A 114,926-nucleotide genomic window follows, 5' to 3' on the forward strand; every position below is an offset into this window, starting at 1 on the left:
TTCGGGCCTTGTTGCGCTACCGCGACAAGGGCGCCGGCGAGCCGCGCTGTGCACGCAAAAAACGACAGTTACTTGATGAACGATTTCTGGCAACACTGTTCCGCACTGCTGGAGCGCGAGCTGACGCCCCAGCAGTACGTGACGTGGATCAAACCCTTGGCCCCGGTGGCCTTCGATGCGTCGGCGAACACGCTGTCCATCGCCGCGCCGAACCGCTTCAAGCTGGACTGGGTCAAGAGCCAGTTTTCGGGACGGATCACTGATCTGGCCCGCGAATTCTGGAACACGCCGATCGAAGTCCAGTTCGTCCTCGATCCCAAGGCAGGCATGCGCAGCGCCCCTGCCGGTGCAGCACCGGCCGCCCCGCGCGCGCCGCTGGCTCCGACCGGCCCGGCCGCGACCGTGGCTGCGATCGCCGCCAACCTGGCCGCGAATGCTTCGGCTGCGCCCACCGCGCCGGCCGACGTGCCGATGACGCCGTCGGCCGCCGCCGCGCATCACCTGAACGCCGACGACGCCGACATCGACCTGCCGAGCCTGCCCGCACACGAAGCGGCCGCCGGCCGCCGCACATGGCGTCCGGGCCCGGGTGCCGCGCCCGCCGCCGGCGGTGAAGCCGATTCGATGTACGAACGTTCGAAGCTGAACCCCGTGCTCACGTTCGACAACTTCGTGACCGGTAAGGCGAACCAGCTCGCGCGCGCCGCCGCGATCCAGGTCGCGGACAACCCCGGCATCTCGTACAACCCGCTGTTCCTGTACGGCGGCGTCGGCCTCGGCAAGACCCACCTGATCCACGCGATCGGCAACCAGCTGCTGCTCGACAAGGCCGGCGCGCGGATCCGCTACATCCACGCCGAGCAATACGTGTCGGATGTGGTGAAGGCGTACCAGCGCAAGGCGTTCGACGACTTCAAGCGCTACTACCACTCGCTCGACCTGCTGCTGATCGACGATATCCAGTTCTTCTCCGGCAAGTCGCGCACGCAAGAGGAATTCTTCTACGCGTTCGAGGCGCTGGTCGCGAACAAGGCGCAGGTGATCATCACCAGCGACACGTATCCGAAGGAAATTTCGGGCATCGACGATCGCCTGATCTCGCGCTTCGACTCGGGCCTCACCGTCGCGATCGAGCCGCCCGAGCTGGAAATGCGCGTCGCGATCCTGATGCGCAAGGCGCAGTCGGAAGGCGTGAACCTGTCGGAGGACGTCGCGTTCTTCGTCGCGAAGCACCTGCGCTCGAACGTGCGCGAACTCGAAGGCGCGCTGCGCAAGATCCTCGCGTATTCGAAGTTCCACGGCCGCGAGATCTCGATCGAGCTGACCAAGGAAGCTCTGAAGGACCTGCTGACCGTGCAGAACCGGCAGATTTCGGTCGAGAACATCCAGAAGACCGTCGCCGACTTCTACAACATCAAGGTCGCCGACATGTATTCGAAGAAGCGCCCCGCGAACATCGCGCGGCCGCGGCAGATCGCGATGTATCTCGCGAAGGAACTCACGCAGAAGAGCCTGCCGGAAATCGGCGAGCTGTTCGGCGGGCGCGACCACACCACCGTGCTGCACGCGGTGCGCAAGATCGCCGACGAACGCAGCAAGGACGCGCAGCTCAACCACGAGCTGCACGTGCTGGAACAGACGCTGAAGGGCTGAGCACGCGGCGCGCTTGATAATTCGGCCTCCGCCCCAATTTAAGGGGGGCGGTTCGGTTTTGAGGCACAATACTGGTTTGACCGCCCCGGTGGTGGCGGGCCAAGAGCCCGGCCGGCGGGGCGCTGCGAGGCTGCTGCGCTGCAGGCCGTTACTCAACGAAGGAACTCTATGCAACTGGTCAAGACCGAACGAGACACCCTCCTCAGGCCGCTGCAAACGGTCAGCGGCATCGTCGAACGCCGCCATACGTTGCCGATCCTCGCCAACCTGCTGATCACCAAGAACGGCCCGGACGTTTCGTTCCTGTCGACCGACCTGGAGCTGCAGATCACCACGCGCGCCGATTTCGGCGTCGGCGGCGACCAGGTCGCGACCACCGTCGCCGCGCGCAAGCTGCTCGACATCCTGCGCGCGATGCCTGACGGCCAGGTCACGCTGTCGCTCGCCGACAAGCGCCTCACCGTTCAATCCGGCAAGAGCCGTTTCGCACTCCAGACGCTGGCGGCCGACGAGTTCCCGACCGTCGCGCAGGCGAAGGATTTCGGCGCAACGCTCACCGTCCCGCAGAAGTCGTTCCGCCAGCTGCTCGGCATGGTGCACTTCGCGATGGCGCAGCAGGACATCCGCTACTACCTGAACGGCATGCTGCTCGTCGTCGACGGCGACCAGCTGATGGCCGTGGCCACCGACGGCCACCGCCTCGCGTTCTCGTCGATGAAGCTCGAAGGCGGCACGTTCGGCCGCCAGGAAGTCATCGTGCCGCGCAAGACGATTCTCGAGCTGCAACGCCTGCTCGAAGACATCGACGACACCGTCACCATCGACATCGCGCAAACCCAGGCCAAGTTCACGTTCGGCCAGGTCGAGCTCGTGTCGAAACTCGTCGAGGGCAAGTTCCCCGACTTCCAGCGCGTGATCCCGAAGGCGCACAAGAACACGTTCGAGATCGGCCGTGAAGAGCTGCAGCGTTCGCTGCAGCGCGCGGCGATCCTGACCTCGGACAAGTTCAAGGGCGTGCGCTGCATCATCGCGCCGGGCCAGCTGAAGATCATGTCGACCAACGCCGATCAGGAAGAGGCGCAGGAAGAACTGGAAATCGCCTACCAGGGCGATACCGTCGACATCGGCTTCAACGTCACGTATCTGCTCGACGTACTCGCGAACCTGAAGGTCGACACCGTGCAGGTGAGCCTCGGCGACGCCAGCTCGAGCGCGCTGATTACCGTGCCCGAGAACGAAGAGTTCAAGTATGTCGTGATGCCGATGCGCATCTGACGCGCGCGACATCACGACACACACCAGGGGGCGGCAAGCCCCTTTGGCGTTTTTATGGCGAACCGACAACCCGTCCCTTTGGTGCCTCACCGGTGCCTTGGACGGGCCAGGAAAACTGGAGCGGCCCGGCGTTTTCGCAAGGAAACGCACCATGCCGCCGCTTGAGTGGCCTCGCAGAACCGGAAGATATCCATGAGTGAACAGCACAATCCGCAACCCGATAACAGCAGCTACGGCGCTTCGTCGATCCAGATCCTCGAAGGTCTGGAAGCGGTGCGCAAGCGCCCCGGGATGTACATCGGCGACACGTCGGACGGCACCGGTCTGCATCACCTCGTGTTCGAGGTGCTCGACAACTCGATCGACGAAGCGTTGGCCGGGTACTGCAACGACATCCACGTAACGATTCACGCCGACAACTCGATTTCCGTGACCGACAACGGTCGCGGGATTCCGACCGACGTGAAGATGAACGACAAGCACGAGCCGAAGCGTAGCGCCGCGGAAATCGTGATGACCGAGCTGCATGCCGGCGGCAAGTTCGACCAGAACAGCTACAAGGTGTCCGGTGGCCTGCACGGCGTGGGTGTGTCGTGCGTGAACGCGCTGTCGAGCTGGCTGCGCCTCACGGTGCGCCGTGACGGCAAGAAGCGGTTCATGGAGTTCCATCGCGGCGTCGCGCAGGATCGCGTGCTCGAGATGGTGGATGGTGTCGAAGTGTCGCCGATGCTGGTAACCGGTGACACCGAGAACCGCGGCACCGAAGTGCACTTCATGGCCGATCCGACGATTTTCGGCACGGTCGAGTATCACTACGACATCCTCGCGAAGCGGATGCGCGAGCTTTCGTTCCTGAACAACGGTGTGCGGATTCGCCTCACCGATCTGCGTTCGGGCAAGGAAGACGATTTCGCGTTCGCCGGCGGTGTGAAGGGCTTCGTCGAGTTCATCAACAAGACGAAGACCAACCTGCACCCGACGGTGTTCTTCGCCACCGGCGAGAAGGATGGCGTGGGCGTCGAAGTCGCGATGCAGTGGAACGACAGCTACAACGAAAACGTGCTGTGCTTCACGAACAACATTCCGCAGCGCGACGGCGGCACGCACCTGACCGGCCTGCGGGCCGCGATGACGCGCGTCATCAACAAGTACATCACCGACAACGAAATCGCGAAGAAGGCGAAGGTCGAAACGACCGGCGACGACATGCGCGAAGGGCTGTCGTGCGTGCTTTCCGTGAAGGTGCCGGAGCCGAAGTTCAGCTCGCAGACGAAGGACAAGCTGGTTTCTTCCGAGGTTCGCGCGCCGGTTGAAGAAGTTGTGGCGAAGGCGCTGGAAGAGTTCCTTTTGGAAACGCCGATCGACGCGAAGATCATCTGCGGGAAGATCGTCGAAGCTGCTCGGGCGCGTGATGCGGCTCGGAAGGCGCGTGAAATGACGCGCCGCAAGGGCGTGCTCGACGGCGTCGGCCTGCCCGGTAAGCTCGCGGACTGCCAGGAGAAAGACCCGGCGAAGTGCGAAATCTACATCGTCGAGGGTGACTCGGCAGGTGGGTCGGCCAAGCAAGGGCGTGACCGGAAGTTCCAGGCGATCCTGCCGCTGCGCGGCAAGGTGCTGAACGTGGAGAAGGCGCGCTACGACAAGCTGCTGTCGTCGGAACAGATCGTCACGCTCGTGACCGCGCTCGGCTGCGGCATCGGCAAGGAAGACTACAACCTCGACAAGCTCCGCTATCACCGCATCATCATCATGACCGACGCGGACGTCGACGGCGCACACATCCGGACGCTGCTGCTCACGTTCCTCTATCGCCAGATGCCGGACATGATCGAGCGTGGGTATGTATATATCGCGCAGCCGCCGCTTTACAAGATCAAGGCGGGTAAGGACGAGCGGTATCTGAAGGATGACGTGGAGCTCAACGCGCATATGCTGCGGTTGGCGCTGCAAGGGTCGGAGCTGGTGCCGGGTGAGAACGCGGCCGTGATTTCGGGCGATGCGCTTGGAGAGCTGGCGCGGTCGTATCTGCTGTCGAAGAGCGTGATCGAGCGGTTGAGCCGGTTGTATGACCCGGCGGCGCTTGAGGCGATCATGGACGGGGTGGTGATCGATCTGTCCAACGAGGCTTCTACGGAGGCTTCGGCTAAGGCGCTACACGCTGCGTTGCATGACGAGGCGTTGAAGAACGAAGTGCGCGTGGTGCCTTCGTATGACCCGGTTCGCGAACAACGGTCGCTGCATGTCGAACGTACGCATCACGGCAACGTGCGGGTTTCGGTCATCGACCAGGAATTCCAGCACACGGCGGATTATCAGCAGCTCGTGACCACCGCGAATACGTTCAAGGGGCTCATCGGGGAAGGTGCGGTCATCAAGCGTGGTGAGCGCAGCATGGCGGTGACGGACTTCAAGAGCGCGATGAAGTGGCTGCTGGCGGATGCGGAGCGGAACGTTTCGAAGCAGCGGTATAAGGGGCTCGGCGAGATGAACCCCGGGCAGCTGTGGGAAACGACGATGGATCCGGCGGTGCGGCGACTGCTGCGCGTGCAGATCGAAGACGCGATTGCTGCGGATGGGATCTTTACCACCCTCATGGGGGATGATGTGGAGCCGCGGCGGGCGTTTATCGAGTCGAATGCGTTGCGGGCGGGGAATATTGACGTTTAACACCGCCTGACGTGCAGGGTGAGACTGGAGCCAAGTTCTTGAGACTGAAGCGGCAGAATTGATGAGACTGCCGGGATTAACGTCCCGGCAGGATCAGCGACAGAGCCGCAAGTGTGGCCTCGAGGCACCAAGTAGATGTTGGTTTCTACGACTATCAGTTTGGTGGGACGCTGGCCGAGAGCACATCACAGATGAGGAACCGTCTCCCACACACCTCGGGGGCTTGGACCCACAATCTTGTGACGTCCGCTTTCGCAATGCGAAGGTCGCGAGTTCGCCCCCCCCATCCGCTCCACCGATAAAATCAAAGGGTTACAGGTGATTTTCCTGTAACCCTTTTCTCTTTTCTGGACGCCATGTAACCGCTGTGTAACCGGATTTGGTCAACTTCGATCCATCTCGTTCGATACTGTGAGTTCGGGCGTGGCAAACCCACTTGGCAGCTCCCCCCACTTTCAAATTATGCGCCGCCCACGATTGAGCTGATCGGCAATGTGGCGTGGCGTCGCCGAGAGTCTGCTGCCTCCTGTGCGCCATGCCGGGCCAGCACGCGAGCGGTTGAGCTGAAGGTACGTAAAAGCGCGAGCAACACCAATACGGATACTCCGCCTCACTGCTACGCGATGCCTTGCCGGTCACTTGCTCTCGATCGGAGTTTGACTGGCGCGTACGTTGACATGTCACATGGGTGTCGCCGTGCACGATAGAATGCACCGCTACAGGCGACAGGCCTGCCAATCAAAACGGTGACGGGGCTATGGCGGACCACCAATTACCAGATGGCCGGTCCAGCGAACTGGCACCGGGTAACCTGGAATATGACAGTCGGGGCAAGCTGTATGTCATGAGGCCTGGGTTCGAGTCCATGTTTGACTTCTCGCCGGAACGCATTCTGACTTGGCTGTCTGAGGAGTTTGGAGACGGGGAGCCAATCAACTCTAGAGTGGGGGCCGCTTGCGAAATCCCGGCCCGTCTGGGCCAGCCAGCCTTGCCGATCCTGGCAACGATTGCGCGCGCAATAAAGCGGCAGCAAGCTTTGCGTATTGCGTATCACTCGATCGGTACGGGCCGGAGTGAACGTGAAATTGCGCCGTTTGCACTGCTGGACTCAGGTTTGCGATGGTATGCCCGAGCCTATGACCGTAAGTCAGGTGAATTCCGCGATTTTGTACTGACGCGGATCCAGGATGCCTCGATCTTGCACGATAACGTGATTGAGCCGCCTGAGCAGCCTGACCAAGATATCCAATGGTGCCGAATCGTTGAGCTGGAGCTGGTTCCGAATCCGGATCAGGCACATCCCAAAATTACGGAGCTCGATTACGGTGTGCGTGACGGCATGCTCAAGGTAAGACTGCGTGCTGCGACGGCCGGGCATGTGTTGCGCAAGTGGAGTGTGGATTGCTCGCCGGATCACAGCCTACGCGGGAATGAGTACCGGCTTTGGCTGAGGGATCATCTCGCGTTGTGCGGGGTAACGAATGCGGTACTGGCGCCCGGTTACGCGTGCAAAGAGATATAGAAGCTAATGGATAAGCAGTTTTCAACAATCGGGTATGGATTCCTTCTGGAAGAGACTCTCATGCTGCTGGACGCCGCACTGGAGAGCAATGACGCACAAGCCGTGCGTGGCTCTTGTATCCAATATTGGCCTCAGAAGTCCGAGTCCAACAAGGAGAAACTGTGGCAACATATGAAATATCGTTTCCTGGAAATCGAGAACAACTCAATTAAAAACACTCCATTTCTGAAAATATTTCGAAAGATTCGGAGCAGTGATGAAGCGGTTCACGATCTGGTGTTTTTCCAGCTGTGCATCACTACTCCGATTCTTCTTGAAACCCTTTCGCTTTTGGTCACAGACAGTTTCCTGAATACCGGCGAGGCCCTTTTCTCTCGCTACCACCTCGACCAGCTCCTGGAACGCAAATACGAGCGAATGCCTCAGTCGACTCGAGATCGAGTGCGGTCGATTCTTGTTAAAGCAGGACGTCTGAAGCTGACGAAATCCAATTACTCGGTGACGACATACTGCCCAACCGAGGCAGTGTTGGGCTATGCGCTCTACCACGACGCATCAAAAAACGGTTGGCGGGCACCATCAACAGCCACGGTCGTCAATGAAGGATCCATAGCCCCCATTTTCATGTGCAACCGCGCCTTGCTGATTGCCGGAGTCAACAAGCTCGCAATCAAGGGGCACTGTGAATATCATCGGCACGGTAGCACGGATCAAGTCCAACTGATTCATCGATCACTGGAGGAGTATGTCGATGCTTGGAGATAACAAAACGACTCCAGCTCAGGCCAAGGCGCTCAATGAGCTGATAGGGTTGGTTGGCGATAGGCACGTTGGAGGCCGGACCCTTTGCTGCCTGATAGGCGGTCAAGGTTCCGGAAAAACATGGCTTGCGGAACACATATCGTCGCTGGACAAATTTGGGCTGGTCCGATATGTGAGCGTGAATGACATCATTCTCGACCTATTGGCCAAAGATCCCATGTTTGGCGACGTGTTTGATTTCAATGCTACGACCATCGCGGCTGATCTTAAACGCTATGGGAACAAATTTCGGAAGGCAGTACATGACCTTGCTGCCGAGCAGCTATTGCCAGAGGGGTTGACCATTCTAGATCACCTGGAATTGGTTTTTGCACTCGGCATGGACCCCATGACTACCTGGTACAACGATGCCGTGGGGAACAGAAGAATTTTACTGGTGCTGACAGGACGAATGGCTGGTCAGCTTTGCCGCTGCGGGCAGTACACCCTGACTCGTGGAGATCAACCAATTGTAGAGCTGGAGGGCTGACATGGCACTCATGAAGGATATGTTTGATTTCACGCCCGTCAGTAGCTGGGTGGAAAACTTCAACGAGTCGACTCACGATTCGATCAGCCGGACGCGGACCTTCGAAAGCTTCGTTATGCTGCCCGAAGTTGAGGAATCTGCCCGAATTATCCTGGACAGAATTCACCGCTCGCAGGGTCGTGGTTTTTTCATCACTGGTCTATACGGTTCCGGCAAGACCATATTCATGGCATGGCTATCCGCCATTCTGACCGAACCAACGCTGCGCAAACAGCTCCTCGATACCAAGCCCGAATGGGGCATGGATGCGCTCGCACCGCGAAAATTCCTTACGATCAATTTTACTGCCATTGAAGTACCTGACGAGACCCTCGAACAGGCCTTCTGGAACTCGGTTACCGACCACTTGCGCCATCTCGCGCCACCAGTAACGGCGACCTTGTCCAATACCGACGCCTATCTGGAGACCTTTTACAATCAAACCGCCAGCGGGACGCGCAGCGATGCGGAGAAGTGGATTCGCGACAACCGGAATCTCTCCGTCAATCAGCTTCGCTCTTACGACAAGGAATACCAGAAGACCATAATTGAGCAAGCAGTAGCCGCCATGAACATTCAGCTCGTCCAGGACCGCACCACGGTCACGGAGAAGGTCAAAAGGCTGGTTGAGATTGCCAAAGAACGCGGTTACGAGGGTGTTTTGGTTTTTATTGATGAGTTGTATCTTCACCTGATTCAAAGCGACGAACACTTCAACCGGGGCACTGCATTCCTTGGGCAATTGGCCGAAGCAGGATTGGCCGGAGATCAGCCATTCTGGGTTTTTGGCGCGGTTCAAGAGGAAATCCAAGCCATCGCTCGCCAAGCCGGGCGCAATTACGATACAGAGCTGATGGGCAAGCTTTCCGGGCAATCCGGCCGCTTCCAGTCCATCAATATTCCGGTCACGCAATTTCATCGCATCTACAACCATCGGTTGTTCCGCGAAAACTCAAAATGCGTTCACAAGCTCGCCGATGCCTTCAAGGCTGAAATTCAGCCTCATTTCCGGGGAGCTTTTACAGACTTCCTGAAGCGTTACTTCCGCGAACGTGAACCCATCACCGACGAGGCAAAACACTTTGCCGACGTCTATCCCATGCACCCCTTCGGGCTCTACTGCCTTACCGCGATTACTAACCGGGGCGGCAGATCCCGTGGCGCGCTGGGATTTGTTCAGGAGTTCATTGAAAAACGCCTGCAGGATGCCAGCGACTGGAAACGTATCGCGGTGCTTGATGATGTGTTCGACTACGAGGATCTCCGCAACAAGATCATTCAGGACGATCCCGAGATGGCCAAGTATTACGGAATGTTCGAGCGATTCTGCGGCACAGCCAGGGACGAGGTCCTTTCGCGCGCGCCCTATAAACGCTGGTCGGACGCCGATCAAGCTGCCGCCAAGGTAGCAAGCGAGCGTTTGATTAAATCTTTGATCGTCCTCTCAATGGTCAAGGAGGAACTTTCCGTTTCCAAGTTAAACGACGCGCTCTTGCTGCGATGGCCTGGCAAAGAAAGTGATCCCGCGGGCAGCGACCAGGAAACGGTCCGAATCCTAGAGAAGATTGCCCAAACATTTCCGCCCCTTCGTCAGAAAGGCAGCGGGGATACTCTGAGCTTTTTCCTCTCTGTCGAAGGTGACGGCGGCGAGCGCGAGGAACTATTGGTCGAAGTCGAGCGGGTCAAGAATGGCTTCGCGCCAGACATTCAGCTTGAGAGCGCCTACCGTTCCCATCTTGAACTGTTCCTCCGCTTCCCGGGCAGCCCACTGGGCGGCACAGTGCCACCACAAAATGGCTTCTCGACTCAGCTGGATGTGGAGTGGCAGAGAACTCGCCGCTCTCTTGACTATCGGCTTGAGCCAGTCACGGCGCTCACCAATGATCACGCGGTCATCGGCTTTGTCAAAGACGTGCCAGCCACCAAGGCGTTGCACCTGGCTGTGCTCTACCCATCTGCCTCACCGCTCGATGTCGAGATGGACGCGGTCGGCCATGGCAACGGGCGAACCCTTATGTGGCTACCTGCCACACTGCCAGCCCAAGATATAGATGAGCTCGAGCGTAGCATGGCGTTGGTCAAGCTCTATGGTGACTACCAGTCTCAGGTTAACGCGGGCGGCGCTTCGCAATCCGTCCGTCGCAAGCTTGAGCTGTTGGGAGAATGGATTGACCTTCCCGCCGGCACTAAATCGGCCCAGCCAGCCCGCAAGGCCACGGAGATTTTGCTCGAGTCCTTTGTGAGCGGAGAAATCCGCCAGTGGAACACCAAGGATCAAGTATGGGAGATCCTCTGTGAGCCCGCAGAACTACTTTCCCTTTACCAGAGCATTCCGCAGAGCGAACGTTCTCTGGAGCGGCTCTTGGAAAAGGTCGCTGCCAAAGCGCTGAACAAGGTATTCCAGTTCCATCCGGATTTTAGGGAGACCTATTCGTTTGCCGCGGACTTGAGTTCAGCCATGCGGCGACGCGTGCTGGAGGCCATATGGAAAGGCCGCGTAACCGATGGGGATGGTACTGCCAAGGCCGACCTTGAAAAGTACCTTGCTCCGCTTGGCTTGCTCAACACCGGCGTGCCCGGGGAGGTCTCGGTTACACTGGCCGTCAGCAGCGTGGAGGCATTCAAAAAGTCGAAGGAACGAATTCGGGACAACATCCGCAAGGCAAGCCCGCCTGCCACCAGCATCGCGGAAACCCGCAAACGGCTAAAAACCACGGATCTGGGATTGACTGACACCTGGGTGGATGTCCTGATCACGCTGCTCATCAGCACCGGGGAAATCAGCGGCGTCACCATTCACGGTAAAACGGTCTCCCAAGACGACCGGACCATTGGCAGTCCAATTGACTGGCTTCAGGAGCTGGATGAACTCCGTCCTGGGACGCGTCCGGATGAAACTCTGTGGCACGACCTCACCGAGTCGCTTCACGCCCTTAGCCTCTGGAAGGAGGGCAATGGTTACAGCCCGGCAGCCGCAGAACGCCTTCTCGACCTCTTGAGAGATACGGGAACTCGTGCTCAGCACGAGTTCCTGCAAGCCAAGCAGTCATTGCAAACCTGGCCCGGAGCATCGGTTCCCGGCGCCGTTTCTGAATGGGCCGACATCTTTGCGCTTCACGAGGATGGCGGAGAAAGCCGGGTTGCGTGTTACTCCTCCGTTCGTGATGCCATGCGCGATATGCTGGGGCTTGCTGAGGACGATGACATCGAGGCGGCTAATCGTTACACCTGTGTCGAAGACTTCGCTCACCGCGTGCGGGAAGCCCGCGACTTTCTGGATCGCATTTCAGAACTGGCGCGCCTCACCGGCAAACTGCGCGAGCTCAAAGCGCTAGGTGTCCCGCCTACTATTGATAAGCCATGTCGGGAGCTGCTCGACAGCATTGAGGCCTACGTCAACTCCTCCGGCGCTACTGGGGAAATGAGCCGGATCACCGCCGAATGGAAGGATCTGCATGAGCTCTACCTCAACCAGTACCTGAGTGAACACGCGGGCCTGCACAATGACCTGAAAGGCCTTCGTGATGTTGTGCTCAGCAGTCCAAGCTATCGGGTGTTGAAGGACCTCTCACTGGTAGAAGGGCTCAGTGCCCATTTCAGCCCGGCTGTCATCGAAGCTCAATTGACCGACCTATTAACCCAGGTCAGCGTGCAGCAGGTTTGCGAACAGAGCCTTGATGACGTGAAGACGGATCTGTCCCACGGTTGGGCATGTTCCACCTGCGGCTATAGGCTCGGCACGCGACTGGAACTCGAACCGGTCCATTTCCTGGGGCTGGTTGAACTCGGCATCAAGGAATACTTGGATCATGTGCGTGGTTGCGAGGCTGATCTTCAGGATTACGTCAGTGATACGCCCGCAGCAACTCCGTTGCTCGGGTTGCTGGGCGACACTGTAGAGCAATGCGCTCTCGATGCGTTGCAAGACGCCACCATGCGCCAGCACCTGGCGGAGGCCCTTGCCGAGGCGGAAGCTGTAAAGGTGAGTGTCAACGAACTATTGGATCAACTTAAGCCGCTCCTGCTTGGCTTCTTCAAGGGGGGGCGAAGCGAATTCGAGCAGTATGTGCAGGGTGCACTGGGTGAGCTGCTGAAAAAGAACGGTTTGAAAGAAGAGCACCCTTGGAAGGTGGAGTAATCAATGCCCATTGTTAGCGAAAAACCTTTGATCGAAATCCTGTCGCCTGGAGAGCAACACGACAGGTTTGACATCAACTATTACCTTCCAGAATTCATTCACGCGGAACGGTACATCGAGAATTGCGATGTCGAACTCACGACCCTGGGTGATGTAATGACCAATGACGCCAGCTACGGCGTTCTTCCGCCATCCTCATGCTATTTGGAGGAGGGCGGCATCCCCCTCGTCAGATCATCAAATTTATCGAACAACGGAATTGACTACGAAAGTGCCGTGCGGGTCCCGTCTGAATGGATTAGCTCCGAGCGCGCTCGAATTAAGGACAATGACGTGCTCATTAGCATTAAAGGTGCTCGTGCATTCTTCGATATGTGCGTTGCTTCAGACAAAACATCGGATGCAATTGTCAACGGAAGTATATTTAGATTCCAGTGCAAAGAACGATACGACCCCAATTTTGTAGTTTTGTGGTTGCTCAGCAGCCCAATTCAATCAATGGTATTTCGCGAGCGAACAAATCTTGGAATCAGCTATATTTCTCAAGATATATTGAAGAGCATACCTTTTCCGGAAATCGAAAAGAATAAACAACAACTCATTCTTCGTGGATATAACGCCGCCATAGAAATGCGGGACGAAATGATCTCGTCCCTCAATGAAGTGGTTCGCGCAAAATCACTGGCCAAGAAGACGATAGATAAAATCTATAGAGATAGATTGGGAATGGAAGAGCCAGTCACGCCAGTACTGAAAGTTAGAGCCGTCGATTCATCAATGATTCAAGACAGGCTCGACTGGAAAACTTACGACCCTAACCTAATATCGGATGCGGATAAACTGGCAAAGGACTTCTCCGAAAAAACCTTTGTCAAGGATGTTGCAGTGATCAAGGATCACATACAAGCCTGCAACGGCCTATTCTAGTGACGATGTAAAGCTTATTCGCGTTAGGCTTTATGGGAAAGGGGCAGAGCTTCGGGAAATTAGATCTCCCGAAAGTATCTCGGGGCCGGTTGCGCAGGCAGACAGTGGAGAAGTGGTTGTTTCCCGTATTGATTGTACGCAAGGGGCTGTCGCGGTAGTTCCTGAGGAATTGGATGGTGGCGTCGTATCGAAGGAGTTCTTCTTGATACGGCTTAACGAATCAAAACTAAGAACGCAGTTATTTGTCAGGATATTGCAACACAAAAGATATGTTCAGTATCTTCTTAGCTTTCGGACCGGAGCCACAAATCGGTTACGTTTGGACAAAGATGTTCTTATGGAACTTCCCTTGCCAAAACTGCGAACTGACCAGCAAGAAAAAATTTTAGATGAATTACGATTGGCTGAGGGAAAACTATTCTACATTCAATCAATAGAGGCTGACGCTCACAGAATGGCCGATGGGTTGGTTGAGCTCGCGCTAGAAAACGTAATTGTCCTTAGCGAGGATACCTATCTGTCTGAGCTTTCTGTGGCTGCAAAAGCGACAAAACAGAAATTATTGGAGCGGGTGAAGGAGGCGCTGCAATGACCGCCATGGAACAAGCCCTGGCTCACATGTGGTGCAGTCGTGAAAAGCAGAAATTGCCCTATCTGCTGGTCAATGACGTGCGCGGCTATTTTGCCGAAGCTGCTGCCGAGCTACGGGTCGATGGCCAAGCAATTCCAGTACATGTTTGCGCCAATGAGTTTTCCCTGCGCCGCCATACGGAACCCGAGCGTCGGCAACCGAATCCCCACGCCCGTATCATCATCTCGCGCCAGCAGCTTCAGCCGGATCATCTGCCGGACTTACAGGCCCGTTCCAGCGTGTCGCCTCGCACGGTAACGGGGAGTGACATAGCCAAGTTCCTTGGTGTGCACAGTCCCCGGGCTTTGCTCGACCGCCTTCCCATTCCCGCTTTCTGGAACCTCGCCCGCTATCTGCCGCAGCTTGGCGCTTACAGCCTGGAGCGCGTAGTGCTCGCCTCACTGCTGAACGACCCAAGCGTGCTGTCTGCAGGCTGGCAACCGGACAGGATTCTCGACATGCTCTGGTATGAGGATGCGTTGACTCGGGTACGCGAGGTGCTGGGCTCGGTCGATGCGGACGAACGTCGGGCGCTCGAGAAAGAGTTCCTAGAAGTGGTTCGCACATGGCTCGATATGCCTCGTGTCGCCTTGGTCGAGGCCGCCGTGCTGGAAAGTGATCCGCCACCGGTGTTGCCGATATGTCTGCTTGCCTCCATTCTGGACGGCTGGAAGATGCTCACGCCGGAACGCATGCGCACCTTCCTCGACGGAAGCGAACTGGGCGACCTGTTTGTTGACGTACTTAAGGATGGGCAAAGCTTGCACGGCCTTGCTGATTGGGGTCGGCGCATCATCCTTAAAGACGATGCACCCTGCAAACAGGCGCTGCAGTACCTGCAGCGCGAGGTCTTCCCCAAACACGCCAGTGCCGTCACCGAGTCTCTTGCGACAGTGGTCAAGGGCGTTGGCGGCAAAGGCTCCGAGCGCCTGCTGAATCAACTCATCCAGGTGCTGGAGGCCGATGGAGGCATCCTTGCCCAAGGCCTGGCGGTCACCCTACACGCTTTGCTCGATGTGGTGGTCAATGGCGAGCGGGCGGACACGCTTCCGCTTGAAAAGGCCTCCTGCAAACTGACCGATGCACTGGAAACGCCGGAAGCCCCGGAATGGGAATCACTGCTGGAGGCCCTACGCCGACATCAGGCTCGCGAGCAGTACGAGGACCACGTGTCACTACTGGAAGCAATGGTCACTATTCACCGGCTTACGGACAAGGCCGAGGCGGCCGTGAAGAATCTAGCGAGCTTGGATTGGAAGGCCTGGCTAGGGCTGGTGGATTTGGTATATTTACCTCTTACCACGATGGCGCTGGAGGCGGAACGGCGGTCTAGCCAGTTGCCGGAAAAGGTCAATGTCTTTCGTATCACGCAGCGGGCAAAAAAAGCATGTGATTCGATTCGTGTCGCTTGGGCGGATTTCTATGTGCAGCCGAGCCATGGACTGCCGAAATGGCTGAGTGAGCGCAAATTCGCGGCAGGTAGCTGCAGGCCGTGGCTGAACAGCGACGTCATGGAATTTGCGGTCAAACCACTGTTGCAGGATTCCGAGATCAAGCAGGTTTATCTGCTGGTCTTTGACGGGATGAGCGTGGCTAACTGGACATTGCTGCGCGAGCGGTTCCTGATGATGCCGGGGCGCGAGCTGTTTCGCCCCTACCAGTCTCTGGGGCCTGAGTTTCGTGCCTGCACCTATCTGCCTAGCATTACCGAATATTGTCGGCAAGCCATTTTTGCCGGAGCCCCCCCTGCGGAATTCCGAAGCTGGCCGTATGGCACTAGTGAACCCCATCTGCTCGAACGTTGCCTCGACAACTTAGGGCTTTCGCCCTCCTCCTGGTGGGATCGAGACAAGAGCTATCTCTGCTACAACGAGAAGGACGCCAGCGCCGACACCCTCAACCGGAAAATGCGTGACCTGGTGGATGCCCCCGGTCGCTTCAAGGCGGTGGTTTTCAACCTCCAGGATCGGCTTCTGCAAAAGGGCATGTCGAGCCTACAGGAAATCATGCTCGCCTATGTGAAGGAGGTGGCGCTGCCCCATCTGCGCAGGATTGCCGCCCAAGACAAGGCTGCCGTCGTCATCACGGCCGACCACGGCTTTACCTGGTACAACACTCAGTACGTCATTGACGATTTAAAATCGGACAGTGGACCTGGACGAGACGTCTTCATCCATAACCGTTGCCTGGAATACAAGACAGCCAAGCGAACCAAGGTCGGGCCGACAGATGTTAAACGCATAGCGCCAGCAAGTGATTTTGGCTTACCTGCAGGTCTGGATGGCGTTGAGCTTCCCTTTGACCACGATAGCTACGGTTGGCCTGGCGCCAAGCAAAACTCAAGTAAGAATCCGAACAAAGTACAAGGTAATGACCATGGCGGTCTTACCCCTGAAGAAACAGTCGTTCCTGTGGCTGTTTACATTACGCGTGGAGCAAAGTTGTAAATGGCAACTCTCGAGCAATTCAGAGATTTTCTGGTCACGGATCTGGGTTTCAAAGCCCATCAGATCAATGACTTTAATGGTGCTGGCGTTGCCACAACGGTTGATGGACTGGACGAGAAAGCAGTGTTTCTGGTGTCAACCAGCGTCGGCAACTGCTATGCCGCCTTCAGGCATGAAGGCTCGGCAACGCTGAGCGAGTCGGAGGCCAACCGGTACAAAGCCCTTAGCATTCTTATGCCCAATGGCGCAGCGGCGTATTGCGTCATCGAGGTTGCTGGCCATTTACGCATCTATCTCGTCGAAAAAGGCAATGAGATTCACGACGAGATGAATGACTGGGACAACTTTCGCGATGCCGAAGATATGGTGCGCGAATTCAAGCCAGACGTGGTCAACAGCCTTCAGCAGTGGGCACGGAAAACACTCCACACGGAAAGCAGCCTTTCTCGATTCGTGCAGCTCATGAAGGGCTGCTGGCAGGACATCTGGGATATTGAGAACAAGCGCAATGACTGGATCTTTGATGAATTTACACGTTTTCTATTTATTAAACTCAATGAAGACGCAAAGCCCAGCGGAAGCTTTACCACGGCCAAGTTGACGTCGTATAGCGAACAGAACAAACACATGGGTGACAAGGCCGCCCAGAACTTCATCAACAACCTTTTTGATGACCTGAAGGCGCACCACCCCGAAGTTTTTACCGACGAGAACGAACGAGTACTCAGCAAGGCGGCAACCGTTGAACGCGTCATTGCCCGTCTTGAAGGTATTAACCTGAAAGATACCCAAGGCGATGTCCTTGGCCGTGCTTTCGAAATTATGCTGTCTGATACTTTTAAGGGTAAAGACCTGGGACAGTTCTTTACTCCGCGAGAAATCGTCGCCTTCATGCTGGACCTGGCAAGGGAAAATCCCGAAGGTCCGGCTTTGGATATCAGCAAGGGCGAGCGGTTTCTAGACGGCTGCGCGGGGTCAGGCGGCTTCCTCATCGCCGCTTATGAAGATGTATACAAGCATGCCCTTTCGAGCACGATTAGAGGTGATGAGCGCGAGAACCTCCTTAGGCGCCTCGGGCAGGAAACCTTCTTTGCCTGTGAGATCGAAGAAAAGGCGGCTCGCCTTGGAAAACTGAACATGATCGTTCACGCCGTCAACGCGCAGAACGCGCAGTGGCTTCACCAGAACTACCTCTACAACGAGGAGCGGGGCGGTTTAAAACCGCTTATTGAATATGAAGTTGATTTCGGAGAAGGCAAAAAGAAGCGCCAGATCGGCAGCAGTTCAATCGATCTTATCTTGACGAACCCACCGTTCGGCAAGTCAGTCAAGACTGAAAATGTTCTTCTTGACTATCAGTTTGGTCACGAAGTAAAAACCTTCAAGTCTGCAGGCCGTCCACCTGAGAAACGAGCGAAAAACAGTCAGGATAGCGAAGTCCTTTTCATTGAACACTATCTTCGTACGTTGAAGCCTGGCGGAAAACTGCTCATCGTTCTTCCCGACGGAGTGTTGTCGAATGCAACGGCGAAGCCCGTTCGGGATTATATTCGTGAGCACGCCATCATCAAATCCGTGATTTCACTTCCAAGCGAAACCTTCGCATCGACTGGGACCTCCATTCCGACCAATGTAGTGTTTCTGCAGAAGAAGCGCCCAGGAGATGTTCAAGGCGATATCTTCATGGCGCGAGCTGACTACGTCGGCCGCCGGGCAAATGGCGACCCGCTCAAGGAAAACGATCTCCCGTTCATTCTTGAAAAATACCGCGAATGGCAAACGGGAACGCTTGAACTCCAGAAGGAGGATAGCGAGTGAGCGAGCTCTACGTAGGAAAACGTCTCGACCCAAATGGGATGCCAGGAGCGCCGTATCTTCACAAACTAAGTGACCTTATCACTCACACTTTCATTTGTGGCGGCTCAGGCTCCGGCAAAACGGTAATGGGCAAAGCCATCATTGAGGAAGCAGCCCTCAATGAGGTTCCCTCGATTATCGTGGATCTCAAAGGCGATTTGTCTTCCTTGGCGCTTGCTTTCGGTGAATTGGCGGCCCCGGCTGTTGCACCGTGGATCGAGGTTGAGGATAAGTCAACGCTTGGCCGCGCCGCATTGGCGGAAGCCAACACCTTACGGAAACGGTTATGGGATTGGGGGCTCGCCGAAACCAACGTGCGGGCGTTTTCCAACCGGGTAGCCGTTGAAATTTTTACCCCCCGCAGCGAACTCGGCCGCCGGGTATCAATTCCGCTCATTTCTTCGCCGCCACCGGACATCAACAAGCTATTTGACGAGGACCCGGATACGGCTTCGGTCATGGTGACCAGCATTGCGGAGGCGCTAGTGCGCCGGGTGATCCCCTCGGGGCAGAGGGACCGGGAAACTGATTTTGTCACCGCTCTCATCGAGCACGCTTGGCGTACAGGCGTTGACCTTGCCGGTGAGGCTGGTTTGGGCCAACTGGTATCCATGATTCTAGAGCCGCCGTTTGAAACTATTGGCGTACTGAGTATTGGTGACCATATTCCCGAAAGCCGGCGTCAAAAGCTTGCGCAAGCGGTAAACGGGCAGCTCGTCGGCGCTGCAGCCAACTGGGTCCGTGGCGAAGAAATGAGCATCGACAAACTAGTGGGATCTAACCGTGTCGATGGCAAAACGCAGATCAGTGTTATCAATCTCTCGCACATTACCGACTTCGAGGACCAGAGCTTCGTAGTTGCCCAAATCGCCTTTTCCATCAACGCCTGGATGCGCAAGCAGGGGAGTGCTCCTGGTGGAAACAGACCGCGCCTATTGTTCTTCCTGGATGAGATCGGCGGTGGCGGTGGAAAGACCGCTTTCTATCCGACGTACCCCTACACATCCACCTGCAAACCCGCCCTAAATATTCTGGTCAAGCAAGGCCGCGCTTTTGGTGTCGGCTGCATCTTGGCAACGCAGAACCCTGGGGATATTGACTATAAAGGCCTTTCAAACTGCGCCACTTGGATCGTCGGGAAACTTCAGACCAAAAGAGATCGTGACAAAGTACGTGAGGGGCTGACCGATGCAGAATTTTCACCCTCCGATTTGGCCAGAAAGCTAGCTCGCCCTAAGACGGGGGAGTTTATGCTTCTCAACAAGGACGGCGATGTCCATTTCATCAAAGAACGTTGGCTCCTGACTTACCACTGCACGCTGAGCCCAGAGCAACTTCGCCGCTATAAAGCCAAGGGGCTTGCTCCCTATGAGGGCTCACTGAATACTGACATTTTCGAAGAGACCACCGAATTCGACGAGCAGGAAGAAGCTCAATCGCTTTGGAACGACGCGAAGGATACTATCGGTCAAGCCTGCAATCTGCTTGAAAAAATTCTGGATCACGACATTAACTCGGAAAAAGCGCGACTTTGGTTATCCATCTTGCGTGACCCAGATGGATTCAACCGACGCCTTGTAGAAACCCAAAGGCAGCTTGCCGAGTATGCGGAGGCGGTTTTCCCCAAGAGCACCAAGGCCCCTGAGCCCAGCGGTTTGCTAACATTGCTTTCTGAAATGAAAAGTACGGGTCAAAGCCCTTCGTTCAACGTTACTCGAACGGTGCCGGGACCCGCTTCAGCGCCGCCAGCCGGCGATAGCGTTCTTGTCGAGGATGACGGTAGTGTCGCCTACAAGGGACGCAGATATTCGCTATACAGAAGGTATGCGGGAAAGTCGGTGACCTTCATCGAGGAAGATGGGGAGTTGAAATTTGCAATCGAAGGGAAGGTTTTGTCAAAGACCTTCCGTTTGGTATAAGGTGGGGCCGAGCAGCAGCATTGGCTGACGGCGGAATGATGGCACGCTCAGTCTGTCAAAAAATGCCGCTCGTACAGGCGGCGTTAATGCCCCGGCCCAGCCAGATGTCAAGCTCAGACCGACAGCGGAGCATATTGGCTAAGCCACTCGTTCATAGTCGTTGCTTATGTGCGCTTCTCTCCCATGCCGTTCCGGAAATCCTTCCGCCTTGGGTCGTAGTAGGCCTGATCTTGGTTGCTGGATGCCTGCCGGCATTGGTGGCCTGCGTCGTTGCCGTTGGCGATTCGGATGCTTGAGGTTAGTGGCCAGGAGCAATGTTGTCCGCGACATTGAGGCGGAGTGAACGTGATCGTCGTCTCAGTGATTGAGCAAATCCCACATCCTTACCCCGCTTCTGCCGGCTCCATTAGCCGCCGGGACGCCGTCGCCTCATATGCAGTTGCTGCGCGGAATCGTCGACCATGTGCCACACTGCGTCGATGAGCGCTCTCCAGACGGCGCGCCGCCGATGTAGATAGAAGTCGCTGCCGCGAACGGCTACGAGCAGGCGCAGGCCAACAACCAGCCGGTGCGCGTAGTTCCGACACAGTTGACCTTCAGGCCGCGCGTGTCTAGTGCAATGCCCAACGCGGTTGCTACTGCGAACCAAAGACCCGTGGGCATGAAAACCTCTAAGATATAACGTATGTAGATGTGGAATATTCTAGATATAAATATAGAATATTTGGATGGCCTACCATCCCATTCACGATCCACGCTACCGGAGCATCGCGACGCTTCTGACGGAGCTACGAAAGACACGTGGACTACTCCAGCAGGAGGTGGCCGATCGGCTCGACCGCCCGCAAGGCTTTGTGTCGCGAGTAGAGAGCGGCGTTCGGCGCCTGGACGTCATCGAACTGCTCGATTTCCTACGCGCACTTGAAGCGGACCCACACGTCTTCATCGACCGGCTGCTCGACCAGCCGATGCCGTCGTTACCTCGTTGACGCCTGCCGTTAGTAACTTGTCGGGTAACCGGACGGTCATCACGGTACGATCAGCCTCGGTCAAGATCTAGATGCGCTGTCTGGCGGGAATCGTATCGCAGGCCAAACTCAAGGCGGGTTGGCTGGTCGATTACTGAGTAACTCCCCGAAGCATGCAAGATGCGCGGTGGTCGCGCCGGGGAAGTGGAGTACTCGCGATTTCGCCACTGTTCAGGCCGACGGCCTGCAGCGTGCATACGAGGTCAAACTGCAGGGCTTCGAGGGCGATGAGCGGTACTCGGCCAAGGTAGAGCGGCCCCGGGGAAATCATGAACGCATATGCGTCAGACACTAGGTAGAACATATGGCCTAACACTGGGTGACAGCGACTGTCAGTGCTAAACGTCGCCGACGTCTGATTGCTTAGCAAACCTTATCGTTCATCGATATCCCGACCCATACCGTAATTTTCTGCGGCGAAAACGCAAGAAGCTATGCCGTTTGGCCACTCCTCCAATTTTCCACATTTCGAGATGCCCAGTTAGTTAGACTCAAATGGCATCACCGCAAAAAGCGCGGGCCGCATGGGCTGCCACCCATACGACCCGCTAACCACCACCAACTCATTACCGGAGTCGGAAGATGGCTAACGCCAATAGTAAGTCACGTCCCAAGAAGCTCAAACAGTATCCCGAGGTTGAACTGACCCTCGGCAACAAGCCTGACCTTCCCCAGGATGGCCAACCGTACATGCCATGGATGCGCGCCATCGACGCGCATTTCGAGATGTTCGGATTCAAGCCGGGTGATCGCGTCTATCTTCGGTTCAGCTTTGCTTCCCGAAGGGTCATCATCACGCCCGACTACAGCGCGCTGAACTGGCGAGAGCAGCCCTATGGTGCAGCGGCCCAAGAAGAGGATGAGGAGCTGGAACGCGCAGCGCTGGCCCCTTTGCGCCGCTCTGTTGACTGGTGATGGCTCTGCGTGAAGCACTTCGGCACACGCCTTGACGCAAATGGTCTGCGGCAGGGCTGCGAGTAACTTCAACAACCGTCACAACAGACGAAAAGTTGCGTTCCGCTCTCTCGGCATTCGACGGCATCGCAAGCATCAGCGCATGCAGCATGACAAGCATCCATGCCGAGTACTCCACGGGCATTTCCGTCGCCGAAATGCAAAAACCCCCGCCTTTCGGGCGGGGGTTCTCGGCTTAGGGAGCCTGACGATTACCTACTTTCACACGGGAATCCGCACTATCATCGGCGTAGAGTCGTTTCACGGTCCTGTTCGGGATGGGAAGGGGTGGGACCGACTCGCTATGGTCATCAGGCAAAGAGGGTTGTTGTGCTGACTTCGCAGCACAACCAATCTTGGAAGAAGCAGTAATTTTGAGTTGTGTGTATCACACACGAGAATCAACCAGTCCGACGCGCTGTGTTCAGCGCGAGACAGACTTGTTATAGGATCAAGCCTTACGGGCAATTAGTATCAGTTAGCTGAACGCATTACTGCGCTTACACACCTGACCTATCAACGTCCTGGTCTCGAACGACCCTTCAAGGGGATCTAGTCCCCAGGGATATCTCATCTTAAGGCGAGTTTCCCGCTTAGATGCTTTCAGCGGTTATCTCTTCCGAACATAGCTACCCGGCGATGCCACTGGCGTGACAACCGGTACACCAGAGGTTCGTCCACTCCGGTCCTCTCGTACTAGGAGCAGCCCCCTTCAAATATCCAACGCCCACGGCAGATAGGGACCAAACTGTCTCACGACGTTTTAAACCCAGCTCACGTACCTCTTTAAATGGCGAACAGCCATACCCTTGGGACCGGCTACAGCCCCAGGATGAGATGAGCCGACATCGAGGTGCCAAACACCGCCGTCGATATGAACTCTTGGGCGGTATCAGCCTGTTATCCCCAGAGTACCTTTTATCCGTTGAGCGATGGCCCTTCCATACAGAACCACCGGATCACTATGACCTGCTTTCGCACCTGCTCGACTTGTCGGTCTCGCAGTTAAGCACGCTTATGCCATTGCACTATCAGCACGATTTCCGACCGTACCTAGCGTACCTTCGTACTCCTCCGTTACGCTTTGGGAGGAGACCGCCCCAGTCAAACTGCCTACCATGCACTGTCCCCGACCCGGATCACGGGCCAAGGTTAGAACCTCAAACAAACCAGGGTGGTATTTCAAGGACGGCTCCACCGAAACTAGCGTTCCGGTTTCATAGCCTCCCACCTATCCTACACAGATCGGTTCAAAGTCCAATGCAAAGCTACAGTAAAGGTTCATGGGGTCTTTCCGTCTAGCCGCGGGTAGATTGCATCATCACAAACACTTCAACTTCGCTGAGTCTCGGGAGGAGACAGTGTGGCCATCGTTACGCCATTCGTGCAGGTCGGAACTTACCCGACAAGGAATTTCGCTACCTTAGGACCGTTATAGTTACGGCCGCCGTTTACCGGGACTTCAATCAAGAGCTTGCACCCCATCATTTAATCTTCCGGCACCGGGCAGGCGTCACACCCTATACGTCCACTTTCGTGTTTGCAGAGTGCTGTGTTTTTATTAAACAGTCGCAGCCACCAGTTTATTGCAACCCCTTCACCCTTTGCCCGCAGGGGCATCAAGCTACAAGGGCGTACCTTATCCCGAAGTTACGGTACCAATTTGCCGAGTTCCTTCTCCCGAGTTCTCTCAAGCGCCTTAGAATACTCATCTCGCCCACCTGTGTCGGTTTGCGGTACGGTCATCATTAGACTGAAGCTTAGAGGCTTTTCTTGGAACCACTTCCAATTGCTTCGCTCCCTAAGGAGCTCGCGCCACACCCTTGAATTCCGCGCCCGGATTTGCCTAAGCGCCTTCTCCAATGCAGCGACCGGGACTTCCAACACCCGGACAACTTTCCGCGATCCGTCCCCCCATCGCATCTAACAATGGTGCAGGAATATTGACCTGCTTCCCATCAGCTACGCATTTCTGCCTCGCCTTAGGGGCCGACTCACCCTACGCCGATGAACGTTGCGTAGGAAACCTTGGGCTTACGGCGAGGGGGCCTTTCACCCCCTTTATCGCTACTCATGTCAGCATTCGCACTTCTGATACCTCCAGCATCCCTTCCGAGACACCTTCGCAGGCTTACAGAACGCTCTCCTACCATGCGTGCAAAGCACGCATCCGCAGCTTCGGTATATAGCTTAGCCCCGTTACATCTTCCGCGCAGGACGACTCGATCAGTGAGCTATTACGCTTTCTTTAAAGGGTGGCTGCTTCTAAGCCAACCTCCTGACTGTTTTAGCCTTCCCACTTCGTTTCCCACTTAGCTATATTTGGGGACCTTAGCTGGCGGTCTGGGTTGTTTCCCTCTTGACACCGGACGTTAGCACCCGATGTCTGTCTCCCGTGATTGCACTCTTCGGTATTCGGAGTTTGCTATGGCGGGGTAATCTGCAATAGACCCCCCAACCATGACAGTGCTCTACCCCCGAAGGTGAGACACGAGGCACTACCTAAATAGTTTTCGGAGAGAACCAGCTATTTCCAAGTTTGTTTAGCCTTTCACCCCTATCCACAGCTCATCCCCTAACTTTTCAACGTTAGTGGGTTCGGACCTCCAGTACGTGTTACCGCACCTTCATCCTGGCCATGGATAGATCACTTGGTTTCGGGTCTACGCCCAGCAACTGAACGCCCTATTCGGACTCGCTTTCGCTACGCCTGCCCTATACGGTTAAGCTTGCTACTGAACGTAAGTCGCTGACCCATTATACAAAAGGTACGCCGTCACCCCTTACGAGGCTCCGACTGTTTGTATGCATGCGGTTTCAGGATCTATTTCACTCCCCTCCCGGGGTTCTTTTCGCCTTTCCCTCACGGTACTGGTTCACTATCGGTCGATCACGAGTATTTAGCCTTGGAGGATGGTCCCCCCATCTTCAGACAGGATTTCACGTGTCCCGCCCTACTTGTCGCACACCTAGTTCTTTCATACTGTTTTCGCCTACAGGGCTATCACCTGCTATGGCCGCACTTTCCAGAGCGTTCGGCTAACAATATAAATAAAGAGTGCAAGGCTCATCCCATTTCGCTCGCCACTACTTTGGGAATCTCGGTTGATTTCTTTTCCTGCGGTTACTTAGATGTTTCAGTTCACCGCGTTCGCTTCGCATGGCCTATGTATTCAGCCATGGATACTCCAAAAGGAGTGGGTTTCCCCATTCGGACATCTACGGATCAAAGCTTGTTTGCCAGCTCCCCGTAGCTTTTCGCAGGCTACCGCGTCCTTCATCGCCTGTGATCGCCAAGGCATCCACCACATGCACTTGTTCGCTTGACCCTATAACGAGTCTGTCTCTCGACAGTCGTTACAGGTTGAGTTCTCGCATTTGTGCCGTATTCCAATTGAGTCAAACATAGAGTTCGAATCATCTTGAGATACATCGATACAATCACAACCCGGATAGTTTTCACGTCCATCTCATAGACGCTTCCGCTATCCAAATTACTTACTTCTTCCAGATTGTTAAAGAACGACAGCCGATACTTTCGTACCGCTCTGACTGGCTCAATCGCCAATGAGAAAAACTCGAACCAAACTTCATTCGAATGTTTGTCATTGATGATTATCGAAAGCGGCCGGCATTATAACCGGTTAAACCGCTAACAGACAGTCTTTCTGTCTTTATCAACAGCCGATAAGCGTGAGCGCTCAACTTTGCGAGAAGCTCTAGAAAGGAGGTGATCCAGCCGCACCTTCCGATACGGCTACCTTGTTACGACTTCACCCCAGTCATGAATCCTACCGTGGTGACCGTCCTCCTTGCGGTTAGACTAGCCACTTCTGGTAAAACCCACTCCCATGGTGTGACGGGCGGTGTGTACAAGACCCGGGAACGTATTCACCGCGGCATGCTGATCCGCGATTACTAGCGATTCCAGCTTCATGCACTCGAGTTGCAGAGTGCAATCCGGACTACGATCGGTTTTCTGGGATTAGCTCCCCCTCGCGGGTTGGCGACCCTCTGTTCCGACCATTGTATGACGTGTGAAGCCCTACCCATAAGGGCCATGAGGACTTGACGTCATCCCCACCTTCCTCCGGTTTGTCACCGGCAGTCTCCTTAGAGTGCTCTTGCGTAGCAACTAAGGACAAGGGTTGCGCTCGTTGCGGGACTTAACCCAACATCTCACGACACGAGCTGACGACAGCCATGCAGCACCTGTGCGCCGGTTCTCTTTCGAGCACTTCCACCTCTCAGCGGAATTCCGACCATGTCAAGGGTAGGTAAGGTTTTTCGCGTTGCATCGAATTAATCCACATCATCCACCGCTTGTGCGGGTCCCCGTCAATTCCTTTGAGTTTTAATCTTGCGACCGTACTCCCCAGGCGGTCAACTTCACGCGTTAGCTACGTTACTAAGGAAATGAATCCCCAACAACTAGTTGACATCGTTTAGGGCGTGGACTACCAGGGTATCTAATCCTGTTTGCTCCCCACGCTTTCGTGCATGAGCGTCAGTATTGGCCCAGGGGGCTGCCTTCGCCATCGGTATTCCTCCACATCTCTACGCATTTCACTGCTACACGTGGAATTCTACCCCCCTCTGCCATACTCTAGCCTGCCAGTCACCAATGCAGTTCCCAGGTTGAGCCCGGGGATTTCACATCGGTCTTAGCAAACCGCCTGCGCACGCTTTACGCCCAGTAATTCCGATTAACGCTCGCACCCTACGTATTACCGCGGCTGCTGGCACGTAGTTAGCCGGTGCTTATTCTTCCGGTACCGTCATCCCCCGACCGTATTAGGGCCAAGGATTTCTTTCCGGACAAAAGTGCTTTACAACCCGAAGGCCTTCTTCACACACGCGGCATTGCTGGATCAGGCTTTCGCCCATTGTCCAAAATTCCCCACTGCTGCCTCCCGTAGGAGTCTGGGCCGTGTCTCAGTCCCAGTGTGGCTGGTCGTCCTCTCAGACCAGCTACTGATCGTCGCCTTGGTAGGCCTTTACCCCACCAACTAGCTAATCAGCCATCGGCCAACCCTATAGCGCGAGGCCCGAAGGTCCCCCGCTTTCATCCGTAGATCGTATGCGGTATTAATCCGGCTTTCGCCGGGCTATCCCCCACTACAGGACATGTTCCGATGTATTACTCACCCGTTCGCCACTCGCCACCAGGTGCAAGCACCCGTGCTGCCGTTCGACTTGCATGTGTAAGGCATGCCGCCAGCGTTCAATCTGAGCCAGGATCAAACTCTTCAGTTTAAACCTGTTACTGTTTTCGGTTCAGTTAAGAACCGGTCGCTCACTCAAAGCTGACAGGAATATGAATTGCTTCATAAACCTGACTTACTTTAGTGTGAGACTCTTGATACTTTCGCTATCTGATCCGAGGATCAGCTCGCTTCCATCAAGCGCCCACACTTATCGGCTGTTAATTTTTAAAGAGCGTTTCTGCGAGGAACTTCGTGTTTCTCAGCAGCGCTGCGTTTTCAGCAGCAGAGAAGCGAGATTATCAACCGTTTTTTTAAATCCGTCAACAACTTTTTTAACTACTTCGTTGCGACGACTGCGGTTTAATTCCATTTGCGCTGGAGTCTTTAAAACCGACATCAACAGCACCGCTTCCCTTCTTTCCCCCGCGCTGCGTTTCCGTTAGCGCGAAAGAGGCGTGATTCTAAGCACCAGTCTCAGTCTCCGCAACCCCTTTTGTGAAATTATTTTGACATGGGGTGCCGGGGGTCGCTGAACCTCTCCAATGGTCATATATATGCGACACGGCAGAAGCAGCCCCGGTTGCCCGTGAACCGCCCCGCCGCATCGAGCCTAACCGCCGTCGCTCACCGCCCCACCATCGCCCTCACCACTCCGTCCCGTCGAATCAGGCCGTGATACAGCGCAGCAGCAAAGTGCGCGAGGAACGTCGCGAAGAACAGATAGGCCAGCACCCGGTGCGCGACCCGGAGCCAGGCAAACGTCACCGGATCCGCCGCCACGATCGCCGGCAGCTGCACACCGCCGCCCAGCGTCACCGGGTACCCGCCGGCCGACAGCATCGCCCACCCGATCAGCGGCATCGCGAGCATCAGCGCATACAGCACGAGATGCGACCCGTGCGCGGCAACCTTCTGCCACCACGGCAGATCCTCGGGCAACGCCGGCGGCTTCGACAGAACCCTCACCACGATCCGCACGCACACGAGCACCAGCACGGCAATGCCCAGCAGCTTGTGGATCGCCACCAGGACCGCATGCCGCTCGGAAACTGATGCCACCATCCCCACCCCGATGAACAGCATCGCGATGATCATCGCGGCCATCACCCAGTGCAGCACCCGCGCCGGCAAGCTAAACGTCGTCGAAGCCTTCATCACCGTCCCTCCCCACTCAATCGCGCCACGCCTGCCACCCCGGCCTCTTCACTCGTCCTGCGCAGATACGAATCCGCGTAAGCCGCCGACCGCGCCGGCAGCAACGGATCCCCCGATACCTGAATTCCCTGCGGCAGCACCGTCGGGTCGTAATTCACGTCGCGGCACGGCCCGCTGTCCTGCGCCTCCACGCGGTCGAGCACGAGCGTGCCCGCATCGATCGTCGTGCGCTGCGCGGGCCAGACCTTCGTCGCGTCGTCCACCGGATCGCCGGGCTCCGCCAGCGTGACCAGCAGCTTCCACTTCTGCGGACCGGCCGCGATCCGCTGCGTCACGTCCTGCTGCAATACGTTCGGGTCCGCCGCCGTCGCGACGTCACCGGCGCCGGCCGACTGCTCCGGCACGACGCGCCACCGCACCGCCTGGCGCTTGCCGGCCGCATCGACGAAGTAGAACGCGTTCAATCCGTAATAGCTTTCGGTGACGTAACTCGCGCTCGGCTTCGCACCTTTGATCCACTGCAGGAACGCGGCCGTCTCAGGGTGCGATCCGAAAAACGCCTTCACCTTGGCCGGATCGGGCTTGCCCGTCTTCGGATCGGGCCGGGTCGCCATCAATTGCGCGTAGAACGCCTGCGGCGTCGCGACCGGAAACACCGGCATCGCGTTCATCCCGGTTCGCCATTGCTCGCCGTCCGGTGCGGTGAGCCTCAGCGCGAGGCTGCGAATCGGCACGCTGCTGTCTGGCGCATACGGATTCCCGCCCGGCAACGCGAATCGTCCAACCACCGGCGTACGCACCGCCTTGAAGAACGGCGCGACCGAATACATGCTCGCGGCGCCATTGCCTTCGAAGTAGCCGGTCACGCACACGCCCTTCGCGTGATTGCGCCGGAAGCCCGGGTGAATGCCGCCGCCGGCCGTCTGCAACGCGTCGACGATCCGGTGCGGGGTCAGACGCGCCGGCGCGAGCCAGCCGCCGACATACCCGAACGCCACGGCCACGCCGGCCACCGCGCCGCCGATCGCGGCCCAGCGCCACCACCCGCGCCCGGGCTCGCGCTGCGGCGAAGAAGAGGAAGAAGATCGCTCCATATATAGGCTCCCGACCGTCAGGTCATTGTCGAACCCGCGTAGGACGCCACCCGCGCTGGTTTATTCCACGAAAAGTTTTTTCCTATGCTGGTGGAATAAGCGGCGCCGACCGGCGTCCTACGTGGCATCTCGACCCATTCGGCAACCGGCCCGGCCATGCCCTCCACCGCCCTCGACGACGAAGCACTGCGCGAACTCATCCCCAGGCTGAGACGCTTCGCGCTCTGGCTCGCGCGCGACGTCCACGCGGCCGACGATCTCGTCCAGTCGACACTCGAGCGCGCGCTGTCGCGCTGGGCGAGCCGCCGCGACGACGCGTCGTTGCGCAGCTGGCTCTTCACGATCCTTTATAGGCAGTTTCTCGACGGCAAGCGCAGCGCGAAGCGCTACGCGTGGCTGCTTGGGCGCATCCGCGACGACGACGAAGCGCACTGGCCGTCCGCCGAACGCGAATTCGCGGCGCGCGCGACGCTCGAAGCATTCGGCCGACTCTCGGACGAGCAGCGCAGCCTGTTGCTGCTCGTCGCGGTCGAAGGCTTCACCTATCAGGAAGTCGCCGATCTGCTCGACATTCCGATCGGCACCGTGATGTCGAGGCTCTCCCGCGCGCGCCAGGCGCTGCGCCAGCTCAGCGACGGCGAGCTTCCCGCCCCTTCTCTGCGATTGATGAAGAAATGAACACGCCTCCGAACGAACACGACCTTCAGGCCTACGTCGACGGCCAGCTCGACGACGATGCGCGCGCCGCGGTCGATCGCTATCTCGCGCTGCATCCGGAGCGCGCTGAACAGGTGAAGCAATGGCAGCAGGATGCGCAGCGGTTGCGGGCCGCGCTCGAGAGCGTGCGGATGCCGGCGGATAACCCGGCGCTGGATCCGGCGGCGATTCGTGGTCGACGCCTGGAGCGCACGCGGATGCGGTTCGCGATGGCGGCTTCGTTCGTGTTCTGCGTCGGGCTGGGGACGTTGGGAGGCTGGCAGGCACGCGGGTGGAACGCGCCGCCACCGATCGCGCCGATGAGCGATGCGGTCGAGGCCTACCGGATGATGGTGGTCGATCAGACGGCGAAGGTCGATTACCGGCCGACCGGTGCGGGAGATTTGCAGAGGTGGCTCACCCGACGCGTGGGCGCGTCGGCGAAGCTGCCGGATTTGAGTGCGGCGGGGTTCAGGCCGGTCGGCGGGCGGTTGTTCACGACGGACAGCGGCGCCACGGCTGCGATGGTGCTCTATGAGGATGCAGCCGGGCGGACGCTGAGCTTCTATATGCGGCCAGCGGAATCGAAACATCGGCTGCTGCCGGCCGGGCAACGCGTGGACGGCGCGCTGTTGGCACGGTACGGGTCGGTGAACGGGCTCAACTATGCAGTGGTCGGGCCGGCCGGGAGCCTCGCGGAGAAAGCAGTCGCGCAGGCGCTCGATCAGCAGACTTGAGTGGTACGATGCGCGCCCGGCTGGCGGTCGGGGGTAGCCGCCAGCGCCCGGAATGTTGCGGCTTTGCTGACTGGGGCGCGCTCACGCTCACCGCTCGCCTGCACAGTGTTTCGACTGACTTGCTCGGCCTGTTGTCCACACCAGGGCACCTTCGCTACCCTCACCCGTCGGTGTCACAGGGTTTTGAGTCGCCGCGGAGCGGGATATCCACATCGATCGCGACGACGCCTCGCGTGGTCATTGATCGACTCGTTCACCTTGGCCGGGCACAGCGTTGCGAGTCGTTCGAGGGCGGGATATCCACAAGCCGCTTTGCCACCTGCGCCCGCACGACAGCCGGACTGACGCACGCAGGCGAATCCGCATCGCGCAAGCGTCCGGCCACCGCCATACACGGCATTTTCGTCCCGCTGGAAGCCACCTTTCCACACTGGCCGATGCCGGCACTTACGTCATCGCGTTCTCGATGCAGGCTGCTGCTGTCGTCGCTCATGGAGCGCACTGAATGTCCGAATCCTTCACCTTCGCCGTATTGCCGTGCGGTGCCAGCATCTCCGGAAACAGTCGCGCGACCGGCTGTTGCGATGCCACCCAGTCGGGATAATCGGCCTGCATGTCCTGCAACAACCGGGCGCGGTTGTCTTCGCTATAAGACGCCTGGATCAACGCGAGCGTCGAGTAAGGTGCCTTCATCGGCATCTCGAAAGCAGGCAGCTCGCCGAACGCATCCAGCCGGCTCCCGACCACCGACACGGCGTTCAACGGCGGCAACCCGGACGATCTGGCCTTCATCCGCCGCCAGCTACATACCTGCTCGACACGCGTCGGGTGTTCCGACAGCGGCACCTCATCGGCCGGCGCCGCCTCCGCCTGCGGCAATTCGACCGCGTAGACGTACGTAGGCTGCGCCTTCCAGGGGCGGGGTCGCTCGGACCACATTCGCCAGTCCCAAAGCGGAAGGTAATCCTCCGGCCAGGTATAACGGAGCCCCATCCGATCGCCCCACTTCACCGGCACACCAATGTTTCCCGGATAGTCGTCGCCGAGCACACGCGGCTTGGCGTCGGCATTGCTCACGATCAGATAGAGAACGCCCTGCCGGACGAGGACGACAGGAATCGGAAGACGCGGACCCAGATCCCACTGACCTACCGAGTATTTGAGCGGCGGCAGAATCACGCCGCGCTTGAGAAAGTGCTGGCCGCCGTCCTGCGAAAGAAACACTTCGACAAGCGGACAGGGAATGCTGCTGGGGTACTCGCGATTACATCGGCGACTACGGTACATCCCGCCGAGCAATACGATCGTCTCGGGATCGTCCGTCCGAAAGACGGTGTACTGCAAGGCGCTTTCTTCGGGAAAAAACGTCGAGATATGGCGCGCGTCATCGACAAAACGCCACTCGGCACGCTCGGAGAAGGTGGTGCGTGGAATCAGGATCGGCGCAAGCTCCAGCGAGCGATTTGCATCGAACTGCACCCAGGGATAGTAAGGACCGACGATGATTCTCGGGTCGTTCGTGACGGCCTGCGCACCTGTGCCGACCGTGGCCGCGAGAATCAGCGCCGACAACCGCATTGAAAACGACGCGCGCTTCGCGCTCAGGAACGGCAATTTCGTCACGCCCCGCAATCGCGCAAGCAATCCGTGCATCGTCTTCCCGCCTTTATGGTTGGTGTTATCCGGCTATGAACCGGCCTCTCAGGCTGCCATCGTATCAGCAGACCGGTGCAGCCCTCCCGGATCGGCACGCCACAGCCCGGTACCGGTACCTCCGTGTGTTTCGCCGAAGACGCATCCCTCACCGCTCGGTTGCACAGCATTTCGAGTCGGGCGAGAACGGGATGTCCACACGCGACTGGCGCGCATCATTCCCGTCATGCCGATCTCGCTCACCCGTGGATCGCACAGCGTTTTGAGTGCAATGAGGGGTGGTTTTCCACAACTGAATGCCTTGGCATCGATGGTTTGCGACGCGCCTGCGTTCGGCGCAGAGGCTCACCGACACTTCGCACAGCGTTCGGAGCTGTTTGCGGATCCGTTATCCCCATACCCAGGCCGATGCTGCGCACGTATCGGACGCCTTCGGCCATCGCGTCATTTCGTCCCGAATACGCCGAGGACTTCGCCCGTCTCCGGCGAGATAACGTATTCGATCGACTTCCCAAGCCGGTTCGCGTTGCCAAGCCCGCGCATGCCTGGAATGAGCTTTGCCACGAATGTGACGATGATGACGTCATCGTCCGGCCCCGGGTCCGCCATCGATGCTCCCCTGTCCTCGACGCTGATCTCGAAGTTGTGCAAATCCTGCCCGGTCTTCGCAAAATCCTCATAGGCGGCCTTAAGGCCGAGCAACGTCGCGGTATTGAGCCGGACGGAGCATCGATCGACTGCGCCGAAACTCAGCTTCCTCACGGTGTTCTCCGGACGTTACGGGCTCGGGCTCGTCTGCGGTACCGGCCGCGGTTCCAGGAAATACTGCGATTCGTCGGGAACGACGCCGTCTGCGTAACCCTTGTACGTCATCGCCTTGCCCCCGGTGATTCAGTCATGCTGCTCGATGACGTATTGCGCGGGCCCACGCCATGCAACCGTACGGTATCCGCGCTGCACCACGCCGATTTCCCGGTAATACTCGACGAGTGCCTGTGGGCTCCAGTCGCGACCCGCGGAGAACAACGCATCGAGATCGACAAGCGCGACAACGAGTGCCTGGCGGTCGGTATCGTCTGCGATTGCGCGTTCCCAGCGCTCGGATTGTCGAGCGAAGCCCAACTGCGTCAGCACGTCGGCGGCAGCCATCACGTCGGTCACGACAACCGCGACGCGGCCGGCAATATCCTTCACCAGCATCTCGTTGACCGGCATCTTCATTGATCGCCGCGTCCAGTTTCATCCACTGTCATCGCCCTGCTTCCTTCACAAGCCATCCGACGATCTCCGCGACGTCCTCGCCGGACAGCTTCCCGACGCGATCGACGAACACCCCGTAGTCGAGATCGAACTTCACGTTGAATCGCTCGCCTTTGTAGCGGCAACACAGGACTTCGGCTTCCGGGATCGACACGCGTTGCTCAAACACGATATCGCCCGGGTGTTGCTGCAACCGGTGTACGACCGCGTCGATATCGAGTGTGTCGAGCCGGGTCAACGAAGAATCACCCATCTGTCGTGAACCTGTGCGCCAGGCCCTCGCTTCCTGAATGCCGGCGATTCTACAGACATGACGGCTCACGTATCGCTCGAGTGCTTCACAGCCTTCCGCTTCGTTCATCCGATCCCTGCACGCAGTGCATATCCTGCCCGGATCACAGTCGGCGGACTGTGCTTATCCAAAGGTGTTAACAGAGTTCGTATACATACGTAGTGATAGTTAACAAACCCTGTGCCTCACAGTGGATAACGTCCCTAACCTCATGAATTCTCGACAGGAAGCGGAATGCATAACCTTGGGTGAGCTACGTGAACAGCTCCGGACATCACAGAACAACTTTTCGTCGATTCACAGCCGCGGCGACATATCCTCAATCGTTCCACTGTGAATCCAGAGGCTTGCCGTATGGTTATCCAGAGGGCAATGTGGATAACATCACAGCGCATCGACGCGTTTTGCTGTGATGCGAACAGGTGAAGCCAACGTTCCCGGCATCGCGAGGCAACATCGATCGTCGGCCCTCGCACACGCCGATTCAAAAAATTTTCACGAAGGGGCTTGTGCTCCTCAAAAACCCTCTCTATAATTCGCGGCTTCTTAGGCTCGTAGCTCAGTTGGTTAGAGCACCACCTTGACATGGTGGGGGTCGTTGGTTCGAATCCAATCGAGCCTACCAACGAACAAAATGAAGGGGTCTGGCAGCACAACTTGCCTACAGGCAATGCGGCTCGCCAACATACAAACGCCACGCGGCAACATCGCGTGGCGTTTTTCTTTTTCCGGCCGAAACAACGCATGTCGCCCCGGTGCGTTGCGCGATCCACGGCATCGCATCCTTCCTCATCGACACCTCGATCCGTCATGCAACGGCCGCTGCGCCGCGCGTAGAATCGTGTGCACATCGAAGCGGCTGTTCCGATCGTCGCCCGATCTCCAACGCATCAAAACAACGACGCGCGATCCGCGCGACTGAGAGCACACGACCATGTCCGACGTCACGACCGCCACGTCATCCGCGAGCACCGACGAGATCGCTGCTTACGTCGGCAAGAAAGCCGCCTGGTTCGAGAGGAAATGGGAGATCGCCGCGTCGCGAAAGAACCGGCAGTCGTGGAACTGGGCAGCCTGTTTCCTGGGCCCGGTGTGGATGGCGTATCGATGCATGTACTGGCAGGCGGCCGCCGTCCTTGGCGTGACGCTCTCGATCACGCTGGTCGAGCTGCTGTTCTTCCCGAAATACTTCGAATCGAGCACGCTCGACCCGGTCACCATCGGGATCGCGGTCACGCTCGGCTGGTGCGGGAACAGCCTCTACAAGACACACGTCGAGCGCAAGATCGAGAAGCTGCGCCCGAGCGCGACGTCGCGCGAGTCGTTGCTCGCGCTGCTTGAAGCGCAGGGTGGCACGAACTGGCTCGCGGCAGCCGGTTTCGCGATCGCGACGCCGTTGCTCGGCTTCCTGATCTACATCGTGGCCGGCGCGTACTGATCGCAGGAACCGGCCGCCGGTAAGGCAGGGCGGCAGGACGGAGAAAAGGGCGCATCGCGGTCGTACATGCGCACGGCACCCGACATGCGATCCCGCCGCACTCAATGCAGATGCTTCAACTTGTCAGGATTGCGCACGACATAGATCGCAACGATCTTCCCGTCCTCGATCTCGAGCGCGGTGGTCTGCAGCTCGCCATCGGATTCCTCCGTGACGAAACCCGGCAGCCCGTTGATGAACCCGGCCCGCACGAGCTTCGACGCATGCGTGGTGAACAGCTCGGCCAGGTACGCGTGCACCTTCATCACGAGTTCGAAGCCGAACACGGGCTTGCCTGCAGCCGTGCGCTTGCCGCCGCCGTCCGAATGCAGGCTCACGTCCTCGGCGAGCATCGCGCCGAGTGCGCGCATGTCGCCGCTGCGTGACGCCGCAAAGAACGCTTCCGCCAATTCGATCCCGCGCTGCTTCTCGACGTGGAAACGCGGCCGCGCCTCGCGCACATGCGTGCGGGCCCGCGCGGCGAGCTGCCGGCACGCGGCCGGGTCGCGCTGGATCGTCGTGGCTACCTCGTCGAACTCGAGGCCGAATACGTCATGGAGCAGGAACGCCGCGCGTTCGAGCGGCGAGAGCCGTTCGAGTGCGAGCATCAGCGGCAGCGTGACGTCTTCCTGTTCATCTTCCTCGACGACCGGCTCGGGCAGCCACGGGCCGATATACGTCTCGCGCTGGTGCCGCGCGGACTTCAGCTGGTCGAGGCACATGCGCATCACCATGCGGCGCAGGAACGCTTCAGGGATGCGCACCTCGGTGCGGTCGACGTCCATCCAGCGGATGAACGCCTCCTGCACCATGTCCTCGGCATCCGCGACGGAACCGAGCATCCGGTACGCGACGCGGATCAGCGTGCGGCGCAGCGGGTCGAAACTCGCGGCCGCATCGGCCCGTTCTTCGGCGCTGCCCTTGGCCGGGTCGAGGTTCGGCATCAGGCCACCATCTTCGCGGCGGCGGCTTTTGCATCAGCCGGATCGATCCACAGCCCGAAGCCGACCGCGAGCCGGTTCCAGCCGTTGATCACGTTGATCATCAGCGTGAGATTCACCTGTTCCTCCTGGCTGAAGTGGTCGTTCAGCGCCGCGTACGCCGCTTCGTGCGCCGCGTGGCCCTCCGACAGTCGCGTGAGCGCGTCGGTCCAGCCGAGCGCCGCGCGTTCGCGGTCGGTGTAGCAGGGCGCTTCGCGCCACGCGGACAGCAAGTAGATGCGCTGCTCGGTCTCGCCTTGCTCGCGCGCCTCGGCCGTGTGCATGTTAATGCAGTTCGCGCACGCGTTAATCTGCGACGCGCGGATCTTCACCAGCTCGATCAGCGCCGGCTCGAGGCTCTTCGCGGCAGCGACCGAGACGGTCATCCAGCTCTTCATCAGTGCGGGTGCGGCGGCAAACGGGTTGAGTTTCGCAGTCATGGTCCTTCTCCTTTCGTGTGGGTTCCGGTGATATGACGAGCGAGCCCCCCGCGTGTGTGACATCGACGCAAAATTTCTTTTGAAGCCGACGAGCGGATCGGCGCGGAAGGCCGCCGGGCAAGGGCGGGCAGGGCGCGCTTCGAACGCGAAAGACGCGGCGAGCATGGTGCGTGCGCCCGTGCTGGTCAGACGATTCCGCATTCACGTCAGGGTGACGATCACGGCCGTGTGAAGGTCCGCCGCAGGCATCTCCGCACGCACCTCGATACGCGCTGATGTCAGCAATTGGCAGGTGATCGGTTGCTTTCATTTACATTTATCTGCCGTTTCGTCCGCATCTCGATCAGCAGCATTCACATTTCTGGCCCATACTGTTCTGCACGGGCAGATGAAGTGACGCCGCATCAGCGGCCCGGCGCGCGCGCCGGCTGCCCGACGACGCAGCAGCAGGTCGCACGTCAGCCGCGCGCATCACGCGCAAGGCTTTCCCTTTTCCGGCAACACGCAACGCAGCGAATCGCGACGTGGACGGTAAACCGATGAGCCTCCTTGCATCACAGCTTCAGCGCCGTTACCAGGACGTGCGCGCCCATAGCGTCGCGTTGACCGCGACGCTGTCCGCCGAGGATCAGGCCGTGCAGTCGATGCCCGACGCCAGCCCGACGAAATGGCACCTCGCGCATACGACCTGGTTCTTCGAAACCGTCGTGCTGATGCGCCGCGTGCCCGGCTACGCGCCGTTCGACGCGGCCTTCCAGTTCCTCTTCAACTCCTATTACGAAGCGCTCGGCCCGCGCCATCCGCGGCCGCAACGCGGGCTGCTCACGCGCCCGTCGCTCGACGAGGTGCATGCGTACCGGCAGCACGTCGATGACGCGATGCTGCGCGCGCTGGCCGGCGCCGATGCGGCGTTGCTCGAGACGATCGCGCCCGAGGTCGTGCTCGGCCTGCATCACGAGCAGCAGCACCAGGAGCTGATCGTCACCGACATGCTGCACGCGTTCTCGTGCAACCCGCTGAAGCCGGCATTCCGGCCGCGCAACGGGACGGACGCGGGCGCGATGGCCGCGGGCGATGCCGGCCCGCAGCACTGGCTGCATCAGCCGGGCGGGCTCGTCGAGATCGGCCACGACGGCGATGCGTTCTCGTTCGACAACGAACGGCCGCGCCACACGGCGCTCGTGCGGCCGTACGAGATCGCGAACCGCCTGGTGACGAATGCGGAATTCGCGGCGTTCGTCGCCGACGGCGGCTATACGCGGCCCGAGTTCTGGCTGTCGGACGGTTGGGCCACGGTGCAGCGGGAAGGGTGGCAAGGGCCCGCGTACTGGATGCCCGACGACGACGATGCGGCCGCCACGCGCGTACGGCGCACGTTCGGCCTGCATGGCGTCGAACCGCTCGCTCCCGACGCACCGGTGTGCCACGTGAGCTTCTACGAAGCGGCCGCGTACGCGGACTGGGCTGGTGCGCGCCTGCCGACCGAATTCGAATGGGAAGCCGCGTTCCCCGCCGAAGGCATCCGGCAGATGCTCGGGCACGTGTGGCAATGGACGCGCTCGTCGTACGAGCCGTACCCGGGCTTCCGGCCGCTCGCGGGTGTCGCGGCCGAATACAACGGCAAGTTCATGGTCGGCCAGCAGGTCCTGCGCGGCAGCAGCATCGCAACGCCGCCTGGACACGAACGGCCGACGTACCGCAATTTCTTTCCGCCGGCCGCGCGCTGGCAATTCACGGGAGTGCGACTTGCGCGAGACGTCTGACCAGACGGCCACGAGCGGTGGCCAGCAACCCGCCCGCGATTCGCGGCCGAGCGCGTTCGCGCGCGACCTGATCGACGGACTGTCGCGTACGCCGCGCAGCATTCCGCCGAAATACTTCTACGATGCGGCCGGCTCCGTGCTGTTCGATCGCATCTGCGAACTGCCGGAGTATTACCCGACACGTACCGAGCTCGGCATCCTGCGCGACCGCGCGGCCGAGATCGTGCGGCGCGTCGGTCCGCATGCGGAACTCGTCGAATTCGGCGCGGGCTCGCTCGAGAAGATCCGCGTGCTGCTCGACGCGTTCGCGGGCAACTATGCGAACGCGCCGGCGCGCTACGTGCCGGTCGACATCTCGGCCGACTACCTGCACGACGCCGCCGCGCGGCTGCGTGCCGCGTATCCGTGGCTCGACGTCGCGCCGATCGCGGCCGACTACACGAAGGCCGAGCAACTGGCCGAACTGACCGCGACACCGGCGCGGCGCATCGGCTTCTTTCCCGGTTCGACGATCGGCAACTTCTCGCCGGAAGAGGCCGATGCGTTCCTGCGCGATGCCGCGCGGCTGCTACGCGGCGGCGGCTTGCTGGTCGGCGCGGATCTCGTGAAGGACGAGCGCACGCTGCACGACGCGTACAACGATGCGCAGGGCGTGACCGCGCAGTTCAACCTGAATCTGCTGGTGCGCGCAAACACCGAGCTCGGCGCGGATTTCGACGCCGACGCGTTCTCGCACTGCGCGTTCTACGACAGCACGCGACAGCGCATCGAGATGCATCTCGTCAGCGATGTCGCGCAGACCGTGCACGTGCGCGGCCATGCGTTCCGCTTCGAAGCCGGCGAGCGCATTCACACGGAGAACTCGCACAAATTCACGATCGACGGCTTCCACGCGATCGCGCGCCGCGCAGGATTCGCGCCCGATACCGTGTGGACCGACGCGGACAACCTGTTCAGCGTGCACTGGCTGCGCAGCGTCGACGATATCCGCGCGTGACGCGCGCTTGTGGACCGCTCGCATACGGTGCGGGCGGTTCGCCTGCATCGCATTCCAGCGCACACGGGCGTATTCCGATCGCCCGGTTTCGTGCCGAAAATCCCCTTTTTACCGGTCCGATGCACCGCTGCAACGGTGCGTAGAATGCCGCCTCTTCCTTGTCGCACAAGGCTGTACGGGCACCCGTAAACGTCCGTTACCTGTCTCGCATACCCGTTTCACCTGTGTCTGTGTCCGGTGCCTAGACTCCGAACCGTATTCACATGACGCACGACACGTGCAGGGAGTCGCGAGATGAACAAGAAACTCATTCTCGGTGCAGTTCTCGGTGTAGCGGCGCTGGCAGCTTCGGGCGTCGCATCGGCCCACGTCGACTTGTCGGTCGGCATCGGTGTACCCGCGTATGCGGCGCCGGCGCCCGTCTACGTGGCGCCGCCTCCGCCCGTCATGTACGCGCCGGTCGGCTATCGCGATGACGGCTATCGCGATGACGGTTGGCGCGGCGACGGCTGGCGTCAGCGCGAGTGGCGCGAACACGAGTGGCGCCGTCGTGAGTGGCGCGAGCATGAATCGCACGATCGCGGCGGTTGGCGCGGCGGCCGCTGGGACTAAGCGAAGCGGCTCGACTTGATCGCTACAAGAGGAGAATGAAAACATGATGCCCATTCGACACATCAGGCTGTGCGCTACCGCCGCCATCGTTGCGCTTGCCACCATCGGCAGCGCGCACGCGGCGGGCTGCATGAAGGGTGCGGTGGTCGGCGGTGTGGCCGGCCACTATGCGGGGCACCACGCGGTCGTCGGCGCGGTTGGCGGCTGTATCGTCGGTCACCACATGGCGAAGAAGCACGCGCAAGAAGAGGCCGCGCAGCACAAGGCCGCCGCGCAGGGCATGCAGCCGGCGCAGTAAGCATCATCGTCACCGGGGCGGCGCTGCGGCGCCGCGCCCGCCTGCTTCGTTCCCCGTTCACGCACGATCCGGATTGATGTGACGAATGCGCGTCGCGCGCATCGTTACGATCATTTACAACGTCGTGTGGCGCGAATCTGGCGCGTTCATAGAATGCAGTCACACGAACGCACACCAACCAGGGATCACAAGATGAAACACCGACGATATCTGTCCGTACTGACGGCCGCGCTGCTCGCGCTCGGCACGGTTTCCGCGCATGCCGCAGCCGGCGGCAATGGCGGTGGAAACGGTGGTGGCGGTCATGGCGCAGGTGGCTCGGGCGGCAATGCGGGTGGCATGTCCGCCGGCCACATGAGCGGCGAGGCGTCGAGCAACTCGAACGGCATGCACGCGGGCGACCGCGACAAGGGCCTGTCGCGCGCGGCCGACCGCTCCGACACGATCGCCGATCGCGCCGGCGTGCAGCCGGGCCACGGTCACACGCACGGACATGCGCATGGTCACACCACGCACGCATCGATGTCCACGCATCATTCGCATCACCACGCATTGGGCCGCACGCTTTAAGCGCGGCGTACCAACGGAATGGAAGGGCGCTTCGGCGCCCTTTTTCATTGCGGGAAGGCAACGCGGCTGTCGCGCGAAAACATCGTGTCGACCCGATTTGCAACCAGCGGTAACCGCGCCGCGAACGGGCGCGAATACGGGTCGCTTACAGGCGGTTAACGGGCAGGAAATCGGCGCACGGCGCGCGCATCACGAGCGCGACCGGCCGTGTCGAGAAAGCCGATAAAAAAAGGGCGGCTCATTGCCGCCCTTCGTCTTATCGCCCGGTGCCCACCAGCGGCACCGCAGGCTCAAACAACGCGTCGGCCTGCCTGACGCGCACGAAGCGCGCCGCGCCGTCGCCGTCCACCAGCGCGCGGAAATGCGCTTCGCCGCACGCGAGCTTCGCACGCTCGTGCTCGCTCGGCACGTTGCCGTCCGCATTCGGCGTATCGACGACGAAGTACAGCCGCTCGCCGCCGTCCTGTTCCGCGAGCACGGCCCAGTCCGGGTGATAGCTGCCGAGCGGCGTCTGCACGCGGAACCATGCGGGCAGCTTCGCGTACAGCTTCACGCCGTCGTGCGCCTCGAGCGCATCGGCGAACGCGCGTTCCGCGTCCGTCTCGCACACGACCGCCTCGTGGATCGACTTCTGCGCATCGGGCCGCAGGTTGCGCAGATAGCCGGTCAGCGCCTCGCTCTCGAACGATTCGAGCGCATGCACATGGCGCTCGCCGAGCTTGCGGTACGCGATGCCCGCGACGAGCGCGAGCCGCTTGCAGCGGTTGATCGCATCGGCCGCAACCGTGATGAACTGCTGCGGATTCACGCGGAAATCCTCGAGCCGGCCGCTGTCGGCCAGGATCGTCGCGAGCGAACGGCGCGTGAGCTGCGTGCGGTCCTGCAGCTCGGTGAGCAGGTCGGGCAGCGGCAGCTCGCCTTCGTCGAGCAGCACCGTGCCGGCGCCGGCCACCTCGATCGCCTCGATGCCGGCCTTGCCGATGTCGATCTCGGCCTTGCGCCACTGCAGCCGTGCGCGTGCGATGTCCGGCGCGTCGTGCAGCGCAGCCGCGCAGTCTCGCACGAGCTTCGCGTTGTCGAACTCGACGCGGTACACGGTGCGATGGCGGATGCGGTCCCACAGCGCGCGGAACTCCTCGCCGAACACGACGGCCTTGCCCGATGCGTCGCGTCGCAGCGCGATCGCACGGCGCTCGTCCGCATTGCGAACCGCAAAGCGGCCCGACAGCTTGCGCAGCGTCGCGACGATCGGCGCGCGCAGCATCTCGAACGCCTCCGGCAGCACCAGCGCGCTCTGGCGCAGCGCATCCTTCAACCGGTCGAGCACCTTGCCCTGCGCGTCGACGTAGCCTTGCTCGTGCAGGTGATTCCACAGCACGCGCGACAGCTCGACGCCGAGCGCATGCGCGGGCCCGTCGCCTTCCTGCACGGGCAGCGCCGCGAACTGGTGCTCCTCGACGATGCCGAACCGGATGCCCGTATCGGCCTCGATTTCCTTCTGCAGGTTCTCCGCGAACGACTCGTAGCGCTCGGTCGCGATCACGGTGAGCGTGTTCACGCCCGCATCGCGCACGCGTTCGCCGTCCTGGTCGACGGCGAGGCGCAGCCCGCGGCCGAGCGTCTGGCGGCGCTCGCGTTCGGTCTGGATGTCGCGCAGCGTGCAGATCTGGAACACGTTCGGGTTGTCCCAGCCTTCCTTCAGCGCCGAGTGCGAGAAGATGAACTTCAGCGGCGTGTCGAACGACAGCAGCGCTTCCTTCTCGCGCATGATCAGGCCGTACGCACGCTCCGCGTTTTCGCGCGCCGCGGCGCTGCTTTCGCTCGTGTCGGTCCAGCCGCCCTTGCGGTCGATTGAGAAGTAGCCGTTGTGCGCGCGCCCGACTTCGAGCGCGACGTCGACACCGTCGAACAGCGCACGGTAGGCCGGCACACGTGCCGCACGCGCATATTCCTCTTCGAAGATCAACGCGTAGTCGCCCTTCACCGGCATGCCGTTCTCGTCGTACTGGCGATAGCGCTCGACCGAATCGACGAAGAACAACGACAGCACCTTCACGCCGCGTTCGGCCAGGCGCAGCTCCTTGTCCAGATGCTCGCGGATCGTGCGGCGGATCATCTCGCGCTGCACGGCGAGCGTGTCGATGTCGCCGAACGCTTCGCCGAGCGACAGGAACGCCTCGCCTTCCGGATGGCGCAGCTCGACGTATTCGGCGCCCTTCACCGCATGGACTTCGCCGATCCGCAGCCCCGCGTACAGCGCGCGCTTGGTCAGGCGTTCGAGATCGTCGCCGTCGGTGGCGGTCACGATCTGGCGCTTCACGCCGGCCGTCGTCGCGACGTCGAGCTCGACGCGCGCGCTGATCGCGCCGCGCCGGTTCGACACGCCGACGAGCCGCACGTAAGGCTTGTTGTGCGCATCCTCGACGATCGCCGATGCGATCTCGATCTGCTTGACCAGCTTGCGCTCGTACGCGTCGACCGCGTCGAGCCGGTACACCATGTGGTGACGGTCGACGTGCGTGGCCGAATAGCGCAGCGTGCAGAGCGGCGCCATCGCGGCGAGCGCTTCGCGGCCGCGGCCTTCGAGCCCGCCGTCGACGCTCTGCGGCTCGTCGACGATCACGATCGGACGCGTCGCGCGGATCAGGTCGATCGGCTTCTCGCCGCCGGTCTTCTCGCTGTCCTTGTAGAGGTTGTTGATTTCCTTCTTGTTGATCGCCGCGACCGTCATCACCATGATCTGGATCGCCGCGCTCGCCGCGAAGTGGCGCACCTGGCCGAGCTTCGCTGAGTCGTACAGGAAGTAGTCGTACGGCACGCCCGCGTACAGCGCGCGGAAGTGATCCTCGGTGATCGCGAGCGTCTTGTGCACGCCTTCCTTGATCGCGATCGACGGCACGACGATCACGAACTTCGTGAAGCCGTAGCGGCGGTTCAGCTCGAAGATCGTGCGCAGGTACACGTAGGTCTTGCCGGTGCCGGTTTCCATCTCGACGGTGAAGTCGCGCGAGCCGGGCAGCCCGGACGGCGGCAGCCCGCCGCGCAGCTGCACGTCGGCGAGATTGCGCGCGAGCGCGTCGTCGGTCAGCGACAGCCGGTTGCCCACGCCCTGTTCCGACACCGCGAAGCCGAGCGAGCCTTGCGCGGCGGCCGTGGTGCCGGGCGCGGCGTTCGCGAGCACGCTGAAGTCGCCGCGATACGATTCCTGGCCGCGAAACAGGTCGCAGACGGCGTCGATCGCCTCGCGCTGGTAGTCGAGATCCGCTTCGAAATGCAGCCGCATCACAGGCTCCGCACGCGCTTCACGCCGTGCTGTTCGAGCAGCGCGGCGAGATTGAGCTTCGCGACGTCGTCGACGAAGCCGCTGTCGCGGAACAGGCACGTGACGTCGTGCGTCGTGCCGGTCGCATCGAGCAGGTCGACGATGCCGTCGGCGAGCGGGCCCGCGTCGTCGCGCGCGATGCGCGCATCGAAGCACGCGACGATCGAGCGGCCGATCAGGTGCACGGTCTTGCCCGCCACCTGGTGATGCTCGACCGGCGTGCACAGGTCGAGGCCGAGCTTCAGCGTCAGCTCGGCGAGCAGGTCGTCCTCGGTGCGGCCGGTCTTCACGTGCTCGACGGACGCGAACAGCGCATGGTCGAAGTCGTCGCGGCGCGGATCCCACTCGATCACGTTGGTCGTGTCGAGCCGGTACACGCGGAAGCCGAGGTCGCCATAGCTTTCCGGATAGTCGCGTGCGACCTGCTGCGCGGCGCGGCGCAGGCGTTCCTTCGTGATTTCGGCGAGCGTCAGCGGCTTCTTCAGCTTCGTGCAGAAATCGGCGGCGCTCTGCTGCGTCTTGTCGCGGCGGTCGAGCGCTTCGGGCAACTGCACGAGCACGTAGCGGCGCGCGCCGCCGTCGGTCGCGTTCACCTGCATCACCGCGTGGCCGGTCGAGCCGGAGCCGGCGAAGCAGTCGAGCACGATGTCGTCGCCGCGCGTGCACCAGCCGATCACGGCCGCCGCGAAATCGACCGGCTTCGGCAGGTCGAACGGGATGCCGAGCGTCTTCAGCAGCGCGTCGTCGGAGCCGGCGAACGGCAGCACCGACGGCACGTTCTCGTACATGTTCTCGTCGAGGTAGTAGATCCGTTGCGGCTGCGTGCTTTCATCCGCGCCGAATTCGATCTGGCCGCGCTCGATCAGCGCCTGCATCGTCGCGGGCGGGTTGCGCCAGCCGCGCGCAGGCATCGCGCACGGCTTGCCGGTGACCGGGTGGATCAGCGGCGTGAAATACTCTTCCGGCGCCTTCTTCTTGTTCGGCCAGGCCATCGACACGAGGCGGTACACGCGGCCTTCTTCCGACAGCCGGTCGTACATCACCTCGCCGCCGGACAGGTTGGTCTGCGCCTTCATCCACGCGCGGTACGCCTTCTGCGCGTCCTTCGGGTTGCCGCTGCGGTACACGGCGTCGTGCGCGGCGTCGAGCATGCGCTGCGCATTGCGCTTCGGGCGCTTGAGCGGCGCCTGTTCGAGCAGCGTCTCGGCGTTGCGCGCGAACAGCACCAGCGATTCGTGCTGGTACGCGACGCCGCGCGCGTCGCCCTTCGGGTTGCGCTTGTCCCACACGGCGACGCCGAGCTCGTTCTCCTCGCCGAAGATCTCGCGCAGCATCAGCACGAGCGCATGCACTTCATGCTCGTCGATGTGCACGGCGATCAGCCCTTCGTCGGACAGCAGCGCGTGCGCGAGCTTCAGGCGCGGATACATCATGTTCAGCCAGTCGGTGTGGAACCGGCCGTTCGCCTCGGTATTGGTGCTGCGCTTCACGCCGCCCTGGGTCTGCCCGGTCATCGCCAGGTAGTGGCGGATGCTGTCGCTGAAGTCGTCCGGATAGACGAAATCGCTGCCGGTGTTGTACGGCGGGTCGATGTAGACGAGCTTCACCTTGCCTGCGTAACTCTTGTGCAGCAGCTTCATCACGTCGAGGTTGTCGCCCTCGATCACGAGATGGCGCGTGTCGTCCCACGCGACGCTGTCGTCGGGGCAGGGGCGCAGCGTGCCCGTCGACGGCGTGAGCGCGGCCTGGCGCGCGCTGCGCTTGCCATGCCAGTGGAAGCCGTAGCGCTCGTCGGCGTCGCCGACCGTGCGTTCGCCGATCAGCGCCTTCAGCACGTCGACGTCGACCGACGCGCCGCCGGGGCCTTCGGTCACGAGTTCGGGGAACAGCGCCTTCAGGCGCGCGACGTTGTCGGCGGTGAAATCGGTCGACATCGCCTGCGGGCTTGCCGCATCGAGTTTCTGCATCGTCTTTTCCATCGGAGCCCGGCCGCGCGCGCCAGGACATCGGGCGCGCTCGCAGCACCGGCGGCAACGGCCGCCCGGGCAAACCCGAAACGCTATCGAGTCACCCGGCCGAGGTCAAGCGCCGATGTGGGGCGATCGTGCGGACATCGGCCGCGATTGCCCGCCGGACGGGGCGCAAGCGGCTTCGGGCCGGTTGTCGCAGGGCCGGCCGGCAGCCGCCTGGCGGGCGTCCCCGGAGGCACGCCGGAAAGGACGAAAAAAAGGGCACGGTCGGCGCCAAGCGCCGGCGTGCCCGCATGGAGAATCCCGGATGGAGGGTGCGACGGGGCCCGTCTGGCCCCGATTCAGGTCAGAAACGCGTGCGGATGCCCGACGTCAGCTCGAGCTGGTTCTTCGCGCCGAACGTCGACGACACCGTGTAGCCGCCATGCAGCTTCATGTAGTCGCCGGCGAGGTACACCTCGGTGCGCTTGCTCAGGTGATAGAACACCGACCCGTAGATCGTTTCCTTGAAGCCGTTGGCGACGCCGTTGGTCAGGCTGAACGCGCCGAGGTTCGCGTTCGGCGTGAAGCCGTCGGCATTGTTCGCGGCGTTCTTGACGCGCATCTGCTGGTAGCCGAGCTCGTAGTCGAGCGCGCCGGGGGGCGCCACCTTCACCGACACGGTCCACGAGTCGTCGTGGCGCTGGCCGAGCGAACCCTGGTCGCCGTTGTAGCGGAAGTAGCCGGCATTCAGGCGCACGATGCTGAACGTGTAGTTGCCGCCGACCGAGAACGTCTGGTTCGTGAAACCGCCGTTGTTCACGTGGTTGTAGAAGCCCGACACGTTGAACGGCCCGCCGTTGTAGCCGAGCGCGACCTGGTATGCGGAGCCGGTCGCGAATGCGGTCGAGTTGCTGAACTGGTAGCCGGCGCTCGCGAAGATGCCGTTGCTGAACAGCTTCTTCCACGCGATGCCGTTGTTGTAGCGCGTGCCGGTCGGGCTGGCCGCGTAGAAGATCATCTGCTTGAAGTTGTTCGAGTTGGTCCAGCCGCCTTCCTCGGTCGACAGTTTCGCGGAGCCGTACGGATCGCCGTAGATCGCGGCCGCGTCGCGCGCGATCGTGTTCTGGAAGCCGGCCGTCAGCTTGCCGAAGCGCTCGTCCTCGATGCCGACCCACGCATCGCGGTCGAAGATCTGGCCGTTGTCTTCCATCTGGCCGTTCGCGACCACGTATTCGCTTTCGAGGCGGAAGATGACCTTCGTGCCGCCGCCGATGTCTTCGGCGCCGCGCAGGCCCCAGCGGCTGCCGCTGAACCACGGCTCGCCTTCGTTGCCCATGCCGATCACGTGATTGCCGTTCGCGTCGGCGTGGGTCCGGTAGGTCGGAAAGCTCAGGTCCATCAGGCCGTAGAGCTGCACGCTCGACTGCGCATGCGCCTGGGTGCCGGCGCACAGGCCAGCCGCCGCGATGGAAAGGGCAAGGGTTTTTCGTTTCAAGATCGTCTCCTCCGAGCTGCCGCATTGAAATCTGGTCGTTGGCAGTACGTAATGTATGCCGACTCTTGCCGGCCACAGCGAGAGGGCCGACGCGTAGCATCGTAGAGGGTGCAATCCTTCACGACGCTTTCCCGGACGCAAGAATCGGATCGGTGAAAACACCGAACGCGCAACAATCCCGGATCGGGCAGGCGTGCGGAAGCCGGCAAGCCGGGGGCGCCGGCATGCGTCGATGACGTTTCGTGCTACGAATCGATATTCAGGGCTCGCAAAGGAACCCGTCAGTCCTGCGTGCTCTTCATGCGCAGGATGTAACCGAGCCCGCGCAGCGTGATGATCTCGGCCGTGCTGCCCGCGAGATGCTTGCGCAGCCGGTGAATGTAGATGTCGATCGCATCGGCGCTCGGCTCGTCGTCGAGCGCGAACACGCTGTCCATCAGCCGCGCCTTCGACACCGTCTTGTTCTGCTGCAGCATCAGCGTTTCGAGGATCGCGTGCTCGCGGCGGCGCAGCGCGAGCACCGTTTCGCCGCAGCGGAATTCGCGCGTGCCGAACGCGTAGACGAGATCGCCGCACACGAGCTGCGTCGTGCCGACGCCCGCCTGCCGGCGGATCAGCGCGCGAATCCGTGCGACCAGCTCGCGCGATTCGAACGGCTTCACGACGTAATCGTCGGCGCCCGCGCCGAAGCAGTCGACCTTGTCGTCGACCGAGCCGTGCGCGGTCAGCATCAGCACCGGCACGTTGTCGTTGCGGCGTCGCAGCCGCGCGAGCACCTCCTTGCCGCTGATGCCGGGCAGGCGCATGTCGAGCAGCACCGCGTCGTAGCGTTCGGTCTTCAGCACCGTGTCGGCGCGCTCGCCGTCGCCGACGGAGTCGACCGCGAAATCCTCGCCGCGCAGCAGGTTCACGATCCAGTGCGCGAGTTCGGCGTTGTCTTCGACCAGCAGGAGTTTCATGGCGACTTCTCTTCAATCGTATGCGGGCAGCCGCACGGTCACGACGATACCGCGATTGCCGGCCCCCGGCGCGAGCGACGCGCTGCCGCCGTGCGCCTGCGCGATCTCGCGGACGATCGCGAGCCCGAGGCCCGAGCCTTCGGTATCGGCCGACACGCGGTAGAACCGCTTGAACACGTGCGGCCGCGCTTCGGCCGGGATGCCGGGGCCGTTGTCGACCACGTCGAGCACGATCGCGTCGCCGTCGCGGCGGGCGCAGACCGTCACGCAGCCGCCCGGCTGCGTGTAGCGCACCGCGTTGTCGACGAGGTTCATCACCAGCGCGGTCAGCAGGCTGTCGCTGCCCGCGACGTCGAGCCGCTCGCCGAGGTCGGCCCCGAGATCGATATTGCGCCGCTGCGCGAGCACGATCGTTTCCTCCAGCACACTCGACACCACGGCCGCGAGATCGACGCGATGGTTCAGCAGCGTCGACGGTGTCGCTTCCGCATGCGCGAGCAGCAGCAGCTTGTCGGTCACGTCGGCCATCTTGCGGCTGCTGCGCTGCATGCTGTCGAGCACCGCTGCCAGCTCCGGATCGGCGTGCCCGCGCCGCTGCGCGTACTGGATCTGCGTGTCGAGCACCGCGATCGGCGTGCGCAACTGGTGCGCGGCATCCGCGATGAAGCGGCGCTGCGTGGCCGTGTGCGTGTTGAGCCGCGCGATGCACTGGTTGATCGCGTCCACGATCGGCCGCAGCTCGTTCTGCAGCCGCTCGGGGCGGATCGGCTCCAGCTCCATCGGCCCGCGGTCGGCCACGTCGTCCTTCAGCTTCATCAGCGGGCGCATCTCGAAGGTGAGGCCGAGGTACACGAGCCCCATCGCGAGCATCAGCATCAGCGACAGGCGCACGAGCTGCGGCCGCCAGATCGTGGCGACCATCGCCTGGTGCGAGCGCGTCGTCTTCGCGACGACCACCGTGACCGTCTCGACGTTTCCCTCGTCGTAAAGCTGGCGATCGTAGGCCACCGCGCGCAGCGGCACGCCGTCGAGCGACGTGTCGTACAACGTCGGCTCGATGCCGTGCCGCGCGGGTACGTCGAGCGCCGGCGTGCCTGCGAGCAGTCGGTCGTGGCCGTCGATCACCTTGTAGAACACCGAATCGCGCGACGGCGATTCGAAGATCTCCAGCGCGGCCGGCGGCACGTCGGCGACCGGCAGCCCGTTGCGCCATTCGATGTCCTCGCCGATCGTGCGAGCCGACGCGACGAGCGCGCTGTCCTGCACGAGCGCGGCCGTGGTCCGCGCGGTGTCGTACGACATCGCGCCGGCGATCAGCACGAACACCGCGAGCGGCAGCAGCAGCCACCACAGCAACCGTCCGCGCAGGCTGTGCGCCATCCTGTTGCGCTCCTTCTCCGAAATGCCGAACCGCGCCGGGAGCGCCGGCGCGGTCGGGAGTGTCATGTCAGGCGTCCGTCTGCGGCGTTCAGAACGCCGCGGGGCGCCACTTCAGCAGCCGCTTCTCGAGCCACGTCAGCAGGTAGTCGGCGGCCAGCGCGACCACGGCCAGCACGATCATCGCCGCGAACACGCCGCTCGCGTTGAACGCGCCCTGGGCGGTGGAGATTAGCAAACCGATGCCCTGCTTGGAACCCAGGAATTCGCCGACGACCGCACCGACCAGCGCGAAGCCGAAGCTCACGTGCAGGCTGGCGAGAATCCAGCTCAGCGCGGACGGGATCACGACCGCCGTGGTGATCTGCCGGCGCGATGCGCCGAGGATCTGCGCGTTCGCGATCAGGTAGCGGTCGGCTTCGCGCACGCCCTGGAACGCGTTGCCGAACACGACGAAGAACACCATCACGACGGCCAGCGCGATCTTCGACGCCATCCCGAGGCCCAGCGCGATCACGAAGATCGAGCCAAGCACGACGCGCGGAATGGAGTTCGCGATCTGGATGTACAGGCCGAACACGTCGGCCATCAGCTTGTTGCGGCCGAGCACGATCCCGCAGATCACGCCGGCGACCGAGCCGATCACGAAGCCGATGCCGGTTTCCTCGAGCGTGACCCACACCTGCGTGAGCAGCGGGCCCTGCGACGTGCCGTTCACGAACCAGTCCTGGATCTGGTCGAAGATCAGCGACGGCATCGAGAAGAAGAACGGATCGATCCACTTGAGGCGTGCGGCGAGTTCCCACCCGCCCAGCACGATCACCAGCACGGCGATCCGCAGCGTGACGATCAGGTTGCGCCGGCGGCGCAGCCGGCGTTGCGCGGCGCGCTCGTCGTCCTCGAGCGTCGTTGCCGGAATGGCGGTGGGGGGAAGCGTCATGTCGGTCATGCTCCTGTCCTTGCGGTCCTTGCCTTGAGCGTATGCGTCAGCCGATCTGCACTTCTTCGCGCAGGTCGTGCCAGATGTCCTTGGAAATTTCGATGAAGCGCGTGTCGTAGCGGATCTCCGACGTGACGCGCGGGCGCGGCAGGTCGATCTCGTACACGCGCTTGAGGGTCGCGGGGCGCGCGGTCAGCACGAACACGCGGTCGGCCAGCGCGATCGCTTCCTCCAGATCGTGCGTGACGAACACGACCGAGCCCTTGTTTGCCGACCAGAGCTGCAGCAGCTCGTCCTGCATCAGCGTGCGCGTCTGCATGTCGAGCGCGGAGAACGGCTCGTCCATCAGCAGGATTTCCGGCTGGTTGATGAAGGTCTGCGCCAGTGCGACGCGCTTCCTCATCCCGCCGGAAAGCTGGTGCGGGTAGTGCTTCGTGAACTTGTCGAGGCCGACCTTGCGGATCCACTCCTCGGCCTGCGCGTACGCGACGTCCTTCGAGCGGCCGCGAAACAGCGGGCCCGCCGCGACGTTGTCGATCACGTTGCGCCACGGGAACACGGCGTCGGCCTGGAACACGAAGCCGATGCGCGGATCGATCCCGTCGACCGGGCGGCCCATCACGCGCACTTCGCCCGACACGGGCTTGAGCAGCCCTGTGATCAGGTTCAGCGTGGTCGACTTGCCGCAGCCGGTCGGCCCGACGATCGCGATGAACTCGCCGCGCGCGACGCTCATGCTGAAGTCGCGCAGCGCGACGGTGGCCTTGCCTTCCGGCGAAATGAAGCGGCACGACACGTTGCGAAACTCGATCGCCGGTGTGCTCGGGGAGACTGCCTGGTTCATCGCTCTTTGTCCTGCGGGTGAGGAGGGCGTCGCATCGTGGCGACGCCGGGCCGGTCAACCGGGCCGGGACGGGGCACGCACGGCGGCGGGATCGCCGCCGCCGGCGCCGCTACCGGGTTTGCTTACTTCGCGTTCACGAAATCGTTCGAGAAGGTGCGCGCGAGGTCGATATGCTTGCCCTTCACCGACGGGTTGAACGCCGACAGCACCTTCAGCACGGTGGCCGGGCCGTCGGCCGGCATCTTGCCGTCGGCCGTGTACATCGGCAGCGACGCCTTCAGCGCGCTCACGTACAGCGCCTTGTCCTTCTGGTAGTCGGCCGGCATCTTCGCGGCGATCTCGTCGGCGCTGTGCGTGTGGATGAACTGCATCGTCTTCGCGAACGCGTGTGCCAGCTTGACCGCCTGATCCTTGTGCGAATCGGCCCACGCCGACTGCACGTACAGGCTCGCGGCCGGGTAGGTGCCGCCGAGCGCCGCGCGCGTGCCGTCGACGGTGCGCATGTCGACCAGCACCTTCGCGTCGCCCATCTTCTCGAGCGCGGACACGGTCGGCTCGGTCGTCATCCCGGCATCGATGCGGCCCTGCTTGATCGCGGCGATGAAGCTCGCGTCGGCGCCGACCGGCAGCATCGTGTACTGCGTCGACGCCACGCCGTGCTGGAGCGCGAGGTATTGCGTGAGGAAGCTGGTCGACGAGCCGAGGCCGGTCACGCCGAGCGTCTTGCCCTTCGAATCGGCCATCGACTTGAAGGTCGGCGCGGCCTTGGTCGACACCATCTCGACTTCGCCCGGCACCTGGCCGAATACGGCGATCGCCTTCACGTCCTTGCCCTTGCTCTGCAGATCGATCGTGTGGTCGTAGAAGCCCACGACGCCCTGCACGGCGCCCGCGAGCAGCTCGTTCTCCGCGTCGACGCCGGCGGGCTGCGACAGCAGCTCGACGTCGAGCCCTTCGGCCTTGAAGTAGCCGAGTTCCTGCGTGAGCCGCGCGGGCAGGTAGATGAGCTTCGCGATCCCGCCGACCATGATCGTGATCTTGCCGCCGTCGTCGGCGAAAGCGGGGTGAGCGGCAAGCGCGCAGCTCAGGCTGGCTGCAACGGCGAGGGTGCGCAGGATGGGTCGCATCGGGTCGTCTCCGTTCGTTGTATTCGTGTGGCGCGATGCTTGCTGCATCGTCACGACGAGTATAGGGAGGCGAAACCTTCCGCTACCTTTCGCGGGCGGGCGATTCCTTTAGGGGTTTTCCAGCAACGGAGGAGCGGAACAGGCGGGAAACGGGGGCGGGAGGCGCTCAGTGCCAGCCGATCAGCACGCGGCCCATCGCGTCGAGCCCCATGTCGAACAGGTGCGCCACGAACGGCACGAGGTTCGGGATCATCAGTTGCACGAGCAACAGCCCGACGAGCATCGTGACGGGAAAGCCGATCTGGAACACGCCGATCTGCGGCGCCGCGCGGTTCAGGATGCCGAGCGCGAGGTTCGCGATCAGGAGCGCCGCGACCACCGGCAGCGCGAGCAGCAGCCCCATCTCGAACACCGTCGTGCCGAACCCGGCGAGCGTGCGCCAGCCGGGCGCGTGCAGCAGGTCGGCCGACACCGGCAGCGACTGGAACGACGCGGTGAGCGCGGCGAACACCTGCAGGTGGCCGTCCACCGCGAGGAACGCGAGCATCGCGACCGCGTTCAGGAAGCGGCCCATCACGGGCGTCGCGCCGCTCGTGTGCGGATCGAAGAAGGTGGCGAAGCCGAGCCCCATCGACAGCCCGATAAAGTCGCCGGCCGCCTCGACGGCCGCGAACACGATCTGCATCGTGAAGCCCATCGCGGCACCGATCAGGAATTGCGTGACGAGGATCCAGATGCCTTGCGCGGAGAACACGGTGACGTCCGGCATCGCGCCGAGCGTGGGCGCGACGACCAGCGCCATGAACGCGGCGAGGCCGATCTTCACGCGCACGGGCACCGCCGCGTGGCCGACGACGGGCGCGGTCGCGACGAGCGCGAGCATCCGCACGAACGGCCACAGGAACGCCGTGAGCCAGCCGTTGAGCTGTTCGTAGGTAACCGAGAACATCGCCGCCGGGTGGTGCGCGCGGCTCAGCCGACGCCGAGCGTCGCGACGTGCAGCAGCGTCTGCCGCAGGTAGTCGAGCATCGTCGTCATCATCCACGGGCCGGCGATCACGAGCGTCACGGCGACCGCGAGCAGCTTCGGGATGAACGACAGCGTCGATTCGTTGATCTGCGTCGCGGCCTGGAACAGGCTCACGACGAGGCCGACCACGAGCGCGACCAGCAGCAGCGGGGCGGCCAGCAGCAGGCCGACCATCATCGCCTGGTGCGCCAGGGTCATCACTTGTTCGGGCGTCATCGTGCGTATCCTCCGCCGCTTACGTGAAACTCTGCGCGAGCGAGCCGATCAGCAGCTGCCAGCCGTCGACCAGCACGAACAGCATCAGCTTGAACGGCAGCGACACGGTGGACGGCGACACCATCATCATCCCCATCGACATCAGCACGCTCGCGACGACCATGTCGATGATCAGGAACGGGATGAACACCGTGAAGCCGATCTGGAAGCCGGTCTTCAGCTCGCTCGTGACGAACGCGGGCACCAGCAGCGACAGCGGCACGTCTTCAGGCCCCTGCATCGGCGCGGCCTTCGAGATCTTCGCGAACAGCGCGAGATCGGTCTCGCGGGTCTGCTTAAGCATGAAGGTCTTGAACGGCGCGACGCCGCGCTGCACCGCCTGCTCCATCGGCATCGAGCCGTCGGAGAACGGCTTGTAGCCATCGTTGTACGCGCGGTCGAGCACCGGCGACATCACGAAGAAGGTGAGGAACATCGCGAGGCCGACGAGGACCTGGTTCGGCGGCGTCGTCGCGGTGCCGAGCGCCTGGCGCAGCAGCGACAGCACGATGATGATGCGCGTGAAGCTCGTCATCATCAGCAGCATCGCCGGCAGGAACGACAGCATCGTGAGCAGCAGCATCGTCTGCACGCTCAGCGAATACGTGGTGCCGCCGTGCGGGCCCGGGCTCGCGTTGAACGCGGGCAGGCCGTTCGCCTGCGCAAACGCGAGCGCGGGGGCGAGGCAGAGGATCAGCACGGGCGCGAAGCGCGCCGCGCGATGCAGGAATGCGTGTTTCATCGGAATGCGGGGTCGGAAAGAGGGCGCGGCGCCATGTCAGCGGTCCTTGCCGCGACCGAGGCGCTTCGCGGCTTCGCCCGCGAGCGCGTCGCGAAACCGCGAGCCGAACGTGCCGGGCAGGCCGCCGTCGGACGGGGCGGCGCCGGCGGGCGAATCAGCGGAAACCGGGGCCGCCGCCGAACCGGCCGGCAGCGTATGCAGCAATCGCACGTTGCCCGGCGCGACGCCGAGCACGAGCCAGGTGTCGCCGATCTCGACGATCGTCGCGCTTTCCTTCGCGCCGACCGCGACGCTCGACACGACCTTCAGCGGGCCGCCGCGGCGCGCGTGCTGGAAGCCGAAGCGGCGCGCGAGCCATGCGCACGCGAACACGAGACCGATCACGACCGCGAGCCCGACCAGCGTCTGCAGCACCGCGCCGATGCCGAGCGACGGTGCGGCGGAGCCGACCATCACGCTCGATGCGATCGCGCCGGCGTTGTTCACCGCGTTCATGTCGGCGGCGCCGGCCGGCGTGCAGGCAAGCGACGCCGCCATGGCGGCAGCAGCAGCCGCCACGCTTGCGACGCGCACGCGGCGGCCGGGCTTCACAACATTCATCGATTCAGCTTCCGGATGCGTTCGGCCGGCGTGATGATGTCGGTCAGACGGATACCGAACTTGTCGTTGACGACCACGACTTCGCCCTGCGCGATCAGGCAGCCGTTCACGAGCACGTCCATCGGCTCGCCGGCCATGCCGTCCAGCTCGACGACCGAACCCTGCGCGAGCTGCAGCAGGTTGCGGATCGCGATCTTCGTGCGGCCGAGCTCCACGGTCATCTTGACCGGGATGTCGAGGATCATCTCGATGTCGTTGTGCGTCGAGCTTGCCGCGGCCTTCGACAGCGGCTGGAACACGCCGGCGCCCGTCGCGCCCGCCTGCACCGGCTGCTGGTTCTGCTCGGCGAGCGCGGCCGCCCAGTCGTCCATGCCCGGATCTTCTTCCGCCGCGGCCGGTGCCGCCTGCGCGGCGGCGGCCGAAGCCGCGAGGGCCGCGTCGGCCATCGCTTGTGCGTCGTCCTCGGGCGTCTGGTTCAGCTCACTCATATCCACCTTCCTTCATCGAATCGCCCGCGCTGATCATCTTCTGCACGCGCAACGCATATTGACCATTGAAAATTCCGTAGCCGCATTCCATCACCGGCACGCCGTCGACCTTCGCGGTGATCGTGTCCTCGATTTCCAGCGGCAGCACATCGCCCGCGCGCAGGTTCAGGATCTTCTCGAAGTTCGACGAGATCTCGGCGAGGTTCGCGGTCAGCTCGACCTCGGCGGCCTGCACCTGCTGCGACAGCACGCGCACCCAGCGGCGGTCGACTTCGAGCGCCTCGCCCTGGATCGGCGAGCTGAGCACGTCGCGGATCGGCTCGATCATCGAGTACGGCATGCAGATATGCAGCGTGCCGCCGGTCGGCCCGAACTCGATCGAGAACTGCGTGACGATGACGATCTCGTTCGGCGTCGCGACGTTCGCGAACTGCGTGTGCATTTCCGAACGCACGAATTCGAACTGCAGCGGCCGCACGCTCTTCCACGCGGTCGTGTAGTGCTCGAACACGAGGTTCAGCAGCTTGCCGATGATCCGCTGCTCGGTGGCCGTGAAGTCGCGGCCCTCGACGCGCGTGTGAAAGCGCCCGTCGCCGCCGAACAGGTTGTCGACGACGAAGAACACGAGGTTCGGGTCGAACACGAACAGCGACGTGCCGCGCAGCGGCTTCACGTGCACCAGGTTCAGGTTCGTCGGGATCGGCAGGTTGCGGGTGAACTCGCTGTACTTCTGCACCTTCACCTGGCTGACGGAAATTTCCGCCGTGCGCCGCATGAAGTTGAAGATGCCGATCCGCAGCAGGCGTGCGAAGCGGTCGTTGATGATCTCGAGGCCGGGCATCCGGCCGCGGACGATCCGCTCTTGCGTCGCAATGTTGTAGGGGCGGACGCCCGATGTGTCGCGCTGCTCGTCGACTGAATCGGCTTCGCCCGTGACACCCTTGAGGAGGGCATCGACCTCCTCCTGGGACATGAACTCCTGGTGACCCATACGCGCTCCTTTCGCGGCCGCGTTACTGGACGACGAACTCGGTGAACAGCACGTCGTCGACCTTCGCGCGCTGGTTGCCGGGCTGCGTCGGCTGCTCGATCAGCTCCCGCAGTTCCTTCGCGAGCGAACGTTTGCCGTCCGGCGTCGCGAGATCCTCGGGATGCTTGTTCGACAGCGCGAGCAGGATCCGGCTGCGGATCTCCGGCATCCGCGCGGTCAGTTGCTCCTGCGCCTTCGGGTCGGTGAGCTTCAGCGACAGGCCGACGCGCAGGTAGTGCTGCGCGCCGTCGTCGGACTGCAGGTTCACGGTCAGCGGGTCGAGCGGGAAGAACACCGGCGCAGCCAGCGGCGCCGGCTCGGCAGGCGCGCTCGCATGGCCGACGCCTTGCTTGCTCAGGAACACGTACATGCCGCCGGCTGCGGCGGCTGCCGCGCCCAGCGCGATGACGGCGATGAGCGCGATGCGCTTGAACTTGCCGGACGAAGCCGGCTTGTCGGCGGTCGGGTTTGCGGTCGTGGAGGCCATGTGAATGCGTGCGTGATGTCTCGTAGCATGCATTGTTCGGCATCCGGGCCGAGCCCGATGGGCGGAAAAGAGGGGGGATTTGCGGCTATCTCAGCCGATTGTCGGCCGGGTGTCGGCCGGATGCAGGGTAAGTGGGGGCGGAAAGGGCCGCCGGACTGGCGGCTGAAGCGGGCGTGGCCGGGAGAAGGCGGCCATGCCCGGTGCGGAAAGGCCGCCGGGCCAGCGGATGGAGGAGCAGGCGCGGCCGGAAGGCGGCGCCGTTCCCGCCGCACGGGGTCTGCCGCGCCGAAGGCGGCAGGCATGATCGGGCCGGCGCCTGGCGGGCGTTGGCCCGCCCGGTCAGATCGGCAGCAGCGTCAGGAGCGGCGCGATCAGCACCATCGCGACGCCCGCGATCATCATCGTCAGGCTCGACACGACACCTTCCTCGCTGCCGATCTCGCGCGCCTTCGCGGTGCCCACGCCGTGGGCGGCCGCACCGAACAGCGCGCCGCGCGCCAGCCGCGTGCGCATCGGCACCAGCGCGAGCACCAGCTCGCCGAGCAGCATCCCGCAGATGCCGGTCGCGATCACGAACAGCGCGGTGAGATCCTTCGGCGCGTGGATCTTGTCCGACACGGCGAGCGCGAACGGCGTCGACACCGAGCGCGTCATCAGCGAGCGCTGCAGCTCGGGCGACAGGTGCAGCAGCTTCGCGAGCAGCAGCGACCCGCACACGCCCGCGCCGATCCCGACCGCGACGCCGACCGACAGCGACAGCCAGTGGCGGCGGATCAGGTCGCGATAGTCGTAGATCGGCACCGCGAACGCGATCGTCGCCGGGCCGAGCAGCCACATCAGCCAGCGCGTGTCGTGGAAGTAGACCGAATACGGGATGCCGGTCAGCAGGACGAGCAGCACCAGCACGCCCGGCACGAACACGAGCGGCGAGAACAGCAGCGTCTTCTTGTACGCGTAGAGCCGCTTCGACGCGAAATACAGCACGACCGTCAGCACGAAGCAGCCGAACGAGATCGCGGTGTTCGCCTGGTCGGCGGACAGGTTCGACAGTGCGGCAAACATGGCAGGCTCCGGCTCAGTGGGCGGACGCGGCGCTCAGGCGCGTGCGGCGGCGTTCGGCGAACACGCGCTGCGCGGCGAGCCGGCGCTCGAGCTTCGCGGCGAGGTCGACCGCGACGGCCACTGCGACCATCACGAACGCGGTGCCGGCGAGCATCACCAGCGCGATGCGCCAGCCGTCCTCGCGGAACAGCCCGCCGTACTGCACGGCCGCGACGGCGGCCGGCACGAAGAACAGCAGCATGTCGGACAGCAGCCAGTTCGCGCCGTCCTTCACCCACGCGGGCGCGACGCGGCCCGAGAACAGCAGCACGAGGAGCACCGCGAGGCCGATCACGCCGGACGGAATCGGCAGCCCGATCTTGCGCACGGCCCAGTCGACCGCCATCCACAGCGCGCCGAGCGCGGCGGCCTGCAGCGCGATCCGGCCCGTGCGCGCGAGGCTGCCCGAAGCGGCGGGGCGAGTGGCGAGTGCGGCGGTCGGCTTGGTCATGGCGGGCTCCCTACAGATATTGCGTTGATGGTGGGAGTATAGGGTTTCCCCTAACCATAAATAAAATGACTTGTCTCTATCCTTGTCATTCCAATTCGGAATTCGTTTTGATCGCCGCACCAATTTGGGGAGTCATCGATGGAATTGCGCGCGCTGCGGTACTTCGTCGAGGTGGTTCGCCAGCAGAGTTTCACGGCGGCCGCCGACAAGCTGTTCGTGACCCAGCCGACCATCAGCAAGATGGTGAAGGCGCTCGAGGACGAGATCGGTTCGCCGCTGCTGCTACGCGACGGCCGGCAGATGGTGCTGACCGATGCAGGGCGGATCGTGTTCCAGCGTGGCCAGGACGTGCTCGCCGCGCAGGCGCAGCTGCAGTCGGAGCTGAACGATCTCGGCACGCTCGGGCGCGGCGAGCTGACGATCGGGATCCCGCCGCTCGGCGGCTCGCTGTTCACGCCGATCATCGCCGCGTACAAGCAGCGCTATCCGAACATCGAGCTGAAGCTGTTCGAGCAGGGTGCGCGGATGATCGAGGCCGCGCTGACGTCGGGAGAGCTGGAGCTGGGCGGGCTGCTGGAGCCGGTCGATCCCGGCACCTTCGAGCGGCTGCCGATGGTGCGCGCGCCGCTGTGGCTCGTCGCCCCGCGCGAGTCGCGCTGGGAGGATCATGCGGCCGTGCCGCTCGCGGATCTCGCGCGCGAGTCGTTTGTGTTCTACGCGGAAAGCCTCGCGCTGCACGACGCGGTGCTCGACGCGTGCCGGCAAGTTGGCTTCACCCCGTCGATCGTGAGCCGCAGCGGCCACTGGGATTTCATGGCCGCGCTCGTGCATGCGGGGGTCGGTATCGCGCTGCTGCCCGAGCCGTATTGCCGTCGGCTCGACGCAGGCCAGTTCACGTGCCGGCCGATCGTCGAGCCGGAGATCACGTGGGCGATCGCGCTCGGCTGGCTGAAGAAGGGGTATCTGTCGCACGCGGCGCGCGCGTGGCTTGAAGTGGCGCGGGCAACGCTGCCGATCGCGCCGGGTGACGATCTGGCGTTCGGCGGGTTGCGGGCGAGGGAGTGACGCCCGCCGAAGCGGGCGGTAAATCGAACGAGGCGGGCGCAATGGCCGCCCGCCGCGCCTTCAATGCCCCATCGCCGGCCCCGCACCCTTTCTCGGCTTCGTGATCCACACGAGCCCCGCGAGTGCGCCGAACATGAACGCCGACAGCAGGAAGAAGTCGTTGGTCGCCATCATGAAGCCCTGCTGCGTGACGAGCTGGTTGAGCTGCGCATTGGCCGTCTGCCCGACGATGCCGAGCTGCGACAGCGCGCCCTGGTAGTCGGTGGTGTTCTGCGCATACACGCTCACCGATTCCGACAGCCGCGCGTGGTGATAGATCGCGTCGTTCTCCCAGAACGTCGAACTCGCCGCGGTGCCGATCGCGCCCGACAGCGTGCGCAGGAAGTTCGACAGCCCCGACGCGCTCGCGAGCCGGTCGTCGGAGATGCTCGACAGCGTGATCGTCGTCATCGGCACGAAGAAGCACGCGACGCCGATCCCCTGCACGAGACGCGGCAGGATCACATGGTTGAACGGCACGTCGAGCGTAAACGTCGAGTTCCAGATCGACACGCCGGCGAACACGATGAACGCGAAGCTCGCGACCATCCGCAGGTCGAGGCGATGCATGTTGCGGCCGATCAGCGGGGACAGCACGAGCGCGAGCAGCCCGACCGGCGCGGTCGCGAGGCCGGCCTTGCCGGCCGTGTAGCCCATCACCGTCTGCAGCCACAGCGGGAAGATCACGACCGAGCCGAAGAACGCCATGAAGCCGAACGAGATGATCATCGCGCCGAGCGCGAAGTTGCGGTCCTTGAAGAGCGACAGGTCGACCACCGGCTCCTTCTCGGTCGCCTCCCACACGAGCATGAACGCGAGCGACACGACCGCGATCAGCGCGAGCGCGACGATGAATGTCGAGTTGAACCAGTCACGGTCCTTGCCGAGGTCGAGCATCATCTGCAGGCACGACACGCCGATCACGAGCAGCGCGAGGCCGATCGCGTCGATCCGCTGCTTCGACGTCTTCGTCTCGCGGCCGCGCAGCAGGAAATACGCGCAGGTCGCCGAGAAGATACCGATCGGCAGGTTGATATAGAAGATCCATGGCCACGTGTAGTTGTCGCTGATCCAGCCGCCCAGCAACGGGCCGAAGATCGGTGCGACGATCACCGTCATCGCCCATAGCCCGAGCGCGAGCCCGCGCTTCGCGGGCGGGTAGCTGCGCATCAGGATCGTCTGCGACAGCGGCACCATCGGCCCCGACACGAGGCCCTGCAGCAGCCGGAACGCGATCAGCGTCTCGAAGTTGGTCGCGAGGCCGCACAGCGCCGATGCGACCGTGAACGCAAGCACCGACAGGGTGAACAGCCGCACCTCGCCGACCCGCCGCGCGAGCCAGCCGGTAAGCGGCACCGCGATCGCGGAAGCCACCGAGTACGACGAGATCACCCAGGTGCCTTCGCTCGTCGCGACGCCGAGGCTGCCCGAGATGGTCGGCACCGCGACGTTCGCGATCGACGTGTCGAGCACTTCCATGAAGGTGCCGAGCGCGAGCCCGACGGTGAGCAGCGCGAGCGCACCGCCGGACAGCGGCGCGGGTTCGGCGGCGGGGGAGGCGGCGGATGCCGTGGTGGCGGACATCGGAATCTCCTAGACGCGGCGCGCGCGACGCGCCGGCACAACGCACGGGTGTGCGCCGCAGCGCAGCCCGGCCGGGTGGAACGGATAAACGGAAAAAGGGAGCGCGTGCCCTGTCATCTTCTGCCCAGACAGATAAATAAGCGAATGCTTAACCTAGACATGGGGCCTCCGCGCACATCAGCAATCCGCTTCGTCGTCGGGTTTCGGGCAACCGGTCGAGCCGGGCCCGTTGGCGATGAAGCGCTGCAGCAGGCCGGTGAGCGTCACAAGCTCGTCGGCCGAGAAACCGTCGAGCTGCGCGTTGAGCGCGGTGGCGATCAGCGACGGCAGCGCCCGGGCGGCTTCGGCGCCGCGTTCGGTCAACGTCAGCTCGATCATGCGGCGGTCCTGCTCGCTGCGCGAGCGGGCGACCAGCCCCTTGCGTTCGAGCCGGTCGAGCATCCGCGTCATCGAACCGCTGTCGTACGACATCTTGCGGGAAAGCTCGAACGGCGTGCGCGCATAGCCGCGCGACAGCAGCAGGATCACGCCGATCTGCTGCGCGGTGAGGTCGAGCGGCTCGAGCGCACGGTCCATCCGCTCGACGAGCGCCTGCTTCGCCTTCGACAGGTAATAGCCGAGGCTCGTTTCCAGCTCGATGTTCTCGGGATCGTAGAGGCCGCCGGTCATTCGATTGCGCGCGCAGCAATAGTGCGTTTCAGATTTAAACGCGCCCAGTATCTTGAAAATTGATTGCTTAGTCAATATTATTTGAGGCAACCAGTTACGACGTGCATGTTGCACTGCCGGAGACTATGTTCTGACCGATGCGCCCGCGCTGCGGGCACCCCGAGGATGTTCGCGATGCTGTTCCTGAAAAATGCCGCCGGCGCGCTGCGCCGCAACCTGACCGATACCGCTCATCATGCGTTTTCCGGGCCGCACCGCGGCTGGAAGATCGCGCTGTACGTGACGATGCTGGTGGTACCGGGCGGCTCGCTCGCGGCGCTCGGGTTCGCATGGTTCGATCATCGCCGGCAGCGCAACGCGAAAGACGGCGCTCGCCGCACGGGCCAGCCGGCCGCGACGGAGCCGTCGACATGGCGGTCCGCCGCAGAACCGCTCCCGCTGCCCGCGCGCTGCCACTGACAGCGCGCGTCTCCCGCCTTCCTGACTGCTCCGGCTGAGCGCCGGCCGCGCCACGCATGGCCGGCGTCGCCCCCCGTCTTCCTGTCAGCGGGCCGTAATGGCCGGTAAACCGGCCGCTCGCGCCGGTAACACATTCCTGTCGCCACGCACCGTACCCTTGGGGCTGCGCAGCTTTCCCGCCGTCAGTTACCATTTGTCCGCCAGCGGCACGACGACCGCATCGCGCGACGCCGCTCGCCGGACGTCGCGCCCAGACAGGAAAACCACCATGCCGTACGCCTCCCTCCCGCGCGCCCTTCGCCCGCTGAGCGCCGCCGTCGCCGTCGCGACGGCCGTGCTGCTCGCCGGCTGCGCCGTCGGGCCCGACTATCACCGGCCCGACACGTCGATCCCCGCCGCCTACAAGGAAGCGCCGGCCGGCTGGAAGGTCGCGCAGCCCGCCGACCGCACCGACCGCGGCGCGTGGTGGACGGTCTACAACGATCCGCAGCTCGATGCGCTGATCGGCAAGCTCAACGCGTCGAACCAGACCATCGCGCAATCGGCGGCCGCGTACCGGCAGGCGCGCGCACTCGTCACCGAGGCGCGTGCCGCGTACTTCCCGACCGTCGGGCTGACCGCGTCGGGCTCACGCGCCCGCACGCCGCGCACGTCGGTGTCGTCGGGTTCGTCGTCGAGCTTCAGCAGCGGTTCGTCCGGCTCGATCAGCAACAGCTATAGCGTCGGCCTCGACGCGAGCTGGGAACCCGACCTGTGGGGCAAGGTGAGCCGTACCGTCAGCGCGCAGCGCGCCGGCGAAGCCGCCGCCGCGGCCGATCTCGCGAATGCGCGGCTGTCGCAGCAGGCGCTGCTCGCGCAAACCTACTTCCAGCTGCGCACGTCCGATGCGCTGCAGAAGCTGCTCGACGACACCGTGAAGTCGTACGAACAGTCGCTGAAACTCACGCAGAACCAGTACGCGCAGGGCGTCGCGGCTCGCGCGGACGTGATCCAGGCGCAGACGCAGCTACAGAGCGCGCAGGCCGCGTCGATCGACAACGGCGTGGCCCGCGCGCAGTACGAGCATGCGATCGCGACGCTGATCGGCGAGCCGGCGTCGACCTTCTCGCTGTCGCCAAGCCCGCTCACGGCCGAGCCGCCGATCACGCCGGTCGACGTGCCGTCCGCGATCCTCGAGCGCCGGCCCGACATCGCCGCGGCCGAGCGCCGCGCGGCGGCCGCGAATGAGCAGATCGGCGTCGCGATCGCCGCGTTCTTCCCGACGCTCACGCTGTCGGCCACCGGCGGCGTCCAGAGCTCGGTGTGGTCGCAGTTGTTCACGCTGCCGGCGCGCTTCTGGACGGTCGGCCCGCAACTCGCGGCCACGCTGTTCGACGCCGGGCTGCGCGCCGCGCAGACCGACGCCGCGCGCGCGACCTACGACCAGGACGTCGCCGCGTACCGCCTCGCGGTGCTCACCGCGTTCCAGGACGTCGAGGACAACCTCGCGTCGCAACGCATCCTTGCGCAGGAAATCGATGTGCAGCGGCAGGCCGTCGACAGCGCCGAGCATTCGCTCGCGATCGTCACGAACCAGTACAAGGCCGGCACGGTCGCCTACCTGAACGTGCTGACCGCGCAGACCACCGCGTTCACCGCGCAGCAGAAGCTCGCGACGATTGCCGGGCAGCGGATGACGTCGTCGGTCGGGCTCGTGAAGGCGCTCGGCGGCGGCTGGAGCGCAGCGGAGATGGCGCGCGAGAACGGCGACATGGCGGCACCGGCACCCGTGCCGGCATCCGGTGCGGTCGCGCCCGCGGCCACCGCACCGTCGGTCGCCGCGCCGCTCGCGCAGAAGTAGGAAGGAATGCGCGACGCGCGCGTCAGCGCTGCGCGTCGCCGAAGATCAGCGACACCTCGTTGTTGCCGATCGGGTGGCCGAGCAGGTTCAGCAGCCCTGCGAGGTTCGCCTGCTGCTCCGGCGCCGCATGCGCGGTGCCGCGAAACGATCCCTGGCCCGGGCCGAAGCTGCCGTGGCCGTCGAGGAACAGCGGGCCCTGCGTCGTCGACAGGTCGAGATCGGCGCCGGCCCCCTTCGCCTGCAGCACCGCTCGGTACGAACCGAGCGGCTTCACGCGCGAGACGCGCGAACTCATCGAGTCGATCGTCACCGTCAGCTGGCCGAACGCGTTGTTGCCGATCAGCCGCCAGTCACTCCAGCCGAGCCGCACGTCGCCCTGCAGGTCGAGCGTGTTGAACGGTGTGCCGAGCCCCGCGAGCAGCGACGCGGGCACGGCCATCGTGCCCGCCGACAGCACCGCGCCGCGCCACGTCGCATCGAGCGTGACCGCATCGGGCATCGCCTCGGTCTGCCGCATGCGCATCTGCACGCGCCCGGTCAGCAGCGGCCAGAAGGCCGTGGTCCATTCGACCCGGCCCGGCAGCAGCGTCGCCGCGCTCTGGTCGGCCCCCGGCGCGAGCATCAGCGTGCCCGAACCGTGCCACAGCGACCCGTCGGGATCGACGAGATTCACATGCCCGCCGGTCGCGCGCGCGAACTGCGGCGCGATCCACGCGGCCGGTGCGAGCGCGACGAGCGTCAACGCCGTCGCCAGGCCACCCGCCAATACCCACGGCAATACGGTGGCGAGCCGCCTGATCCCCGGCCTCATCGGCCGACCGCCACTTGCGTCATCCAACTGCGTCATTTCTGCGTAGATGGTTGCATCACGGCCGTCAGGTCGACCTGGCCGTCGTCCTTCAGCGCCGTTGCATGCGCCTCGCCGACCTGCACCTTGAACTGGCGGCGCGCATCGTCGAGCCACTGCGTCCACGCCGGGAACGACACGTTCTTCATCTGGACCTGCACGCCGTTGCCGACGATCTGCAGCTGCGCGCCCTGCAGCCCGTGATCGGACAGCGACGCGGTCAGCGCATCCTTCAGCGCGAGGCCGGTCGGTGCCACGCCCTGCGCGGCGGCCGTCAGCGACTTCGCCTCGTTCGCCTGCGCGGTCATCTGCGCCAGCTCGCGGCGCATCGTCGGCAGCTCGCGCTGGATCCGCGCGCGGCCTTCCTGTGCGGGCGACCACAGCACCGAATACGCGATCGCGATCGCCAGCACGGTGCCGCCCCAGCCGAGCAGCATCTTTTCACGCTGGGAGCGCTCGCCCCAGAACTGGGCCAGCGTCTGGTTCAGTTGTTCCGTCTTCATGAGCGGCTCCGGATCGTCCATTTGCCCGTGTTGCTGTCGACTTCGCCGGACAGTCCGTTACGCGCGAGGCGCTGCGTGAAATCGGGATCGACCTTGACCTCCGGCTTGAAGCCGACGTCGAGCTTCCGGTCGTGATAGTCGAGCGATGCGATGCCGTTCAGCGGCAGCGCGCCCATCGACCGCGACAGCCCGCTCGACAGCGCGAGGAAATCGTTCGGCGACAGCTCGCCGGCCGCGAGGCGCAACTGGTCGAGCTGGCGCTGCATCTGCGCGGGCGGATCGAGCACCGTCGTCGTCTTCGGGAACGCAGACAGCAGCGTCTCGGTGATCTGCGCGGACAACGCATCGCGCTCGCGCGACAGCTTCCACCAGTGCAGGTTCATCCCGATCACCGCCACGCCGAGCGTCGCCGCGACGAGGGCGAGCGGCACGCGCAGGCGCTTCACCGTCGCGCGGTCGAAGCGCCACGGCTGCGATTCGAATTCGAACTGGCACAGGTCGAACTTCTCGGTCAGCGCGCGCCGTGCGAATGCGTCGAACGACAGCGGTGCGGCGCCCGGCAGCAGCGGGCCGCCGTCGGTGCGGCCGACCGAAGCGAGCCGCGGCTCCGCGCCCGGTTCACCGAGTTCGTACAGTTCGACGTCGCCACCGCCCGCGAGCGCGGCCAGCGTGCCGGCCGCGCGCGACGCGGGCGCCGCGAAGCCTTCACCGAGTGCGCCGCGAGCGACCGCGAGTTCGAGGCGCGGCGCACCGGCCGCCGCCGGCTGCGCGCCGGCCTCGACGAGCACCTGTTCAACCGATGCCGCAAGCCCGAGCACCGCGGCCACCGTCGCCGGACGGGCGGGCGGCGTCTCGACGGCGTCCGCGGCAACCGCGGCGGCATCGACTTCGCTGTCGGCCGGCGGTGCGGCGACATGCGGCGCCGGCAGGCAGCGGGTCGCGGGCACCGCGCTCAGGTGCCGGTGGCCGGCCGCCGTGAACGCGTCGCAGATCGTGCGGAACCACGCGCGATCGACGACGGCCAGCACGCGGCGCCCATCGGGCAGTGCGTCCGGATCGAGCGCGATATGGCAGCCGAGCGGATCCTGGATCAGCTGATCCTCGACGATGTTGGGCAGCGCCTGACGCAGCTTCGGGCCCTTGAGCGGCGGCACGGTCGCGGCCAGCAGCAGCACGTCGCGCGCGGCGACGATCAGCACCGTCGCGTTCGCGCGCGGCAGCAGCGCGAGCGCCGCACGGCCGGCGCGCTGCACATGGCCGGCCTTGTCGACGAGCGTGAACGGCAGCTCGGGCCACTGCCATTCCTGCAACGGCACGGCAGGCTCGCGCGGCGGCAAAGAAACAATCAACGTGCTCACAAGAGCTCCTCTCCCGATTGGCGTCGTTATAGCTGGTCGCGAATGCGCACGACCCGTGTCGAATGCGTGGTCGGATCACGATACACGAGCGAAGTGCGATCGACCTCCGCGCGGTCGTGCTGGATCCGGCCATGCACGATGAAATAGCTCGAATTGACGTCGATGACGCTCGAGTCGAGCGTCACGTTCGGCGCACCGGCGCCGCGCAGCGCGAGCTGCACGTCGCCGACGTTGCGGAAAAACACGGTCTCGCGGCGCGACACGAGCGCCTGCGCAGACGACACGCTCATTCCCGGCATCAGCGCCGCGATCACCTCGGCCGGCGCCGTGTTCATGTTCACGGGTGTCGTGGTCGGCAGCACGGTGACGAACGGGCGCAACCGCGCGACCATCTCGGGCGTCACGCCGTCGACGTCGAGCAGGCTGTCGACGCCCGTCATCATCAGCGGCGCCGGCCCGCGGTCGCCGCCCGTCATGCCGGGATCGTCGGTGAGGCCGCCGCCTTGCTGATCGGTCGTCACCGGCGCAGTGATCGGCGGCGCCGTGCCGCCACCCGGCAGCGTCGGCATCTGGAAACGCGTCGCCGAATTCAGCAGGCTCGCGCGCACCTGCAGCGCGATGCGCTTCGCGAACGCGCCGTCGTAACCGAGCGTCGTCAGCAGGCGCTGGAACGCCTGGACCTGCGTGACGTTCAACTGCAGCACGCCGGGCGCCGGCGACGCCACGAGGTTGCGCAGGTTGAACTTCGCCTGTGCGTCTTCGATCGAGCCGGAGATATAGGTGTCTTCGCCGCCGGTGTCGTTGGGCGCGCCGATCCGGCCGAGGAAGTCCGACAGTTTCGTCTTCGCGATCGGCACGCCCCAGATCCCGCCGAGATACGTGATGCCGGGCGCCGTATCGCCTTCGGAGCGCAGGATCATCCGCGTCCAGTCGAGCGCGCCGCGCGCGACCCACTGCGCCTGCGCGATCACGCGCTGGTTTTCGATGCGGCGGATCTGCACCTGCTGGCGCCACAGCATCCCCGACACGAGGATCGCCGACAGCGCGACGACCAGCAGCGCCGTGATGATCGCCGCGCCGCGCTGGCGGCCGCGTGCCCGCGCGCGACCGGCGGCACGGGCGGCAAATAATGAGCGGTGAGGGCGCGCGCGCATCGTCATTCCCCGACGAGGAAGATGCGCGTGACCGGCACGCGCAGCGACGTTGCGCCGATGCTGACCTGCAGGCCCGTCACCGCGCGTGCGGGCGGCGCGTTGCCGATCTGCGGCACCTTGAGTGCATCGTTGTTCTGTGCGAGCGCTTCGTCGGCCGTCTGCAGGTTGGTGGTCCAGCCCACGCGCGGCACGTACAGCTTCGCGTCGATCGCGCCGACGCCCCCCATCAGCGCGACCCAGCTCCAGCCTTCGACGCTGCTGTCCTTCAGCATGCTGCGCAGCCGGTTCGCGTCGTCGATCGGCGGCGATGCGTAGCGCACCACGCGCCCGACGGCGATCCGGTAACGCACCACCTGCAGCCGCGGCGCAACGCCCGGCACCTCGAGTTCGCGGACGATCTGCAACGTATTGCCGGCGACGCCGATCGCCGGCTGGCCGGCCTCGTCGTCGGTCGCGGCGAGCCGCGCGTCGATGCGCATCTGGTCGAACATCTGCGCGAACACGCGCTCGTCTTCCATCGCGGCCGCGACCTTGTCGCGACCGCGCATGATCTGGTCGAGCCCGCGCCACGCGAGGATCGCGACCACCGCGAGGATCGCGATCGCGATCATCAGCTCGATCAGCGTGAAGCCGCGAGCGGGGCGGGCGAGCGGGCGTCGCATCGGCGCGTCAGAGCGGACGGCTGGTTTCATTCGCGACCACCGTCACCATTTGCGCCAGCACGCCGGTATGCCCGGGCATGCTCACCGAAATCCGCACGCGCCGGAACACCGGGTTGGGCGTGGTGCTCACGCGCTGCGTGCAGACCAGCTGCACGTTGCCCTGCGAGCAGTCGAAACTCTGTTCGCCGATCTCCGGCCACGCGTGCGTGAGCCGCATCTGCGCAAGCGCGTTGTCGGCGCTCCAGCCGGCGAGCAGCCGGCGATGAAGATCGGACGCGTTGTTCGCCATCGTGCCGACCGCGCGGATCGACGCGGCGAGCGCGACCGCGATGATCGCGAGTGCGACCAGCACCTCGATCATCGTGAAACCGCGCGATGAAGAAACGGAAGAGGGCAGGCGACGACGCATCGTCATTGCACCTCGTAGCGGCCGTTGCCGGTGCCGACGATCGTCGCGCTGCCGGCCGCCGAATGCAGCGTCACGCGCACCGGCGTGTCGATGCTCTCGGTACCGAACACGACACGATTCGCATGCGTGTCGGACCCCGGATAGTCGATATCGGCGCCGGTGACGCCGCCGTCCCAGTCACGCGGGCGCAGCAGGTCGTCGCGCAGCGTGCGCCAGCCGTCGGACGAGCTCACGTCGAAACGGAAGCCGTGCGCGGTCGGCTGCCACGCGATCGGCCGGGCCCGCACCTGCGCTTCGTCGCCGGCCGTCTCGAACAGCAGCGCGATGCGCTGCGCTTCCTCGCGCAGGTCGGTGCGCGGATTGCGCGTGAGCGACAAGGACGCGAGCGACACGAGCAGGCCCGCGATCACGAGCACGACCAGCATTTCGAGCAGCGTGAAGCCGCGCGCGCGATGACGCCGCGCGCAGTGCAACGCCCGCCCGCCGTCGGCATGCGCCGGCGCGGACGAAGCCGCGCCGCGACGCACACGGCGATCGCGGCCGCAGCGGGAGGTCGTGCGAATGGCGAGCATGGAGAACGGGAACGATGCGTCTGGCCGGTCAGTGAAGGCTTATTGCCACGAACCGATGTCGGTGTCGTTGCCTTCGCCGCCTTCCTTGCCGTCGGCGCCGTAGCTGAACACGTCGATCTCGCCGTGCACGCCCGGGTTCAGGTACTTGTAGCCGTTACCCCACGGATCGTTCGGCAGGCGCTCGAGATAGCCGCCGTCCTTCCAGTTGTTCGGGATCGGATCGGTGGACGGCTTCTGGATCAGCGCGTTCAGGCCCTGATCCTGGGTCGGGTAGCGACCGTTGTCGAGACGGTACAGCTTGAGCGCCTGCATGATCGTGCCGATGTCCTGCTTCGCGGCGATGCGGCGTGCCTCGTCGGGGCGGCTCATGATCTTCGGCACGATCAGCGCCGCCAGGATCCCGAGGATCGCGACCACCACCATGATCTCGATCAGCGTGAAACCGCGCTGACGACGCACGGCCGCGTTGCGGCGAGTGATCCACGTTTGCATGACTGACTACCTCTTTCCAAAAAATGTCGTTGGTTGAGTGACGCACCCGGCGCACCGGACGATTGCCTGACGGCAACCTTCCGAACCCGCAGGCGCGGAGCACGCATTGTAAGGCGCGCATTGCCGAGGGCTTTCACCCAACGCAAATTTCATATACATCCGTACAATAGCGCGCATGAACGCGCTCTCGATCCGGATCCTCTCCCTAGCCCTCTTCGCGGGTTTGTGCGCGACGGCCACCTACTGGGTCGTCACGCTGTCCGCCCGCGAAGCGCCGCTGCCCGCCGCCGCCGCGCGGCTGCCGATCCGCACCGAGGACGCCGCGGCGCTCTTCGGCGGTCAGCTCGACAAGAATCCCGTGCAGGACATCCACCTGTTCGGCATCCTCGCGCTCGATCACGGCGGTGCCGCGATCGTCGGTATCGGTGGCGAACCGCCGCGCGCCGTGTCGCTCGGCGCGGACGTCACGTCCGGCGCGAGGCTCGCCGAAGTCCGCCCCCGCTCGATCATCGTCGAGCGCAACGGCGCCCGCACCGAAGTCCAGCTGCCCGCCAACACGCCGTCCCCGGCGATCTACGTGCGCTGAAGCCGAAGGCGACGGCCCGACCAGCGGTCAGGCCGTCACTGCACCATGTTGTTCAGCTCGATGATCGGCAGCATCACCGCCAGCACGATCACGAGCACGATGCCCCCCATTGCCAGGATCAGCAGCGGCTCGAGCAGGCTCGTCAGGAACATCGTGCGGCGCTCGAGCTCGCGCGCCTCACCTTCGGCCGCGCGATCCAGCATCGTCGTCACGTCGCCCGTCGCTTCACCCGAGCGGATCAGGTGCACGAGCACCGGCGGAAACGTCTTCACGTTGTTCAGCGCGCGCGACAGCGCGGAGCCTTCGCGCACCCGCACGATCGCGTCGTCGATGTTCGCGCGCATCGCACGGTTCGACAGCGTCTCGCCGGCCGCCTGCAACGCGCGCAGGATCGGCACGCCCGCCGCGGTGAGGATGCCGAGCGTGCTCGCGAAGCGCACCGTGTTGTAGCCGCGCACGAGCTTGCCCGCGAGCGGCGCGGTGAGCACCCAGCGGTCGAACGCGAGGCGAGGCCCGTCGCGCGACAGCGTCGCCTTCACGAACCACACGATCAGCACGACCGCGATCAGGATCGCCCACCACCAGTGCCGCACGAAATCCGACAGCGCCATCATCACGATCGTCAGCACGGGCAGTTGCTGCTTCGTGCTCGCGAACACGTTGACGACCTGCGGCACGACGTAGCTCAGCAGGAACGTGACGATGCCGAATGCGATCAGCGTGACGATCCCCGGATACGTGAACGCCAGCAGGATCTTCTGCTTCAGCGCGTTGCTCTGCTCGATGTAGTCGGCGAGGCGCGACAGCACGATGCCGAGCTTGCCGGTGTGCTCGCCCGCCGCGACGAGCGCGCGGTAGATTTCCGGGAAGTCGCGCGGATGCTGGCCCAGCGCATTCGCGAGCGAATGGCCGCCGAGCACCTCGGCGCGGATCGCGGCCATCAGTTCGCGGATGTAGTCGCGCTCGGCCTGCTCGGTCAGCACGCCGAGCGCCTCGTCGAGCGGCAGCCCGGCGATCAGCAGGCTCGCGAGCTGGCGCGTGAGGATCGCCTGTTCGCGCTGCGACAGCTTGCGGCCGAACGCGAGCCGCTGCGACCGCGCCCCGCGCGTCGCGCTGGCTGCCGGCTCGACGACGAGCGGCGTCAGCCCCTGCGTACGCAGCTGGCCGCGCGCGGCACGTGCGCTGTCGGCGTCGATGACGCCTTTCTGCGCGCGTCCCGCCGAATCGATTGCTTCGAAACGGAATGCCGGCATCGCGCTATGCGCCTCCCGTCACGCGCAGCACTTCCTCGAGCGACGTCGCGCCCGACGCGAGCCAGCGCTCGGCATCGTCGCGCAGCGTGCGCATCCCTTCCGCACGGCCGGCGGCGAGAATCTCCGCGTCGGCCGCGTTGCGGTGGATCAGCGAGCGGATCGACTCGTCGACCAGCAGCAGTTCGTACACACCGCGCCGGCCCGAATAACCCGAATGCCCGCACTTGTCGCAGCCGACCGGATGCCACACGGTGCGGCCTTCTTCCTGGCGTTCTTCCTTGCAGACGGGGCAGAGCTGCCGCACGAGCCGCTGCGCGAGCACGCCGAGCAGCGACGACGCGAGCAGATAGGGCTCGACGCCCATGTCGGTCAGACGCGTGACGGCCGAGGCCGCATCGTTCGTGTGCAGCGTCGCGAGCACGAGGTGGCCCGTCAGCGAGGCCTGCACCGCGATCTGCGCGGTTTCGAGGTCGCGGATTTCGCCGATCATGATCACGTCCGGATCCTGGCGCAGGATCGAGCGCAGCGCACGGGCAAAGGTCATCCCGATCCGCTCGTTCACCTGCGTCTGGCCGATGCCGCCGAGGTCGTACTCGATCGGGTCCTCGACGGTCATGATGTTGGTCGTCGCGGTTTCGAGCCGCGACATCGACGCATACAGCGTGGTCGTCTTGCCCGAACCCGTCGGGCCCGTGACGAGCACGATGCCGTGCGGGCGCGCGATCAGCTTGTCGAATTGCGCGAGCGTGTCGCGGCCCATCCCGAGCGCTTCGAGGTTCAGGCGCGCCGCATCCTTTTCCAGCAGACGCAGCACCGCACGCTCGCCGTGCCCGGTCGGCAGCGTCGATACGCGCACGTCGACCGGCCGTCCGCCGACGCGCAGCGTGATGCGGCCGTCCTGCGGCAGGCGTTTCTCCGCGATGTCGAGCTGCGCCATGATCTTGATCCGCGAGATCAGCGCGCCGTGCAGCGCCTTCTTCGGCCGCACGACATCGCGCAGCGTGCCGTCGACGCGAAAGCGCACGACCGATGCGTTCTCGAACGGCTCGATGTGAATGTCGGACGCCTGTTCGCGTGCCGCTTGCGTGAGCAGCGCGTTGATCATCCGGATGATCGGCGCGTCGTCTTCCGATTCGAGCAGATCTTCGACTTCGGGGATGTCCTGCATCAGCCGCGACAGGTCGACTTCGCCTTCGACCTCGCCGACCACCTGCGCGGCGCTGCCGTCCTGGCGTGCGTACGCATGGTTGATCGCCTGCGCGAGCTCGTCGGCCGGCACGCGATGCACGGAGATCGAGCCGAAGTTGCGCGCGATCTCCGCGAGCGCGGCGTCGCTCGTGCGTTCGCTGATCCACACCTCGAGCGTGTCGTCGAGCTGATGCGCGATCAGCACCTGGCCGCTCTTCGCGAAGCCGTACGGCAACAATCGCGCGGCGAGCGGCGACGGCGGCTGCCGTTCGCCCGGCGCGCCGTCGTGGGAGGGAGACGCGAGCACGTCGCTCACTGCGACGCTCCCGGCGTGGCCGTCAGCGGCTGTTGCGGCACCGCCTGCTGCGGCACGCTCTGCGGCTGCGCGGGCGTTGCCTCCGGCAACGGCTGGGCCGGCACCGGCACGACCTGGCGCTGCAGTTGCTGGCGACGCATCTTGTCGAGATCAAACAGGTTGCCGGCCGGCGTGCCGCCCTGGCTCGGGCCCAGCGGCATCGGCGGGACGACCGGATCGTCCTTGTCGCGGATCACGTTGTTGTCCGACTTGTACGCGCCCGTCACGCCCTGGATGTAGTCGTAGCGGTTCGACGTGACTTCCTGTGCGGTGCTGCGATCGGAGATGATCACCGGGCGCAGGAACACCATCAGGTTAGTTTTCGCGCGGATCTTCGATTCGGAACGGAACAGCTGGCCGATCCACGGGATGTCGCCGAGCAGCGGCACCTTGCTGTTCGACACCTGGTAGTTGTCCTGCATCAAGCCGCCGAGCACGATGATCTCGCCGTTGTCCGCGAGAATCGTCGACTGGATCGAGCGCTTCGTGAAGGTCGGGCCAGTCTGCGCGCTCGTGGTGCCCGCGACGACAGCCGAATCCTCGGTGTAGAGCTGCAGCTTCAGGATCCCGCCTTCGGTGATCTGCGGCTTCACGTGCAGCGTCAGGCCGACGTCGCGACGGTCATAGGTATTGAACGCATTGTTTGTATTGCCGCTCGTCAGGTTCGAATACGAGCCGGTCGCGATCGGCACGTTCTGGCCGACGACGATCTTCGCTTCCTCGTTGTCGAGCGTGACCAGGTTCGGCGTCGACAGCACGTTCGCGTCGCTCACGCCCGCGAAATACTGCAGCAGCGCACCGAGACCCTGCACGCCGAACATGTTGTGCAGCCAGCCGATGTTGAGCCCTTGGGTCAGCGACCCGAGGTTGGCGGCCAGACCGCCTCCGGTGATGCCGCCGGCAGCGTTGGTCACACCGCCCGCCGTCAGGTTGATGATGCTGTTGCCCAGGCCGGCCGTAGGGTTCAGGTTCGTGCCGCCGAGGAACTGGCCGCTCGCCACCTGCCACTGGATGCCGAGGTTGCCCTGCGTGTTCGAGGCCAGTTCGACGATCAGCGCTTCGATATAGACCTGCGCACGCCGCGCGTCGAGCTGGTCGATCACCGAGCGCAGGTTCCGGTAGACCGGATCGGACGCCGTGATGATCAGCGAGTTGGTCGCCGCATCGGCCTGGATCATCCCGCCCTGCTGGTTGTCGTCACCGCTCTTGTCCTTGTCGCCGCCGAGCAGGCCGCCGCTGCCGAGCCCGCCACCGCTGGACGAGCCGCCGTACGACGACGAGGATGACGAACCGCCGAGGCCGCCCGACGGCAGCGGCGGAGTGCCGGACGTACCGGTCGAGAAGTTGCCGCTCGACGACGAGCCGCCGCTCTGGTTGAAGCTGTTCGCATCGTTGGACGACGCCGACGAGCCGCTATCGCTGCCGCTGCCCTTGCCGAGCATCCCGCGCAGCGTCTTCGCGAGCTTCACCGCATCGGCGTTGCGCAGCGGCACGACGTGCATGTTGCCGGGCACCGCGCTCGGCGCGTCGAGCTGTTGCACGAGGCGCTTCGCAGCCGCCAGGCGCGACGCGTTCGACGCGCGCAGCATCAGTGAGTTGGTCCGCGGGTCGGCCGTGACCGACACCTTCAGCGTCGCGTCGCTGTTGCCGATCGCGCCCGGGTCGAGCATTTTCTGCAGCTGCGCGGCGAGATCGATCGCGTTCGCGTTGCGCAGCGGAACGACCTGCACCTGCGCGCCCGCGGCGCTGTCCACGCCCGCGATGATCTGCGCGATGCGCCGCACGTTGTCCGCGTAGTCGGTCACGACGATCGTGTTGTTCGCCGGGTAGGCGGTGACCGTGTTGTTCGGCGAGATCAGCGGCCGCAGCACGGGCAGCAGGTTGTTCGCCGATTCGTTGTGCAGCTCGAACACCTGCGTGATCACCTGATCGCCGCGCGCCTGCGGTGCATTGCCGACGTAAGTCGGCACGCCCTGCAGTTTCGCGTCGGCCTCGGGCACGACCTTCAGCACGCCGTGATCCTGCACGAGTGCGAAGCCCTGCATGCGCAGTGCCGACTGCAGCGTCTTCAGTGCCTGGTCTTCCGGCACCGGCCGTTCGGCCACGAGGTTGAGCTGCCCCTTCACGCGAGGGTCGACGATGATGGTCTTGCCGGTTGCGGCGCCGATCGCCTTGGCGACCTGGTCGATATCCGCATTCACGAAGTTGAGCGTGACCTGAGCGTAGGCGGCCTGCGAGACGATGATGCCGGCGACGATCAGAGTCGTGGCGACACGCCGCATAACGAAGCGATTTCTTGTCATGGATGAATGGGTCGATGCCGGCTCAGGCCACTTCCGGCGGTAGTGCTGGGATCCAAGTCCGAAAGAGGCGACATTAGCAGTTTTTCATGTCCGAAATATCACATTGATCCGAGGACTGTCTCACATACGACATGTATCCGGCGAACCGTATGCGATATGTAAGATTCGGTGCTCTTCTCGGCATGCCGGCCATCGCCCCCGTTTCACGATGAACCGACACGGAAATGCGGTATAACCGGGCTGCCGTATTCCTGTATGTCGCAAGCTGACGGACTGTCGGTATGATACGGGCGGCACGATTCTCGTCGCACGAATAACAGGCACGGGTTTTCCCGACCCTCACGCATTTTCTTGTCGATTTCGCACCATGAACAGACGGTTCGTTTCGATCGCGTTGATCGCCGCCGGCGGGTGTTTCGCCAGCGCGAACGCTCGCGCGGACTGTTTCGACGAGGCCGCTAAATATCAGCAGGTCAATCCGCTGATCCTGCGCGCGATCGCGTGGCAGGAATCGCGCAACCGGCCCGGCGCGCTGAACAAGAACACGAACGGCTCGGTCGACTACGGCCTGATGCAGATCAATTCGATCCACCTGCCGACGCTGTCGCGCTACGGGATCGGCCGCGACACGCTGATGGAGCCGTGCAAGAACGTGTACATCGCCGCATGGCATCTCAAGCAGAAGATGAACCGCTACGGCAACACGTGGCAGGCGGTCGGCGCCTATCATTCGGAAACCCCGTCGCTGCGCGACAAGTACGCGCGGCAGATCGCCGGCATCCTGACCCAGTGGAAGCTGCTGCCGCCCGTGCAATGACGCGGCGCCGCAGCGCGGCCTGACACCGTACCGGCCGGCCGGCGCGCGTTTGATGCACAATGCGGGCTCACGCCGCAGTTTCGCCCGTCCACGGGACGATCGCGCCCCGGAAGGGCGCCGCGGCCGCTTTTTCAATTTTTCCGTTGGTGCATATCGCTATGAATCCGGCAATGAACCAGCCGTTGCCCGTCACCGTGCTGTCGGGCTTCCTCGGCGCCGGCAAGACCACGCTGCTCAATCACATCCTCGCGAACCGCGCGGGCCTGAAGGTCGCCGTGATCGTCAACGATCTCGCGGCGGTCAACATCGATGCCTCGCTCGTGCGCGATGCGCAGGCGCTGTCGCACGTCGAGGAACGCCTCGTCGAGATGTCGAACGGCTGCATCTGCTGCACGCTGCGTGACGACCTGCTCGTCGAAATCCGCACGCTCGCGTCCGAAGGGCGCTTCGACGCGATCATGATCGAATCGACCGGCATCGCGGAGCCGATGCCGATCGCCGAAACCTTCACGTTCGTCGACGACGACGGCACGTCGCTGTCGAAAATCGCGCGGCTCGATACGCTCGTCACCGTGGTCGATGCGTACAACTTCCTGCGCGACTACGGCTCGGACGACGCGCTCGCGACGCGCGGCATCGCCGCATCGGAAGAGGACGACCGCACGCTCGTCGAGCTGCTGATCGAGCAGATCGAGTTCTGCGACGTGCTGGTGATCAACAAGGCCGATCTCGTTGCCGCGGACGACCTCGCACGCCTGCAGCACATTCTTGCGCGACTCAATCCGCGCGCGCACCAGGTCGTGTCGACGTTCGGCAACGTGCCGCTCGACGAAGTGCTGAACACGGGCCGCTTCGATTTCGACGAGGCCGCGAACGCACCGGGCTGGCTCGCGTCGCTCGATCACGATCACACGCACTGCGACGACCCGGACTGCCATGACGAACATCATGCGCACGTGCACGGCGAAGCCGACGAATTCGGCATCGGCAATTTTGTTTACCGTGCGCGCCGGCCGTTTCATCCGGCACGACTCTGGGCGCTGTTGCATCAGGAGTGGCCGGGCGTGCTGCGCAGCAAGGGCTTCTTCTGGCTCGCGACGCGCAACGACATCGCGGGATCGCTGTCGCAGGCGGGCGGCGTATGCCGGCATGGCCCGGCAGGTCTCTGGTGGGCGGCGCAGGATCGTGCGGAATGGCCCGACGACGATGAGCTGCTCGGTGAAATCCGCGCCGAATGGCACGGCGATCTCGACGACCACAGTGTGGGCGATCGTCGGCAGGAACTCGTGCTGATCGGCATCGCGCTCGACGCGGATGCATGGCGCGAGAAGCTCGATGCCTGCCTGCTGACCGATGCGGAATTCGCACTCGGCGCAGCGGGATGGGATGCATTCGACGATCCGTTCCCGGCATGGGATGTCGATTCGCACGACGACGACGATCACGGCGACACGCAGATCGTGCACGCGTAACGCGTTGTAAAAACAACCGTTAAATCTTGCAAGAGGGGCGCGGACTGTGGCGAAAATGCCGCGCGCGCCCAACAAAAAACCCGCCGAAAGGCGGGTTTTTCTTGGAACAGGCGCTGGTTTAACGCTTGTTGACGGCGTCCTTGAACGCCTTGCCAGCCGTGAACTTGACCGTCTTGGCTGCCGGGATCTTGATGGTTTCGCCGGTCTTCGGGTTGCGGCCCGTACGTGCTGCGCGCTTGCCCGAACCGAAGCTGCCGAAGCCGATCAGCTGAACCGCATCACCCTTCGACACGGCCTTCTTGATGACTTCGAGCAGCGTGTCCAGCGTTTCGCCGGTTTGAGCCTTGCTGGCGCCCGTTTGGGCGGCGACGGCGTCGATCAGTTCCTGTTTGTTCATTAAGGTTCCTTTATCAGGTTAGGTTGACACGAACAGCGCGAACGCGCCGATTATACGTGCGCGAACCGTGCCGTCGAGAGTCAGACTCCGACGACACAGCGCCGAATCCTGGCCCGCGCGACGCGCCCTCCGGTTAGCCGGTGGCCACCCCGCGGTACGGCGTTGCTATGATAGCGCAGCGCAAACCCAATAACGACAAGGGTTTCAAAGATTTTCATCGGTATTTCGCCGAATGAATCATCGACTGCCCGTTTTTTGACCAGCGCCAGCCGGACAGGATACGCAGCGCGGTCCGCCCGTGCGCCGCGCCGTTGGCTTTTTCCAACGACCGGTCGGACGGCCCCGCGCAATCCCTTGCCAGGCTTGGCTGCCACGTTTTTTGTTTCGCATGACCGACCGACTTGTTCCCGCCTCGCTCGCGCTTCGCGACGACGGCACGCTCGTCTCGCCCGAGTTCGGCGACCTCCATCTCGGCGCATCAGGTGCGCTTGCGCATCGCGTGTTCGTCGCCGGCAACGGCCTGCCGACGCGCTGGCAGGACCGCCGCACGTTCACGATCGTGGCGACCGGATTCGGCGCGGGCGGCAGTTTCCTTGCGGCCTGGGCCGCGTGGCGTGACGATCCCGCGCGCTGCGAGCGGTTGCATTTTGTCGCAGTCGAACCGCATCCGTTCTCGCGCGACGACCTGCGCCGCGCAGCTACTCATATCGTTGCGGACACAACCATATCGGCGGATGTCGAGGCACTTGCCGACGCGTGGCCGATGCTTGTACCGGGTCTGCACCGGCTCGAATTCGACGAAGGGCGCGTGGTGCTCACGCTCGCGTTCGGCGAGTCGATCGACATGCTGGGGAAGATCGTCGCGCGCGCCGACGCGTTCTGTCTCGACGGCCTCGCGTCGTCGAGCGACGCGGATCTCCAATCGACCGACGTGGTCCGCGCGCTCTCGAAAATCGCCGGCGAACACGCAACGTTTGCAGTGCATGCGAGTTCGGACGCGTTGAAACACGCACTCGGCAAATCGGGTTTCACGTATCGCGAGGTCGACGATCTGCTCGTCGGCGAATATGCGCCGCGCTGGCGCGCGCGCCGGCACGAGCCGCCGCTCGCACTGCCGGTTGCGACGCGCCGCGCGATCGTGATCGGTGCGGGCCTGGCGGGCTGCGCGGTCGTCGAGCGGCTGGCCGCGCGCGGCTGGGAAGTCACGCTGATCGAGCGGCACGACCGGATCGCGAGCGACGCATCGGGCAATCCGGCCGGTGTATTCCATCCGTTGATGACACGCGACGACAACGTCGCGAGCCGGCTCACGCGCGGTGGCTTCCTGCATGCGATCGCACGCTGGCGCGCACTCGAAAACGCAGGCCATGCATTCGCGCGCAGTACGAACGGGATGATCCATCTCGCCGAATCGGCCGACGACTTCGAACGGATGCGCGATGCATTCGATGCGTTCGGCCCGCCGTCCGACTATGTCTCGCTGCTCGACATCGAGGCCGCGCGCGCGCATCTGAACCTGTCGGTCGCGCAGGGCGGCCTGCTGTTTCCGCATGGCGGCGCTGTCTGGCCAGCCGGCCTTTGCGCGGCTCAATACGCGGCGGCCGGCGAACGCGTGCGCTTGCTCGCGTCCACCCGCGTTGCAAAACTCGAACGGCGGGGCGACGCATGGCATGCACTCGACGATGCGGGCGGCACGCTGGCCGAAGCGCCCGTCGTCGTGCTCGCGAATGCCGGCGACGCCGCGCGCCTCGCCGGGCTGCAGCATGTCGCGCTGCAACCGGTGCGTGGCCAGCTCACGTTGTTGCCGCCCGGCAGTACGGCACCGCTGCCGTGCCCGACGATCGGCGACGGCTACGCGGTGCCGCTCGACGACGGCACGCTGCTGATCGGCGCAACGTTCGAACCCGACGACGTCGATCCCGCGATGCGCGCGGCCGGCCACCTCGAAAACCTCGAACGCGTGCGGCATCTGCTGCCGGGCCTGATCGGCGACCTGCCGGACCCCGACACACTGCGCGGCCGCGTCGCATTCCGTTGGGTCGTCGGCGACCGCCTGCCGCTGCTCGGCCCGCTCGCGGATGAAGCCGGCGCCATCGCCAATGCACGCGCGCTGAGCGGTGCGCAGGCGCGCGACCTGCCGCGCCTGCCCGGGCTCTACGGCGCATTCGGCTTCGGCTCGCGCGGCCTCGTATGGGCTGCACTCGGCGCCGAACTGATCGCATCGCAACTCGAAGGCGAGCCCTGGCCGCTCGAACGCGAACTCGCCGATGCCGTCGACCCCGCACGCTTCCTGATCCGCGCGTTGCGCGCCCGCCGCGTCGGCCGGGCCGGCTGATCGCTCACCCGAACCAATCACAGTTTCCCGACTTTTTCGCGCAAGGTTATCCACGCCGCACTGTGGATAACCGCGCGGAATCCGTGCGCACTTCGTGTGCAATCACAGTGGACGTAAACTGGGCAACTCGGCACAGCTGTGAAGCGGCCCCAAAGTTGCTCAACTCAAACCTCTGTGCACGAACAGTCTGTGCAACGGGTTATGGGCTCTGCAACATCTTGATCTGTCGACGTAAACCGAAGTTATCCACAGAACTGTGCGTCCTTTGTTAACTTCTACTATGTATATATACAAGTAAACCTTTGAAACCAAAGACCTGCGGTGCCGCACAGCGCCGCGAGTCGATTCAATGGGTTCCAGACCGAAAAAGCTGTGGCACAATCGGTTTCCTTCGCGTTCATCCGGCCAGGCGCCGGACATGCTTCAATGGAACGGTCGGCACGATTTCGAATCTGAATCTTCGAGACTGCGCAGTCCGTTCACACACCAGGCCGACAATCCAGATCGGCAACCTGAACGACTTTTCGCCCTGTGGCGGAAAAGGCGGATCCCATGTCCCGCCGTCGTCGACACAACAATCACATTCGGGGCGATACCCAGCCGGCGCGCATCCATTTCTGACGCTTGACCCCGCGTCGCTGGCGGTCGCTTCCAAAGGAGAAGTCACCACGATGAAGTCGGCGTTCTCATTCCTGCCCAACTGGCCGCTCACGCCGGATGCCGTGTTCTGGGCCGGGCTCGCGTTGTTCGCGGCCGGCCTGTGTGGCGAGCTTTGCTATCGCGCATGGCGTCTGCCTCGCATCACCGGTTATGCGGTGATCGGTCTCATCGCCGGGTCGTTCGGATTCGGCGTGATCGATGCCAGCACCGACGAAACGTCCCGGTTGCTGATCGACGTCGCGCTCGGCCTGTTGCTGTTCGAGCTCGGCAGCCGCCTCGACCTGCGCTGGATCCGGCGCAATCCGTGGCTCATCGCATCGAGCCTCGCCGAAGCCACGCTGTCGTTCGTGCTGGTGCTGTTCGTGATGCTCGCGCTCGGTGTGTCGGGGATGGTTGCGCTCGTGCTGTCGGCGATCGCGATCGCGACGTCGCCGTCGATGGTGATCCAGCTGAAGACCGAACTGCGTGCGGAAGGGCAGGTGTCGCAACGCCTCATCACATTGACCGCGCTCAACAGCGTCTATGCGATCGTGCTGACCAAGCTCGTGACGAGCTGGCTCCACCAGGAAGCGTACGGCAACGTGTTTGCGACGATCCTGCAGCCGCTCTACCTGATCGCCGGTTCGTTCATCGTTGCGTATGTGGTCGCACGTTCGTGCAACTACCTGTTCCGCCACATGACCGCGACGATGCGCGACGAGCATTCGTTCGTCGCGTTGTTCGGGCTCGTGATGCTCGCGATCGCCGTCGCCCAGGCGCTGAAGCTGTCGACACTGCTCACGCTGCTGCTCGCCGGCATCATCGTGAAGAACCTCGAAGCACGCCCGCAACTGTGGCCCGAGCACTTCGGCACGGCCGGCTGGCTGCTGACGGTGATCCTGTTCGTGCTCACGCTCACGTCGTTCACGTGGGGCGACATCGCGCTCGGCGGGCTGCTCGCGATCGTGCTGATTGTCACGCGGCTCGTCGCGAAGCTGGCCGGCGTCGTCGCGTTCGCGAAGCCGAGCGGCATCGGGATGAAGCAGGGCATCGCGCTCGGCATTGCGCTTACGCCGATGTCCGCGCTGTCGTACCTGCTCGTCGACGACACCTACCAGCTCTATCCGAATTTCGACCCGCACCTGCGCGCGATCGTGATGTGCACGATCGTGATCCTGCAGCTCGTCAGCCCGTTCATCGTGTACCGCTGCCTGTCGGCGGTCGGTGAACGCAGCGACAGCAACTGATTCCGGAACCTGCCATGGCACTCGAAACCTTCGTCAATTCCGAGCCGTTTACGTTCGGCGTCGAACTGGAGATCCAGGTCGTCAACACGCACAACTACGACCTGACCAAAGCGGCGTCCGACCTGATGCGCCTGATCCAGGGCGAGACCTTCCCGGGCAACATCACGCCGGAAATCACCGAGAGCATGATCGAGCTGTCGACCGGCATCTGCCATTCGCACGAGCAGGCTGTGAGCGAGCTGCACGCGATCCGCGACGTGCTCGTGAAGGCGGCCGACCAGCTCAACGTCGGGCTGGCCGGCGGCGGCACGCATGCATTCCAGCAATGGAGCGACCGGCAGATCTACGATGCGCCGCGCTTCCAGTACATCTCCGAGCTGTACGGCTATCTCGCCAAGCAGTTCACCGTGTTCGGCCAGCACGTGCACATCGGCTGCCCCGATCCCGACAGCGCGCTGTTCCTGCTGCACTCGATGTCCCGCTTCATTCCGCACTTCATCGCGCTGTCTGCGTCGTCGCCGTTCGTGCAGAACGTCGACACCGGCTTCCATTCGGCACGCCTGAATTCGGTGTTCGCGTTCCCGCTGTCGGGCCGCGCGCCGTTCGTGCTGACCTGGGACAGCTTCGAGGAGTACTTCACGAAGATGGTGAACACCGGCGTCGTCAACTCGATGAAGGACTTCTACTGGGACATCCGCCCGAAGCCCGGCTACGGGACGATCGAGGTGCGCGTGATGGACACGCCGCTGTCGGTCGACCGCGCGGCGGCGATCGCCTGCTACATCCAGACGCTCGCGCGCTACCTGCTGACCGACCGGCCGCTGAAGCTGTCCGAGGACGACTACCTCGTCTACACGTTCAACCGTTTCGAGGCGTGCCGCTTCGGGCTCGAGGGCACCTGCGTGAATCCTCAGACGGGTGAGCGCCGCACGATCGCCGAGGACATCCTCGACACGCTCGACCGGATCGCGCCGCATGCGGCCGCGCTCGGCTCGCGCGCGGCACTCGACGAGATCGGTGCGCTCGCCAACGCGCGCGTGAACGACGCATCGTGGTTGAGAACCGTTTTCAAACAGGAAAAATCGCTCAATGAGACGGTCCGCCAGCAGTGCTTACGTTGGCGCGAGTGAAAAAATGTTTTGCAGATTACGGGGTCGACCGAGTCGCGATTCACTGAACGACCGGCGGCCCCGATTGCGGCCGAAATCGTTGCCGGTTGTCCTGAAAATCTGTGGATAACCTGAGATTCCGCTGCAAAGTCAACGATCTGTGCACGGGATAACCCGGTGGATCATTGTGGTCGACCCGATGGCCGATCCGAACAGGAAAATGTTCGTACGCACCGTTCGGCGGGTGTTCGGCATTGCAGGCACAACGAAAAATTTTGGTTATCCAGTGATTTTCCACAGAATGAAGGGGATAACTTAGCTGTGCGATTTTCCGCTCTCGCTTAGAATGTCGGCTTTGCGGACACCGGAACGTCGAGTGTCTTACCGGTCGCCGCGAACGCGACCGCCGCGTGTGCCCTCGCGACGGCCGTGCTGATGCACTCGCAAGAGCGTGTCTGTTTTGAGATAGACATTCGATCTCCACACTACGGCCGCTCGGCAAACCGGGCGGCGGCAAAGCGAAAAGACTATGAGCGAAGGCGTTTACGGGAATCAGGCTTCGGGACGTGTGACCCACAGCCTGCTGCGGTTGAGTACGGCCATGCGAAGCCAGGCATGGGATTGGGCGGAAGGCGCAGGCCTCACGCCGACGCAGGGCGAGATTCTCGTGCTGCTGCTGCAGCGCAAGGGCCCGATGCGGCTCGGCGAGATCGCGCGCGAGACGCAGCTGACCGCGGCGACCACGAGCGATGCGGTGAGCACGCTCGAGACCAAGGGTCTCGTCGAGAAGCGCCGTGCACTGGACGACGGTCGCGCGCTGGCCGTGCGCCTGTCGGCCCGTGGTCGCACGGCTGCGAAGAAGGCACTGCAATGGCCTGAATTCCTGACGAAAGCGGTCGGCAAGCTCGGCGCGGACGAGCAGGGCGCACTGTATCGCGCGCTGCTGAAGACGCTGCGCGAACTGCAGGTGGCCGGTGCGACGCCGCCGCAGCGCATGTGCGTGACGTGCGCCCACTTCCAGCCGGGCAAGCTGTCGAAGAAGACCGTGCATCACTGCGCGGCGCTCGACATCTCGATGACGGACAGCGATCTGCGTCTCGACTGCTCGGTGCAGGAAGAGGCCGACGCGGCGACGCAGAAGAAGACCTGGAAGATTTTCGCAGGCTGACGTCCGTCGATCGACCGGGAGGCCGATGATGAACGCTGAAGTCGTGGCGATCCGCCACGTGCATTTCGAGGATCTCGGGAGCTTCGAGCAGGTGCTCGGCGAACGGGGTCGGCGGGTGCGCTACGTCGACGTCGGGTCGTCGCGGGTCGAGGTGCTCGACGTGCTCGAGCCGTCGCTCCTCGTCGTGCTCGGCGGGCCGATCAGCGTGTACGACGATGCGCAGTATCCGACGATCGCGCCGCTCGCGGCGCTCGTGCGCAAGCGCATCGACGCCGGGCTGCCGATCCTCGGGATTTGCCTCGGCGCGCAGTTCATCGCCCGGGCGCTCGGTGCACGTGTCTATCCGGCTGCGCAGCACGAACTCGGCTGGGCGCCGCTGACGCTCACCGACGCCGGCCGCGCATCGCCGCTGCGCCATCTCGATGGCGCGGCGACGTCGATGCTGCACTGGCATGGCGACACGTTCGACCTGCCGGGCGGGGCGATGCATCTCGCGTCGACGCCGGCCTGCCGTCACCAGGCATTCGCATGGGGCCAGCACGTGCTGGCGCTGCAATGCCATCCGGAAATCCGCACCGACCGCTTCGAACCGTGGCTGATCGCGAACGCCGGCGAAATCGTGGCGACGCCCGGCATCGACGCGCGCCAGTTGCGTGCCGATACCGCTCAGCACGGCCCCGCGCTCGAGGCGGCCGCGCGCCGCATGTTCGCGGAGTGGCTCGACAGCGTCGGGCTCTGACGCCGGCGGCGGCACTGCCGTTCGCCGCGAAGGTGTTGCCCGGCCCGCATCCGTTGCAGGCCGGCGCATCGCCGTATGCGCTGCCTTTTCTCCGTTGCAGGCAACCGGCCGCCGGCCGTACCTGACCATCCGCTTACTGCCGGGTGCGCCATCTGCACGCTCGCCGCCTGCGTGCTACGCTCGTTCGCTCTTTCCTTTCCTGGCGAGCGGCCTCCATGACTGCGCTGTTTTCCCCGTTCACGCTGCGCGGCGTGACCCTTCCGAACCGGATCGTGATCTCCCCGATGTGCCAGTATTCGGCCGAACGCGGCGAGGCGACCGACTGGCACATGATTCACCTCGGCCATCTCGCGCTGTCGGGCGCGGGGCTGCTCTGCATCGAGGCGACCGCCGTGGAACCCGACGGGCGTATCACGCATGGCGACCTCGGCCTCTGGGACGACGTGACCGAAGCCGCGCTGAAGCCGGTGCTGGCCGCGATCCGCAAGCATTCGCCGGTCCGCGTCGCGATGCAGTTGTCGCATGCGGGGCGCAAGGCGTCGAGCAACGTGCCGTGGCAGGGTGGTCAGCTCGTATCGGTCGCCGACGGCGGCTGGTTGCCGCATGCGCCGTCGGCCGTGCCGCACAAGGACGGCGAGACGCCGCCGCTCGCACTCGATGCCGCGGGCCTGAACCGGATCCGCGAAGCGTTCGCGGCCTCGGCGAAGCGGGCCGCACGGCTCGGCATCGACGCGATCGAGGTGCATGCGGCACACGGCTACCTGCTGCACCAGTTCCTGTCGCCGCTCGCGAACCAGCGCACCGACGAATACGGCGGCTCGCTCGAAAACCGCATGCGTTTCCCGCTCGAGATCTTCGAGATCGTGCGCGCGGCGTTTCCGGAAGGCCGGCCGGTCGGCGTGCGCGTGTCCGCGACCGACTGGGTCGAAGGCGGCTGGGAGCTCGACGATACGATCGCGTTCGCGCACGAACTGAAGCGCCGCGGCTGCGACTGGATCGACGTGTCGTCCGGCGGCGTGTCGCCGCTGCAGAAGATTCCGCTGTCGGCCGGCTACCAGGTGCCGTTCGCGCAGGCCGTGAAGCGCGCGGTCGGCATGCCGACGATCGCCGTCGGCCTGATCAACGAGCCCGCGCATGCGAACCGACTCATCGAGGCCGGCGATGCCGACTTCGTCGCGATGGCGCGTGCGATGCTGTACGACCCGCGCTGGCCGTGGCATGCGGCGGCCGAGCTCGGCGCGCAGGTGACGGCGCCGCCGCAATACTGGCGCTCGCAGCCGCGCGAGCACAAGGCGTTGTTCGGCGACATCGCATTCGGCCAGCGTTGAGCACCGCGCGCGCAATATTGCGCGTGATGTTGAACGAAGCAATCGTGAACGTGTAGGATGCGGGTGATTCGCCGCATGCCCCGACGCGGCACCGACCGGTGCCGCGTTTTCGTTTTGCGCGACGCCAGGCCGCGACCGCGGCCGCCTCTATTCAAGTCGTCTTCACAAGGATTCGTTCGATGAGTTCACGCAGGATCGCGGTGCGCCGCTCGGGAGTACACGGCAAGGGCGTGTTCGCCGTGGCGCCGATCAAGGCCGGCGAGCGCGTAGTGGAATACAAGGGCGAACGAATTTCGTGGAAGGAAGCGCTGCGCCGCCACCCGCACGACCCGAGCGAACCGAACCATACGTTCTACTTCGCACTCGACGAAGGCGGGGTGATCGACGGCAAGATCGACGGCAACAGCGCGCGCTGGATCAACCACTCGTGCGCGCCGAACTGCGAAGCCGAGGAAGTCAAAGGCCGCGTGTACATCCACGCGCTGCGCGACATCGGGGCGGAAGAGGAGCTGTTCTACGACTACGGCCTCGTGATCGATGCGAAGCTGACGAAGACGCTCAAGCGCGAATACGCGTGCCATTGCGGCGCGGCGTCGTGCCGCGGCACGCTGCTCGCGACGACCGACGAGGGCGGGAAGAAGAAAAAGAAGAAGGACAAGAAGGACGGCAAGTCCGAGCCCCGGTCGAAGGACAAGAAAAGCAAGAAGTAACGCAGGCGGCGGCGCATCGTGCGCTGCCGCTGTCGTTTCAGCAGACGGCTGCCGCATCGTGCAGCCGTGCTGTCCGCCTTCCTCATCCGGCGCGCGGCCCGATCAGCGGCCGCCCGCCGTGAGTCTCTCCGTCCCTCAGTGCGTCGACGCGGCGGCCGGTGTTTCGCTGGCCGGCTTCTCGGTGCGCGCGACCAGCGGCACTCTCACCACGAAGCGCGAACCGCCTTCCGATGCATCCTCGTACGAGACGGTGCCGCCGTGTATCGCGATGATGTCGTGCACGATCGCGAGGCCGAGCCCGGCGCCCGTCTCGACGCCATTGCCGCTTTGCGCGTCGCCGCGGAAGAAGCGCTTGAACAGGTCGGCCTGCTGGTTGGCGGGCACGCCGGGGCCGTTGTCCTCGACGACGATCTCGGCGGCCGGCTGGCCGTCCTCGAGCGCGCCGCGCGCGACGTTCACCGTGATCCGCGCGCCGTCCGGCCGTGCGAGCGGCACGTACTTCAGCGCATTGTCGAGCAGGTTCGCGATCACCTCGCGCAGCAGCACAGGGTTGCCGCGTACGACCAGCTTCTCGTCGTCACCGGGATCGTCGGTGCGCTGGAAGCCGAGGTCGACGTGCGATGCGAGGGCGCGCGGCACCCATTCGGCGCCCGTCTCGAACGCCATCGCCGCGAGGTCGACGTCGACGAACCGCGCGGCCTGTTCGCCCGGTTCCGCACGGGCGAGCGACAGCAACTGGTTGGACAGCCGTACCGCGCGGTCGGCGGCCGCGCGCAGTTCGCGCACCGCGGCAAAGGTCTGGTGCGGGTCGCGCGCAACGGCCGCTTGCTCCGCATGCAGCTTCACGGCCGTGAGCGGCGTGCGCAACTGGTGGGCGGCATCGGCGATGAACTTGCGCTGCGCGTCGAGGGCAGTCTTCAGGCGGCCGAGCAGCGCGTTCATCGCGCTCGTCAGCGGCCGGATTTCCAGCGGCACCTCGGTTTCGTCGACCGGTTCCAGCGACGTGTGGGTCTGCCGGTTCAGCGAATCGGCCAGGTGCGTGAGCGGGCCGAGCTGCTGGTTCACGACGCGCCACACGATGCCCCAGCCCGCGAGCAGCAGCAGCAGCAGCGGCATCATGATCGCGACGAGGAATTCGGCCGCGATCCGGTAGCGGTGCCGCACCGGCTGCGCGACCTCGACGACCATCGGCTTGCCGCCGTCGACGTCGTCGACGCGCACCTGCGCAACCCGTACCGCGCGGTTGTCGTATTCGGCCTCGAACACGTACGCGTGATGCATGCGGCGCACGTTGATGCCCTGCAGCGGCAGCTTCGGATCGCCGGCGAGTTCCTGCTCGCCGTCGCTGATCCGGTAGATCAGTGCTTCGGCGGGATCGGAGAACATCGCCTGCGCGAGCGGCGGCACCGTGAACGGCGCGTCGGGGCCGGCGATCTGGATCTGTTTGGAGATGGCGGTCGCGAGATCGGCGAGCGAGCGGTCGATCACGTGCTGCGTGTACTGCCACGCGAGCCAGTAGGCGATCAGGCCGCTCATCAGCGCGAGCATCGACAGCGGGGCGGCGAGGCGCCGGAGCAGCGAGCGGCGCAGGCTGGTGGTCACAGCCGGATCAGGAGACATTTCGACGGGCAAATGGATAAGCGCCGCTCACGGGGAGCGGCGCGGTCTTGCGCCGGGCGGCGACGCGGAGCAGCGTGCACACGCGGGCGGCACGTGGCCGCCCGGCGTGCGGTGCCGCTCAGACGCTCGCCGTCTGGCGGATTTCCTGCAGCAGGTAGCCGAAGCCGCGCACCGTGACGATTTCGACACGGCACTGCTCGAGTTTCTTGCGCACGCGGTGCACGTAGACTTCGATCGCGGTGTCGCCGAGATCGCCGCCGAAGTGTGTGAGGTGATCCTGCAGCTGGGCCTTGCTGACGACGCGGCCGTGGCGCAGCAGCAGCATCTCGAGCACCGCGAATTCACGCGGCGACAGTTCGAGCGGCTTGTCGTCGTTGAAGATGCGGCGGTCGACGCCCGACAGGCGGACGCCGCCGAGCGACACTTCCGGACGCGGCATGTCGCTGTGCGGGCCGCTGCGGCGCATCACCGCGCGGATGCGCGCTTCGAGCTCGGCCGGCTCGAACGGCTTGAGCATGTAGTCGTCGGCGCCGGAGTTCAGGCCCTGGATCCGGTCGTTCAGCTCGTCGCGTGCGGTCAGCACGATGACGGGCGTGTGGCGGTTGGTCTGGCGGAAGCGCGTGAGCAGCGTCATCCCGTCGATGCCCGGCAGGCCGAGGTCGAGGATCACGAGTTCGTGGCGGTTCTGTGCCAGCGCCTGTTCGGCAAAGATGCCGTCATGCACCATGTCGACGGTGAAGCCAGCCTGCTCGAGGCTGCTCTGGATACCGCGTGCGATGGGGCGGTCGTCTTCAATCAGAAGGAGTCGCATGAAGTTCGCTCAAGTACAATGGGTTGGCGGTTCAGGCACGCGGACAGCACGACGCCGTTTCCACAGGGGCGCCGCAACACCTGACATCAAGCATGGCGGCCAGCGAACGATTAAATCCAAACATGTCCGATATTTCGATCAACGACTTAGAAGCCGCGATCAATTTCTGGCGCGCCCGCTCGCCGTCGAGCGGCGACGAACTCAAACTCTGCGAAGAGGCCAGCGCGCTTTCCAAGCCGTATGCGCTGCTGATTGTACAGCGCGAAAGCGCGCTGCAACTGGAAGGTTTGGACCCCAAGGCACGGATTGCATACGAGACTTACGTGCGCCTTAAGGATGGCTTGGAAAGCTGAAGGCTTTCGCTCACTACATCCTAGAAAACGTTCATCGAAATGAAAAGTTGACGCGCCGCGCATCGAAAGACGCGCGGCGGTAGAGGAATGCCTCAGGCGGCGGGTTGCGCGTGCGCGCCGGCACGGTCGATGAACAGTGCCAGTTCGATGTCGCGTTCGGTCAGGCCGTCGGCATCGTGGGTCGACAGCGTGATGTCGACGCGGTTGTACACGTTGAACCATTCCGGATGATGGTTCATTTCCTGCGCCTTGATCGCGACGCGCGTCATGAAGCCGAATGCTTCGTTGAAATCGGCGAAGCGCAGGCTGCGCTGGATCGCATCGCGGCCCGGTACGGCCGTCCAGAGCGGCAGGCCTTCGAGCCGGGTCTTGCGTTCTTCTGATGTGAGCTTGTGGATCATCTTGCACCTCTCGGTCGGTAACGGCGCCCGCGCACGGCTGCGCCGCGCGGCGAAGCCGGCACCGGTCATTGTTTCATAGTTGTGGGACGGCCATCCGGGGGATGGCGATCGGCAGAGGCGCGTTCCGGCACCCTCGAACGTCATGCGTCGGCGGACCAGCCTTCGCCCGTGCCGCGATGCAGCACGCGATCGGTATCGAGCACCGCGCCGGCCGCGAACTCGGGCAGCGCTGCCAGCCGGTCGGCCAGTGCACGGCCGTCGACATCGGCGAGCGCGAACAGCTGCGCGAAATCGTCGATCACGAAGTAGGTCTTCTGGAACGTGTCGATCCGGTACTTCGTGCGCATCACGCGCTCGAGGTCGAAGCCGAGCCGGTTCGGCGCCGCGCTTTCGAGGCTGTACAGGCTTTCGCCCTTGCTCGACACGATCCCGGCACCGTAGATCGACAACCCGTTCGTGCCGCGCGGATCGCGGATCAGCCCGAATTCCACCGTATACCAGTAGAGCCGCGCGAGGCGCGCCAGCGCCGCTTCGTCGTCGGCGACCGCGAGCGCGGTGCGGCCGTACGCCTGCATGTAGTCGGCGAACACCGGGTTGATCAGCAGCGGCACGTGGCCGAACAGGTCGTGGAAGCAGTCGGGTTCCTGCAGGTAGTCGAGCTGGTCGGGGCGGCGCATCCACCAGGTGACGGGGAAGCGCCGGTTCGCGAGATGCTCGAAGAACACGCGGTCGGGCACGAGGCCCGGCACCGCGACGATTTCCCAGCCCGTTGCCGGCTTCAACTGGCGGTTCACGTCGGCGAACGACGGCACGCGATCGGCCGGCAGGTCGATCTTCCCGAGCCCCGCGACGAATGCGTCGCACGCGCGCCCGCGCAGCAGCGCCGACTGGCGTGCATAGAGCTGCTTCCACACCGCGTGGTCGACCTGGCCGTAACGCGCGAGCGGCTGGTCGATGGTGAAATCGGCGCGGGTTTCGAGGCCCGCATCGAACTGCTCTTGCAGTTTCGCGGTGACGACGGTGGACATGATCTGGCTCTGCACGTGGCGGTTGGGAACCATGCAAGTGTAGAGCGGGCTGCGCGCGGAATGGGCGCAATATTGGCGATGATTCGCTAGATGATGCGATAATCGCGCATCAAATCACGAATCAATGCGGGGAATACTCATGCTGGAACTCGATCACTTCGATCTCGCGCTGCTGGACGTGCTGCAGCGCTTCGGCCGCGCGACGCATCAGCAGCTCGGCGAGGAGGTGCCGCTGTCGCCGTCGCAGATCGGCCGGCGGCTGCAGCGGCTCGAGGCGGCCGGCGTGATCGAAGGCTACCGCGTGATGCTGCGCCCCGAAAAGCTCGGGCTCGGCGTCACCGCGTTCACGAGCCTCAAGCTCAAGCATCACGGCGATTCGATCATCGAGCAGTTCCAGCAGCAGATCGACGTGCTGCCCGAAGTGCTCGAATGCCATGCGGTGGTGGGCGATGCCGACTACCTGCTGCGGATCGTCGCGCCCGACCTGAACGCGCTGTCGCAATTCGTGATGAAGAAGCTGATGCGCGTGCCGGGCGTCGACAGCGTGCGCTCGAACATCGTGCTGACGACCTTCAAGCGCAACGGCGCGCTGCCGCTCGCGCACCTGGCGCCCGGCGCCGCATAACGCGGCGACAGGGCGGCGGCAGGGTTGAAGGCGGCGCGGGTTGCGCCGCCTCGGGGCAGGGCCGGATCAGGCCGTTTCGTGCTGCGTGTCGGCGTTCAGCAGGTCGACGTACGCGACCGCGACGAGATCGTCCTGCGACACGCCGAGTTTCGCGAACACGTCGTGCGCTTCGGCTTCGCCGCCGGCTTCGTCGTCGTCGGGGCCGAGCACGACTTCCAGTTCGATGAAATCGCCGAGGCCGTCGACGCGGTCGAGGTGGATGCGGGTGCGGCCCGCGAGGTACACGTGGCGTTCCTTCGTCACGATCCCGCGCGTGGTCAGTGCGGTGGCGAGCAGCGCGTGCATCGCGTCGGGGTTCGTCACCGGGCTGCGCGTGTAGTACGACGCCTTCGGGCCGTCGCGGTCGTCGCGCTGGTAAAAGATCAGTTCGGCCGGCGTGCCGTCCTCGAAGCGGCGCAGCTTCAGCCGGCCGCGCGGCACGTCATAGAAGAAATCCTGCTGGCGATAGAACAGCGGCGCCTCGGTCGCGAGCCTGGCCGCCTGTTCGCGCAGCTGGTCGAATTCGCGGGCGCGGGCTTTGATCTCGATGTTGCGGGCCATGCGGGTCTCCTTCAATCGGGGTCTCGCGGTGTGCGAACGCACAATCTAGCAAAAAGCCCGCGAAGGTGGCGTGACGAGCGGCGGGACGCGGCGACACGACGCGGCCGGGCGTTCGGCCCCGTGATTTCACCGTTCATGCACACGTGATGGCCCGCACGGCCGCCGGTTGCCGACCGGCGATGTGTCAGGCGTTGACGCCCGGTGCTTGGCCAGCCGTAGCGCTATCAGCGACACTCATATCGACCATTGCGCTTCTATCAGCCGCAGTGCCGCCGCGATCGCCGGTTCATCGCACCGCTCGGCGAGTGCCACGAACGTCAGTTCGGTCGGCACCGTCACGGGCTCGACGATCGTCAGCGCATGCGCGTGCGCTTCGGCCAGCGCGGTCGAGTCGCGCGCGAGCGTCAACCCGATCCCCGATTTGACGAGATCGAGCATCGACTGCTCCTGGTCGACCTCGGCAACCTTGAGCGGCTGCGCGCCGGCATCGGCGAAGCGCCGGGACAGCAGCCGGTGGTGCGCGGACGCCGGCGGCGTCCAGATCCACGGCAGCGCGGCCAGCGAGCGCCAGTCGTGGGCGCGCTGCACGCGCTCCTTCCAGCCGGCCGGCGCAAGCACGCGGTACTGGAAATGCGTGAGCGTGACGGTGTGGAACAGCGCGCCGTCGAGCGGGTCGTCCTCGCCCGGACGGCCGATGTAGTAGCCGACGTCGAGCGCCTGCGTGCGCACCTGTTCGATCACCCAGCCCGACATCCCGTGCCGCAGCGCCGTCTCGATCTGAGGATGGGTTTCGACGAGCGCGCGCAGGAAGCCGCCGAGCCGCAGGAAACCCGGATCGAGGATCGTGCCGATCCGCAGCCGGCCGCGCACCTCGTGCCGCAGCGCAGCAGCGGCGCGCTGCACGTCGGCGGCCGCGGCGAGCGCGCGTTCCGCATGCGGCAACAGCGTCTGGCCGTCGCGCGTGAGCGCGAGCCCGCGCGACGTGCGCGTAAACAGCGTGACGCCAAGCGTTTCCTGCAGATGCTTGATCTGCAGGCTGACCGCTGGCTGCGTCAGGTGCAGGTGTACGGCGGCGCGCGTCAGGTTGCCTTCGCGCGCGACCGTTGCAAACGCACGGAGCAGGGTGAGATCCATCGTCGTGATATGAGCGCAGCTTATAACGCAGTTCAGCATAACTCATTGGATTGGCGGCCGGCGGCCGGAGTACGCTTCATCGGTCGTGGCGCGCGGGGCCGCAAGCGCGGCTCGCGACGCACTATGCTGGAAATGACGCGCGGCGTTGCGCCGCGTGACAGGAGACAAACCGTGACTACCCAACGCACGCTAGAAGGCGAATTCGACTACGTGATCGTCGGCGCGGGCACCGCGGGCTGCGTGCTCGCGAACCGCCTGACCGAAGATCCCGATATCCATGTGCTGCTGCTCGAAGCAGGCGGCAAGGACGACTATCACTGGATCCATATCCCGGTCGGCTATCTGTATTGCATCGGCAACCCGCGCACCGACTGGCTGTACAAGACGCAGCCCGAAGCGGCGCTCAACGGCCGTGCGCTGTCGTATCCGCGCGGCCGCGTGCTCGGCGGCTGCTCGTCGATCAACGGGATGATCTACATGCGTGGCCAGCGCGAGGATTACGACAGCTGGGCACAGGAAACCGGCGACGCCGGCTGGTCGTGGGACAGCGTGCTGCCGATCTTCAAGCGCAGCGAGGATCACCATGCGGGCGAGAGCGACGCGCACGGCGCGGGCGGCTACTGGCGCGTCGAGAAGCAGCGGCTGCGCTGGGAGATCCTCGAATCGTTCGCGCAGGCTGCGCAGCAGACGGGCATCCCGGCAACCGACGATTTCAACCGCGGCGACAATGCCGGGGTCGGCTATTTCGAGGTGAACCAAAAGCGCGGCGTGCGCTGGAATACGTCGAAGGCGTTCCTGCGGCCCGCGATGGCGCGCCCGAACCTGACCGTGATCACCGGCGCGCAGGCGCAACGCGTGATCTTCGACGGGCGGCGCGCGGTCGGCGTCGAATATCACGGCGGCGGCACCGATTACGTTGCACGGGCGCGCTCGGAGGTGCTGCTGACGTCCGGCGCGGTGAATTCGCCGCAGCTGCTCGAACTGTCGGGCATCGGCGACGGCCAGCGGCTGCAGGCGCTCGGCATCGACGTCGTGCAGGATCTGCCGGGCGTCGGCGAAAACCTGCAGGATCACCTGCAATTGCGGATGGCGTTTCGCGTCGAAGGCGTGCGCACGCTCAACACGCTGTCCGCGCACTGGTGGGGCAAGCTGATGATCGGCGCCGAATATGCGTTGCTGCAGCGCGGGCCGATGTCGATGGCGCCGTCGCAGCTCGGCGCGTTCGCCAAATCCGATCCCGATGATCCCGCGCTCACGCGCCCCGATCTCGAATACCACGTGCAGCCGCTGTCGCTCGAACGCTTCGGCGAGCCGCTGCACAGCTTCAACGCGTTTACGGCGTCCGTGTGCCATTTGCGGCCGACGTCGCGCGGCAGCGTGCATATCGCGAGCGCCGATCCGGGCGCGGCACCCGCGATCGCGCCGAACTATCTGTCGACCGACCACGATCGTCGCGTCGCCGCGAACGCGCTGCGGCTCACGCGCCGGATCGCGTCCGCGCCGGCGCTCGCGCGCTATCGTCCCGAGGAAATCCTGCCCGGCCTGCAGTACCGGAGCGAAGCCGAGCTGATCGAGGCGGCCGGCGCGGTCGGCACGACGATCTTCCATCCGGTCGGCACCTGCCGGATGGGGCGTGCGGACGACGAGCGCGCAGTGGTCGATAGCCGGCTGCGCGTGCGCGGCATCGCCGGGCTGCGGATCGTCGATGCATCGGTGATGCCGTTCATTACGTCGGGCAACACCAATTCGCCGACGCTGATGATCGCCGAGCGCGCGAGCGACATGATTCGTGCCGATCGCCGCGCGGCGCGCGAAGCGACGCCGGTGCGCACGGAGCCGGCGGTGACGGCCGCGTGACGGAACGCTGACACGCACGACAGCGGGCCGTCATGATGACGCCCGCTGATTCGCTATGCGAAACAAGCTGCCGTTGCAGCGCCGGTGCCGATGCTGATGGTGCCGAACACGCCGGTTCGCCGGCAAGATCCATGCAAGCCGTGCCGCCGCACGGCTTTTTTGTTGCGTGCCTGCCGGGCGTGCGGCGGGCAACGGTCGATGATGCACGTGTCAAAAAAACGGCGTGAAAAACCGTGCACAGCCGCACGCGACATGGCGGCCAGCCCTATAAGTGCAAATCCCGATGATTGCACTGCACCAACGGCGAGACAATGTGGCGCAGTGTGCATACGCGTCGGCGCGGGAGACCACCCTCGAGGCGTAACACGGCGCCCGGGGCAGCCCGCTCATCCGCTGACCTGTTTCGCGGACGCTTCTCGCGAATCTTCCCGGTGCTTCGCCTGACTTCGTACGGAAGGGAACATGATTCTCGGCGACACGATTCTGGAAACACGCGGACTGACCAAGGAATTCAGGGGTTTCACGGCCGTCAACGGCGTGAACCTGCGTGTGCGTCGCGGTGCGATCCATGCGCTGATCGGACCGAACGGCGCGGGCAAGACCACCTGCTTCAACCTCCTCACCAAATTCCTGACGCCGACGGCCGGCCAGATCGTCTTCAACGGCATCGACATCACCGACGAGCGGCCCGCGCAGGTTGCGAGGCGCGGCATCATCCGCTCGTTCCAGATCTCGGCGGTATTCCCGCACCTGACCGCGCTGCAGAACGTACGCATCGGCCTGCAGCGCGCGCTCGGCACCGAATTCCATTTCTGGCGCAGCGAACGCACGCTGAAGCGGCTCGACGACCGCGCGATGGACCTGCTCACGCAGGTCGGCCTCACCGATTTCGCGCAGGTGCCGACCGTCGAGCTCGCGTACGGCCGCAAGCGCGCGCTGGAGATCGCGACCACGCTCGCGATGGAGCCCGAACTGATGCTGCTCGACGAGCCTACGCAGGGGATGGGCCACGAGGACGTCGATCGCGTGACCGCGCTGATCAAGAAGGTCGCGAACGGCCGCACGATCCTGATGGTCGAGCACAACATGAACGTGATCGCGGGCATCTCCGACACGATCACCGTCCTGCAACGCGGCGAGGTGCTGGCCGAAGGCTCGTATGCGGAAGTGTCGAAGAATCCGCTCGTCATCGAGGCCTACATGGGCAGCGCCGACGCGGCGCTCGCGGGGGCGCACGCATGAAGCACAGCGAACGGGAGGAACGCGAATTGAGCGGCGTCGAAAGCGGCACGCCCGCGCTGGAGATCATGGGCCTGGAGGCCTGGTACGGGGAATCCCACATATTGCACGGTGTCGACCTGACGGTGCATCGCGGCGAGGTCGTCACGCTGCTCGGCCGCAACGGCGCGGGCCGCACGACGACGCTGCGCGCGATCATGGGCCTCACGGGCCGCCGCAGCGGGTCGATCAAGGTCGCGGGCAACGAGACGATCGGCCTCGCGACGCACCGCATCGCGCATTTCGGTATCGGCTACTGCCCGGAGGAGCGCGGGATCTTCTCGAGCCTGTCGTGCGAGGAGAACCTGATGCTGCCGCCGCCGATCGGTTCGCGCGACCACGCGATGTCGATCGACGAGATCTACACGATGTTCCCCAACCTCGCGTCGCGCCGGCAGAGCCAGGGCACGCGGCTCTCAGGCGGCGAGCAGCAGATGCTCGCGGTCGCGCGGATCCTGCGCACCGGCGCCAACCTGCTGCTGCTCGACGAGATTTCCGAGGGCCTCGCACCGGTGATCGTGCAGGCGCTGGCGCGGATGATCGTCGCGCTGAAGGCGCGCGGCTACACGATCGTGATGGTCGAACAGAATTTCCGCTTCGCGGCACCGCTCGCCGACCGGTTCTACGTGATGGAGCACGGCAGCATCGTCGAACATTTCCAGGCGGCCGAACTGGAAAGCAAGATGCCGACCCTGCACGACCTGCTCGGGGTGTGACGCCGCCCCGTCTCTCTCGCCGCTAGCCGTGGCGGCTTCGAACAACCACAACGCATCAGAACAACAGGAGACGTCAATGAAAATGAAGACCCTCGCACACGCCTGTCTCGCGCTCGCGACTGCCGCGTTCACCGCCGGCGCCGCGCAGGCCGCGGATACCGTGAAGATCGGCTTCATCACCGACATGTCGGGGCTTTACGCGGATATCGACGGGCAGGGCGGTCTCGAAGCGATCCGCATGGCGGTCGCCGACTTCGGCGGCAAGGTGCTCGGCAAGCCGATCGAGGTCGTCTATGCCGATCACCAGAACAAGGCCGACATCGCCGCGTCGAAGGCGCGCGAATGGATGGACCGCGGCGGGCTCGACCTGCTGGTCGGCGGCACGAACTCCGCCACCGCGCTGTCGATGAACCAGGTCGCGGCCGAAAAGAAGAAGGTCTACATCAACATCGGCGCGGGCGCCGACACGCTGACCAACGAGCAGTGCACGCCGTACACGGTCCACTACGCATACGACACGATGGCGCTCGCGAAGGGCACCGGTTCGGCGGTGGTGAAGCAGGGCGGCAAGACGTGGTTCTTCCTGACCGCCGATTACGCGTTCGGCAAGGCGCTCGAGAAGAACACGTCGGATGTCGTGAAGGCGAACGGCGGCCAGGTGCTCGGCACGGTGCGTCACCCGCTGTCCGCGTCGGATTTCTCGTCGTTCCTGCTGCAGGCGCAGGCGTCGAAGGCGCAGATCCTCGGCCTTGCGAACGCGGGCGGCGACACGATCAACTCGATCAAGGCCGCGAAGGAATTCGGCATCACGAAGACGATGAAGCTCGCCGCGCTGCTGATGTTCATCGACGACGTGCACAGCCTCGGCCTCGAGACGACGCAGGGCCTCGTACTGACCGACAGCTGGTACTGGAACCGTGACGCGGCGTCGCGCCAGTGGGCGCAGCGCTACTTCGGCAAGATGAAGAAGATGCCGTCGAGCCTGCAGGCGGCCGACTACTCGTCGGTGACGACCTACCTGAAGGCCGTCCAGGCGGCCGGCACGACCGACTCCGACAAGGTGATGGCCGAGCTGAAGAAGATCAAGATCAACGACTTCTACGCGAAGGGCTACATCCGCACGGACGGCAGCATGATCCACGACATGTACCTGATGGAAGTGAAGAAGCCGTCGGAGTCGAAGGAGCCGTGGGATTACTACAAGGTGCTCGCGACGATTCCGGGCGAACAGGCGTTCGGGACCAAGCAGGAATCGCGTTGCGCGTTGTGGAAGTAAGCAGGGCGTAGCGGCGCGCACGGGCGCGTCGCTCGGTGGCGGCTGCAGCGATGTGCCCGCTGCGCCGCCCGCGTACGCAGCGCTAGAAGGTTGCGCGCGCAACGAAACTCATTCTGACGGCTAAGTCGATGGAAATCTTTGGCATTCCGTTGCCGGCGATGCTGAGCCAGTTGCTGCTCGGGCTCGTCAACGGCTCGTTCTACGCGATCCTGAGCCTCGGGCTCGCGGTGATCTTCGGGCTGCTCAACGTGATCAACTTCGCGCATGGCGCGCTGTTCATGCTGGGCGCGATGCTCGCGTGGATGGGCCTGTCGTATTTCGGGCTGCCGTACTGGGCGATGCTCGTGATCGCGCCGCTGGTCGTCGGCGCGTTCGGGATCCTGATCGAGCGCTCGATGCTGCGCTGGCTGTACAAGCTCGATCACCTGTACGGGCTGCTGCTCACGTTCGGGCTCACGCTGGTCGTCGAAGGCGTGTTCCGGTCGATCTACGGATCGTCCGGCCAGCCGTACGACGTGCCGTCGCAGCTGTCCGGCGCCACCAACCTCGGCTTCATGTTCCTGCCGAACTACCGCGCGTGGGTCGTCGTCGCATCGCTCGCGGTGTGTCTCGCGACGTGGTTCGTGATCGAGAAGACGCGCCTGGGCGCCTACCTGCGCGCGGGCACCGAGAACCCGAAGCTCGTCGAGGCATTCGGCGTGAACGTGCCGATGATGATCACGCTCACCTACGGCTTCGGCGTCGCGCTCGCCGCGTTCGCGGGCGTGCTGGCCGCACCGGTGATCCAGGTGTCGCCGCTGATGGGCCAGCCGATGATCATTACCGTGTTCGCGGTGGTCGTGATCGGCGGGATGGGCTCGATCCTCGGCTCGATCGTCACGGGCCTGCTGCTCGGCGTGATCGAGGGCTTCACGCGAGTGTTCTATCCCGAAGCGTCGGCCACCGTCGTGTTCGTGATCATGGCGATCGTGCTGCTGTTCCGCCCGGCGGGCCTCTTCGGCAAGGAAAAATGATGCAGAGAAAAGTGCTCTACGGCGTGCTGCTCGCGGCACTGCTGGCGGCGCCGTTCATCGGCGCGTACCCGGTGTTCGTGATGAAGGTGCTCACGTTCGCGCTGTTCGCGGCCGCGTTCAACCTGCTGATCGGCTATACGGGGCTGCTGTCGTTCGGCCATGCGATGTTCCTCGCGACCGCCGGCTATGCGACCGGTTATTCGATACAGACGCTCGGTTTCACGCCGGAGCTCGGCGTGCTCGCCGGTACCGTTGCCGCGACGCTGCTCGGGCTCGTCGTCGGGCTGTTCGCGATCCGGCGGCAGGGCATCTACTTCGCGATGATCACGCTCGCGTTCGCGCAGATGGTCTACTTCATCTACCTGCAGGCGCCGTTCACGCACGGCGAGGACGGGCTGCAGGGCGTGCCGCGCGGCCACCTGTTCGGGCTGCTCGACCTGTCGAACGACGTCGCGCTGTACTACGTCGTGCTGGCGGTCGTGGTCGCCGCGTGCGCGTTCATCGTGCGGGTCGTGCATTCGCCGTTCGGCCAGGTGCTCGTCGCGATCAAGGAGAACGAAGCGCGCGCGATCTCGCTCGGCTACGACACCGACCGCTTCAAGCTGCTCGCGTTCATCCTGTCGGCGGGCATCGCGGGGCTGGCCGGTTCGCTGAAGGTGCTCGTGCTCGGCTTCGAGACGCTGTCGGACGCGTACTGGACGATGTCGGGGCTCGTCGTGCTGATGACGCTCGTCGGCGGGATGGGCACGCTGTTCGGGCCGCTGCTGGGCGCGGCGCTGATCGTTGCACTGGAAGACCGGCTCGGCGACATCGGCGAATGGCTCGCATCGACGACCGGCGTCGCGTGGTTCCATTCGCTCGGCGAATCGGCGACGATCGTCACGGGGTTGATCTTCATCGCATGCGTGCTCGCGTTCCGGCGCGGCATCGTCGGCGAAATGGTCGCGCGGATCAAGCCGCTCAGGGCATCCTGAATGCGTGCGGCGCGCGTCACCGGGCGTTGATGCGAAGCACCATCCGGCATGCTCCGGAAGGGCGTCGCAGCGGGCTCGGGCCGGCGCCACGCGGCAGGCTGGTGCCCCATTTTCGTGCGGCGATGCACCATAGGGGTAAATGCTAAGTTGTCGCAGTGTGAAAGGTCCTTTAATCTTCGTCCTAGTTCTGATGCACCGCGAAACGAATTTGCAGGTGGAGAACGAGGAGACAATCGAGGCACAAAGTGCCCGGACCCCAAAGCGCTGTTGGACGGAATCCAACAGCGCTTTTTCATTTGCGTGCACGGATTTCCACCGATGGTGCATCGGCCTGCGCGATTGCCGTATTCCGCGCTTGCGTTCGCACCGCGTTTTTTCCGCGCTTCGCCGCGTCCCCCCGTTTTCCACTTTCCGCTTTCCCGCGATTCGTTCGCAGACGATGCGCAGCCGTGCGCTGGCCGTTCGGGCTAACCCGGTTGGCGTGCGCAAAACGCGTCCGTTACACTCAGCTTTCGCCGACCGCGCGGTCGGGAAAATCGGTCGGCAGTTCTCCTACAAGCAGAATGCAGAAGAGGGAGTACGGTTGGATGAGCAGCGCAGGACGATGGATCGGGGCAGGAAGGGCGGCGGGTGCCGTTCGTTCGTCGTGGGGTTGGGCTGCGGTCGCGGCGGCCTTCCCGAGCCGTTCTGCGGCCTGTAGGCGCGTTCCGGCGCCGTCGCCGGTCGTTGCGTGCGCATCCGTATCGATATCCGCATCAGCATCCGCATTCGCATTCGCATGAGCGGCCGGCTTCCCGATCATGCGCCGATCGCGGGCCTGGTCGCATCAGGCCGGATCGACGCGCCTTTCCTTGATCGTTGTGCATACATCGATTGCCTGCACGATTCCGCATTTCTCCGCTTTCTTCATCCAGACGACACCGCTGCTGCGCATCGTGACGGTCGAACGACCGTTTCGACCGCCGCCCGGTGCGTCCGCGCGTGGGGCCGTCCGGGCGCGGTTGAAGGGGAGGTGTTTCACGGGAAAACGAGCGTAGGCGTGGCAAGGCGAGATAGTTAAATTATTAACTTGTTTTGGGGACCGGGAGCCGCCCGAGCGACCCGTGGCTTTTTCGAGCAGCGTTTGGAGACAACGTAAATGAAGATGAATCGATGGATGGAGGCCGTGCTCGCCGCGGGCCTCGTGTGTGCGGCGGCAACGGCGTCGGCGCAGGTGAAGATCGGCGTGACGCTGTCGGCCACCGGGCCGGCCGCGTCGCTCGGGATTCCGGAAAAGAACACGATCGCGCTGCTGCCGAAGGAAATCGCCGGCAAGAGCGTGCAGTACATCGTGCTCGACGACGCATCCGACACGAGCCGCGCGGTGCAGAACGTGCGCAAGCTGATCGATGAAGACCACGTCGACGCGATCATCGGCTCGTCCGTCACGCCGAACTCGCTCGCGATGCTCGACCCCGTGTCGCAGGGCAAGACGCCGACGATCTCGCTCGCGGCGAGCGCCCAGATCATCTCGCCGATGGACGCGAAGCGTGCGTGGATGTTCAAGGTGCCGCAGAACGACCAGCTGATGGCCGACGCGATCGCCGGCTACATGGCGAAGCACGGCGTGAAGACGGTCGGCTTCATCGGCTTCGCGGACGCGTACGGCGACAGCTGGTACAAAACGTTCGACGCGGCCGCCGCGAAGAACGGCCTGAAGGTCGTGTCGAACGAGCGTTACAACCGCACCGATGCATCGGTGATGGGGCAGGTGCTGAAGCTGATGGGCTCGAATCCGGATGCGGTGCTGATCGCCGGCTCGGGCACGCCGGCGGCGCTGCCCGCGAAGACGCTGAAGGAGCGCGGCTACAAGGGCAAGGTGTACCAGACGCACGGCGTCGCGAACAACGACTTCCTGCGCGTGTGCGGCAAGGATTGCGAAGGCGAGATCCTGCCGGCCGGCCCGGTGCTCGTGACCGACCAGCTGCCCGATTCGAACCCGGTGAAGAAGCCGGCGCTCGGCTACAAGGCCGCGTACGAGAAGGCGTACGGCGCGGGCTCGCTGGCGACGTTCGGCGGCCATGCGTGGGATGCGGGGCTGTTGCTGCAGCGTGCGATTCCGGAAGCGCTGAAGAAGGGCCAGCCGGGCACCGAGGCGTTCCGCGAGGCGCTGCGCGCGTCGATCGAGAACGTGAAGGACCTGCCCGTGTCGCACGGCGTGATCAACATGACGCCGACCGATCACAACGGCTTCGACACGCGCGCGCGCGTGATGGTGCAGATCGTCGACGGCAAGTGGAAGCTGCAGGCCGAGTAAGTATCACGTGAAACCGGCGTGCGCGGCGCGAATGGCGCCGTGCATGCCGTCGGCAGGGCGCCGGGCCTGACGGGCCCGCGACCGTGCCCATGTCGTGTGGAACCACCGGGGTTCGCTGCGTGGCGCCCGACGCGCCGATCTTGCGGCCCGTGCGCCCCGGCCGTTCCCGTCTTCCGTTTCTCCGCAGCCTTCTCGATACACGAAACGTATGGATCTCTCGATTGCAGCGATCCTCGCGCAAGACGGCATCACGACCGGCGCCATATATGCATTGCTGTCACTGGCGCTCGTACTGGTGTTTTCCGTCACGCGGGTGATCTTCATTCCCCAGGGCGAATTCGTCGCCTATGGTGCGCTGACGCTTGCCGCGTTGCAGGCTCAAAAATTTCCCGCCACCTGCTGGCTGTTGTTCGTGATGGGCATCGCGTGCTTCCTGCTCGAAGTCGGCGGCCTGATCCGCCATCGCGAACGGCGCCATCAGCTCGGCCGCACGCTCGCGACACTCGGCAGCCGCTACATCCTGCTGCCGCTCGCGGTGTTCGCGATCACGCGCAGCTTCGCCGTGCAGCCGCTGCCGATGCTTGCGCAGATCGCACTGACGCTCGCGATCGTCGTGCCGATGGGGCCGTTCGTCTACCGGCTCGTCTACCAGCCGATCGCCGAAGGCACGACGTTGCTGCTGCTGATCGTGTCGGTCGCCGTCCACTTCGCGATGGTCGGCCTCGGACTCGTGATGTTCGGCGCGGAAGGCTCGCGCACCAACGGCTTCTCGGATGCGTCGGTGTCGATCGGCAGCATGACCGTGTCGGTGCAAAGCATCCTGGTCGTCGTGACGGCGCTCGTGCTGATCGGCGCGCTCTACGTGTACTTCGGCCGCACGATCGCCGGCAAGGCGCTGCGCGCGACGTCGGTGAACCGGCTCGGCGCGCGGCTCGTCGGCATCGGCACGACCGAGGCAGGGCGGCTCGCATTCACGTTCGCGGCGGGGCTCGGCGTGCTGTCCGGGATCCTCGTCGGCCCGCTGACGACGGTCTACTACGACTCGGGCTTCCTGATCGGCCTGAAGGGTTTCGTCGGCGCGATCATCGGCGGGCTCGTCAGCTATCCGCTCGCGGCCGCGGGCTCGCTGCTCGTCGGCGTGCTCGAATCGTATTCGTCGTTCTGGGCGAGTGCCTACAAGGAGGTGATCGTGTTCACGCTGATCATTCCGGTGCTGCTGTGGCGGAGCTTCGCCACGCCGCACGCGGAAGAGGAAGAGGAGTGACACGATGAAGACGATGGTACGCAACAAGACCTTCTGGGTGTTTCTCGTGGTGCTGTTCGCGCTGCCGGTGCTGCCCGGCGCGCTGCAGGTGCCTGAATACTGGATCACGCTGCTGAACTACATCGGCCTCTACGCGATCGTCGCGATCGGGCTCGTGCTGCTCACGGGCGTCGGCGGGATGACGAGCTTCGGGCAGGCCGCGTTCGTCGGCATCGGCGCCTATGCGACCGCGCTCCTGACGACGCGCTACGGGGTATCGCCGTGGCTCGCGCTGATCGTCGGCGTCGTGCTGACGGCGCTCGTCGCGCTCGTGCTCGGCGCGGTCACGATGAGGCTGTCCGGCCACTTCCTGCCGCTCGGCACGATCGCGTGGGGCCTCGCGCTGTTCTACCTGTTCGGCAACCTCGAACTGCTCGGCAAGTACGACGGGATCAACGGGATTCCGGCGCTGAACCTGTTCGGCATCGAGCTCGAAAGCGGCCGCAGCCTGTATTTCCTGATCTGGGCTGTCGTGCTGGCCGCGATCGTGTCGGTGCAGAACCTGCTGAACAGCCGCCCGGGCCGCGCGATCCGCGCGCTGCGCGGCGGGGGCGTGATGGCCGAGGCGATGGGCGTGAACACCGCGTGGATGCGCGTCGTGATCTTCGTCTATGCGGCCGTGCTCGCGGCCGTATCGGGCTTCCTGTACGCACACCTGCAGCGTGCAGTGAACCCGACGCCGTTTGGGCTGAACCACGGGATCGAGTTCCTGTTCATGGCCGTGGTGGGTGGCGTGTCGCACGTGTGGGGCGCGGTGCTCGGTGCCGCGATCCTGACCGTGCTGCAGGACTACCTGCAGACGCTGCTGCCGAAGCTGCTCGGCTCCGAAGGCAACTTCGAGATCATCGTGTTCGGCGTGCTGATGGTGCTGCTGCTGCAGTACGCGCGCCAGGGCGTATGGCCGTTCGTCGCCAGGCTGTTCCCGCGCGGGCCGCGTGCGCACGTGCCCGAGCATGCCGATCCGTTGCCGCAACGCGCGAAGCCGACGGCCGGCGAGCCGCTGCTCGTCGTCGACAACGCGCGCAAGCAGTTCGGCGGGCTCGTGGCCGTCAACGACGTCAGCTTCGACGTGAAAGCGGGGCAGATCATCGGGCTGATCGGCCCGAACGGCGCCGGCAAGTCGACCACGTTCAACCTCGTGACGGGCGTGCTGAAGCCGACGGGCGGCACGATCACGTTCCGTGGCGAGCGCATCGACGGGCTCACATCGCGCCAGATCGTCCGCCGCGGCATCGGCCGGACGTTCCAGCACGTCAAGCTGTTGCCGGCGATGACGGTGCTCGAGAACGTCGCGATCGGTGCGCACCTGCGTGGCCATACGGGCGTGTGGCGCAGCGTCGCGCGGCTCAATGCCCACGAGGAAGCGCAGTTGCTGGCCGAGGCCGCACAGCAGATCCGCCGCGTCGGGCTCGAAAAGCACATGTACGACGAAGCGGGCAGCCTCGCACTGGGCCAGCAGCGGATTCTCGAAATCGCACGGGCGCTGTGCTGCGATCCGACGCTGTTGCTGCTCGACGAGCCGGCCGCCGGGCTGCGTTATCAGGAGAAGCAGCAACTCGGCGACCTGCTGCGGCGGCTGAAGGCGGAAGGCATGAGCGTGTTGCTCGTGGAACACGACATGGATTTCGTGATGAATCTCACCGACCGACTGGTGGTGATGGAATTCGGCACACGGATCGCGGAAGGGCTGCCGCAGGATGTGCAGCAGGATCCGGCGGTGCTCGAAGCGTATCTGGGCGGGGTGGAGTGATGACGGACACGACGAAGCCGATTCTCGAAGTGCGCGGGCTGGCGGTCCGGTACGGGAAGGTCGAGGCGCTGCACGGCGCGGCAATCAAGGTTGGTGCGGGGCAGATCGTCAGCGTGATCGGACCGAACGGGGCCGGCAAATCGACGCTGCTGAACGCGATCATGGGTGCGCTGCCTGTGGCCGGGCATGCGTCGGGCGCGGTCGTGTATCGCGGTCACGATGTCGGTGCCTTGCCGGTGGAGCAGCGCGTCGCACGCGGGATGTGCCTCGTGCCGGAAAAGCGTGAGCTGTTCAGCACGATGACGGTCGAAGACAACCTCGTGCTGGGTGCGTATCGGCGCAAGCAGGCCGGCGAAGCGAACTTCCTCGATCAACTCGATCACGTGTTTGCGCTGTTTCCGCGGTTGAAGGAGCGGCGCAAGCAGGCAGCGGGCACGCTGTCCGGCGGCGAGCGGCAGATGCTCGCGGTTGGCCGCGCGCTGATGGGCAAGCCCGACCTGCTGATGCTCGACGAGCCGAGCCTCGGGCTGGCGCCGCTGATCGTGAAGGAGATCTTTCATATCATCAGCGCGTTGCGCGGTACGGGCGTGGCGACGCTGCTGATCGAGCAGAATGCGCGGGCGGCGCTGCAGATCTCCGACTACGGCTACGTGCTGGAGACGGGTGAGTTTGCGCTGGAAGGGCCGGCGGCCGAACTTGCGCAGAACCCGCGCGTAATCGAAACGTACCTCGGGTTGGCGAAGAAAACGGCTTGATCGGAGGTGCGGTTGGCGGGAAACGGGCGGCGTGTTTCACGTGAAACACGCCGCTTTTGTTTTTGGGGCGAGAGGTGATGCCGATACATCCACAGTTAGCAACCAGGGGATAAGTGCCGGAGGAACAATCAAAAGCGCTGTGCGTTAGCGGTGGGTGAGGTGTTCGCGGCACAGGTGATCCGGTATGTCTCTCGCTGGAGGTTGCCGCTTGTTCCACCGGCCGACGATGTGCCGCGACGCTGGGGATAAGTATCTAGCGAACCGGCGGAAATTCTGTGAGGAAGAGGGCGGGTGTGGTTGCACAGAGTGTTTCGTCCGGGGTCTTGGGTGGGGCACAGGCCTCGAACGGGTTGTATGTTCCACGTGAAATTTCCCGACAAGTGGATCTCTGCACAGGTGCAACGATGTGCGGCGGGCGGGCCGGGGGCTTCGCAGCAGTGGCCTCCGAGCCACAGATTCATCGGGTTCTGGCCGAAAAATCGTCGAAATGCACAGACCCTACCATTCGGACGGCATTCGGGTGAAAAGCGAACCCGCTATAATTCGGCCCATACATTTCTCAGATAGGTTCGTGCGCAGTCCTGCGGACGGAATCCACCATGCTTTTTCCCACAGAATTTGACGTCATCGTCGTCGGTGGCGGCCACGCCGGCACCGAAGCCGCGCTGGCGTCCGCCCGCATGGGCGCAAAGACACTGCTGCTGACCCACAACATTGAAACGCTTGGGCAGATGAGCTGCAATCCGTCGATCGGCGGCATTGGCAAGGGCCATCTGGTCAAGGAAGTCGATGCGCTGGGCGGCGCAATGGCGGCCGCGACGGACGAGAGCGGTATTCAGTTCCGGATCCTCAATTCGTCGAAGGGCCCGGCCGTGCGCGCGACGCGTGCGCAGGCCGATCGCATTCTGTACAAGGCCGCGATCCGCCATCGGCTCGAGAATCAGCCGAATCTCTGGCTGTTCCAGCAGGCCGTCGACGACCTGATGGTCGAAGGCGACCGCGTGGTGGGCGCCGTCACGCAGATCGGCATCCGTTTCCGCGCCCGTGCGGTCGTGCTGACCGCCGGTACGTTCCTCGACGGCAAGATCCACGTCGGCCTGAACAACTACACGGGCGGTCGCGCGGGCGATCCGGCGGCCGTGTCGCTGTCGTCGCGCCTGAAGGAACTGAAGCTGCCGCAGGGCCGCCTGAAGACCGGTACGCCGCCGCGTATCGATGGCCGCTCGATCGATTTCTCGCAGCTGACCGAACAGCCGGGCGATCTCGATCCGGTCCCCGTCTTCTCGTTCCTGGGCCGCGCGGAGCAGCATCCGCAGCAGCTGCCGTGCTGGGTGACGCATACGAACGAGCGCACGCACGACATCATTCGTGGCGGTCTCGACCGTTCGCCTATGTATACAGGCGTGATCGAAGGCGTCGGGCCGCGCTATTGCCCGTCGATCGAGGACAAGATCCACCGGTTCGCATCGAAGGAATCGCACCAGATCTTCCTGGAGCCGGAAGGGCTGACGACCAACGAGTTCTACCCGAACGGGATCTCGACGAGCCTGCCGTTCGACGTCCAGCTCGAGCTCGTGCATTCGATGCGTGGCCTCGAGAACGCGCATATCCTGCGCCCCGGCTACGCGATCGAGTACGACTACTTCGACCCGCGCGCGCTGAAGGCGTCGCTCGAGACGAAGGCGATCAACGGGCTGTTCTTTGCGGGCCAGATCAACGGTACGACCGGCTATGAAGAAGCGGCCGCGCAGGGTCTGCTGGCCGGCCTCAATGCGGGCCGCTATGTGCAGGAGAAGGACGCATGGTGCCCGCGCCGTGACCAGGCCTACCTTGGCGTGCTGGTCGACGATCTCGTGACGCGTGGTGTGGCCGAGCCGTACCGGATGTTCACGAGCCGCGCCGAGTATCGTCTCAGCCTGCGTGAAGACAATGCCGACATGCGCCTGACCGAAATCGGCCGCGAACTGGGGCTCGTCGACGACACGCGCTGGGATGCATTCAGCCGGAAACGCGACGCTGTTTCACGTGAAACCGAACGCCTGAAGTCGACGTGGGTCACGCCGAAGACGTTGCCGCCGGAAGAGGCGACCGCGCTCCTCGGCAAGGCGATCGATCACGAATACAGCCTCGCCGAGCTGCTGCGCCGTCCGGGTATCAGCTACGACGGTGTGTGCGGGCTGAAGGGCGGCGAATGCGGCCCTGCAGAGCCGCTGGCCGACGATCCGGTGCTGCTCGAGCAGATCAAGGAGCAGGTCGAGATCGGCATCAAGTACCAGGGCTATATCGAGCGTCAGGCCTCCGAGATCGAACGCAACGATGCGAACGAGAACACGCGCCTGCCGGACGGTATCGATTACCGCGAAGTCCGCGGTCTGTCGTTCGAGGTGAGCCAGAAGCTCAACGAGTTCCGGCCGGAAACGATCGGGCAGGCATCGCGTATCTCGGGTGTCACGCCGGCCGCGATCTCGCTGCTGATGGTGCACCTGAAGCGCCGCGGCCTGGGCCGCCGTAATGGCACTGCCGAAGCGGCAACGGAGCAGGGGGACGGCGCCGTCCCGACGCAACAATGACGGCGCGTCGCGCGCCGGCGGTTAATCGGGATGGTCTGGAACAGATGCTCGTCGAAGGCACGACGGCGCTCGACCTCGCATTGACGGATGCACAACACAACCAGCTGCTCGACTATGTCGCGCTGCTCGGCAAGTGGAACGCGGTCTACAACCTGACCGCGATCCGCGACCCGAAGCAGATGCTGATCCAGCACATCCTCGATTCGCTCTCCATCGTCTCGCATCTGCGTGGCCGTGCATCGGCCCGCGTGCTCGACGTCGGCTCGGGCGGCGGATTGCCTGGTATCGTGCTGGCGATCGTCGAGCCGGACTGGCAAATCACGCTGAACGATATCGTGCAGAAGAAGTCTGCATTCCAGACTCAGATGCGCGCGGAGCTGAAGCTCGCGAACCTGTCGGTGGTCACCGGGCGGGTCGAATCGCTGCAGCCGGGTGTCGAAGTGCCGGAAAAATTCGACATGATCGTATCCCGCGCTTTCGCGGATCTGTCCGACTTCGTTAAACTTGCTCGACATCTGGTCGCGCCGGGCGGATCGATCTGGGCGATGAAGGGCGTCCACCCGGACGACGAGATTGCGCGATTGCCGGAAGGCAGCCGCGTGAAGCAGACGATACGGCTGGCGGTACCGATGCTCGATGCCGAACGGCATCTGATCGAAGTGGCCGTCGACGAGGCGAATTGAAGGGCAGGCGCGCAGTAGCGCGCCGTTTGTTTGAAGGTAAAGGGAACACACCAACGATGGCAAAGATCTTCTGCGTTGCGAACCAGAAGGGGGGCGTCGGCAAGACGACGACATCGGTCAATCTCGCCGCAAGCCTTGCAGCGCAGGAGCAACGAGTCCTGCTGATCGATCTCGACCCGCAGGGTAACGCGACGATGGGCAGCGGGATCGACAAGGCTGCTTGCGAAGCGACCGTGTACGAAGTGCTGGTCGACGGCGTGTCGGTGACCGACGCGCGCATCCGCCCGGACGGCGTCACCTACGACGTGCTGCCTGCGAACCGCGAGCTGTCCGGTGCCGAGATCGAACTGATCAGCATCGACAACCGCGAGCGCCGGCTGAAGGCTGCGCTCGAGCGCGTGACCGACGACTACGATTTCGTGCTGATCGATTGCCCGCCGACGCTGTCGCTGCTGACGCTGAACGGGCTGTGCGCGGCGCACGGCGTCGTGATTCCGATGCAGTGCGAGTACTTCGCACTGGAAGGATTGTCGGACCTCGTCAACACGATCAAGCAGGTTCACGCGAACATGAACCGTGACCTGAAGATCATCGGCTTGCTGCGCGTGATGTTCGATCCGCGCATCACGCTGCAGCAGCAAGTCTCCGATCAACTGAAAGCGCACTTCGGCGACAAGGTGTTCGACGCGGTGATTCCGCGTAACGTGCGCCTGGCGGAAGCGCCGAGTTACGGGCTGCCGGGCGTCGTGTTCGACCGCAGCTCGCGCGGTGCGCAAGCGTATCTCCAGTTCGGCGCCGAGATGATCGACCGCGTTCGCGCGTTCGAGGTGTCGTGATCCGGACATGAGCGAAGCGAGGAAGAAAGACATGAACGCGGTACCAAAGAAGAAGGGCTTGGGACGTGGCCTCGAAGCGCTGCTCGGCGGCAGTGCCGATATCACCGAAGCGGTGAAGATCGAAGGGGCACCGAACACGCTCGCGCTTGGCAAGCTGCAGGCCGGCAAGTACCAGCCGCGGACACGGATGGACGAAGGCAGCCTGCAGGAGCTCGCGGCAAGCATTCGCGCACAGGGCGTGATGCAGCCGATCCTGGTACGGCCTATTTCATCAGACAAATACGAGATCATCGCCGGCGAGCGCCGTTTCCGCGCGGCGCGCCTGGCGGGCCTCGATGAAGTGCCGGTGCTCGTGAAGGATGTATCGGATCAGGCCGCCGCGGCGATGGCGCTGATCGAGAACATTCAGCGCGAGGACCTGAACCCGCTTGAAGAGGCGCATGGTATCCAGCGCCTGCTCGACGAGTTCGGTTTCACGCACGAACAGGCGGCCGAATCGGTCGGCCGTTCGCGCAGCGCGGTGTCGAACCTGCTGCGTCTGCTGAACCTGGCTTCGCCGGTGCAGACGATGCTGCTGGCTGGCGATCTCGACATGGGCCATGCGCGTGCGCTGCTCGCCGTCGATGCGGCCACGCAGATCACGCTCGCCCATCAGGTCGTCAACAAGCGCATGTCGGTGCGCGAGACCGAGAAGCTCGTCACGCACACGACGAAGGAAGTGCCGGCCGTGAAGGCGCGCGCGAAGGACGACGGCGGCCGCGATACGCGCCGTCTCGAGGAGGAGTTGTCCGACCTGCTCGCGTCGACGGTGAAGATCAAGCTCGGCCGCCGCGGGCGAGGGCAGGTGACGATCGACTTCGGCAACCTCGACGCGCTCGAGGGCATTCTCGTGCGACTGCGCGGCAACGTCGCAACCGAAGAGTAACGGGCAGCCGATGGAGGAGACGGGCGCACCGGCGCCGCGCCGGTGGCTCGGATGGCTTGCGCAGGAGCCCGTGCTATCGGTGCTCGCGCTGGGCCTGATCCTGCTGCAATGGGTGCGTCCGCAACCATTTTCCGTATTGGCCGATCGCGTCGACTGGCAGACGGTCGCGACGCTCGCGGGCCTCTTGATGCTGACCAAGGCGCTCGAGTTGTCCGGCTGTCTGATGTGGCTCGCGCACCGCATCGTGCATCACGTGCATTCCGAACGCGGGCTCGCGATGCTGCTCGTCGGGTTCGCCGCGGTGTTGTCGATGTGGCTCACCAACGACGTCGCGCTGTTCGTCGTCGTGCCGTTGATGGTGTCGCTGCGTGCGCTGACGCCGCTGCCGTTCCGGCGGCTCGTGATCGTCGTCGCGCTGGCGGTCAACGCGGGGTCCGTCGCGACGCCGCTCGGCAATCCCCAGAATCTATTCCTGTGGCAATTGAGTGGCGTGTCGTTCGGCCACTTCGTGGTCACGCTCGGGCCGCTCGCGATCGCGCTGATGGCGCTGCTGTTCGTGCTGACCGCGTGCGCGTTTCGCGCGAAGCCGCTCGACCTGTCCGGCGACGTCGTCGCCATTCCCGTACAACGCGTGCACGCGCTGATCGCGGCGGTGCTGTTCGCGGCATTCGTGCTGCTCGCCGATGCGCATCATCCGCTGCCGGGCCTGGTCGCCGTCGCGATCGTGCTGCTCGTCGTAAAACGCGACGCAGTCCTGAAGATCGACTGGCTGCTGCTGCTGATCTTCGTGCTGATGTTCGTCGTGCTGCGCAGCGCGGCGGCGCTGCCCGCCATCCATGACGCGATTGCGCATGCGCGCCTCGATTCGCCGCTGCGCATCTTTGCGGCCGGTGCCGTGCTGTCGCAGGGCATCAGCAACGTGCCGGCCGCGATCCTGTTGTCGGAGTTCACGCATGACTGGCGCGCGCTCGCGTTCGGCGTATCGGTCGGCGGATTCGGCTTCGCGATCGGCTCGCTGGCGAACCTGATCGCGGTGCGTCTCGCG

The 114,926-nt window shown here is 63.9% G+C and carries 99 protein-coding genes, 1 tRNA gene and 3 rRNA genes (1 of these 103 running past the window's edge); 53 read left to right on the forward strand and 50 right to left on the reverse strand.

Going from position 1 to position 114,926, the window contains the following annotated elements; translation table 11 throughout:
• Positions 1-75 precede the first annotated feature (75 nt).
• The 14 genes from dnaA to BCEP18194_RS06010 all read left to right on the forward strand — a co-directional run bounded on the left by dnaA (position 76) and on the right by BCEP18194_RS06010 (position 22,309).
• Positions 76-1,653 (forward strand): chromosomal replication initiator protein DnaA, encoded by a 1,578-nt coding sequence (gene dnaA, locus BCEP18194_RS05945; RefSeq protein WP_011350426.1) that lies wholly within the window; start codon positions 76-78, stop codon positions 1,651-1,653.
• A 168-nt stretch (positions 1,654-1,821) separates the two neighbouring features.
• On the forward strand, positions 1,822-2,928 hold the full coding sequence (gene dnaN / locus BCEP18194_RS05950) for a DNA polymerase III subunit beta (RefSeq protein WP_006750113.1): 1,107 nt from the start codon (positions 1,822-1,824) through the stop codon (positions 2,926-2,928).
• Positions 2,929-3,120: 192 nt separating this feature from the next.
• A complete protein-coding gene (gene gyrB, locus BCEP18194_RS05955) occupies positions 3,121-5,595 on the forward strand; it encodes a DNA topoisomerase (ATP-hydrolyzing) subunit B (protein ID WP_011350427.1) in 2,475 nt (824 codons plus the stop codon).
• 757 nt (positions 5,596-6,352) lie between these two features.
• Positions 6,353-7,117 (forward strand): WYL domain-containing protein, encoded by a 765-nt coding sequence (locus BCEP18194_RS05960; protein ID WP_011350428.1) that lies wholly within the window; start codon positions 6,353-6,355, stop codon positions 7,115-7,117.
• A gap of 60 nt (positions 7,118-7,177) precedes the next feature.
• Positions 7,178-7,882, forward strand: coding sequence for a hypothetical protein (locus BCEP18194_RS05965; RefSeq protein ID WP_041492698.1), 705 nt, complete (start codon positions 7,178-7,180; stop codon positions 7,880-7,882).
• Positions 7,869-8,408: a hypothetical protein gene (locus BCEP18194_RS05970; protein ID WP_157687154.1), complete on the forward strand. Its 540-nt coding sequence runs from the start codon at positions 7,869-7,871 to the stop codon at positions 8,406-8,408. Before BCEP18194_RS05965 ends, BCEP18194_RS05970 begins: the two co-directional genes overlap by 14 nt.
• A gap of 1 nt (position 8,409) precedes the next feature.
• Positions 8,410-12,585: a hypothetical protein gene (locus BCEP18194_RS05975; protein WP_011350431.1), complete on the forward strand. Its 4,176-nt coding sequence runs from the start codon at positions 8,410-8,412 to the stop codon at positions 12,583-12,585.
• Positions 12,586-12,588: 3 nt separating this feature from the next.
• On the forward strand, positions 12,589-13,512 hold the full coding sequence (locus BCEP18194_RS41090; protein WP_011350432.1) for a restriction endonuclease subunit S: 924 nt from the start codon (positions 12,589-12,591) through the stop codon (positions 13,510-13,512).
• Positions 13,513-13,849: 337 nt separating this feature from the next.
• Positions 13,850-14,104, forward strand: coding sequence for a hypothetical protein (locus tag BCEP18194_RS41095; RefSeq protein ID WP_157687155.1), 255 nt, complete (start codon positions 13,850-13,852; stop codon positions 14,102-14,104).
• Positions 14,101-16,590, forward strand: a complete 2,490-nt coding sequence (locus tag BCEP18194_RS05985; protein WP_011350434.1) for a PglZ domain-containing protein — start codon at positions 14,101-14,103, stop codon at positions 16,588-16,590. Before BCEP18194_RS41095 ends, BCEP18194_RS05985 begins: the two co-directional genes overlap by 4 nt.
• Positions 16,591-18,408, forward strand: a complete 1,818-nt coding sequence (locus tag BCEP18194_RS05990) for an HsdM family class I SAM-dependent methyltransferase (RefSeq protein ID WP_011350435.1) — start codon at positions 16,591-16,593, stop codon at positions 18,406-18,408. It begins immediately after the preceding gene.
• Positions 18,405-20,366, forward strand: coding sequence for an ATP-binding protein (locus BCEP18194_RS05995; protein WP_011350436.1), 1,962 nt, complete (start codon positions 18,405-18,407; stop codon positions 20,364-20,366). Before BCEP18194_RS05990 ends, BCEP18194_RS05995 begins: the two co-directional genes overlap by 4 nt.
• A gap of 728 nt (positions 20,367-21,094) precedes the next feature.
• The gene (locus tag BCEP18194_RS06000) at positions 21,095-21,355 is read left to right on the forward strand and encodes a helix-turn-helix domain-containing protein (protein WP_011350437.1); all 261 of its coding nucleotides are present in this window, start codon (positions 21,095-21,097) and stop codon (positions 21,353-21,355) included.
• Between the two features lie 621 nt (positions 21,356-21,976).
• Positions 21,977-22,309, forward strand: coding sequence for a hypothetical protein (locus BCEP18194_RS06010; protein WP_041492702.1), 333 nt, complete (start codon positions 21,977-21,979; stop codon positions 22,307-22,309).
• 242 nt (positions 22,310-22,551) lie between these two features.
• On the opposite strand, the gene rrf is transcribed toward BCEP18194_RS06010, so the two are convergent.
• From rrf to BCEP18194_RS06035, 6 genes are all read right to left on the reverse strand, one after another.
• Positions 22,552-22,664: ribosomal RNA gene (gene rrf, locus BCEP18194_RS06015) — 5S ribosomal RNA — on the reverse strand.
• A 131-nt stretch (positions 22,665-22,795) separates the two neighbouring features.
• Positions 22,796-25,677, reverse strand: a 23S ribosomal RNA gene (locus BCEP18194_RS06020).
• Between the two features lie 394 nt (positions 25,678-26,071).
• A 16S ribosomal RNA gene (locus BCEP18194_RS06025) occupies positions 26,072-27,604 on the reverse strand.
• Together the 16S, 23S and 5S rRNA genes form the textbook arrangement of a ribosomal RNA operon.
• Before the next feature lie 210 nt (positions 27,605-27,814).
• Entirely contained in the window at positions 27,815-27,961 is a 147-nt protein-coding gene (locus tag BCEP18194_RS41100) for a hypothetical protein (RefSeq protein ID WP_157687156.1), read from the reverse strand.
• Positions 27,962-28,179: 218 nt separating this feature from the next.
• Complete coding sequence (locus BCEP18194_RS06030; RefSeq protein WP_011350438.1) at positions 28,180-28,710, reverse strand: cytochrome b; 531 nt, start codon at positions 28,708-28,710, stop codon at positions 28,180-28,182.
• Entirely contained in the window at positions 28,710-29,804 is a 1,095-nt protein-coding gene (locus BCEP18194_RS06035) for a catalase family peroxidase (RefSeq protein ID WP_011350439.1), read from the reverse strand. Before BCEP18194_RS06035 ends, BCEP18194_RS06030 begins: the two co-directional genes overlap by 1 nt.
• A gap of 156 nt (positions 29,805-29,960) precedes the next feature.
• Here BCEP18194_RS06035 and BCEP18194_RS06040 point away from each other — a divergent pair, with 156 nt between their 5' ends.
• Positions 29,961-30,482, forward strand: coding sequence for a sigma-70 family RNA polymerase sigma factor (locus tag BCEP18194_RS06040; protein WP_011350440.1), 522 nt, complete (start codon positions 29,961-29,963; stop codon positions 30,480-30,482).
• Positions 30,479-31,237 (forward strand): anti-sigma factor family protein, encoded by a 759-nt coding sequence (locus BCEP18194_RS06045; protein ID WP_011350441.1) that lies wholly within the window; start codon positions 30,479-30,481, stop codon positions 31,235-31,237. The genes BCEP18194_RS06040 and BCEP18194_RS06045 overlap by 4 nt, the downstream gene beginning before the upstream one ends.
• A gap of 489 nt (positions 31,238-31,726) precedes the next feature.
• On the opposite strand, the gene BCEP18194_RS06050 is transcribed toward BCEP18194_RS06045, so the two are convergent.
• The 4 genes from BCEP18194_RS06050 to BCEP18194_RS06065 form a co-directional block, all read right to left on the reverse strand.
• Positions 31,727-32,890: a hypothetical protein gene (locus BCEP18194_RS06050; RefSeq protein ID WP_011350442.1), complete on the reverse strand. Its 1,164-nt coding sequence runs from the start codon at positions 32,888-32,890 to the stop codon at positions 31,727-31,729.
• A gap of 444 nt (positions 32,891-33,334) precedes the next feature.
• Positions 33,335-33,652: a hypothetical protein gene (locus BCEP18194_RS06055; RefSeq protein ID WP_011350443.1), complete on the reverse strand. Its 318-nt coding sequence runs from the start codon at positions 33,650-33,652 to the stop codon at positions 33,335-33,337.
• A gap of 129 nt (positions 33,653-33,781) precedes the next feature.
• A complete protein-coding gene (locus tag BCEP18194_RS06060) occupies positions 33,782-34,111 on the reverse strand; it encodes a hypothetical protein (RefSeq protein ID WP_011350444.1) in 330 nt (109 codons plus the stop codon).
• 28 nt (positions 34,112-34,139) lie between these two features.
• A complete protein-coding gene (locus BCEP18194_RS06065) occupies positions 34,140-34,511 on the reverse strand; it encodes a hypothetical protein (protein ID WP_011350445.1) in 372 nt (123 codons plus the stop codon).
• A 479-nt stretch (positions 34,512-34,990) separates the two neighbouring features.
• Here BCEP18194_RS06065 and BCEP18194_RS06070 point away from each other — a divergent pair.
• Together BCEP18194_RS06070 and BCEP18194_RS06075 are read left to right on the forward strand one after the other, a co-directional pair.
• Positions 34,991-35,067: transfer RNA gene (locus BCEP18194_RS06070), tRNA-Val, on the forward strand.
• A 309-nt stretch (positions 35,068-35,376) separates the two neighbouring features.
• A complete protein-coding gene (locus BCEP18194_RS06075) occupies positions 35,377-35,880 on the forward strand; it encodes a DUF2628 domain-containing protein (protein ID WP_011350446.1) in 504 nt (167 codons plus the stop codon).
• A 101-nt stretch (positions 35,881-35,981) separates the two neighbouring features.
• Here the strand turns inward: BCEP18194_RS06075 and BCEP18194_RS06080 are convergent, their stop codons facing one another.
• Positions 35,982-36,863: a sigma-70 family RNA polymerase sigma factor gene (locus BCEP18194_RS06080; protein ID WP_011350447.1), complete on the reverse strand. Its 882-nt coding sequence runs from the start codon at positions 36,861-36,863 to the stop codon at positions 35,982-35,984.
• Complete coding sequence (locus BCEP18194_RS06085; protein WP_011350448.1) at positions 36,863-37,339, reverse strand: carboxymuconolactone decarboxylase family protein; 477 nt, start codon at positions 37,337-37,339, stop codon at positions 36,863-36,865. Before BCEP18194_RS06085 ends, BCEP18194_RS06080 begins: the two co-directional genes overlap by 1 nt.
• A gap of 539 nt (positions 37,340-37,878) precedes the next feature.
• Between BCEP18194_RS06085 and egtB the strand changes: the two genes are divergently transcribed.
• The 5 genes from egtB (at position 37,879) to BCEP18194_RS06110 (ending at position 41,579) form a co-directional block, all read left to right on the forward strand.
• The gene (egtB, locus tag BCEP18194_RS06090; RefSeq protein ID WP_011350450.1) at positions 37,879-39,102 is read left to right on the forward strand and encodes an ergothioneine biosynthesis protein EgtB; all 1,224 of its coding nucleotides are present in this window, start codon (positions 37,879-37,881) and stop codon (positions 39,100-39,102) included.
• Positions 39,086-40,099 carry an L-histidine N(alpha)-methyltransferase gene (gene egtD, locus BCEP18194_RS06095; RefSeq protein WP_011350451.1) on the forward strand — a complete coding sequence of 338 codons (1,014 nt, stop codon included), beginning with the start codon at positions 39,086-39,088 and terminating at the stop codon, positions 40,097-40,099. The genes egtB and egtD overlap by 17 nt, the downstream gene beginning before the upstream one ends.
• Positions 40,100-40,393: 294 nt before the next feature.
• Complete coding sequence (locus tag BCEP18194_RS06100) at positions 40,394-40,711, forward strand: hypothetical protein (RefSeq protein WP_011350452.1); 318 nt, start codon at positions 40,394-40,396, stop codon at positions 40,709-40,711.
• A 43-nt stretch (positions 40,712-40,754) separates the two neighbouring features.
• Entirely contained in the window at positions 40,755-41,009 is a 255-nt protein-coding gene (locus BCEP18194_RS06105; protein ID WP_011350453.1) for a hypothetical protein, read from the forward strand.
• Between the two features lie 192 nt (positions 41,010-41,201).
• Positions 41,202-41,579 (forward strand): hypothetical protein, encoded by a 378-nt coding sequence (locus tag BCEP18194_RS06110; protein ID WP_011350454.1) that lies wholly within the window; start codon positions 41,202-41,204, stop codon positions 41,577-41,579.
• 256 nt (positions 41,580-41,835) lie between these two features.
• Here BCEP18194_RS06110 and BCEP18194_RS06115 read toward each other — a convergent pair whose 3' ends face one another.
• The 17 genes from BCEP18194_RS06115 to BCEP18194_RS06195 all read right to left on the reverse strand — a co-directional run bounded on the left by BCEP18194_RS06115 (position 41,836) and on the right by BCEP18194_RS06195 (position 59,778).
• Positions 41,836-44,862, reverse strand: a complete 3,027-nt coding sequence (locus tag BCEP18194_RS06115; protein ID WP_011350455.1) for a type III restriction-modification system endonuclease — start codon at positions 44,860-44,862, stop codon at positions 41,836-41,838.
• Positions 44,862-46,880, reverse strand: coding sequence for a site-specific DNA-methyltransferase (locus BCEP18194_RS06120; protein ID WP_011350456.1), 2,019 nt, complete (start codon positions 46,878-46,880; stop codon positions 44,862-44,864). Before BCEP18194_RS06120 ends, BCEP18194_RS06115 begins: the two co-directional genes overlap by 1 nt.
• Positions 46,881-47,217: 337 nt before the next feature.
• Entirely contained in the window at positions 47,218-48,348 is a 1,131-nt protein-coding gene (locus BCEP18194_RS06125) for a porin (protein ID WP_041492704.1), read from the reverse strand.
• A gap of 281 nt (positions 48,349-48,629) precedes the next feature.
• Positions 48,630-49,307, reverse strand: coding sequence for a response regulator (locus BCEP18194_RS06130; RefSeq protein WP_041492705.1), 678 nt, complete (start codon positions 49,305-49,307; stop codon positions 48,630-48,632).
• 12 nt (positions 49,308-49,319) lie between these two features.
• The gene (locus tag BCEP18194_RS06135) at positions 49,320-50,687 is read right to left on the reverse strand and encodes a sensor histidine kinase (RefSeq protein WP_041492993.1); all 1,368 of its coding nucleotides are present in this window, start codon (positions 50,685-50,687) and stop codon (positions 49,320-49,322) included.
• An 88-nt stretch (positions 50,688-50,775) separates the two neighbouring features.
• Positions 50,776-51,633 (reverse strand): ABC transporter permease, encoded by an 858-nt coding sequence (locus tag BCEP18194_RS06140; protein ID WP_011350459.1) that lies wholly within the window; start codon positions 51,631-51,633, stop codon positions 50,776-50,778.
• A 37-nt stretch (positions 51,634-51,670) separates the two neighbouring features.
• Positions 51,671-52,468, reverse strand: coding sequence for an ABC transporter ATP-binding protein (locus tag BCEP18194_RS06145; protein ID WP_011350460.1), 798 nt, complete (start codon positions 52,466-52,468; stop codon positions 51,671-51,673).
• Between the two features lie 122 nt (positions 52,469-52,590).
• Positions 52,591-53,595: an ABC transporter substrate-binding protein gene (locus BCEP18194_RS06150; protein WP_011350461.1), complete on the reverse strand. Its 1,005-nt coding sequence runs from the start codon at positions 53,593-53,595 to the stop codon at positions 52,591-52,593.
• A 166-nt stretch (positions 53,596-53,761) separates the two neighbouring features.
• On the reverse strand, positions 53,762-54,544 hold the full coding sequence (fliR, locus tag BCEP18194_RS06155; protein WP_011350462.1) for a flagellar biosynthetic protein FliR: 783 nt from the start codon (positions 54,542-54,544) through the stop codon (positions 53,762-53,764).
• A 23-nt stretch (positions 54,545-54,567) separates the two neighbouring features.
• Positions 54,568-54,840, reverse strand: a complete 273-nt coding sequence (gene fliQ / locus BCEP18194_RS06160) for a flagellar biosynthesis protein FliQ (protein ID WP_011350463.1) — start codon at positions 54,838-54,840, stop codon at positions 54,568-54,570.
• Positions 54,841-54,859: 19 nt separating this feature from the next.
• Positions 54,860-55,621 (reverse strand): flagellar type III secretion system pore protein FliP, encoded by a 762-nt coding sequence (gene fliP, locus BCEP18194_RS06165; protein WP_011350464.1) that lies wholly within the window; start codon positions 55,619-55,621, stop codon positions 54,860-54,862.
• A 36-nt stretch (positions 55,622-55,657) separates the two neighbouring features.
• Complete coding sequence (gene fliO, locus BCEP18194_RS06170; RefSeq protein ID WP_011350465.1) at positions 55,658-56,221, reverse strand: flagellar biosynthetic protein FliO; 564 nt, start codon at positions 56,219-56,221, stop codon at positions 55,658-55,660.
• Positions 56,218-56,709 carry a flagellar motor switch protein FliN gene (gene fliN, locus BCEP18194_RS06175; protein WP_011350466.1) on the reverse strand — a complete coding sequence of 164 codons (492 nt, stop codon included), beginning with the start codon at positions 56,707-56,709 and terminating at the stop codon, positions 56,218-56,220. The genes fliO and fliN overlap by 4 nt, the downstream gene beginning before the upstream one ends.
• Entirely contained in the window at positions 56,702-57,700 is a 999-nt protein-coding gene (gene fliM / locus BCEP18194_RS06180) for a flagellar motor switch protein FliM (protein WP_011350467.1), read from the reverse strand. The genes fliN and fliM overlap by 8 nt, the downstream gene beginning before the upstream one ends.
• Before the next feature lie 22 nt (positions 57,701-57,722).
• Entirely contained in the window at positions 57,723-58,259 is a 537-nt protein-coding gene (gene fliL / locus BCEP18194_RS06185) for a flagellar basal body-associated protein FliL (protein ID WP_011350468.1), read from the reverse strand.
• 306 nt (positions 58,260-58,565) lie between these two features.
• Positions 58,566-59,288, reverse strand: a complete 723-nt coding sequence (locus tag BCEP18194_RS06190) for an LrgB family protein (protein ID WP_011350469.1) — start codon at positions 59,286-59,288, stop codon at positions 58,566-58,568.
• A gap of 13 nt (positions 59,289-59,301) precedes the next feature.
• Positions 59,302-59,778, reverse strand: coding sequence for a CidA/LrgA family protein (locus BCEP18194_RS06195; RefSeq protein ID WP_011350470.1), 477 nt, complete (start codon positions 59,776-59,778; stop codon positions 59,302-59,304).
• 138 nt (positions 59,779-59,916) lie between these two features.
• Between BCEP18194_RS06195 and BCEP18194_RS06200 the strand changes: the two genes are divergently transcribed.
• Positions 59,917-60,843, forward strand: coding sequence for a LysR family transcriptional regulator (locus tag BCEP18194_RS06200; RefSeq protein WP_011350471.1), 927 nt, complete (start codon positions 59,917-59,919; stop codon positions 60,841-60,843).
• A gap of 60 nt (positions 60,844-60,903) precedes the next feature.
• Here BCEP18194_RS06200 and BCEP18194_RS06205 read toward each other — a convergent pair whose 3' ends face one another.
• Both BCEP18194_RS06205 and BCEP18194_RS06210 read right to left on the reverse strand, forming a co-directional pair.
• Positions 60,904-62,466: a DHA2 family efflux MFS transporter permease subunit gene (locus BCEP18194_RS06205; RefSeq protein WP_011350472.1), complete on the reverse strand. Its 1,563-nt coding sequence runs from the start codon at positions 62,464-62,466 to the stop codon at positions 60,904-60,906.
• A 177-nt stretch (positions 62,467-62,643) separates the two neighbouring features.
• A complete protein-coding gene (locus BCEP18194_RS06210) occupies positions 62,644-63,135 on the reverse strand; it encodes a MarR family winged helix-turn-helix transcriptional regulator (RefSeq protein WP_011350473.1) in 492 nt (163 codons plus the stop codon).
• Positions 63,136-63,309: 174 nt separating this feature from the next.
• Between BCEP18194_RS06210 and BCEP18194_RS06215 the strand changes: the two genes are divergently transcribed.
• Both BCEP18194_RS06215 and BCEP18194_RS06220 read left to right on the forward strand, forming a co-directional pair.
• Entirely contained in the window at positions 63,310-63,594 is a 285-nt protein-coding gene (locus BCEP18194_RS06215; protein ID WP_011350474.1) for a multidrug ABC transporter ATPase, read from the forward strand.
• Between the two features lie 268 nt (positions 63,595-63,862).
• Positions 63,863-65,434 carry an efflux transporter outer membrane subunit gene (locus tag BCEP18194_RS06220; RefSeq protein WP_011350475.1) on the forward strand — a complete coding sequence of 524 codons (1,572 nt, stop codon included), beginning with the start codon at positions 63,863-63,865 and terminating at the stop codon, positions 65,432-65,434.
• Between the two features lie 22 nt (positions 65,435-65,456).
• Here BCEP18194_RS06220 and BCEP18194_RS06225 read toward each other — a convergent pair whose 3' ends face one another.
• From BCEP18194_RS06225 to gspG, 8 genes are read right to left on the reverse strand one after another with little or no spacing between them, the layout of a single operon-like run.
• A complete protein-coding gene (locus tag BCEP18194_RS06225) occupies positions 65,457-66,245 on the reverse strand; it encodes a type II secretion system protein N (RefSeq protein ID WP_041492708.1) in 789 nt (262 codons plus the stop codon).
• 32 nt (positions 66,246-66,277) lie between these two features.
• Positions 66,278-66,784 (reverse strand): type II secretion system protein GspM, encoded by a 507-nt coding sequence (gene gspM, locus BCEP18194_RS06230; protein WP_011350477.1) that lies wholly within the window; start codon positions 66,782-66,784, stop codon positions 66,278-66,280.
• Complete coding sequence (gene gspL, locus BCEP18194_RS06235) at positions 66,781-68,142, reverse strand: type II secretion system protein GspL (protein WP_011350478.1); 1,362 nt, start codon at positions 68,140-68,142, stop codon at positions 66,781-66,783. The genes gspM and gspL overlap by 4 nt, the downstream gene beginning before the upstream one ends.
• A 26-nt stretch (positions 68,143-68,168) precedes the next feature.
• Positions 68,169-69,296 carry a type II secretion system minor pseudopilin GspK gene (gene gspK, locus BCEP18194_RS06240; RefSeq protein ID WP_011350479.1) on the reverse strand — a complete coding sequence of 376 codons (1,128 nt, stop codon included), beginning with the start codon at positions 69,294-69,296 and terminating at the stop codon, positions 68,169-68,171.
• A gap of 2 nt (positions 69,297-69,298) precedes the next feature.
• Positions 69,299-69,958, reverse strand: coding sequence for a prepilin-type N-terminal cleavage/methylation domain-containing protein (locus BCEP18194_RS06245; RefSeq protein WP_041492709.1), 660 nt, complete (start codon positions 69,956-69,958; stop codon positions 69,299-69,301).
• Positions 69,959-69,965: 7 nt separating this feature from the next.
• A complete protein-coding gene (gene gspI, locus BCEP18194_RS06250) occupies positions 69,966-70,373 on the reverse strand; it encodes a type II secretion system minor pseudopilin GspI (RefSeq protein WP_081436557.1) in 408 nt (135 codons plus the stop codon).
• On the reverse strand, positions 70,370-70,939 hold the full coding sequence (locus BCEP18194_RS06255; protein ID WP_011350482.1) for a GspH/FimT family pseudopilin: 570 nt from the start codon (positions 70,937-70,939) through the stop codon (positions 70,370-70,372). Before BCEP18194_RS06255 ends, gspI begins: the two co-directional genes overlap by 4 nt.
• A 39-nt stretch (positions 70,940-70,978) precedes the next feature.
• Positions 70,979-71,431 carry a type II secretion system major pseudopilin GspG gene (gspG, locus tag BCEP18194_RS06260; protein WP_011350483.1) on the reverse strand — a complete coding sequence of 151 codons (453 nt, stop codon included), beginning with the start codon at positions 71,429-71,431 and terminating at the stop codon, positions 70,979-70,981.
• 175 nt (positions 71,432-71,606) lie between these two features.
• On the opposite strand from gspG, the gene BCEP18194_RS06265 reads away from it, so the two are divergent.
• On the forward strand, positions 71,607-72,017 hold the full coding sequence (locus tag BCEP18194_RS06265; RefSeq protein ID WP_011350484.1) for a hypothetical protein: 411 nt from the start codon (positions 71,607-71,609) through the stop codon (positions 72,015-72,017).
• Between the two features lie 35 nt (positions 72,018-72,052).
• Here the strand turns inward: BCEP18194_RS06265 and gspF are convergent, their stop codons facing one another.
• Genes gspF through gspD form a run of 3 tightly spaced genes read right to left on the reverse strand, consistent with a single transcriptional unit; the run spans position 72,053 to position 77,116 of the window.
• Positions 72,053-73,270 carry a type II secretion system inner membrane protein GspF gene (gspF, locus tag BCEP18194_RS06270; RefSeq protein ID WP_011350485.1) on the reverse strand — a complete coding sequence of 406 codons (1,218 nt, stop codon included), beginning with the start codon at positions 73,268-73,270 and terminating at the stop codon, positions 72,053-72,055.
• A 4-nt stretch (positions 73,271-73,274) separates the two neighbouring features.
• A complete protein-coding gene (gene gspE / locus BCEP18194_RS06275) occupies positions 73,275-74,774 on the reverse strand; it encodes a type II secretion system ATPase GspE (protein ID WP_011350486.1) in 1,500 nt (499 codons plus the stop codon).
• Entirely contained in the window at positions 74,771-77,116 is a 2,346-nt protein-coding gene (gspD, locus tag BCEP18194_RS06280) for a type II secretion system secretin GspD (protein ID WP_011350487.1), read from the reverse strand. Before gspD ends, gspE begins: the two co-directional genes overlap by 4 nt.
• A 367-nt stretch (positions 77,117-77,483) precedes the next feature.
• On the opposite strand from gspD, the gene BCEP18194_RS06285 reads away from it, so the two are divergent.
• Together BCEP18194_RS06285 and BCEP18194_RS06290 are read left to right on the forward strand one after the other, a co-directional pair.
• Positions 77,484-77,933 (forward strand): lytic transglycosylase domain-containing protein, encoded by a 450-nt coding sequence (locus BCEP18194_RS06285; protein ID WP_011350488.1) that lies wholly within the window; start codon positions 77,484-77,486, stop codon positions 77,931-77,933.
• Positions 77,934-78,091: 158 nt separating this feature from the next.
• The gene (locus tag BCEP18194_RS06290; RefSeq protein WP_011350489.1) at positions 78,092-79,405 is read left to right on the forward strand and encodes a GTP-binding protein; all 1,314 of its coding nucleotides are present in this window, start codon (positions 78,092-78,094) and stop codon (positions 79,403-79,405) included.
• Between the two features lie 118 nt (positions 79,406-79,523).
• Here BCEP18194_RS06290 and BCEP18194_RS06295 read toward each other — a convergent pair whose 3' ends face one another.
• The gene (locus tag BCEP18194_RS06295; protein WP_006401505.1) at positions 79,524-79,802 is read right to left on the reverse strand and encodes an HU family DNA-binding protein; all 279 of its coding nucleotides are present in this window, start codon (positions 79,800-79,802) and stop codon (positions 79,524-79,526) included.
• Between the two features lie 388 nt (positions 79,803-80,190).
• Between BCEP18194_RS06295 and mnmC the strand changes: the two genes are divergently transcribed.
• The 7 genes from mnmC to BCEP18194_RS06330 all read left to right on the forward strand — a co-directional run bounded on the left by mnmC (position 80,191) and on the right by BCEP18194_RS06330 (position 89,077).
• Positions 80,191-82,137, forward strand: a complete 1,947-nt coding sequence (gene mnmC / locus BCEP18194_RS06300; protein ID WP_011350490.1) for a bifunctional tRNA (5-methylaminomethyl-2-thiouridine)(34)-methyltransferase MnmD/FAD-dependent 5-carboxymethylaminomethyl-2-thiouridine(34) oxidoreductase MnmC — start codon at positions 80,191-80,193, stop codon at positions 82,135-82,137.
• Between the two features lie 671 nt (positions 82,138-82,808).
• A complete protein-coding gene (locus tag BCEP18194_RS06305) occupies positions 82,809-84,023 on the forward strand; it encodes a cation:proton antiporter (RefSeq protein ID WP_011350491.1) in 1,215 nt (404 codons plus the stop codon).
• A gap of 14 nt (positions 84,024-84,037) precedes the next feature.
• Positions 84,038-85,153 (forward strand): YbdK family carboxylate-amine ligase, encoded by a 1,116-nt coding sequence (locus BCEP18194_RS06310; protein WP_011350492.1) that lies wholly within the window; start codon positions 84,038-84,040, stop codon positions 85,151-85,153.
• Positions 85,154-85,661: 508 nt separating this feature from the next.
• Complete coding sequence (locus BCEP18194_RS06315) at positions 85,662-86,300, forward strand: MarR family winged helix-turn-helix transcriptional regulator (protein WP_011350493.1); 639 nt, start codon at positions 85,662-85,664, stop codon at positions 86,298-86,300.
• Positions 86,301-86,328: 28 nt separating this feature from the next.
• Positions 86,329-87,039 carry a glutamine amidotransferase gene (locus BCEP18194_RS06320; RefSeq protein WP_011350494.1) on the forward strand — a complete coding sequence of 237 codons (711 nt, stop codon included), beginning with the start codon at positions 86,329-86,331 and terminating at the stop codon, positions 87,037-87,039.
• A gap of 215 nt (positions 87,040-87,254) precedes the next feature.
• Complete coding sequence (locus BCEP18194_RS06325) at positions 87,255-88,367, forward strand: NADH:flavin oxidoreductase/NADH oxidase (protein WP_011350495.1); 1,113 nt, start codon at positions 87,255-87,257, stop codon at positions 88,365-88,367.
• Positions 88,368-88,546: 179 nt separating this feature from the next.
• Complete coding sequence (locus tag BCEP18194_RS06330) at positions 88,547-89,077, forward strand: SET domain-containing protein (protein WP_011350496.1); 531 nt, start codon at positions 88,547-88,549, stop codon at positions 89,075-89,077.
• A gap of 135 nt (positions 89,078-89,212) precedes the next feature.
• Here BCEP18194_RS06330 and BCEP18194_RS06335 read toward each other — a convergent pair whose 3' ends face one another.
• Both BCEP18194_RS06335 and BCEP18194_RS06340 read right to left on the reverse strand, forming a co-directional pair.
• Complete coding sequence (locus tag BCEP18194_RS06335; protein ID WP_011350497.1) at positions 89,213-90,697, reverse strand: sensor histidine kinase; 1,485 nt, start codon at positions 90,695-90,697, stop codon at positions 89,213-89,215.
• Positions 90,698-90,815: 118 nt separating this feature from the next.
• Positions 90,816-91,508 (reverse strand): response regulator, encoded by a 693-nt coding sequence (locus tag BCEP18194_RS06340; RefSeq protein WP_006401494.1) that lies wholly within the window; start codon positions 91,506-91,508, stop codon positions 90,816-90,818.
• 122 nt (positions 91,509-91,630) lie between these two features.
• Between BCEP18194_RS06340 and BCEP18194_RS06345 the strand changes: the two genes are divergently transcribed.
• Complete coding sequence (locus tag BCEP18194_RS06345; protein WP_041492710.1) at positions 91,631-91,861, forward strand: DUF3717 domain-containing protein; 231 nt, start codon at positions 91,631-91,633, stop codon at positions 91,859-91,861.
• A gap of 92 nt (positions 91,862-91,953) precedes the next feature.
• On the opposite strand, the gene BCEP18194_RS06350 is transcribed toward BCEP18194_RS06345, so the two are convergent.
• Both BCEP18194_RS06350 and phhA read right to left on the reverse strand, forming a co-directional pair.
• Positions 91,954-92,262, reverse strand: coding sequence for a 4a-hydroxytetrahydrobiopterin dehydratase (locus BCEP18194_RS06350; protein WP_011350499.1), 309 nt, complete (start codon positions 92,260-92,262; stop codon positions 91,954-91,956).
• A 140-nt stretch (positions 92,263-92,402) separates the two neighbouring features.
• Positions 92,403-93,290: a phenylalanine 4-monooxygenase gene (gene phhA / locus BCEP18194_RS06355; protein WP_041492994.1), complete on the reverse strand. Its 888-nt coding sequence runs from the start codon at positions 93,288-93,290 to the stop codon at positions 92,403-92,405.
• A 139-nt stretch (positions 93,291-93,429) separates the two neighbouring features.
• Here phhA and BCEP18194_RS06360 point away from each other — a divergent pair, with 139 nt between their 5' ends.
• Complete coding sequence (locus BCEP18194_RS06360) at positions 93,430-93,915, forward strand: Lrp/AsnC family transcriptional regulator (protein WP_006408082.1); 486 nt, start codon at positions 93,430-93,432, stop codon at positions 93,913-93,915.
• A gap of 66 nt (positions 93,916-93,981) precedes the next feature.
• On the opposite strand, the gene BCEP18194_RS06365 is transcribed toward BCEP18194_RS06360, so the two are convergent.
• Entirely contained in the window at positions 93,982-94,515 is a 534-nt protein-coding gene (locus BCEP18194_RS06365; protein ID WP_011350501.1) for a class IV adenylate cyclase, read from the reverse strand.
• A gap of 234 nt (positions 94,516-94,749) precedes the next feature.
• The gene (locus BCEP18194_RS06370; protein ID WP_011350502.1) at positions 94,750-95,649 is read right to left on the reverse strand and encodes a LysR family transcriptional regulator; all 900 of its coding nucleotides are present in this window, start codon (positions 95,647-95,649) and stop codon (positions 94,750-94,752) included.
• A gap of 171 nt (positions 95,650-95,820) precedes the next feature.
• Between BCEP18194_RS06370 and BCEP18194_RS06375 the strand changes: the two genes are divergently transcribed.
• The 6 genes from BCEP18194_RS06375 to BCEP18194_RS06400 all read left to right on the forward strand — a co-directional run bounded on the left by BCEP18194_RS06375 (position 95,821) and on the right by BCEP18194_RS06400 (position 102,763).
• Positions 95,821-97,506: a GMC family oxidoreductase gene (locus tag BCEP18194_RS06375; protein ID WP_041492711.1), complete on the forward strand. Its 1,686-nt coding sequence runs from the start codon at positions 95,821-95,823 to the stop codon at positions 97,504-97,506.
• 462 nt (positions 97,507-97,968) lie between these two features.
• Positions 97,969-98,748 (forward strand): ABC transporter ATP-binding protein, encoded by a 780-nt coding sequence (locus BCEP18194_RS06380; protein WP_011350505.1) that lies wholly within the window; start codon positions 97,969-97,971, stop codon positions 98,746-98,748.
• Positions 98,745-99,500: an ABC transporter ATP-binding protein gene (locus BCEP18194_RS06385; RefSeq protein ID WP_011350506.1), complete on the forward strand. Its 756-nt coding sequence runs from the start codon at positions 98,745-98,747 to the stop codon at positions 99,498-99,500. Before BCEP18194_RS06380 ends, BCEP18194_RS06385 begins: the two co-directional genes overlap by 4 nt.
• Before the next feature lie 76 nt (positions 99,501-99,576).
• Complete coding sequence (locus BCEP18194_RS06390) at positions 99,577-100,776, forward strand: ABC transporter substrate-binding protein (RefSeq protein WP_011350507.1); 1,200 nt, start codon at positions 99,577-99,579, stop codon at positions 100,774-100,776.
• A 128-nt stretch (positions 100,777-100,904) separates the two neighbouring features.
• A complete protein-coding gene (locus BCEP18194_RS06395) occupies positions 100,905-101,789 on the forward strand; it encodes a branched-chain amino acid ABC transporter permease (protein WP_011350508.1) in 885 nt (294 codons plus the stop codon).
• Complete coding sequence (locus BCEP18194_RS06400) at positions 101,789-102,763, forward strand: branched-chain amino acid ABC transporter permease (protein ID WP_011350509.1); 975 nt, start codon at positions 101,789-101,791, stop codon at positions 102,761-102,763. The genes BCEP18194_RS06395 and BCEP18194_RS06400 overlap by 1 nt, the downstream gene beginning before the upstream one ends.
• A 505-nt stretch (positions 102,764-103,268) precedes the next feature.
• Here BCEP18194_RS06400 and BCEP18194_RS06405 read toward each other — a convergent pair.
• Entirely contained in the window at positions 103,269-103,565 is a 297-nt protein-coding gene (locus BCEP18194_RS06405; protein ID WP_011350510.1) for a hypothetical protein, read from the reverse strand.
• Positions 103,566-103,901: 336 nt separating this feature from the next.
• On the opposite strand from BCEP18194_RS06405, the gene BCEP18194_RS06410 reads away from it, so the two are divergent.
• The 9 genes from BCEP18194_RS06410 to BCEP18194_RS06450 all read left to right on the forward strand — a co-directional run.
• Positions 103,902-105,059, forward strand: coding sequence for an ABC transporter substrate-binding protein (locus BCEP18194_RS06410; protein ID WP_011350511.1), 1,158 nt, complete (start codon positions 103,902-103,904; stop codon positions 105,057-105,059).
• A 208-nt stretch (positions 105,060-105,267) separates the two neighbouring features.
• Positions 105,268-106,323, forward strand: a complete 1,056-nt coding sequence (locus tag BCEP18194_RS06415; RefSeq protein ID WP_011350512.1) for a branched-chain amino acid ABC transporter permease — start codon at positions 105,268-105,270, stop codon at positions 106,321-106,323.
• A 4-nt stretch (positions 106,324-106,327) separates the two neighbouring features.
• Positions 106,328-108,112 (forward strand): branched-chain amino acid ABC transporter ATP-binding protein/permease, encoded by a 1,785-nt coding sequence (locus tag BCEP18194_RS06420; protein ID WP_011350513.1) that lies wholly within the window; start codon positions 106,328-106,330, stop codon positions 108,110-108,112.
• Entirely contained in the window at positions 108,112-108,867 is a 756-nt protein-coding gene (locus BCEP18194_RS06425; protein ID WP_011350514.1) for an ABC transporter ATP-binding protein, read from the forward strand. Before BCEP18194_RS06420 ends, BCEP18194_RS06425 begins: the two co-directional genes overlap by 1 nt.
• A 599-nt stretch (positions 108,868-109,466) precedes the next feature.
• Positions 109,467-111,437: a tRNA uridine-5-carboxymethylaminomethyl(34) synthesis enzyme MnmG gene (gene mnmG / locus BCEP18194_RS06430; protein ID WP_011350515.1), complete on the forward strand. Its 1,971-nt coding sequence runs from the start codon at positions 109,467-109,469 to the stop codon at positions 111,435-111,437.
• Complete coding sequence (rsmG, locus tag BCEP18194_RS06435; RefSeq protein WP_011350516.1) at positions 111,434-112,120, forward strand: 16S rRNA (guanine(527)-N(7))-methyltransferase RsmG; 687 nt, start codon at positions 111,434-111,436, stop codon at positions 112,118-112,120. Before mnmG ends, rsmG begins: the two co-directional genes overlap by 4 nt.
• Before the next feature lie 56 nt (positions 112,121-112,176).
• Positions 112,177-112,956 (forward strand): ParA family protein, encoded by a 780-nt coding sequence (locus tag BCEP18194_RS06440; protein WP_011350517.1) that lies wholly within the window; start codon positions 112,177-112,179, stop codon positions 112,954-112,956.
• A 31-nt stretch (positions 112,957-112,987) separates the two neighbouring features.
• Entirely contained in the window at positions 112,988-113,881 is an 894-nt protein-coding gene (locus BCEP18194_RS06445) for a ParB/RepB/Spo0J family partition protein (RefSeq protein ID WP_041492996.1), read from the forward strand.
• Positions 113,882-113,891: 10 nt separating this feature from the next.
• Positions 113,892-114,926 carry the 5' portion of an SLC13 family permease gene (locus tag BCEP18194_RS06450; protein ID WP_011350519.1) on the forward strand. Its footprint extends 96 nt past the window's final position, so 1,035 of the gene's 1,131 nt are visible here — the first part of the coding sequence; the start codon lies at positions 113,892-113,894; its stop codon lies beyond the right edge, outside the window.

The organism is Burkholderia lata (genome assembly GCF_000012945.1).
Classification (GTDB): domain Bacteria; phylum Pseudomonadota; class Gammaproteobacteria; order Burkholderiales; family Burkholderiaceae; genus Burkholderia; species Burkholderia lata.

What these genes read in the sequence shown, in the direction of transcription:
- dnaA (WP_011350426.1), top strand. Translation starts at nt 76, where the DNA reads ATGAACGATTTCTGGCAACACTGTTCCGCACTGCTGGAGCGCGAGCTG.
- dnaN (WP_006750113.1), top strand. Translation starts at nt 1,822, where the DNA reads ATGCAACTGGTCAAGACCGAACGAGACACCCTCCTCAGGCCGCTGCAA.
- gyrB (WP_011350427.1), top strand. Translation starts at nt 3,121, where the DNA reads ATGAGTGAACAGCACAATCCGCAACCCGATAACAGCAGCTACGGCGCT.
- BCEP18194_RS05960 (WP_011350428.1), top strand. Translation starts at nt 6,353, where the DNA reads ATGGCGGACCACCAATTACCAGATGGCCGGTCCAGCGAACTGGCACCG.
- BCEP18194_RS05965 (WP_041492698.1), top strand. Translation starts at nt 7,178, where the DNA reads ATGCTGCTGGACGCCGCACTGGAGAGCAATGACGCACAAGCCGTGCGT.
- BCEP18194_RS05970 (WP_157687154.1), top strand. Translation starts at nt 7,869, where the DNA reads ATGCTTGGAGATAACAAAACGACTCCAGCTCAGGCCAAGGCGCTCAAT.
- BCEP18194_RS05975 (WP_011350431.1), top strand. Translation starts at nt 8,410, where the DNA reads ATGGCACTCATGAAGGATATGTTTGATTTCACGCCCGTCAGTAGCTGG.
- BCEP18194_RS41090 (WP_011350432.1), top strand. Translation starts at nt 12,589, where the DNA reads ATGCCCATTGTTAGCGAAAAACCTTTGATCGAAATCCTGTCGCCTGGA.
- BCEP18194_RS41095 (WP_157687155.1), top strand. Translation starts at nt 13,850, where the DNA reads ATGGAACTTCCCTTGCCAAAACTGCGAACTGACCAGCAAGAAAAAATT.
- BCEP18194_RS05985 (WP_011350434.1), top strand. Translation starts at nt 14,101, where the DNA reads ATGACCGCCATGGAACAAGCCCTGGCTCACATGTGGTGCAGTCGTGAA.
- BCEP18194_RS05990 (WP_011350435.1), top strand. Translation starts at nt 16,591, where the DNA reads ATGGCAACTCTCGAGCAATTCAGAGATTTTCTGGTCACGGATCTGGGT.
- BCEP18194_RS06000 (WP_011350437.1), top strand. Translation starts at nt 21,095, where the DNA reads ATGGCCTACCATCCCATTCACGATCCACGCTACCGGAGCATCGCGACG.
- BCEP18194_RS06010 (WP_041492702.1), top strand. Translation starts at nt 21,977, where the DNA reads ATGGCTAACGCCAATAGTAAGTCACGTCCCAAGAAGCTCAAACAGTAT.
- BCEP18194_RS06030 (WP_011350438.1), bottom strand. Translation starts at nt 28,710, where the DNA reads ATGAAGGCTTCGACGACGTTTAGCTTGCCGGCGCGGGTGCTGCACTGG.
- BCEP18194_RS06035 (WP_011350439.1), bottom strand. Translation starts at nt 29,804, where the DNA reads ATGGAGCGATCTTCTTCCTCTTCTTCGCCGCAGCGCGAGCCCGGGCGC.
- BCEP18194_RS06040 (WP_011350440.1), top strand. Translation starts at nt 29,961, where the DNA reads ATGCCCTCCACCGCCCTCGACGACGAAGCACTGCGCGAACTCATCCCC.
- BCEP18194_RS06045 (WP_011350441.1), top strand. Translation starts at nt 30,479, where the DNA reads ATGAACACGCCTCCGAACGAACACGACCTTCAGGCCTACGTCGACGGC.
- BCEP18194_RS06050 (WP_011350442.1), bottom strand. Translation starts at nt 32,890, where the DNA reads ATGCACGGATTGCTTGCGCGATTGCGGGGCGTGACGAAATTGCCGTTC.
- BCEP18194_RS06060 (WP_011350444.1), bottom strand. Translation starts at nt 34,111, where the DNA reads ATGAAGATGCCGGTCAACGAGATGCTGGTGAAGGATATTGCCGGCCGC.
- BCEP18194_RS06065 (WP_011350445.1), bottom strand. Translation starts at nt 34,511, where the DNA reads ATGAACGAAGCGGAAGGCTGTGAAGCACTCGAGCGATACGTGAGCCGT.
- BCEP18194_RS06075 (WP_011350446.1), top strand. Translation starts at nt 35,377, where the DNA reads ATGTCCGACGTCACGACCGCCACGTCATCCGCGAGCACCGACGAGATC.
- BCEP18194_RS06080 (WP_011350447.1), bottom strand. Translation starts at nt 36,863, where the DNA reads ATGCCGAACCTCGACCCGGCCAAGGGCAGCGCCGAAGAACGGGCCGAT.
- BCEP18194_RS06085 (WP_011350448.1), bottom strand. Translation starts at nt 37,339, where the DNA reads ATGACTGCGAAACTCAACCCGTTTGCCGCCGCACCCGCACTGATGAAG.
- egtB (WP_011350450.1), top strand. Translation starts at nt 37,879, where the DNA reads ATGAGCCTCCTTGCATCACAGCTTCAGCGCCGTTACCAGGACGTGCGC.
- BCEP18194_RS06100 (WP_011350452.1), top strand. Translation starts at nt 40,394, where the DNA reads ATGAACAAGAAACTCATTCTCGGTGCAGTTCTCGGTGTAGCGGCGCTG.
- BCEP18194_RS06105 (WP_011350453.1), top strand. Translation starts at nt 40,755, where the DNA reads ATGATGCCCATTCGACACATCAGGCTGTGCGCTACCGCCGCCATCGTT.
- BCEP18194_RS06110 (WP_011350454.1), top strand. Translation starts at nt 41,202, where the DNA reads ATGAAACACCGACGATATCTGTCCGTACTGACGGCCGCGCTGCTCGCG.
- BCEP18194_RS06115 (WP_011350455.1), bottom strand. Translation starts at nt 44,862, where the DNA reads ATGCGGCTGCATTTCGAAGCGGATCTCGACTACCAGCGCGAGGCGATC.
- BCEP18194_RS06120 (WP_011350456.1), bottom strand. Translation starts at nt 46,880, where the DNA reads ATGGAAAAGACGATGCAGAAACTCGATGCGGCAAGCCCGCAGGCGATG.
- BCEP18194_RS06130 (WP_041492705.1), bottom strand. Translation starts at nt 49,307, where the DNA reads ATGAAACTCCTGCTGGTCGAAGACAACGCCGAACTCGCGCACTGGATC.
- BCEP18194_RS06135 (WP_041492993.1), bottom strand. Translation starts at nt 50,687, where the DNA reads ATGGCGCACAGCCTGCGCGGACGGTTGCTGTGGTGGCTGCTGCTGCCG.
- BCEP18194_RS06140 (WP_011350459.1), bottom strand. Translation starts at nt 51,633, where the DNA reads ATGACCGACATGACGCTTCCCCCCACCGCCATTCCGGCAACGACGCTC.
- BCEP18194_RS06145 (WP_011350460.1), bottom strand. Translation starts at nt 52,468, where the DNA reads ATGAACCAGGCAGTCTCCCCGAGCACACCGGCGATCGAGTTTCGCAAC.
- BCEP18194_RS06150 (WP_011350461.1), bottom strand. Translation starts at nt 53,595, where the DNA reads ATGCGACCCATCCTGCGCACCCTCGCCGTTGCAGCCAGCCTGAGCTGC.
- fliR (WP_011350462.1), bottom strand. Translation starts at nt 54,544, where the DNA reads ATGTTCTCGGTTACCTACGAACAGCTCAACGGCTGGCTCACGGCGTTC.
- fliQ (WP_011350463.1), bottom strand. Translation starts at nt 54,840, where the DNA reads ATGACGCCCGAACAAGTGATGACCCTGGCGCACCAGGCGATGATGGTC.
- fliP (WP_011350464.1), bottom strand. Translation starts at nt 55,621, where the DNA reads ATGAAACACGCATTCCTGCATCGCGCGGCGCGCTTCGCGCCCGTGCTG.
- fliO (WP_011350465.1), bottom strand. Translation starts at nt 56,221, where the DNA reads ATGAATGTTGTGAAGCCCGGCCGCCGCGTGCGCGTCGCAAGCGTGGCG.
- fliN (WP_011350466.1), bottom strand. Translation starts at nt 56,709, where the DNA reads ATGAGTGAGCTGAACCAGACGCCCGAGGACGACGCACAAGCGATGGCC.
- fliM (WP_011350467.1), bottom strand. Translation starts at nt 57,700, where the DNA reads ATGGGTCACCAGGAGTTCATGTCCCAGGAGGAGGTCGATGCCCTCCTC.
- fliL (WP_011350468.1), bottom strand. Translation starts at nt 58,259, where the DNA reads ATGCATGCTACGAGACATCACGCACGCATTCACATGGCCTCCACGACC.
- BCEP18194_RS06190 (WP_011350469.1), bottom strand. Translation starts at nt 59,288, where the DNA reads ATGTTTGCCGCACTGTCGAACCTGTCCGCCGACCAGGCGAACACCGCG.
- BCEP18194_RS06195 (WP_011350470.1), bottom strand. Translation starts at nt 59,778, where the DNA reads ATGACCAAGCCGACCGCCGCACTCGCCACTCGCCCCGCCGCTTCGGGC.
- BCEP18194_RS06200 (WP_011350471.1), top strand. Translation starts at nt 59,917, where the DNA reads ATGGAATTGCGCGCGCTGCGGTACTTCGTCGAGGTGGTTCGCCAGCAG.
- BCEP18194_RS06205 (WP_011350472.1), bottom strand. Translation starts at nt 62,466, where the DNA reads ATGTCCGCCACCACGGCATCCGCCGCCTCCCCCGCCGCCGAACCCGCG.
- BCEP18194_RS06210 (WP_011350473.1), bottom strand. Translation starts at nt 63,135, where the DNA reads ATGACCGGCGGCCTCTACGATCCCGAGAACATCGAGCTGGAAACGAGC.
- BCEP18194_RS06215 (WP_011350474.1), top strand. Translation starts at nt 63,310, where the DNA reads ATGCTGTTCCTGAAAAATGCCGCCGGCGCGCTGCGCCGCAACCTGACC.
- BCEP18194_RS06220 (WP_011350475.1), top strand. Translation starts at nt 63,863, where the DNA reads ATGCCGTACGCCTCCCTCCCGCGCGCCCTTCGCCCGCTGAGCGCCGCC.
- BCEP18194_RS06225 (WP_041492708.1), bottom strand. Translation starts at nt 66,245, where the DNA reads ATGAGGCCGGGGATCAGGCGGCTCGCCACCGTATTGCCGTGGGTATTG.
- gspM (WP_011350477.1), bottom strand. Translation starts at nt 66,784, where the DNA reads ATGAAGACGGAACAACTGAACCAGACGCTGGCCCAGTTCTGGGGCGAG.
- gspK (WP_011350479.1), bottom strand. Translation starts at nt 69,296, where the DNA reads ATGCGCGCGCGCCCTCACCGCTCATTATTTGCCGCCCGTGCCGCCGGT.
- BCEP18194_RS06245 (WP_041492709.1), bottom strand. Translation starts at nt 69,958, where the DNA reads ATGCGACGCCCGCTCGCCCGCCCCGCTCGCGGCTTCACGCTGATCGAG.
- gspI (WP_081436557.1), bottom strand. Translation starts at nt 70,373, where the DNA reads ATGACGATGCGTCGTCGCCTGCCCTCTTCCGTTTCTTCATCGCGCGGT.
- BCEP18194_RS06255 (WP_011350482.1), bottom strand. Translation starts at nt 70,939, where the DNA reads ATGCTCGCCATTCGCACGACCTCCCGCTGCGGCCGCGATCGCCGTGTG.
- gspG (WP_011350483.1), bottom strand. Translation starts at nt 71,431, where the DNA reads ATGCAAACGTGGATCACTCGCCGCAACGCGGCCGTGCGTCGTCAGCGC.
- BCEP18194_RS06265 (WP_011350484.1), top strand. Translation starts at nt 71,607, where the DNA reads ATGAACGCGCTCTCGATCCGGATCCTCTCCCTAGCCCTCTTCGCGGGT.
- gspF (WP_011350485.1), bottom strand. Translation starts at nt 73,270, where the DNA reads ATGCCGGCATTCCGTTTCGAAGCAATCGATTCGGCGGGACGCGCGCAG.
- gspD (WP_011350487.1), bottom strand. Translation starts at nt 77,116, where the DNA reads ATGACAAGAAATCGCTTCGTTATGCGGCGTGTCGCCACGACTCTGATC.
- BCEP18194_RS06285 (WP_011350488.1), top strand. Translation starts at nt 77,484, where the DNA reads ATGAACAGACGGTTCGTTTCGATCGCGTTGATCGCCGCCGGCGGGTGT.
- BCEP18194_RS06290 (WP_011350489.1), top strand. Translation starts at nt 78,092, where the DNA reads ATGAATCCGGCAATGAACCAGCCGTTGCCCGTCACCGTGCTGTCGGGC.
- BCEP18194_RS06295 (WP_006401505.1), bottom strand. Translation starts at nt 79,802, where the DNA reads ATGAACAAACAGGAACTGATCGACGCCGTCGCCGCCCAAACGGGCGCC.
- mnmC (WP_011350490.1), top strand. Translation starts at nt 80,191, where the DNA reads ATGACCGACCGACTTGTTCCCGCCTCGCTCGCGCTTCGCGACGACGGC.
- BCEP18194_RS06305 (WP_011350491.1), top strand. Translation starts at nt 82,809, where the DNA reads ATGAAGTCGGCGTTCTCATTCCTGCCCAACTGGCCGCTCACGCCGGAT.
- BCEP18194_RS06310 (WP_011350492.1), top strand. Translation starts at nt 84,038, where the DNA reads ATGGCACTCGAAACCTTCGTCAATTCCGAGCCGTTTACGTTCGGCGTC.
- BCEP18194_RS06315 (WP_011350493.1), top strand. Translation starts at nt 85,662, where the DNA reads ATGAGCGAAGGCGTTTACGGGAATCAGGCTTCGGGACGTGTGACCCAC.
- BCEP18194_RS06320 (WP_011350494.1), top strand. Translation starts at nt 86,329, where the DNA reads ATGAACGCTGAAGTCGTGGCGATCCGCCACGTGCATTTCGAGGATCTC.
- BCEP18194_RS06325 (WP_011350495.1), top strand. Translation starts at nt 87,255, where the DNA reads ATGACTGCGCTGTTTTCCCCGTTCACGCTGCGCGGCGTGACCCTTCCG.
- BCEP18194_RS06330 (WP_011350496.1), top strand. Translation starts at nt 88,547, where the DNA reads ATGAGTTCACGCAGGATCGCGGTGCGCCGCTCGGGAGTACACGGCAAG.
- BCEP18194_RS06335 (WP_011350497.1), bottom strand. Translation starts at nt 90,697, where the DNA reads ATGTCTCCTGATCCGGCTGTGACCACCAGCCTGCGCCGCTCGCTGCTC.
- BCEP18194_RS06340 (WP_006401494.1), bottom strand. Translation starts at nt 91,508, where the DNA reads ATGCGACTCCTTCTGATTGAAGACGACCGCCCCATCGCACGCGGTATC.
- BCEP18194_RS06345 (WP_041492710.1), top strand. Translation starts at nt 91,631, where the DNA reads ATGTCCGATATTTCGATCAACGACTTAGAAGCCGCGATCAATTTCTGG.
- BCEP18194_RS06350 (WP_011350499.1), bottom strand. Translation starts at nt 92,262, where the DNA reads ATGATCCACAAGCTCACATCAGAAGAACGCAAGACCCGGCTCGAAGGC.
- phhA (WP_041492994.1), bottom strand. Translation starts at nt 93,290, where the DNA reads ATGTCCACCGTCGTCACCGCGAAACTGCAAGAGCAGTTCGATGCGGGC.
- BCEP18194_RS06360 (WP_006408082.1), top strand. Translation starts at nt 93,430, where the DNA reads ATGCTGGAACTCGATCACTTCGATCTCGCGCTGCTGGACGTGCTGCAG.
- BCEP18194_RS06365 (WP_011350501.1), bottom strand. Translation starts at nt 94,515, where the DNA reads ATGGCCCGCAACATCGAGATCAAAGCCCGCGCCCGCGAATTCGACCAG.
- BCEP18194_RS06370 (WP_011350502.1), bottom strand. Translation starts at nt 95,649, where the DNA reads ATGGATCTCACCCTGCTCCGTGCGTTTGCAACGGTCGCGCGCGAAGGC.
- BCEP18194_RS06380 (WP_011350505.1), top strand. Translation starts at nt 97,969, where the DNA reads ATGATTCTCGGCGACACGATTCTGGAAACACGCGGACTGACCAAGGAA.
- BCEP18194_RS06385 (WP_011350506.1), top strand. Translation starts at nt 98,745, where the DNA reads ATGAAGCACAGCGAACGGGAGGAACGCGAATTGAGCGGCGTCGAAAGC.
- BCEP18194_RS06390 (WP_011350507.1), top strand. Translation starts at nt 99,577, where the DNA reads ATGAAAATGAAGACCCTCGCACACGCCTGTCTCGCGCTCGCGACTGCC.
- BCEP18194_RS06395 (WP_011350508.1), top strand. Translation starts at nt 100,905, where the DNA reads ATGGAAATCTTTGGCATTCCGTTGCCGGCGATGCTGAGCCAGTTGCTG.
- BCEP18194_RS06400 (WP_011350509.1), top strand. Translation starts at nt 101,789, where the DNA reads ATGCAGAGAAAAGTGCTCTACGGCGTGCTGCTCGCGGCACTGCTGGCG.
- BCEP18194_RS06405 (WP_011350510.1), bottom strand. Translation starts at nt 103,565, where the DNA reads ATGATCGGGAAGCCGGCCGCTCATGCGAATGCGAATGCGGATGCTGAT.
- BCEP18194_RS06410 (WP_011350511.1), top strand. Translation starts at nt 103,902, where the DNA reads ATGAAGATGAATCGATGGATGGAGGCCGTGCTCGCCGCGGGCCTCGTG.
- BCEP18194_RS06415 (WP_011350512.1), top strand. Translation starts at nt 105,268, where the DNA reads ATGGATCTCTCGATTGCAGCGATCCTCGCGCAAGACGGCATCACGACC.
- BCEP18194_RS06420 (WP_011350513.1), top strand. Translation starts at nt 106,328, where the DNA reads ATGAAGACGATGGTACGCAACAAGACCTTCTGGGTGTTTCTCGTGGTG.
- BCEP18194_RS06425 (WP_011350514.1), top strand. Translation starts at nt 108,112, where the DNA reads ATGACGGACACGACGAAGCCGATTCTCGAAGTGCGCGGGCTGGCGGTC.
- mnmG (WP_011350515.1), top strand. Translation starts at nt 109,467, where the DNA reads ATGCTTTTTCCCACAGAATTTGACGTCATCGTCGTCGGTGGCGGCCAC.
- rsmG (WP_011350516.1), top strand. Translation starts at nt 111,434, where the DNA reads ATGACGGCGCGTCGCGCGCCGGCGGTTAATCGGGATGGTCTGGAACAG.
- BCEP18194_RS06440 (WP_011350517.1), top strand. Translation starts at nt 112,177, where the DNA reads ATGGCAAAGATCTTCTGCGTTGCGAACCAGAAGGGGGGCGTCGGCAAG.
- BCEP18194_RS06445 (WP_041492996.1), top strand. Translation starts at nt 112,988, where the DNA reads ATGAACGCGGTACCAAAGAAGAAGGGCTTGGGACGTGGCCTCGAAGCG.